This window comes from Cupriavidus sp. USMAA2-4 (assembly GCF_001854305.1).
GTDB lineage: Bacteria > Pseudomonadota > Gammaproteobacteria > Burkholderiales > Burkholderiaceae > Cupriavidus > Cupriavidus malaysiensis.
This window is the reverse complement of the sequence record NZ_CP017748.1, coordinates 2,931,110-3,042,013: the sequence shown is the minus strand read 5'-3', so window position 1 is coordinate 3,042,013 and position 110,904 is coordinate 2,931,110. Positions and strand designations below refer to the sequence as shown.

Genomic DNA, 110,904 nt, shown 5'->3' with positions numbered 1-110,904 from the left:
AGCACGGCCAGCAGGTTGCTGACATTGAAGGCGCCGATCATCGACGTCACCACCTCGGCGCTGCCGAAGCTGCCGTCGATGTGGAAACTGGTGCCGCCGGTGGTGGCCTGCACGGCGCTGGCGCGCAGCCATTGGCCGCGCGGGCCGGCAAGGCTGGCGCCGGCCGGGCCGTCGATGCCGTACTCGATCACCTGCGGGGCCGACAGCTTGGCGCCGCCGCCGGCCAGCAGGCGGCGCCCCATGGCGTCGTCGCGGTTGACCACTGCGGTGCGCAGGCCGGGCCACTGGAACAGCAGCGCCTTCGCCGCCTCGTACTCGGCCATGGTGCCGTGGTAGTCGAGATGGTCCTGGGTCAGGTTGGTCAACACCGCCACATCGAAGCAGGTCCCGGCCACGCGCCCCTGCTCGAGGCCGTGCGACGACACTTCCATGGCGACGGCGCGCGCACCGGCTGTGCGCAACTCGGCCAGGCTGGCCTGCAGTTGCACCGCATCGGGCGTGGTGAAGCCGGTCATCTTCAGGGCACCGGGGAAGCCGGTGCCGAGCGTGCCGATTGCCGCGCAGGGGGTGCCGGCCGCCTGCAGCAGCCGGGCCAGCCACTGGCTGCACGAGGTCTTGCCATTGGTGCCGGTGATGCCGGTCACCGCCAGCGGCTGCGCCAGGTTGCCGTACCAGCCGGCGGCAACCGGGCCGGCCAGGCGGTGCAGGCCGTCGACGCCGAGATGGGCGACCGCCTCACCGTGCTGCCAGGCGAAGCCGTCGGCCTCGTAGATCACCGCCGAGGCGCCGGCGGCAATGGCCTGGGCGATATGCGGCCGGCCGTCGGTGGACAGGCGCTGGTTGCCGAGCACGTAGGCGAAGAACACATCGCCCGGCGCCAGGCGGCGCGTGTCGCCGGTCAGCCTGGCCGTGGCGGGCGCGTGCGCGCGCAGCCAGGCCAGCGCGTTGTCGGCCTCGGCCGCCAGTTCGATGGGAAGCATGGCCTTGCCGCTCATTGGGATCCGCTCCAGGGTTCGCTTTCCTGCACCCCGTCGGTCACCACCAGCTGGCGGATCGGCGAGTCCGGCTGCACGTTCAGCGCGCGCAGCGCGCCGCTGGTCAGCGCGGCGAAGACCGGGCCGGCGACGGCGCCGCCGTAGTGGCTGCCGGCGGACGGCTCGTCCACGCTGACCGCAACGATCACGCGCGGGTTGGACATCGGCGCCAGGCCGGCGAAGGATGCGCGGTACTTGCTGCGGTCATAGCCGCGACCGACGTGCTTGTAGGCCGTGCCGGTCTTGCCGCCGACGCGGTAGCCCATCACCTGCGCCTGCGGCGCGGTGCCGCCCGGCGCCGTCACGGTTTCCAGCATGGCGCGCACCTGGCGCGCCACCTCCGGCGACAGCACGCGCTCGCCGCCCACCGGACCGCTGGTGCGGAAGATCGACAGCGGGATCAGCTCGCCGTCATGGGCAAAGATGGTGTAGGCATGGGCCATCTGCAACAGGGAGACCGACAGGCCGTAGCCGTAGGACATGGTCGCCTGCTCGATCGGGCGCCAGCTCTTCCACGGCCGCACGCGCCCGGCCACCGCGCCGGGGAAGCCGATCTTGGGCGCCTGGCCGAGGCCGACGCTGGTGAACATGTCCCACATCTCCTGCGGCTTGAGCTGCATCGCGATCTTCATCGTGCCGATGTTGCTCGACTTCTGGATCACGCCGGCCACGGTCAGGGCGCCGTAGTTATGGGTGTCGGAGATGGTCGCGCCTTCGTAGGTGAACTTGCCGCTGGTCTGGATCACGGTCGACGGCGTCACGCGGCCGAGCTGCAGGGCCAGGCCGACGGTGATCGGCTTCATCATCGAGCCCGGCTCGAAGGTGTCGGTCAACACGCGGTTGCGCAACTGTTCGCCCGACAGGCGGGTGCGGTCGTTCGGGTTATAGGTAGGCCAGTTGGCCAGCGCCAGGATCTCGCCGGTCTGCGCGTCGAGCACCACGGCGCTGGCGGCCTTGGCCTTGTTGCGCTCGACCACCGCCTTGACCTCGTTGAAGGCCAGGTACTGGATCTTGGCGTCGATGGAGAGCTGCAGGTCGGCGCCGTCGCGCGGCGTCTTCAGGACGCCGACGTCCTCGACCACCCGGCCGAGCCGGTCCTTGATCACCTGGCGCGCGCCGGGCTTGCCCGCCAGCACGGACTCCTGCGACAGCTCGACGCCCTCCTGCCCCTTGTCCTCGACATTGGTGAAGCCGACCACGTGGGCCATCGCCTCGCCCTCGGGATAGAAGCGCTTGTACTCGCGCATCTGGTGGATGCCGTCGATCTTCAGTTCGGCGATCTTGTCCGCCACGTCGGGCTCCACCTGGCGCTTCAGGTAGACGAAGCTCTTGTCCTCGGACAGCTTCTTGCTCAATTCCTTCTCGGACATGCCGAGCAGCTTGGCCAGGCGCTGGATCTTGTCCAGCTCGACCTGCTCCGGCACGTCCTCCGGCACCGCCCAGATGGCCCGCACCGGCAGGCTGGTGGCCAGCACCAGGCCGTTGCGGTCGAGGATCTTGCCGCGCGTGGCCGGCAGCTCGAGCGTGCGCTGGAAACGCTTCTTGCCTTGCGCCTCGTAGAACTGGTTGCCAGGCCCCTGGATCCACAGCGCGCGCGCGGCCAGCGCCACGAAGGCGGCAAACATCAGGAACACGACGAACTTGGAACGCCACATCGGCAGCCGCAGGCCGAGCACCGGACTGGCCGAGAACTGGCCGCTGCGCGGACGCGCGCGGCCGTTGGCACCGTCGGCGCGCGCACGCGCGCCGACGCCCTGGCCGGAACGGGCGATGGTCATGGCCGGCCCTCCGCGCTGCTGGCCGGCGCCGCCGCAACGCCGCTGGCGGGCGCCAGCACGATGCCGGACAGGTACTGGGTACGCCCGGGGGTGACCGGGGACATCTGCAGCTGGCTGCGCGCCGCATCGGCAATGCGCGCGCTCTTGCTGAGCGCGCTCTGCTGGTATTGCAGGCGCGACCAGTCGACGTCGAGCTGCTTCTCCTCGCTCTGCGCCCGCTCGAGTGCAACGAACAGCGTGCGAGCCTGGTGCTGCGCGCCGACCAGGGACAGCGCGCACAGCATCAGGGCCACGAGCAGGAAGAAGGCCAGGCGGTTCACGCGCGCACTCCCGCCGGCGGCAGTTTCTCCGCCACGCGCATCACCGCCGAGCGCGCGCGCGGGTTGTCCGCGACCTCGGCCTCGCTGGGCTTGTAGCGGCCGAGCAGCTTGAGCGTGGGCTGGGGCAGGTCGGCGGCGCGCAGCGGCGCGCGCCGCAGGGCCGGATCGGCGTCCTGCTGGGGGCGGGCGTGCGCCTGCATGAACCGCTTGACGATGCGATCCTCCAGCGAGTGAAAGCTGATCACCACCAGGCGCCCTCCGACCTCCAGCAACTCGTACGCCGCGCTCAGGCCTCTTTCGAGGTCCGCAAGCTCTTGATTGACGTGAATCCGTAGAGCTTGAAAGGTGCGGGTCGCAGGGTCCTGACCCTTCTCGCGAGTCTTGACGGCTTTCGCCACGAGCGCGGCAAGGTCGGATGTAGTGGCAATGGGTCCGCCATCGCCGGGTTCGCTCCGGCGAGCAACAATCGCCTTTGCAATCTGTACAGCAAACCGTTCTTCCCCATAGTCCCGTATCACCCTCGCGATGTCTTTCTCATCCGCCTGCGCCAGCCACTCGGCGGCGGTGATGCCGCGCGTGGTGTCCATGCGCATGTCCAGCGGCCCCTCGAAACGAAAGGAGAATCCCCGTGACGCCTCGTCGATCTGCGGCGAGCTGATGCCGAGGTCGAGCAGCACGCCCGCCACCGGTGCGCGGCCGGACAGGCACGCGCCCATCTCCGCGAAGCTCGCATGCTCAATGGAGAAGCGGGCATCCTGGATGGTGCCCGCTTCTGCGATTGCTGCCGGATCCTTGTCGAAGGCGACCAGGGCGCCGGCTGGTCCGAGCCGGGCCAGCACGGCCCGGCTATGCCCCCCGCGCCCGAAGGTACCGTCCACATAGACGCCATCCGAGCGCCAGAGCAAAGCCTCGACGGCTTCGTCCAGCATCACGGTGCGATGGCGCAGGGCGGTGGTTCCCGGCGTTGCGGTTGGGCTCATGACCTAATCAGAAAGAGAAATTCTTCAATGCTTCCGGCATGCCCTGCGCCATCGCCTGCTGTTCCTTGGCGGCGTATGTCGCGGCATCCCAGACTTCGAAGTGGCTGCCCATGCCGAGCAGCATCACTTCCTTGTCGAGCATGGCGGCACTGCGCAGTTCCGGTGCGATCAGCACGCGGCCTGCGCCGTCCATGTCCACGTCGGCGGCGTTGCCCAGAAAGATGCGCTTCCACCAGTGCGCATCCATCGGCAGCGCCGCAATCCGGCTACGGAAGGTTTCCCATTCGGGACGAGGAAAGAGCAGCAGGCAGCCATCCGGGTGCTTGGTCAGCGTCACCCGGCCCTCGGCCTGTTGTTGCAGCGCCTCGCGATGCCTCGCCGGAATCGACATCCGGCCCTTGGCATCCAGCGACAGCGCCGAAGCTCCCTGAAACAATTTCGCCCCCGAATGTTACCGGCGCCCTTTTCGCCGGCTACCGCCCAAGCTCTCCGGGTTCAGCTTGCAGGAAATGATCCCACAAACCCCTCGATCCCTCACACAAAAATACACTTCCTCACACTATTTCCCACTTTAGAGGAAGCGTTTTGGCGGGTCAAGGCTCGCCGTGCCGCAGCAAACACGGATTTTCTGAATCAGAACAATGACTTAGCGCGCACACTTCACGCACCTTGATGGTGAATTCCTAATGAAATGAAGGTCTTAGGGAGGAATGCGGAGAAACCACCTGAGAACTGCCGAGGGAGAAACTGCGGCTGGCCGGCGGAATCCGGGTCCGCGCGCCGATTGGAAGGATACAACGTTTTGCAATTCACCCCGGCGGGCGTCCTGGCCGGCACGCCCGCAGGGACACCGGCCGGGCGCCGTCAGAGACGGTAGGCGGCCGTGGTCATCACGCGCGAGGCCAGGCGCATGACGGCCCGCACGGGGTCGGGCAGCGGCATGCCGCCCGCCTCCCTGGCGGCGTCGCCATGGCGCACCTCGTCGTCGCGCATCTGTTCGAGGATGGCCCGCGAGCGCGAGTCGGCCGCGGGCAGGCGCTCGAGGTGGCCGCTCAGGTGCTGCTCGACCTGGCGCTCGGTCTCGGCGACGAAGCCGAGGCTGACCCGGTCGCCGGCACGGCCGGCCGCCCAGCCGATGGCGAAGGCGCCCGCATACCAGAGCGGATTCAGCAGGCTGGGCCGCGAACCGAGCTCGCGCAGGCGATCGGCGCACCAGGCGAGGTGGTCTTCCTCTTCGCGCGCCGCGGTATCCATCTGCGTGCGCACCGCCGGCGTGCGCGCGGTCAGCTTCTGCGCCTGGTAGAGGGCCTGGGCGCAGACCTCGCCGACATGGTTGATGCGCATCAGGCCGGCCACATGGCGGCGCTCGTCCTCGGACAGGGCCGCGTCGTCCGGCGCCAGGGTATCGGCGGGGTTCGGGCGCGCGGCCCGCGTCACGCCGGCGATCGCTCGCAGCGCGACGTCGAATTCTCGAATCAGGGTGTCCATTGTCGTTGTGCTTGCCGCGGGACCGCCCCACCAGCGTGGGGGATCCAGGCCGTCGTGAGGGCCCGGTCATTCCTCGGGATTACCCGTATTGTAGCGCGTCGACAGCGCGCGCCGCCTGGCGCGCAGCCCGCACCGGGCCGAGCCCTGCCCCGCCCGGTGCTCCAAAACCCTGAGTTGTGAAAAGCAGACAAGGGAGGGGAGCCTCTACTGGTGAATCAGGGGTTGTTTGTTACATTACTTGGCAACTTCTTACGAAGTTTGTCGTGCCGGCGAGTGGAGAGGAAACAGGAGGTCTCGCCGTATGACACCAATAATTCTTAAATGGAGATCATCGAGCATGAAGAAATCGCTTATCGCGGCAGCGGCGCTGTGCGCATGTGCCGGTGCGGCTCAAGCGCAATCCAGCGTGACCCTGTACGGCGTGGTGGATGCGCCGATCGAGTACGTCAGCAACATGCCGAAGGCCGGCGGCGGCTCGGCGAACCTGTTCCGCATGGCCAGCGGCGGCGGCCTGTCCGGTTCGCGTTGGGGCCTGCGCGGCACGGAAGACCTGGGCGGCGGCAACCAGGCACTGTTCGTGCTGGAAAGCGGTTTCGGCATTGACAACGGCACCAGCCAGCAGGGCAACCGCCTGTTTGGTCGCCAAGCTTTCGTCGGCCTGAACAACAACCAGTTCGGCAAGATCACCCTGGGCCGCCAGTACACCACGATCTTCGACGTGCTCGCCAACTTCTCGCCGACCGGCTACGCCACGATGTGGGAACCGGTGGTGCAGCAACTGGGCCTGAACTTCCGCTCGGACAACACCGCCAAGTACACCGGCACCTTCGGTCCGGTCACGGCCGAGGGCCACTGGTCGTTCGGCAATGGCGCGCTGGGCGCCGGCGAAGCGCCGGGCCAGTTCCGCCGTGACAGCGGCTACGGTCTCGGTGCCTCCTACATCGCCGGCCCGCTCGGCGTCGGCGTGGCCTACGACCAGTACAACCCGTCGCTCAACGGCGCCGGCGGCGCCACCGGCACGATCCGCAAGGCAGCCGTGGCTGCCAGCTACTCCTTCGGCAGCGCCATCAAGGTCATGGCCGGCTACCGCTGGGGTCAGGCCCAGGCTCAAGCTGGCCTGGCATCGGCCGTCTCGCAGTACCGCGACGACTACTACTGGGCTGGTGTCAACTACCAGGCGACTGCAGCGCTGGGCCTGACGCTGGGCTACTCTTACGACAATCTCAAGAGCATGGCCACCAGTGCCACCACCTCGGTCAATCCGCCCAATCCCTGGCAAGTCCAGCTGGTCGCGGACTACAACCTGTCCAAGCGCACCGACGTCTACGTGATGGGCGCCTACGCCAAGAACGCCGGCCTGGGCCTGGACAACCCGACCATCGCCTTCGCCAACGGCTACCAGCCGGCCACGGGCAAGGACAGCATGGTCGGCGTCGCCGTCGGCCTGCGCCACAAGTTCTAACAAGAACCATCGCTTCATCCTGCAAGGCACCTTCGGGTGCCTTTTTTCATGGCGCGGCCGGCAAGGCCACCTAGGGCATCACCGCATCCGCGCCGTGCGCCGGGCTGCCTACAATGCTGTGCATCCACAACCCGGTCCGAAGAGACCGATTCCGGAGACAGACCTATGCGCAGCAGTCGCAGAACCATCCTGGCGGTGATGCTCGGCGCCGTCGCCAGCCTCGCCGGGGTGTCGGGCCCGGCGGCGGCGGCCGACGCCTATCCGAGCAAGCCGATCCGGCTGGTGGTGCCCTTCCCGGCGGGCGGGACCACCGACATCCTGGCGCGCGCGGTGGCGGCCGAGTTGTCCAAGCTGCCAGGCTGGAACGTCGTGGTCGACAACCGCCCCGGCGCGGGCGGCAATATCGGCGCCGACCTGGTGGCCAAGGCACCGCCCGACGGCTACACGCTGCTGATGGGCACCGTCGGCACGCACGGCATCAACCAGTCGCTCTACGGCAAGCTTCCCTTCGACCCGGTCAAGGATTTCGCGCCGATCACCGAGGTGGCCGCCGTACCCAATGTGCTGGTCGTGAACCCGGCTTTCGCGCAGCAGAACCAGATCAACACGGTCAACGACCTGATCGCCTACGCGCGCGCCCATCCCGGCAAGCTGAATATGGCCTCGAGCGGCAACGGTACCTCGATCCACCTGGCCGGCGAGTTGTTCAAGACGCAGACCCATACCTATATGGTGCACTTCCCCTACAAGGGCAGCGGACCGGCGCTGACCGACCTGGCCGGAGGCACCATGCAGCTGATGTTCGATAACCTGCCCTCCTCGATCACCTTGATCAAGGCGGGCAAGCTCAAGGCGCTGGCGGTGACCAGCGCCAAGCCCTCGGCCGCGCTCCCGGGCGTGGGCACGATCGCGGAGCTGGCCAAGCTGCCGAACTACGAAGCCAGTTCCTGGTTCGGCCTGCTGGCACCGGCAGGCACGCCTCATGAGGTCGTGGTGCGCATCCAGCAGGAGGTGGCCAGGTCGCTGGCCACGCCGGCGATGCGCGACAAGCTGCAGGCCCAGGGCGCCGATCCGGTCGGCAATACGCCCGAGCAGTTCGCCGCCTTCATCCGCGCCGAGCTGGCCAAGTGGTCCAAGGTGGTGAAGGACTCCGGCGCGAAGGTGGATTGACGCGCCTGCGCCGTCGGCGCATATATACTTGAGGCATCAAATAAGCACGCGGCCGCCTGGCGGCCGGCGGTGCCCTCTTGCCGTACAAGATGCCCAATCCTCCCGATATCGAGGCAAGCGCCGAACCGGCGCTGGACCTCGAAACCCGTGCCGACGACAGTGGCCATGAGGCGCTGCGCCTGTGGCTGCGCCTGCTGACCTGCACCAACCTGCTGGAAGGGGATATCCGCTCCCGCCTGCGCCAGGAGTTCGCCTGCACGCTGCCGCGCTTCGACCTGATGGCCCAGCTGGACCGCCACCCAGAAGGCTTGAAAATGGGAGAGCTGTCGCGCCGCCTGATGGTGACCGGCGGCAACGTGACCGGCATCACGGACCAGTTGCAGCAGGAGGGACTGGTCTCGCGCGAAGCGCTGCCCAGCGACCGCCGTGCCTACCTGATCCGGCTGACCCCGGCCGGCCGCACGGCATTCTCGGGCATGGCGCGGGCCCACGAACAGTGGGTCGAGGAATTGTTCGGCGGGCTGGGCGAATCCGACCGCCGCGCGCTGTTCAAGCTGCTCGGCCGCCTGAAGGCCAGCCTGGCCGCGCCCTGACCCGAGGCCGCGGCTGCAGGCGGCGCCGGCGCCGACGTACCGGTCAGGCCGCCTGGCGGTTGTCGCGCAACTCGCGGCGCAGGATCTTGCCCACATTGGTCTTGGGCAGCTCGCTGCGGAACTCGACATACTTCGGCCGCTTGTAGCCGGTCAGGCGTTCCTTGCAGAAGGCGATCACGTCCGCTTCGGTCAGCGCCGGATCCTTCTTCACCACGAACAGCTTGACCACCTCGCCGGAGTGCTGGTCCGGCACGCCGACCGCCGCCACTTCCAGCACCCCCGGGCATTCCGCCACCACGCCCTCGACCTCGTTCGGATAGACGTTGAAGCCCGACACCAGGATCATGTCCTTCTTGCGGTCGACGATCTTGGTGTAGCCGCGCTCGTCCATCACGCCGATGTCGCCGGTCTTGAAGAAGCCGTCCGGCGTCATGACCTTGGCGGTCTCGTCCGGACGGTTCCAGTAGCCGGCCATCACCTGCGGCCCGCGGATGCAGATCTCGCCGGGCTGGCCCAGCGGCAGGTCGCGGCCGTCGTCGTCGCGGATGGCGATATCGGTGGAAGGCAGCGGCAGGCCGATGGTGCCGGAGAAGGCATCGGTGTCGGTCGGGTTACAGGTGGCCGAGGGCGACGTCTCCGACAGGCCGTAGCCCTCGATGATCGGGCAGCCGGTCTTGGCCAGCCATTGCTTGGCGACCGCCTCCTGCACCGCCATGCCGCCGCCGTTGGCGACGCGCAGGTTGGAGAAATCGACCTTGCCGATGTCCGGGCTGTTGAGCAGCGCGTTGTACAGCGTGTTGACCGCCGGGAACATGTGGAAGCGGTACTTCTGCAGTTCCTTGACGAAGCCCGGGATGTCGCGCGGATTCGGGATCAGCACGCTCATGCCGCCGCTGCGCATGCCCAGCAGGCAGCAGACCGTCAGCGCGAAGATGTGGTAGAGCGGCAGCGCGGTGATGGTGATCACCTGGTCGATCTGGCCGCCCTTGTTCAGCGCCGGCTGCATCCAGGCCTCCGACTGCAGCACGTTGGAAACGATGTTCCGGTGCAGCAGCGTCGCTCCCTTCGACACGCCGGTGGTCCCCCCCGTGTATTGCAGGAAGGCGACATCGTCCGGGCCGGTCGAGACCGGCTTGCGCTGCATGCGGCTGCCTTCGCGCAGCACGTCGTTGAAGCGGACGCAGTTGGGCAGCTCCCAGGCCGGCACCATCTTCTTGACGTTGCGCACGACGAAATTGACGATGGCGCCCTTGAGGCCGCCGAGCAGGTCGCCCATGCTGGCCACGACGACATGCTTGACCGGCGTGCTGGCCAGCACCTGCTGCAGCGTGGTGGCGAAATTCTCCAGGATGACGATGGCCTCGGCGCCGCTGTCCTTGAGCTGGTGCTCCAGCTCGCGCGGGGTGTACAGCGGATTGACGTTGACCACGACGAAACCTGCGCGCAGCACCGCGGCGAGCACCACGGGGTACTGCAGCACGTTCGGCATCATGATGGCGACGCGCGCGCCGGCGCGCAGGCCGCGCGCCTGCAGCCAGGCGGCGAACTGCGCCGACATCCGGTCCAGTTCGCCATAGGTGATGGCCTTGTCCATGCAGACGAAAGCCTTGCGGTCCGCATAGGCGCGGAAAGACTCTTCCAGCAGCTCGCCGAGCGAGCGGAACTGGCTGGCATCGATCTCGGCGGGCACGCCCGCCGGGTACTGCTTCAGCCAAAACCTTTCCATAGCCACCGTCTCCTGATTTCTGGATTTCTGAATGATCGTTCGATTTTCGGCATGCTAAACGCGCCGCCGGGCTTTAGACAACCAATTAGATGAAGTCCTCTGGAAACGAGGCCCAGCATAGCGTGATTCCCGTGCCATGGGACGCACACTGACTGGGGAATACCCTGATGCGCGCTTGCAATCGGAAGAGGGCCAGCCGTCTTCGCGAAGGCTCCCAGGAAAATCGCAGCCTCATCCGGCCCGCGGCACGCGCCTCAGTCGCCGGCCGGCAATACCAGCTTCATCATATTGGTGGCCAGCTCGCGCGCCAGCGCCTCGCCGTCGAGGCGGTCCGGATCGTGCCAGGTGTACATGAAGCCGACCACGCTGCCGATGGCGTGCGCGGCCACGCGTGCATCGCCGTAGGCGAACACGCCGGCGCCCTTGCCCTCCTCCAGCAAGGCATAGAGATCCCGGTAGAAGGCGCGCGCCATCTCGCCGAGCCAGGCCACGGTGTCGGGACGCAGGTACTGGTGGTCGCGGAAACTCAGCGTGGCCGGCACATGGCTGGCGATGCAGCGCCGCGCCATCTCCAGCAGGCAGGCCTCGAGACGCTCGCGCACGGGCAGCGCAGGATCGGCGGTTTCGCGGATCACCGGCAGGCAGGTCTGCGCCGACTCGCGGCAGAGGATGTCGAAGATCTCGTACTTGTCGGTGAAGTAGTAATAGACCGCGGGCTTGGTCACGCCCAGCGCCCGGCACAGGTCGTTCATGGTCATGCCCGGATAGCCCTTGGTGTAGAAGAGCTGGGCCGCGGTATCGAGGATCTGGCGGCGCCGCGCTTCCTGGCGCTCGGCGATGTGCGAACGAGCGGGAGTGGCTTCGGCGAGGGCGGAGGGCTGTGGCATGGACATGTCGGAATTCTCGCACGGCGGCACTCTGCCACCGCGCTGCCGCCGCTCGCCGGCAGCGCCGCGCCCGGCTCCCGCTTGACGACTGGCGGCGATCTCCCTAGCATCTTACCAAGAGGTAAATAAATATACCAAAAGGTAGATGCGCTGCATCGCCGGCGCGTCGCACTCGCGAGGAGACCCGCACCGATGGACCATACCGCCCAGGGGCCGGCCGCGGCCGCCGACGAAGCCGCCTATCTCGACGACCTGCACCAGCGCTGGCAGCGCGCATGGCCTGCCGGCACGCCACGCGAGCCGGTCTACCCGCTGGGGCGCCAGCCGCTCAGCGAGATGCTGCGCCACTGGGGCCGCACGCGGCCCGGACAGCCCGCCGTGCTCTTCTACGGGCACCAGACCACCTACGGCGAACTGGATGCGCTGAGCGACCGCTGTGCCGCGCTGCTGGCCGCGCACGGCATCGGCGCCGGCGACCGCGTGGCGGTGCTGCTGCCGAACTGCCCGCAATTCCACGTGGTCTTCTTCGGCATCCTGAAGCTGGGCGCGGTCTACGTGCCGGTCAGCCCGCTCTCCCAGCGCGCCGAGCTGCTGCACGCCCTGCGCGACAGCACGCCGCGCGCGCTGGTCGCGCTGGACCAGTTGCTGCCGCTGGTGCGCGATGCGCGCGGCGCGCTGGGCGCGGAGGATCCCCTCGCCAGCCTGTTCTACACCAGCTTCGCCGACGTGGTGCCGGCCGCACCGACGCTGCCCCTGCCGCCGATGGCCCAGGCGCCGCGCTGCCCGGCCGAACCGCAGGACCATGCCATCGACCTGCTGCCAGCGCTGGCCGCCTGCCAGGCGCCCGCGCCACAGGCCGCGCCCGCGCTCGACGCCGTGGCCGCGCTTAACTACACCGGCGGCACCACCGGCCTGCCCAAGGGCTGCATCCACACCCAGGGCGACATGGTCGACATGGCGGCAGCCTTCGGCGCGGTCTCGCTGCCGCTCGACGAACAGGCCGTGATGCTCGGCTTCTTTCCCGAGTTCTGGATCGCCGGCGAAAACCTGTGCCTGATCTTCCCGGTCTTCTACGGCACGCCGCTGGTCCTGCTAGCACGCTGGGATGCCGAGACCTTCATGGCCGCGGTCGAACGCTACCGCGTCACCAATGCCTCCATGCTGGTCGACAGCGTGGTGGAGGTGATGGACCACCCGCGCGTATCGCAGTATTCGCTGCGCTCCCTGCGGCACGTGGGCGTGTCGTCCTTCGTCAAGAAGCTCAACCTGGACTACCGGCGCCGCTGGCAGGCACTGACCGGCTCGACCATCGCCGAAACCGCCTGGGGCATGACCGAGACCCAGACCTGCAACACCTTCACGCTGGGCATGCAGGGGGACGATCTCGACCTGCGCTCCCAGCCCATCTTCGTCGGCCTGCCGGTCCCGGGCACCGAGTTCAAGATCTGCGACTTCGACAGCGGCGCACTGCTGCCGCCGGGCACGGAGGGCGAACTGTGCGTGCGCACGCCAACGCTGCTCAAGGGCTACTGGAACAAGCCCGAGGCCACGCGCGAGTCGCTGCGCGGCGGCTGGTTCCACACCGGCGACATCGGCGTGATCGACACGCAGGGCTACCTGCACTACCTGGGCCGGCGCAAGGAGATGCTCAAGGTCAACGGCATGAGCGTGTTCCCGGCCGAGATCGAGGCCCTGCTCGGCCAGCACCCGGCGGTGCTCGGCTCCGCCGTGCTGGGGCGCCCGGACGAAGACCGCGGCCAGCTGCCGATAGCCTTCGTGATGCTCAAGCCCGAAGCCGCCGGCACGCTCGACGAAGCCGCGCTGACCGCCTGGTGCCGCGCCAACATGGCTGTCTACAAGGTGCCGCTGCTGCGCATCGTCGACGCCCTGCCGCTGACCGCCACCGGCAAGGTGCGCAAGCAGGACCTGGCCGACCTCGCGGCCGCGGTGCGCTGACGCCCCGCGGGTCCGAGCCGCGCCGCCGGCCAGGGCACCGGCTACGGCGCACCCACCATCGCCCCCGGGGCCGGCTTCCACCGGCCGCCCACGGGCTCCCGACTCCTCCGACCTCTGCATCATGACCACCCCGAAGCTGCTGATCGCCAACCGCGGCGAGATCGCCATCCGCATCGCCCGCGCCGCGGCCGCGCTGGACATCCCCACCGTCGCCCTCTACAGCGAGGATGACCGCGACGCGCTGCACGTGCGCAAGGCCGACCAGGCCGTGGCCTTGCCGGGCAGCGGCCCGCGCGCCTACCTCGATATTGCCCAGGTGGTGGCCGCGGCGCGCGCCGCCGGCTGCACCCTGGTCCATCCGGGTTACGGCTTCCTGTCGGAGAACGCCGACTTCGCCCAGGCCTGCCTGGATGCCGGGCTCGGCTTCGTCGGCCCCGCGCCGGACGTGCTGCGGCTGTTCGGCGACAAGGCACGCGCCCGCGCGCTGGCCCGCGAGCACGACGTGCCGGTGGTGGCAGGAACCACCGGCCCCACCACGCTGGATGGCGCCCGCGCTTTCTTCGCCACGCTGCAGGCCGAGTCGCCCGGCGCCGGCATGATGATCAAGGCGCTCGCCGGGGGCGGCGGGCGTGGCATGCGGGCCGTGCATGACGCGGCGCAGATCGACGAGGCTTACGCGCGCTGCGTCTCGGAAGCCACCGCGGCCTTCGGCAATGGCGCGGTCTACGTCGAGCGCATCGTCGAGGCACCGCGCCACATCGAGGTCCAGGTGGCGGCTGACGCCACCGGTAACGCGATCGCGCTGGGCGAGCGCGAATGCAGCCTGCAGCGGCGCCACCAGAAGCTGGTCGAGATCGCGCCCAGCCCGTCGCTCGATGCGCGCACGCGCGCACGCGTGGCGCAGGCCGCGCTGACGCTGGCGCGCGCGGCGGCCTACCGCGGCATCGGCACCTTCGAGTTCCTGGTGGAGGCGCCGCGCCAGGGACGGCACGAGGCTGCGCTGTGGTTCATGGAGGCCAATCCACGCCTGCAGGTCGAGCACACCGTCACCGAGATGGTCACCGGCGTGGACCTGGTGCAGCTCCAGCTCGCCCTGGCTGGCGATGCCACCCTGGCGCGCCTCGGCCTGGCCACGGCGCCGGCGCCGCGCGGCGTGGCGGTGCAATTGCGCCTGAACGCCGAACAGGTCGACGGCAACGGACAGCTGCGTCCTGCCGCTGGCATGCTGAGCGCCTACGAGCCGCCCAGCGGCCCGGGCGTGCGCGTCGATGGCGCCGGCTTTGCCGGCATGGTGGTCAATCCGCGCTTCGACTCCCTGCTCGCCAAGCTGATCGTGCACGAGCCGGGCGGCGACTACGGCCGCGCGCTCGCCCTCGCCTACCGCGCCCTGTGCGAGTTCCGCATCGAGGGCATCGCCACCAACCGGCGCCTGCTGCAGGAACTGCTGCAGCAGGACGCGGTGCGGGCCAACGCCGTCCACACCCAGTACCTCGACGAGGCCCTGCCCGCGCTGGCCGCCAGGGCCGCGGCGGACGATCCGCATCCCGCCCTGCATGCCCGTGCCGCCGGCGGCATGTACGACACGGCGGCCGCCACCGCCGCCGAACCGCTGCCCGACCATGCCGTCGCCGTGGCCGCGCCGATGGACGGCGCCCTCGCCGCACTGCAGGTCGCCGTCGGCGAGCGCGTGAGGCGCGGGCAATCGCTCGCCGTGATCGAGGCCATGAAGATGGAGCACACGCTCGACGCACCGGCGTCGGGCACCGTGCTGCGCGTGCTCGCGGCGCCCGGCGGCACGGTCCGCGCCGGCGCCCCGGTGCTGTGGCTCGAAGCCGATGGCGACGATGAGACCGGCCACCAGTCGACGCAGCACGAAGCCGCGCCCGACCACATCCGCGCCGACCTGCGCGATGCCCTCGAGCGCATCGCCTTCGGCCTGGACGCGGCGCGGCCGGACGCCGTCGCCAAGCGTCACCGGCAAGGCGGGCGCACCGCGCGCGAGAACATCGAGCAGCTGTGCGACCCGGACTCCTTCATCGAATACGGCGCGCTGGCCATCGCGGCCCAGCGCCAGCGCCGCAGCGTCGACGACCTGGTGCGCGCCACGCCGGCGGACGGCATCGTCACCGGCATCGGCACCGTCAACGCCGGCGCCACCAGTGCAGCCGACACGCGCTGCATGGTACTGGCCTACGACTACACCGTGCTGGCCGGCACCCAGGGCTTCTACGGCCACAAGAAACTGGATCGCATGCTGGCGCTGGCGCGCCAGTGGCGCGTGCCGGTGGTGCTGTTCGCCGAAGGCGGCGGCGGCCGGCCCGGCGACACCGACATGCCGGTGGTGGCCGGCCTCGACTGCACCTCATTCATCCAGTTCGCGCGCTTGTCGGGCCAGGTGCCGCTGGTCGGCATCGTGCACGGGCGCTGCTTCGCCGGCAACGCCGCGCTGCTGGGCTGCGCCGACGTCATCATCGCCACGCGCAGCGCCACCATCGGCATGGGCGGTCCCGCCATGATCGAAGGCGGTGGCCTGGGCGTGTACGCACCCGAGGAAGTCGGCCCGGTCGGCGTGCAGGCGCCCAACGGCGTGATCGACGTGCTGGTCGAGGACGAGCAGCAGGCCGTGGAAGCCGCGCGCCGCTACCTGTCCTATTTCCAGGGCGACGCCACGCATTGGGAGGCCGGCGACGCGCGCCGGCTGCGCCATGTGATCCCGGAGAACCGGCTGCGCAGCTACGACATGCGCGCCGTGATCGAGGCGCTGGCCGACACCGGCTCGGTGCTCGAACTGCGCCCCGCCTTCGGCAGCGGCATCCTGACCGCGCTGATCCGCATCGAAGGGCGCGCCTTCGGCTGCATCGCCAACAACCCGCGCCACCTGGGCGGCGCCATCGACGCGGCCGCCGCCGACAAGGCCGCGCGCTTCATGCAGCTGTGCGACGCGCACGGGCTGCCGCTGCTGTCGCTGTGCGACACGCCGGGCTTCATGGTCGGTCCCGAGGCCGAGAAGACCGCCACCGTGCGCCACGTGTCGCGCCTGTTCGTCACCGCGGGCGCGCTGCGCGTGCCGTTCTTCACCGTGGTGCTGCGCAAGGGCTACGGGCTGGGCGCGCAGGCCATGGCCGGCGGCAGCTTCTCCGCGCCGTTCTTCACGGTGGCCTGGCCCAGCGGCGAGTTCGGCGCGATGGGCATCGAAGGCTCGATCCGGCTCGGCTTCCGCAAGGAGCTGGAAGCGGTGGCCGACCCCGATGAGCGCGAGGCACTGTTCGCGCGCATGGTCGATGCGGCCTACCAGCGCGGGCGGGCGCTGAACATGGCCAGCCATCTCGAGATCGACGCGGTGATCGATCCGGCCGACACGCGCCGCTGGCTGCTGCGCGGCCTGGCCTCGGTGCCGGCCGATGCGCTCGGCGCGCGCGCGCCCGAAGCGCGCCGCTTCATCGACACCTGGTAGGCGCGGTTGCCCTCGCCGGGCGCGCGCAACCGCCATGTGACGACAACGAGAAATAACAAGAGACACAACAAGAGAAAGAGGAGACAAGCCATGCGAAACGCAGCGATGCCGGGCCCCGGCGCGCACCACCGGCAAGGCGCGCTACGACGTCCGGCCGGCCTTGCCCGTGCCGCCAGGGCGGCTGCCCTGGCGCTGGTCGCCGCCGCCCCCCTGCCGGCGCTGGCCGACGATGCCGGCGGCGCGCCGATCAAGGTAGCCTTCATCGACCAGCTGTCGGGGCCGCTGGCCAATGTCGGCGAGCTGTTCCAGGCCAACCTGAAGTTCGCGCTCGACGACGCCAACGCCGGCGGCGGCGTGCTCGGCCGCAAGTACGAGCTGCTCAGCTACGACGACAAGCTCTCGGCCCAGGATGCCCTCACCGCCCTGCAGAGCGCGATCGACGCCGGCGCGCGCGCGGTGTTCACCGGCGGCTCCGGCTCCGCCGTGGTGAGCGCCCTGGTGGAGGCCGCCGGCAAGCACAACGAGCGCAATCCGGAGCACCGGATCCTGATCATCAACTATGCGTCGATCGACCCCGACCTGACCGGCGCGCGCTGCAGCTTCTGGCACTTCGCCACCGAGGCCAACACCGCCATGAAGATGCGCGCGCTGGCCGACTTCACGCGCGGCCAGAAGGACATCCACAAGGTCTACCTGATCAACCAGGACTACGCGCACGGACGCATGTGGGCGGCGCTCGGCCAGCAGATGATCGCCACCGCCCGGCCGGACGTGCAGTTCGTCGGCGCGACGCTGCACCCGCTCGGCAAGGTCAAGGACTTCGCTCCCTATGCGGGCAAGGCCAAGGCCAGCGGCGCCGACACCGTCGTCACCGGCAACTGGGGCCAGGACCTGAACCTGCTGATCAAGGCCGCCGGAGAGATCGGCTACGATGCGCGCTACCTGAACCACAGCGGCGGCGGTGCGCCAGGCACCGTGCAAGCGATCGCCCAGGCAAGAATGGGACGCCTGACCTGGGTCGCGGAAGCCTTGCCCAACAGCGACGATCCCGTGCTGGCGCCGCTGGCCGCGCGCGTGCGGCAAACCCCGGCCGGCGAGTATTTCGCGCCGCGCGTGCTGGTCTCCGTGCAATTGCTGAGCGAAGCCATCCGCCGTGCCGGCAGCGACGATCCGACCAAGGTCGCGTTCGCGCTGGAGGGACTGCGCTACGTCTCGCCGCTGGGCGAAGTGATGATGCGCAAGAGCGACCACCAGTTGCTGCTGCCGCAGGTGGTGTCCACGGTGGTACCGGTCGACGGCAAGACTGTGAAAGTGGGCGCGGAGGGCACCCAGTACGGCTTCCGCCAGGACAGCGTGACACCGGCGCGCGCGCTGGACCTGCCCTCGGCCTGCCGCATGAGGCGCCCGGCCGCCGGCTGAGCACAAAGCCGCGCTGCACCGAGTCCTGCCGGGCCGCGCAAGGCCGTCAGCGCGGTTCGGCCGCGGCGCCGTGCATCTCGCCCTTGGCGCTCCCGGCGACCCCGGCAGAAGCAGCGGCCGCACCGCGCGACTCTCCTCCGCCCGGGACCGCCACGTCGGTCCAGCCGGCATCCTCGGCCGCCGGCGGCGCCAGCGCACGCAGCGCGGCCTGCCGCTCGGGCGGCGGCAGGTCGCCGATGCGCCGGGCCTCGGCATAGAAGCGCTCCCAGTCGCCGCCGCAGCGCGCCAGCAGGGCCAGGAAGGCCGGCACCCACTGCTGGTAGGTCGCGACCGCGGCGAACTGCGGGTTGACCAGCGGCCCGGCGAACCAGCGGTCGTAACCGGCATAGCCGCCCCAGCCCGCCTTCAGGCCGGCGTACTGCTGGCGCAGCTCGGCGAGCAGTTCGGCCTTGCGCCGTCGTTTCTCCGCGTCGCTCAGCGGCGAGCGGTAGAGCGCGTCGAGCCGGTTGCGCGCGGCCAGCACCAGCGCCCGGAACTGCTGGCGGCGCTGGTCGAACTGCCGGTAGCTGGCGCGCTGCTCCGGCGTGGCTTCCTGCGCCATCCAGCGTGCCACGCCGGCGGTCTCGACGGCGGTGGCGAAGGACTCGTTGAAGGCCGTGTCGTTGCGCACGTAGACCACCTGGTGGCCGAGTTCGTGGAAGATCAGGCGCGCCAGCTCGCCGGCTGGCTGGTGGACGAAGGTATTGAGCAGCGGGTCGTCGAAGTAGCCCAGCGTGGAGTAGGCGGGAATGCCGGCCACATAGGCTTCCAGGCCCTCGCTGCGCAGTTGCGCCGCGTAGCGCTCGGCATCGGCCTGGTCGTAGTAGCCGCGGTAGGAGATGCAGCCGACCACGGGGAAGCACCAGGTCTTCAGCGTCATCGACAGCTCGGGCGTGGCGAACACGCTCCACACCACGAAGGAACGGTGCAGGTCGGCGTAGCGCCGGTAGCTGCCGTTGTCGGGCAGCTTGAGTTCGCGCGAGGCATAGGCACGGATCTCGCCGGCCAGCGCCAGCCGCTGGGCCAGCCGTACGTCGTTGGCGGCGCGCGCGTCGGCGATGGCGTCGTCCAGCGGCCTGGCCTGCGCCATCACGCTCAGGTGGCCGTTGACCGATTGCGCGTAGTAGCGGACCGTGTCGCAGCCGGACAGCAGCAGCACAGCCACCAGCGCGCCGGCCAGCGCCACACGCGTGGCCACCTTCGGCACCGAGGCTGCGGCAAGCCCGCGTGCCGGCCGTCCCCTCATGGCGCCGCGGCCATCTCCGCCGCCGGGGCGGACACCACGCCATCGGCGCGCTCCACCTCCACCAGGCAGTCATAGAAGACCGGCGCGCGGCCCAGGTCGGTCAGCCGCTGGCTGGTCAGCTCGTTGGCGTTCTTGCCGTCCGCGGCCAGCTTCTTCCACCAGATCGACAGGCCCACCACCAGGCCCCGGCGCGCGCGATCGGTGACGCGGGCGCGCGCCAGCAGGCTGCCGCGATCGTTGAAGGCGCGCACCATCGTGCCGGCCTCGATGCCGCGCGCCGCCGCGTCTTCCGGGTGGATGTCCAGGTGCGGCTCGCCTTCGGTCGCACGCAGGCTGTCGACGTTGACGAAGGTGCTGTTGAGGAAGTTCCGGGCCGGCGGCGAGATCATCGCCAGCGGGTAGCGCGAGGCCAGCTCCGGTGCGGTGGCGGGTGCCTCGTAAGGCGGCACGTAGGCTGGCAGCGGATCGAGGCCGTCGCGTCGCATCGCCTCCGAGTAGAACTCACACTTGCCGGACGCGGTCGGGAAGCCACCGTCGGCGAACGGTGCCGCTGGCAGGTTCAACTTCTGCCAGCCACGTGCTTTCAGGGTCTCCCAGCTGATGCCTTGGGCACGCGGATCGTCGCGCAGGATGGCCTGCGCGGCGATGTCTTCGTCGCTGTCGGTGAAGCAGGCATCGGCGAAGCCCATGCGCTGCGCCAGCCGGCGGAAGATCTCGGTGTTCGGCAGCGCCTCGCCCAGCGGCGCGACTGCGGCATTGTTGGCAAGGAAGTAGGTATGACCGTAGGCCTTGTGCACGTCGACGTGCTCGAGTTGCGTGGTGGCGGGCAGCAGCACGTCGGCATAGTCGGCAGTATCGGTGCGGAAATGTTCGAGCACCACCGTGAACAGGTCCTCGCGCGCAAAGCCGGCCGCGACCTTGGCCGACTCGGGCGCCACCGCCACCGGATTGCTGTTGTAGACCACCAGCGCCTCGATCTTCGGCCCGCCCGCGCCGTTACCGGTATCCAGCAGTGCGTCGCCGATGGTGGACATATTGACCGTGCGCGGCAGCGCCGGCCAGCCCGGCAGCAGATCCGGGCGCTGCAGCGCCTGGCCGTCGACCGGGAAGAAGCCCGAGGTCGACAGCTGCAGGCCGCCGGCCGGCTGGCGCCAGGCGCCCACCAGAGACGGCAGGCAGGCCACCGCGCGCACCGCCTGGCCGCCGCCGTGGGCGCGCTGCATGCCGTAGTTCAGGCGGATCGCCACCGGCAGGTGCTCGCGCACGGCGAGGCGGCCGTACAGGCCGGCCAGCCATTCGATGTCATCGGCAGCGATGCCGCAGATCTGCGCCGCGCGCGCGGGGGTAAAGGCTTGCGCGCGCTCGCGCAACGCCTCGAAGCCGACGGTGTGGCGTGCGATGTAGTCGTGGTCGAGCAGGTCGTCGCGGATCAGCACATGGATCAGCGCCAGCGCCAGCGCGCCGTCGGTACCCGGCATCGGCGCGATATGGCGGTGGCACTTCTCCGCACTCAGCGAACGGTAGGGATCGATCGCCACCAGCGTAGCGCCGCGCCGCTTGGCTTCCTGCACGCGCGTCCAGAAATGCAGGTTGGAGGCAATCGGATTGCCGCCCCAGATCACGATCAGCTTGGCCTCGGTCACATGCTCGACGTCCATGCCGACGCTGGCGCCATAGGTATAGCGCAGCGCCGTGGCGCCGGCGCTGGCGCAGATGGTGCGGTCCAGCAGCGAGGCGCCCAGCTTGTGGAAGAAACGCGCAGCCATGCTCTCGCCCTGCACCAGGCCCATGGTGCCGGCGTAGCTGTAGGGCAGGATGGCCTGCGCATCGCGCGCGGCGATCTGGCCCAGCCGCGTGGCGATGAGGTCGAGTGCCTCGTCCCAGCCGATCGGCGCGAACTTGCCTTCGCCCTTGCGGCCCACGCGCTTCATCGGCGTCAGCAGCCGGTCCGGGTGGTAGGTGCGCTCGGTGTAGCGCGATACCTTGGTGCACAGCACCCCCTGCGTACCCGGGTGGTCGGGATCGCCCGCCACCTTGACCGCGCGGCCGTCCTCGACAGTGACGAGCAGGGCGCAGGTATCGGGGCAGTCGTGCGGGCAGGCGGCACGGATGATGCGAGTGGCCATGTGATCTCCGGGGCGATGGCGGCACCGTGCGGCGCGTCGCGGCGCCGTCCTTCGGCGTTCGGGTTGTGGGGGAAGTCCGAGCGGCTTCGGCGGGCGGCGCCGGTGGCTGGCGCGGAGCGCGCAGGCGGCGCGGCGGACCAGGGCAGCGGGCGGCGGGTGGAACACGCTCGCGGGAGGCCCGGCCGGGCCTGGCGGACGCCCGCCCGACCGTTCCGGCGCGGGTGCAGCGGCCTGCCCCTGTTGTACGCCGGCGTCGCCGGCCGGCATGCCGCCCGGGGAAGTTTCTCGGCTTCGATTGTATTCGATTATGATGTGCCGGCGCGCCGCGCCCGCCCGGGTGCGGCAGGCTGGGCCAGCACCGGCGCAGAGCGGGCGGCCATGGGTAAAACATCACCGCTTCGACGGGAATACCATGCAATTGCAGATCGGGGTCAAACGCTGGCGCATTGCCGGCCTGCTGGTGGCATGCGCCATCGGCTCGATCGGCGCCGGCGGCTCCTACGCCGCCACCGCCGCCGCCAACCGTAGCAGTGCCGGCAGGGCCGAGGCCGCCGGCGGCGACACCATCTTGCTCGGCCAGTCGGCCGCCCTCAGCGGCCCGACCGCGATGCTGGGCAAGGAGCTGGGCGCGGGGGCCCGCCTCTACTTCGACTACGTCAACCAGCAGGGCGGCATCTACGGCCGCAGGATCGAGCTCAAGTCGCTCGATGACTACAACGAACCCGACACGGCAGCCAAGAACACGCGCGAACTGATCGAGCAGGACCGCGTGCTGGCCCTGTTCGGCTACGTCGATACCGAGCCCAGCCAGGCCGCCTTGCCGCTGGCGACGGAAGCCAAGGTGCCGTTCTTCGCCCCCTTCACCGGGTCGCAGTCCCTGCGCGAGCCCTTCAACCGCTACGCCTTCCACGTGCGCGCCGGCTACAACGAGGAGACCGCGGCCATCGTGCGCCAGATCGAGACCACCGGCCTCAAGCGCGTGGCGGTGGTCTACAACGACGACGCCTACGGCAAGGCCGGCCTGGCCGGCCTGGAACGCGCGCTGAAGACGGCGTCGGGGAGCGGCGTGCAGATCGTGGCGCGCGAAGGCGTGGTGCGCAATACCGCCGAGATCGGCGATGCCATGCAGGGCAGCATGAAGGCCAAGCCGGATGCGGTGGTGATGATCAGCGCGTACCGGACCGCCGGCGCCTTCGTCAAGGAAGCGCTGCGGCGCGGCTACAACGGGCAGTTCTACAACGTGTCCTTCGTCGGCACCCAGGCCCTGGCGCAGCAGGTGGGCGCGCAGGGCAGCGGCGTGATCATCTCGCAGGTGATGCCGCACCCGGGCAATGCCACGCTGCCGGTGGTGCGCGAGTACCTGCGGCTGCTGAAGGCGGCAGGCAAGTCGAACGACTACGACTACGCCAGCATCGAGGGCTTCATCGCCGCCAAGGCCATGGTGGAAGGCCTGCGCCGCGCCGGCCGGGAGCCCTCGCGCGAGAAGCTGGTCAGCGCGCTGGAGACCATGCGCAACGTCGACCTCGGCGGCTACATCATCAACTTCACGCAGGACAACCACGTGGGTTCCAAGTTCGTGGAGATGACCATCATCAACTCGCGCGGCCAGGTGATCCGCTGAGCGGTGCCGCACCGGCGGGCGCTCTATGCCTGGTCGTTCAGGTGGCAGGCCGAGAAGCGCAGCGGCGCGATTTCCCGCAGCGCCGGCACTTCTTCGCGGCAACGCGGCATCGCGTACGGGCAGCGCGGGTGGAAATGGCAGCCGCGCGGCGGATTCAGCGGCGACGGGATCTCGCCCTGGATCGCCACAAAGGTCTTCTTGCCCACCTCCAGCCGGGGCGCCTCGGCCAGCAAGGCCTGCGTATAGGGATGGTTGGGCGCGGCGAAGACCGCTTCGGTGGGCGCCGACTCGACCACCCGCCCCAGGTACATGATCACCACGCGGTCGCTGATGTGCTTGACCACGCCGAGGTCATGGCTGATGAACAGGTAGGTCAGGTTCAGTTCCTCGCGCAGGCGCATGAACAGGTTCAGCACCTGTGCCTGGATCGACACGTCCAGCGCGGCCACCGACTCGTCGCACACCAGGAATTCCGGCCGCACCGCCAGTGCGCGCGCGATGCCGATGCGGGCGCGCTGCCCGCCTGAGAACTGGTGCGGGAAACGGCGCAGCACGGTCGGGTCCATGCCCACCCGCACCAGCATGTCCTCCACGTAGGCGCGCTGCCCGCCCCGCTCCACCAGGCCGTGCACCACCGGCGCCTCGCCGATGATGTCGACCACGCGCAGGCGCGGGTTCAGCGAGGCATAGGGATCCTGGAAGATCATCTGGATGGCGAGCTGCTTCTCGCGCCGGCGCTCGGGCGGCAGGCGATCCAGGTCGACGCCCTTCCACAGGCGTTCGCCTTCGCTCAGTGTATGCAGGCCGACCGCCATGCGTCCGAGCGTCGACTTGCCGCAGCCGGACTCGCCCACCAGGCCCACCACCTCCCCGGGCTGGATGGCCAGGTCGACACGGTCCACCGCGTGCACGATCTCTTCGCGCGCGTGCGCACCGAGCAGGTTGGCTACCTTGGCGGCCACGTCGAGCGACTTGACGAAGCGCTTGGAGACGCCGCGCATCTCCAGCAGGGGTGCGCCCGGCGTGGCGGTAAGAACAGCGGCCGTAGCCGGCGCCGGCCGTGGTGCGGCAGCTGTGCTCATGCGGCCTCCGGTTGCACGACGATGGGGTGGAAGCAGCGCAGGCGGCGGCCGTCGGCCCCCGTCTCCAGCGGCGGTGGCTGCAGGCAGGCCTCGGTGGCAAAGCTGCAGCGGGCGCGGAAGGCGCAGCCCGCCGGCAGGTTCAGCAGCGAAGGCGTCATGCCCGGGATCTGGCGCAGCGGCACGCCGCGCGGATTGCGCGACGGCGCCGAGGCGATCAGCCCGTGCGTGTACGGATGGGCCGGCCGCTCCAGCACCTGGTGCACATCGCCCGCCTCGACGATCTTGCCGGCATACATCACGCAGACCGAGTCGGCCAGCCCGGCCACCACCGACAGGTCATGGGTGATCCAGATCAGCGCCGTGCCCGATTCGCTGCACAGCTTCTGCATCTCATAGAGGATCTGTCCCTGGATGGTGACATCGAGGGCGGTGGTGGGCTCGTCGGCGATGATCAGGTCGGGCTTGTTCAGCAGCGCGATGGCGATCGCCACGCGCTGGCGCATGCCGCCGGAGAACTGGTGCGGATAGGCCAGCAGCCGCTCGTCCGGCGAAGGGATGCCGACCCGCGCCAGCGCATCGCGGGCACGTTCGCGCGCCGCCGCCTTGCCGACCTTCTCGTGTGCCAGCACCGCCTCGATCATCTGGGTATCGATGCGCAGCACCGGGTTGAGCGTCATCATCGGGTCCTGGAAGATCATCGCGATGCGGTTGCCGCGCACGTTGCGCATCTGCTCGGGCGTGAGCTGGCGCAGGTCACGCGTGACGCCGTCGCGGCTGCTCAGTTCGATGCGTCCGCCCACCACGCGTCCGGGCGCGTCGATCAGGCCCATGATCGAGTATCCCGTCATCGACTTGCCCGACCCGGATTCGCCCACCAGGCCCATGATCTCGCCGCGGCCGACCGAGAACGAGACGTCGTCGACCGCGCGCGCCACGCCGGCACGGGTGAAGAACTGCGTTTCGAGGTGCTCGACCAGCAGGGTCGGTTTGTTCATGGACACTCCGGGATCGTCCTCATTGGGTCTGCAGGCGCGGATTGAGCACGTCGCGCAACTGGTCGGCCACCAGGTTCATCGAGACGATGGTGACTAGCAGCGCAATGCCGGGAAAGAAGCTGATCCAGTACTTGCCGGACAGCATGTACTGCTGCCCGTTCGAGATCAGCGAGCCGAGCGAGGGCTGGGTGATGGGCACGCCCAGGCCGAGGAAGGACAGCGTCGCCTCCAGCGTGATGGCGGACGCCACCTGCAGCGCGGCGATCACGATCAGCGGCGGCAGGCAGTTGGGCAGCAGGTGGCGGAACATGATGCGGGCAGGCGACAGGCCCAGGCAGGTGGCAGCCTCGATGTACTCCTTGCGCCGCTCGACCAGCGCCGCGCTGCGCGTGGTGCGGGCGTAGTAGGCCCATTGCACCGCCACCAGCGCGATCACGATGTTGCCGATACCGGGACGCAGGAAGGCCAGCAGGATCAGCGCCAGCAGGATGGGCGGGAACGACAGCTGCAGGTCGGCCACGCGCATGATGAAAGCTTCTGTGCGCCCGCCCAGGAAGCCTGCCAGCAGGCCCAGCGTGGCGCCCAGCAGCAGGGCGATCACCGTGCTGACCAGGCCCACGCCGATGCTGATGCGCAGCCCGTACATCACCGCCGACAGGATATCGCGGCCCTGCTCGTCCGAGCCGAGCAGGAACACCATGCCGTTGCCGGCATGCTCGCCTGGGGCCAGGCGCGCGTCCAGCACATCGAGTGCCGCCAGGTCGTAGGGATCCTGCGGCGCCAGCCACGGCGCCAGCAGCGCCACCAGCACGATCAGGACCAGCACCACCAGGCCGCCCACCGCCAGCTTGCTGGCGAGGAACTGCGCGGCGAAGCGGCGCAGCGGCGTCTGCTCGCGCAGCGCGGCCGGCTGCGGGTCGGGCTTGTCAGCCTGCAGGCTTGCGTCGGTCATGGCTCAGCCCTTGTTGTCGGCGATGCGCACGCGCGGATCGAGCATGCTGTAGGCGATGTCGACCACCAGGTTGATCAGGATGAACAACGTGACAATCACCATCAGGTAGGCCACGATCACCGGCCGGTCGAGCAGCTGGATGGAATCGATGATCAGCTTGCCCATGCCGGGCCAGGCGAAGATGGATTCGGTCACGATGGCGAAGGCGATGATGGAGCCGAACTGCAGCGCGATCACGGTGACGATGGGAATCAGGATGTTCTTGAGCACATGCACGCCGACGATGCGCGTATTGGACAGTCCCTTGGCGCGCGCGAACTTGACGTAGTCCTGCAGCATGGCCTCCTGCGTGCCGGCGCGCGTCAGCCGGATCACCATGGCGACGTTGAGCAGCGCCAGCGTGACCGCCGGCAGCACCAGGTGACGCAGGCCGTCCACGGTCAGGAAGCTGACCGGCACGCCCAGCAGCGGCACGGTCTCGCCACGGCCGTTGGAGGGCAGCCAGCCGAGCTGCACCGCGAACACCATGATCAGCATCAGCCCCACCCAGAAGGTCGGCAGCGAGAAGCCGAGGATGGACACCGTCATGATGGACTTGCTGGCCAGCCCGTGCGGCCGCAGTCCCGCCCACAGGCCGAGCGGGATGCCGAGCACGATCGCCATCAGGATGGCGGCCACTGCCAGCTCCATGGTGGCCGGCATGCGCTCGAAGATCAGCTTGAGCGCCGGCGTGCCGTGCGCGAACGAGATCCCCAGGTTGCCGTGCAGCGCGTTCTGCAGGAACACCAGGTACTGCTCCCACAGCGGCTTGTCCAGGCCGAGCGCGGCGATGGTGCGCTTGATGTCCCCCTGGTCGGCCTGCGGGTTGATCAGGATGTCGACAGGATTGCCGATGGCAAAGACGCCGAGGAAGACAAGCAGCGACATGACGAAGAGCACGACCACGCTCTGCATCAGGCGGCGGATGATGAAGACCAGCATGATCGGATCGTTCCCCTTGCCCGTGGGCGTCAGTCGCAAGCCGCCCGCGGCGGTCCGGAACACGCTTGCGCGCGCGCCGGCGCCGCCGCGGCCGCTTCTGCGGCGCTAGGCGCCGGCCTGCGGGCCGGCCCGGCGCCGGACCTCAAAGCGGGCGGAAGTTGTGCGCATAGGTCCTCTCATCGGTGCGGGGCACGTAGGTGATGCCCTTCTGCGTGGCCCAGGTGGTCACCTGGTGGTGGATGGGGATGATGCCGCCGTCATCGATGGCGATCGCCGTGGCTTCCTGCAGCAGCCTGGAACGCTCCTTGTCGTCCACGGTCGCCAGCGCCTTCTCCAGCACGACGTCCATCTTCGGGTTGCAGTATTCGCCCCAGTTGGTGGTGCCGAAGCCCTTCTTGGAGTCTTCGCAGGCCAGCAGCGCGCGCAGCGGCGAGCTGACTTCACCGGTCTGCGCACCCCAGCCGAGCAGGCCGAAGGAGAACTCATGCTTGATGCCCTTGGCCGAGTAGGTGGCCATCGGCATGGCCTCGACCTTGGTGACGATGCCGACGCGCGTCAGGTTCTGCGCGATGGTCTGCGCGATCTTCTCGTCGTTGACATAGCGGTTGTTGGGCGTATGCAGCGTCACGCCGAAGCCGTTCGGATAGCCGGCCTCGGCCAGCAGCTTCCTGGCGCCTTCCGGATCGTACTTGACCGTCTTGAGATTGGGGTTGTAGCCGAACAGCGTGGGTGGCACCAGGTTGTTGGTCGGCTCCGCCAGGCCCTCCATCAACCGGTCCTTGATGCCTTCACGGTTGATTGCCATGCTGATGGCGCGGCGCACGCGGGCGTCCTTCAGCGGGTTCTTGTCCATCGGCTGCCCGTCCCTTGTGGTGACGTAGGGCGACTTGTCGCGCTTGGCATCGAAGTACAGATAGATCACGCGATGCGAGATCTTGGAGAAGAACGACAGCTTGGGATCGCTGCGCACCTTGGGCAGGTCGGGCGTGGGCACGTTCTCGATCGCCTGCACATCGCCCGACAGCAGCGCCGCCAAGCGCGTGGCGGGGTTGGGGATGAAGCGCAGCGTGACCTTGTCCCAGGCCGGCCGGGTTCCCCAGTAGTCGGGATTGCGCACCAGCTCGACGCGGTCGTCGCGCGCATAGCTGACGAACTTGAACGGCCCGGTGCCGATCATGCCCTTGCCCTGGGCGAAGTCGTCGGAACTCAGGCCCTGCGTGGCCTTCTTCTGCACGATGAAGATGGACGTCAGGTCGTTCAGCATCAGCGGATACGGCTGTGCGGTGCGGAGCTGGATGGTGTATTTGTCGATGACTTTCTTGCCGACGATGGCCTTGGTATAGACATCGAACTTGCCGGGACTGTTCTGGATCGTGGCCGGCCGGTCCAGCGACCACACCACGTCCTCGGTGGTCAGCTCGGCGCCGTCGTGGAACTTGACGCCCTTGCGCAGCTTGAATTCCCAGGTATGGTCGTCGACCAGCTTCCACGATTCGGCCAGGCCGGGGATGACACGGCTGTCCGGATCGAGCTTCACCAGGCTGTCGAAGATGTGCTCCGAGACGTTGATGTTGGAGAACAGGTTATAGAAATGCGGATCCATCGAAGTCGGCGGCGAACTCATCGCGAGCTTCAGGTCCGCGGCCTGCGCCGGCGCGGCGCTGCCCAGGCTCATGGCCCAGGCCAGCATCGCTGCGCCGAATACCTTCTTGACGTTGCGAAGGGACATCGTGCGTTCTCCCTGTGGGAAGCCAAGCAGTCTTGGAATGGAGCGTCGCGCGCGCATTGCCGCATTGCCGCAAGCTGGTGCAGGGCGATGGCCCTGCCATGCCGGTGCGACGCTGTCCGGGTACGTCAAGCATTAACTGTTCCAGCTTGCCGCATCGTCCGGCAATGCGGGGAAACCCCCGCGCGGCGCGGCGGCGCGAGCTGCCTGCTTTGGCACTTTCGGAGCCAGCGTCGTATGATCGGGGTATTCCATCGCCTTATCGCTTATCGCCTAAGTACCGGCACCATGAAGCTCATCCCCGAAATCCAGCAGGCCCAGGCCGACATCCGCGCCATCCGGCGCGACATCCACGCGCACCCCGAACTCTGCTTCGAGGAGCAGCGCACGGCCGACGTGGTCGCCCAGCAACTCGCCGCCTGGGGCATCGAGGTACACCGCGGGCTCGGCACCACCGGGCTGGTCGGCGTGATCCGCAACGGCAACAGCCCGCGCACCATCGGCCTGCGCGCCGACATGGATGCGCTGCCGCTGCAGGAGGCCAATGCCTTCGCCCACCGCTCGCAGCACGAAGGCAAGATGCACGCCTGCGGCCACGATGGCCATACCGCCATGCTGCTGGGCGCAGCGCACTACCTGGCGCAGCACCGCAACTTCGACGGTACCGTGCACCTGATCTTCCAGCCTGCCGAGGAAGGCGGCGGCGGCGCGCGCGAAATGATCAAGGACGGCCTGTTCGAGCGCTTCCCCTGCGACGCCGTGTTCGGCATGCACAACTGGCCGGGCATGCCGGCCGGCAGCTTCGGCACGCGCGCAGGCCCGTTGATGGCCTCCAGCAACGAGTTCCGCATCGTCGTGCGCGGCAAGGGCGCGCACGCGGCAATGCCCCACAACGGCAATGACCCGGTCTTCACCGCGGCACAGATCGTCTCGGCGCTGCAAGGCATCATCACGCGCAACAAGCGGCCGATCGACACCGCGGTGATCTCCGTCACGCAGTTCCACGCAGGCGACGCCACCAACATCGTGCCGAACGAGGCCTGGATCGGCGGCACCGTGCGCACCTTCACCGTGCCCGTGCTCGACCTGATCGAGCGCCGCATGCGTGAAGTTTCGGAAGCCGTGGCCGCCGCCTTCGACTGCACCATCGAGTACACCTTCCATCGCAACTACCCGCCCACCATCAACAGTGCGGCGGAGGCGACCTTCGCCATCGAAGTAGCGCGCGAACTGGTCGGGCCCGAGCTGGTCGATGGCGACGTCGAGCCGACCATGGGCGCGGAGGACTTCTCCTTCATGCTCGAGGCCAGGCCCGGCTGCTATCTGTTCATCGGCAATGGCGACGGGGCGCACCGTGAGCATGGCCACGGCATCGGCCCCTGCATGCTGCACAACCCGAGCTACGACTTCAACGACGAGTTGCTGCCGATCGGTTCGACCTTCTTCGTGCGGCTGGTGGAGAAGTGGCTGGCTCCGGCCTGAACGCCACCGATACGCAGGCGGCCGGCGCGGTGCCGGCGCTCGACCATGCCATGGCGGCCCGCTTCGCGCGGGTCGCGCTGGATAACATCCAGCGGCCCTATCCCTGCAAGGTCGATCACCTGATGACCTCGGCGGACGACCTGGCCCCGCCCGCTGTCCACCACCCGGTGTTCCACGGCAGCTACGACTGGCATTCGAGCGTGCACATGCACTGGCTGCTGGTACGCCTGCTTGCCCTGTTCCCGGACCTGGAGGGCGCCGAATCGATCCGCGAGGCCCTTGACCGTCGCCTGCGCCCGGAAGCGCTCGCGGCCGAGCGCGACTACTTCGCACGGCCCTCGGCCGCCACCTTCGAGCGCCCCTATGGCTGGGCCTGGCTGCTGCGCCTGCAGGCGGAGTCGATCGATCTGGCGCAGCGGGACGCCCGCGCGGTGCCCTGGAGCGCCGCATGCGCGCCGCTGGCCGACCTGCTGGCGATGCGACTGATCGATTACATGGCCATCGCCGACTTCCCGGTCCGTACCGGCACGCACTTCAACAGCGCCTTCGCCCTGGTGATGGCACTGGACTACGCCCATGCACTGCCGCACCCTGCCTTGCGCCAGGCCGTGGTTGCGCGGGCCCACGGGTGGTTCGGCCGCGACCAGCGCTATCCGGCGCGCTACGAACCCGGCGGTGACGAGTTCCTGTCGGGAGGGCTGGTCGAAGCCGTCCTGATGCGGCAGGTCCTTGACGGATGTGGCTTTGCAGAATGGTGGGAGCAGTTCGCGCCGCCTGCAGGCGAACTCGGCCAGTGGCTGATGCCGGTCGCGGTCAGTGATCGCAGCGACCCCAAGCTCAGCCACCTAGACGGGCTGAACCTGTCGCGTGCCTGGTGCTGGGGACGCCTGGAATCCTCGCTGCCGGCCGATCTGGTGCCGCTGGCGCGGCAGGCACGCCTTGACCATCTGGCCGCCGGACTGCCGCACGCAGCGGCCGGCGACTATGCCGGCACGCACTGGCTGGCCTCCTTCGCCACGCTGGCGATGAGCGAGGGGAGCCAGGCCGCAGCTACGTCAGCTACGTAAGCAGCGCAAGCGGCAGCCGGCTCAATCCAGCAGGATGTCGCCATACCAGGACTCGGCTCGTGTCCTGGTGTTGTCCGTGTCGGTCATGATGCCGACCGCGATCACCCGCCCAGGCTCCTGGCCGAAGGCCTTGCGGTAATCGGCACGCAGGTCGCGCTCGTGGCAGCGCCACTCTCCCGTGTGGGCAAGCCCTGAATCGGCTACGATCATGCGCACACGGTCGGTATGCGGATTTGGCAGGATCGAGCCCGCCGGGCGACGGCCGGCCCAGATATACATCAGGGTCGCATACGGCATCTCGCGCCCGGTGGTCAGCCGCGCCATTTCATACATCAACTGGTCCTTCAACGACAGGTTGCCCTTGTCGCCATCGAACGCGACGAAGACGCGCAGCGGTGCATCCTCGCGAGAACCCAGCGTATTGTCGGCAGTGCGGATCACGTCGCGGGTGCGCCAGGCCCAGCGCAGCATGCCCGCGTCACGCGCGGTCAGCGGCACGTAGAGGCCGGACGCCGAGGCATCGGCCTGCGCGTGCATCACGACCTGGTCCTGTTGGGCAACGAGCCCGTAGCGAGTCGGTGTCTTGTTGCGATTGATGCGCCAGGGGTGCCAGCCGGACGGATAAGGCTGGCCCACGGGGGCAGTGGAGAACAGCGGAAGATCCGCGCGTGGAGCCGGCTCGGCCTCGCCAGATTCCTCATCGGCATCGGCGCCGGCCGCCCCTTCGTCCGCCGCGGCAGCCACCTGGGGCGACGCGGTCACCTTCTGCTGATGCTGCGCATGCGTCGCCACGCGCGTGGCAAACGTACTGCATTCCATCGGCGCTACCGAGACCATCCTGTCCGGATCCTGCGGCTGCATAGGAGCCATGCTGGAGCACCCGGTCAGTCCTGCTGCACTCACGATGCCGCTCAGCGCCAGCAGGCACCACTTCGACTCCATCTCAACTCCCTGAACAAGCCTTGATGCACACGCGGCAGGTGCCGAGCGCCAGTCGCGTACGGCGCGCATGCGCCGGCCCCGATCCGGCAGCCAAGGTAGCAGAAGCCCGAAGGCGTCGGAATCCTCGCACACCCTGAGAAACGGACCGTGGAAGCGGACGCGGGTTCCTGATGCGATGCATGGATGAGTCAAAAACTACGTGCTCGCAACGAGTTGTCTACGGCGGGGCAGGGCCCGGTCAGGAAATCGGAAGATGGCGTAGTTGGCGCCATGTGCGCCGCGAGCGCCGCAAAGACAAAACCCCTCGCAGCGTTTGCTGTCGAGGGGTTTTGCGAGAGGGAGAGCCTGGCGATGACCTACTTTCACACGGGTAGTCCGCACTATCATCGGCGCAAAGTCGTTTCACGGTCCTGTTCGGGATGGGAAGGGGTGGTTCCGACTCGCTATGGTCACCAGGCATAAGGGGTTGCTGCGCCGGGGTTGAGCCGTCGCAGCGAATAGGGATGTAGTCTTGGTTGTGAGGTATCGGCACCGTCCTGGGCACACGCGATACGTCAACCAGTGAAACACACTGGTTATAGGATCAAGCCTTACGGGCAATTAGTACTGGTTAGCTTAACGCATTACTGCGCTTCCACACCCAGCCTATCAACGTCCTGGTCTCGAACGACCCTTCAAGGAGGTCAAGCCTCCAGGGAATCCTCATCTTCAGGCGAGTTTCCCGCTTAGATGCTTTCAGCGGTTATCTCTTCCGTACATAGCTACCCTGCGATGCCTCTGGCGAGACAACAGGTACACCAGCGGTACGTCCACTCCGGTCCTCTCGTACTAGGAGCAGCCCCCGTCAAGATTCCAACGCCCACGGCAGATAGGGACCAAACTGTCTCACGACGTTTTAAACCCAGCTCACGTACCTCTTTAAATGGCGAACAGCCATACCCTTGGGACCGGCTACAGCCCCAGGATGAGATGAGCCGACATCGAGGTGCCAAACACCGCCGTCGATATGAACTCTTGGGCGGTATCAGCCTGTTATCCCCAGAGTACCTTTTATCCGTTGAGCGATGGCCCTTCCATACAGAACCACCGGATCACTATGTCCTGCTTTCGCACCTGCTCGACTTGTCGGTCTCGCAGTTAAGCACGCTTTTGCCATTGCACTTTAGGTACGATGTCCGACCGTACCAAGCGTACCTTCGAACTCCTCCGTTACACTTTGGGAGGAGACCGCCCCAGTCAAACTGCCTACCATGCACTGTCCCCGACCCGGATTCACGGGCCAAGGTTAGAACCTCAAACAAACCAGGGTGGTATTTCAAGGACGGCTCCACCGGAACTAGCGTCCCGGTTTCAAAGCCTCCCACCTATCCTACACAGATCGGTTCAAAGTCCAATGCAAAGCTACAGTAAAGGTTCATGGGGTCTTTCCGTCTAGCCGCGGGGAGATTGCATCATCACAAACACTTCAACTTCGCTGAGTCTCGGGAGGAGACAGTGTGGCCATCGTTACGCCATTCGTGCAGGTCGGAACTTACCCGACAAGGAATTTCGCTACCTTAGGACCGTTATAGTTACGGCCGCCGTTTACCGGGACTTCAATCAAGAGCTTGCACCCCATCATTTAATCTTCCGGCACCGGGCAGGCGTCACACCCTATACGTCCACTTTCGTGTTTGCAGAGTGCTGTGTTTTTATTAAACAGTCGCAGCCACCAGTTTATTGCAACCCCTTCACCCTTCTGGCGCAGGCCAGTCAAGCTACCAGGGCGTACCTTATCCCGAAGTTACGGTACCAATTTGCCGAGTTCCTTCTCCCGAGTTCTCTCAAGCGCCTTAGAATACTCATCTCGCCCACCTGTGTCGGTTTGCGGTACGGTCTCGTATGACTGAAGCTTAGAGGCTTTTCTTGGAACCACTTCCGATTGCTTCGCGACGCATGGTCGCTCGCCCCACAGCCTTGAATCCCGCGCCCGGATTTGCCTAAGCGCCTTCTCCACTGCAGGGACCGGGACTTCCAACACCCGGACAACCTTCCGCGATCCGTCCCCCCATCGCATCATACGACGGTGCAGGAATATTAACCTGCTTCCCATCAGCTACGCATCTCTGCCTCGCCTTAGGGGCCGACTCACCCTACGCCGATGAACGTTGCGTAGGAAACCTTGGGCTTACGGCGAGGGGGCCTTTCACCCCCTTTATCGCTACTCATGTCAGCATTCGCACTTCTGATACCTCCAGCATCCTTTACAAGACACCTTCACAGGCTTACAGAACGCTCTCCTACCACGCACTTGCGTGCGTCCGCAGCTTCGGTGACTGGCTTAGCCCCGTTACATCTTCCGCGCAGGACGACTCGATCAGTGAGCTATTACGCTTTCTTTAAAGGGTGGCTGCTTCTAAGCCAACCTCCTGACTGTTTTAGCCTTCCCACTTCGTTTCCCACTTAGCCAATCTTTGGGACCTTAGCTGGCGGTCTGGGTTGTTTCCCTCTTGACACCGGACGTTAGCACCCGATGTCTGTCTCCCGTGATTGCACTCTTCGGTATTCGGAGTTTGCTATGGCGGGGTAATCAGCAATAGACCCCCCAACCATGACAGTGCTCTACCCCCGAAGGTGAGACACGAGGCACTACCTAAATAGTTTTCGGAGAGAACCAGCTATTTCCAGATTTGTTTAGCCTTTCACCCCTATCCACAGCTCATCCCCTAGTTTTTCAACACTAGTGGGTTCGGTCCTCCAGTACGTGTTACCGCACCTTCAACCTGGCCATGGATAGATCATCTGGTTTCGGGTCTACACCCAGCGACTGAACGCCCTGTTCGGACTCGCTTTCGCTACGCCTGCCCTAATCGGTTAAGCTTGCCACTGAATGTAAGTCGCTGACCCATTATACAAAAGGTACGCCGTCACCCGTTTCCAGGCTCCGACTGTTTGTATGCATGCGGTTTCAGGATCTATTTCACTCCCCTCCCGGGGTTCTTTTCGCCTTTCCCTCACGGTACTGGTTCACTATCGGTCGATCACGAGTATTTAGCCTTGGAGGATGGTCCCCCCATCTTCAGACAGGATTTCACGTGTCCCGCCCTACTTGTCGTACACCTAGTTCCACAACGCTGTTTTCGCATACAGGGCTATCACCTGCTATGGCCGGGCTTTCCATCCCGTTCTGCTAACAATGCTGCTAAAGAGTACAAGGCTCTTCCCATTTCGTTCGCCACTACTCTGGGAATCTCGGTTGATTTCTGTTCCTGCAGCTACTTAGATGTTTCAGTTCGCCGCGTTCGCTTCCCTTGCCTATGTATTCAGCAAGGGATGACCCATACGGGCCGGGTTTCCCCATTCGGACATCTCCGGATCAAAGCTCGTTTGCCAGCTCCCCGAAGCTTTTCGCAGGCTACCGCGTCCTTCATCGCCTGTGATCGCCAAGGCATCCACCACATGCACTTGTTCGCTTGACCCTATAACGAGTGTGTCTCAAGCTCGCGCTTGAAACGCTCATTACAGGTTGAGTTCTCGCATTTGTGCCGTATTCCAAGTCATCTTTCGATCACTTAAATACTTTGGTTGATACAATCACAACCCGGTATCACGTTAAACTACTGCGCGTCTCATCAACACGCCGTGACACCTTTACTACATCCCATATTGTTAAAGAACAGCCGATGCTTTCGCATCGCTTGGCCAACGCCAAATGCAAGCGCTCAACGCTAAGCGCTTGCATTTGGCTTGTCCAACCCAAGGTCGATGGTGGAGGATGACGGGATCGAACCGACGACCCCCTGCTTGCAAAGCAGGTGCTCTCCCAGCTGAGCTAATCCCCCTCGGATAACTTGGTGGGTCTGGTAGGACTTGAACCTACGACCCCCGCCTTATCAAGACGGTGCTCTAACCACCTGAGCTACAGACCCTTGGCTGTAACAGCAAACAGACCGATAAGTGTGAACGCTTCACTTGGGAAGCACGCTCTGGAAAGGAGGTGATCCAGCCGCACCTTCCGGTACGGCTACCTTGTTACGACTTCACCCCAGTCATGAACCCTGCCGTGGTAATCGCCCTCCTTGCGGTTAGGCTAACTACTTCTGGCAAAACCCACTCCCATGGTGTGACGGGCGGTGTGTACAAGACCCGGGAACGTATTCACCGCGGCATGCTGATCCGCGATTACTAGCGATTCCAGCTTCACGTAGTCGAGTTGCAGACTACGATCCGGACTACGATGCGTTTTCTGGGATTAGCTCCCCCTCGCGGGTTGGCAACCCTCTGTACGCACCATTGTATGACGTGTGAAGCCCTACCCATAAGGGCCATGAGGACTTGACGTCATCCCCACCTTCCTCCGGTTTGTCACCGGCAGTCTCTCTAGAGTGCCCTTTCGTAGCAACTAGAGACAAGGGTTGCGCTCGTTGCGGGACTTAACCCAACATCTCACGACACGAGCTGACGACAGCCATGCAGCACCTGTGTCCACTTTCCCTTTCGGGCACCTGATGCATCTCTGCTTCGTTAGTGGCATGTCAAGGGTAGGTAAGGTTTTTCGCGTTGCATCGAATTAATCCACATCATCCACCGCTTGTGCGGGTCCCCGTCAATTCCTTTGAGTTTTAATCTTGCGACCGTACTCCCCAGGCGGTCAACTTCACGCGTTAGCTTCGTTACTGAAGAAATGAATCCCCAACAACTAGTTGACATCGTTTAGGGCGTGGACTACCAGGGTATCTAATCCTGTTTGCTCCCCACGCTTTCGTGCATGAGCGTCAGTCACGTCCCAGGGGGCTGCCTTCGCCATCGGTATTCCTCCACATCTCTACGCATTTCACTGCTACACGTGGAATTCTACCCCCCTCTGACGCACTCTAGCCTTGCAGTCACAAGCGCCATTCCCAGGTTGAGCCCGGGGATTTCACGCCTGTCTTACAAAACCGCCTGCGCACGCTTTACGCCCAGTAATTCCGATTAACGCTCGCACCCTACGTATTACCGCGGCTGCTGGCACGTAGTTAGCCGGTGCTTATTCTTCCGGTACCGTCATCCCTCCGGGGTATTAGCCCAAAGGATTTCTTTCCGGACAAAAGTGCTTTACAACCCGAAGGCCTTCTTCACACACGCGGCATTGCTGGATCAGGGTTGCCCCCATTGTCCAAAATTCCCCACTGCTGCCTCCCGTAGGAGTCTGGGCCGTGTCTCAGTCCCAGTGTGGCTGATCGTCCTCTCAGACCAGCTACTGATCGTCGCCTTGGTGAGCCTTTACCTCACCAACTAGCTAATCAGACATCGGCCGCTCCTATTGCGCGAGGCCTTGCGGTCCCCCGCTTTCACCCTCAGGTCGTATGCGGTATTAGCTAATCTTTCGACTAGTTATCCCCCACAACAGGGCACGTTCCGATGTATTACTCACCCGTTCGCCACTCGCCGCCAGACCGAAGTCCGCGCTGCCGTTCGACTTGCATGTGTAAGGCATGCCGCCAGCGTTCAATCTGAGCCAGGATCAAACTCTTCAGTTCAATCTCTGTGTGGTTCCGCGCAGTTGCCTGCGCAAACCTCGCTCTTTCGAGCGGTCGCTCACTCTCAGAAAACTGACTGGCTCCGTCCGAAGACGAAACCAAACATGTTTACTGTGCGAGCACTGATAACTTGTAAGCTAGAAGACCGAGGTCTTCCGCTTCCCGCATCAAGCGCCCACACTTATCGGCTGTTTGTTTGTTAAAGAACTCACGCGATTCGCTTTGCTTACCGCGTCGCTGCGTTGTCAGCAGCAGAGAAACGAGATTATGAAGAACTTTCTGCGTTTCGTCAACAGGTTCGAAGCATCTTTTTCGCTCCGGTCAGTCGCGCTTCGCAGCACCACCCACCATCCTGCCAACCCCGCAACCCGCGTCGCTGCTGGCTTTGCCGCTGCGCTTCGTGTTGCGAGGGGGCGAATAGTAGGCCGGATCCCGCAGCTTGGCAACACATTTGTCATGAAGTCATGGCAGCCCCTCTCGGGGAAACAGCCAAACCATTGAATCTATTGAAAAATGTTTCTCCGGCGAGGATTGGAAAGGAATACCCGAGTGATGATCTCGGGTATTCCCCTATCAAGTTTTAGCGATGCTTGAAGTTCGGGCTGCGCTTTTCCAGGAAGGCTGCCATACCTTCCTTCTGGTCTTCCGTGGCGAAAGTGGAGTGGAAGACGCGCCGCTCGAAATGCACGCCCTCGGCGAGGGTGGTTTCATAGGCGGTGTTGATCGACTCCTTGATCATCATGACCACCGGAAGCGAATAGCTGGCGATGGCCTCAGCAGCGCCGATCGCTTCGTCAAGCAGTTTGTCGGCAGCAACCACGCGCGACACCAGGCCGGCGCGCTCGGCCTCGGCCGCATCCATCATGCGGGCGCTCAGGCACAGGTCCATGGCCTTGGCCTTGGAAACGGCACGCGGCAGGCGCTGGGTGCCGCCCGCACCGGGCATGGTGCCGAGCTTGACTTCGGGTTGGCCGAACCGTGCGGTATCCGCAGCGATGATGATGTCGCACATCATCGCCAGCTCGCAGCCGCCGCCCAGCGCATAGCCGGCCACGGCCGCGATCACGGGCTTGCGGATGCGGCGGATGGTTTCCCAATTGCGCGTGATGTACTCGCCCTTGTACACATCCATATAGGTGTACTGGGCCATCATGCCGATATCGGCCCCCGCAGCAAAGGCGCGCTCGCTACCGGTGATGACGATGCAGCCGACCCCTTCATCGGCATCGAAGGCGCTCAGCGCCGCGCCGAGCTCGTCCATCAGCGCATCGTTGAGCGCGTTGAGCGCCTTGGGCCGGTTCAGGGTGACCAGGCCTACGCGGCCACGCGTCTCGACCAGGATGTTTTCATACGACATGCCATCTCCTCTGGGATTGAATGATGCAGGAACCCGGCGCCGCATCGAAGCAACGCCGGGTGTTGCCCCGGCAGTCTGCCACTTCGAGAGCATTTTTCAAGATGCGTGCAGCATGCGGGCGAGTCCGGCAGGCATGCAAAAAGGCCGGTCGAGATCGACCGGCCCTTGGAAATGCGGCGCCACGCAGAGAAGTCAGGCGGCGCGCGCCATCGGCGCAGACACGTAGTCCATCAACAATTGACCGACCGCATCCAGGCGTTCAGCCGAGCCGAACAGGCGGTTCGACACCAGCGCGTTCTGCAGCGCTGCGTAGATCACCTGGGCCAGTTCATGCGGCGCGGCCGGCAACGACCGCGCATGTTCACGCACAGCCTGCTCCAGCATTTGCGCCAGCCTTTCCTCATGCAGGCGGAAGAAATCGCGCACCACCGCCTGGGTCGCCGGAGACAGGCTCAGGACCTCCGTCGACAGCATCCCGACCAGGCAGATCTGGTCACCATGGCAGGCGGCAGCCCGGAGATTCTGCAGGTAGGCGCGCGCCTGGTCCTGCGCGGTAGGCAAACGATCCAGCTCGCGCAGGCGCTCCATCACCCGTGCGCTGTATTCCGTGACCGCCTCCAGCACCAGGTCGTCCTTGGAGGGAAAGTAATAGTGGATGCTCGAGGTCTTGACCCCGACCAGTTCGGCCAGGTCTCGATAGCTGAAACCGTTCACGCCACGGCGGCGGATCAGCACCAGCGTGTGCTCGAGCAGTTGTTCTCTTACAGATTGGGTTTTCATGGCGTGATCCTCCGCGTCGCGACGGCACTTCAGGCTGGTTGCTGCAACGCTCTGGCCAGATCCTCGCCTGCTCTCGCTCACGCCGGCAGCACTTGCGCCGCCAGGGTCACCAGCGAGCCGCTGGCCAGGCACAGGAACACCCAGCCGGCCAGGATCAGAACGCTATCCCGCAGTCTCATGATCGCTTCTCCACTCACCTGCTAACGCGGGGCGGCGCCGGCCACGGGCCGCCACCACCCCGCCATCCACATCAGGCCAGCGCGCCGTCGGTGTACGGGTCGAACTTACCGACCTTGGCACCATCCGTGTACGGGTCGAACTTGCGGGCCGGTTCCGACGACACGCCGCTGCGGTCAAGGCCTGCCACGATGCGGGCACCATCGGTGTACGGGTCGAACTTGCCGACCTTGGCACCATCCGTGTACGGGTCGAACTTGCGGGCCGGTTCCGACGACACGCCGCTGCGGTCCAGGCCCGCCACGATGCGGGCACCATCGGTGTACGGGTCGAACTTGCCGACCTTGGCACCATCCGTGTACGGATCGAACTTACGAGCCGGTTCCGACGACACGCCGCTGCGGTCCAGGCCCGCCACGATGCGGGCACCGTCGGTGTACGGGTCGAACTTGCCGACCTTGGCGCCGTCCGTGTACGGATCGGCCTTGCCCGCCTTGGCCCCGTCCGTGTAGACGCTGCGCGCGTCATTGCCGCGGAACACGTAGCCGTAGCGGTCGCCCGAGATGCCGCTGTCCTTCGGGCCCGAGGCGTAGGCCTGGCCGCCCAGCACGGCGGCAGCCAGCACGGCGGCGGTGATCAGGGTCTTGGTGAAGGTCTTGTTGGTGCTCATGATGCTCTCCTTGTCTAGCAAGAATCCACGCGATCGGGATCCGGTTGGTCTGCGGCGCGGCGCTTGGTGCCGGGCCGGTTAGGTATCTACTTGCATCTACTTGTAGATAGAGAACCGGTCCTGAAAAAACGGGGAAATCCCCGATGTCGCGCTGGATCCTCTTTTTCTTTCCTGCCGCCGGTGGCGGAGGGGAAGCAGCGATCCATGAACACATGGTATCTACTGGTAGATAGATAGTCAAGGGGTTTTTTGCATTGCCGCAGCCAGGGACGTCCCGACGATCCCGCGCCCTCCCCCTCCTGCCGGATATCGCAGCGCGGGTGAATCCCGCCCCGTCCGCATGCGTCACGCTCCTCAGCCAGGAAAAATAGTGCTACTATTTTCCGACCGACTGGTCGGTTAATTTATCAACCGCCGACACCTGCCTACAATCGAGTTGGCAGGACGGGGCGCACGGCCGCGCCCCGGCAAATAGAACAGAACACCGGCAGGAGACGCCATGCGAGACACGCCCCCGCAGACCACGCTCAATGATGGTCCCGTGCTATTGCGCTGGCACGGCCAGGTTGCCGTGCTGACGCTGAATCGCCCGGACAAGCTCAACAGCTTTACCCGCCAGATGCACGCCGCGCTGCAGTCCGCGCTCGACCTCGCCGAGGCCGGCGGCGCCCGCGCCCTGCTGCTGACGGGGTCCGGACGGGGCTTCTGCGCCGGGCAGGACCTGGCCGATCTCGACTTCACCCCCGGGCACATGAGCGATCTGGGGGAATTGATCGATTCCTGCTTCAATCCACTGATCCGCCGGCTGCAGGCGCTGCCGCTGCCGGTCATCGCCGCGGTCAACGGCACCGCCGCCGGCGCGGGCGCGAACCTGGCGCTGGCCTGCGACATCGTACTGGCGGCTCGCTCGGCCAGCTTCCTGCAGGCCTTCGTCAAGATCGGGCTGGTGCCGGATTCGGGCGGTACCTGGTTCCTGCCTCAGCGGGTCGGCATGGCCCGCGCGCTCGGGCTGGCCCTGACCGGCGACAAATTGTCGGCCGAGGATGCCGAGCGCTGGGGCCTGATCTGGGAGGTGATGGACGACACCCTGCTGGCCGAACAAGCCCTGGCCCTGGCCACGCAGCTGGCGGCCCAGCCGACCCGCGCCCTGGCCGCCATCAAGCAGGCCATGCGCGCCGGCGCGACGCAGACGCTCGACGCCCAGCTCGACCTGGAGCGCGACCTGCAGCGCGAACTGGGCGCATCCCACGACTACGCCGAGGGCGTCAACGCCTTCCTGGCCAGGCGCACACCGCGCTTTACCGGCGCCTAGCCGCCGGCCTCGCGCAGCACCGGCGTCTGCGCTGCGCACCTCGATCCGCCCATCCACCGCTCCAAGGAGATCGCTTGACCTCATCCACAGAAGCCGCCCAGGCACTCGCCGAAGCCGCGGCCGCCAGCATGTACGAGGCCGATGCCTGCAGCCGCTGGCTCGGCATCGTGGTCGAGGCGGTCCGCCCCGGCTACGCCCGCCTGTCGATGCCCGTACGTCCAGAGTTCCTCAACGGCCACGGTATCTGCCACGGCGGCCTGATGTTCACGCTGGCCGACTCGACCTTTGCCTTCGCCTGCAACAGCCACAATATCAACACCGTAGCGGCCGGCTGCAGCATCGAGTTCCTCAAGCCTGTGCACGGTGGTGACGTGCTGTGCGCCGAGGCGGTCGAGCAGACGCTGTCCGGCCGACACGGCATCTACGATGTCCGTCTCAGCAATCGCGCCGGCGAGACGGTGGCAATGTTCCGCGGCAAGTCCGCGCAGATCAAGGGCCACGTGGTGCCGCCGCCCGCCGAGGCCGGCTGAAATCGGCTGAAATCGACAGAAGCCGGCGGAAGCCCCCGCGCCAAGCCCCCCCCTCCTTACGATAACCCGCACCGAAGCGCAGGAGACACCATGAGCACGCGCCTGACCGATCTGCCCCTGGAGCCGATCGAGACCGCCAGCCGCGACGCATTGCAGGACTTGCAGTTGCAGCGCCTGAAATGGTCGCTCGATCACGCCTACCGCAACTCGCCGGTGTACCGGCGCAAGTTCGACGAAGCCGGCGTGCACCCCGATGACCTGCGCTCGCTGGCCGACCTGGCGCGCTTTCCCTTCACCACCAAGCAGGACCTGCGCGACAACTATCCCTTCGGCATGTTCGCCGTGCCGCAGGACCGGGTGGCCCGCATCCATGCCTCCTCCGGCACCACCGGCAAACCCACGGTGGTCGGCTACACGCTGCAGGACATCGATACCTGGGCCACGGTGATGGCGCGCTCGATCCGTGCCGCCGGCGCGCGCCGTGGCGACAAGGTCCACGTCAGCTACGGCTACGGGCTGTTTACCGGCGGCCTGGGCGCGCACTACGGCGTGGAAAAGGCCGGCCTCACCGCCATCCCCTTCGGCGGCGGCCAGACCGAGCGCCAGGTGCAGTTGATCCAGGATTTCAAGCCCGAGGTGATCATGGTCACGCCCAGCTACATGCTGGCGCTGGCCGACGAATTCGAGCGCCAAGGCATCGACCCGGCTTCCACTTCGCTCAAGGTGGGTATCTTCGGCGCCGAGCCCTGGACGCCCGAGATGCGGCTGGCACTGGAAAAGCGCATGGGCATCTCGGCGGTGGACATCTACGGCCTGTCCGAGGTGATGGGGCCGGGCGTGGCCAACGAGTGCGCCGAAACCAAGGATGGCCCGACCATCTGGGAAGACCATTTCTATCCGGAGGTGATCGACCCGATCACCGGCGAGGTGCTGCCGGATGGTGCGTTCGGCGAGCTGGTCTTCACCACGCTGAGCAAGGAAGCGCTGCCGGTGGTGCGTTACCGCACGCGCGACCTGACCCGGCTGCTGCCCGGTACCGCGCGCCCAGCGTTCCGCCGCATGGAGAAGATCACCGGCCGCTCTGACGACATGATGATCATCCGCGGCGTCAACGTCTTCCCCTCACAGATCGAGGAACTGATCCTCAAGCATCCCGAGCTGGCGCCCCACTACCAGTGCGTGCTGGGCAAGGAAGGTCCGCTCGACACCCTGACCGTGCGCGTCGAGTGCGCGCACGGCGCGGTCCCTGCCAACACCGGCGAGGCCCGCGCCAGGCTGGCCCACGACATCAAGGCCTTCATCGGCGTGACGGCGAGCGTGGACGTGCTGCCCGAAGGCGGTGTCGAGCGCTCAGTGGGCAAGGCCCGCCGCATCGTCGACCAGCGTCCGCGCTGAGCGTTGCGCGCCGCGCTCAACTGCGTGGCATCAGCACCCACATGCGCCCGGCCTGCTTCATGCGGCCGGCGGTCTCCCCGGCGGCATCGCCCGCCCCCCAGAAGAAGTCGGCGCGCACCCCGCCCTTGATGGCGGTGCCGGTGTCCTGGGCGAACATGAGCCGCTGGATCGGCTCGCTCGACAGCGGCCGCGTGGTCGACAGGAAGACCGGCACGCCCAGCGGGATGGTGGCCGGATCGACCGCGATCGAGCGCTCCGCCGTCAACGGTACTCCCAGCGCGCCCACCGGCCCCTCGTTGGTCGGCGCCAGCTCGCGGAAGAAGACGAAGCGCGGATTGACGTTGAGCATCTCGTCGACCCGGCCCGGATTGGCACGCGCCCAGGCCTTGATGCCCTGCATGGTGGCCTGGGCCGGCGTGATTTCGCCGCGGTCCAGCAGCCATTTGCCGAAGGATCGGAACGGATGGTCGTTGGTGCCGCCGTAACCGACCCGCATCAGCGTGCCGTCGGCCAGGCGGATGCGGCCCGAACCCTGGATCTGCAGGAAGGCAGCCTCGACCGGGTCGTCCACCCAGGCCAGCTCCTGGCCGCGCAGCCCCGGGTTCTGCAGCAGTTCGGCGCGCGCCGGCAGCGCGCGGCCGTTCCATTGCGGCGGCTTGCGGTACAGCGCGACCTGGTAGGGCCCCTGGCGCGTGCGCGAACCATGGAGGATGGGCTCGTAGTAGCCGGTGATCAGGCCGGAGTCGGAGCCATCGCCGTTGACCACACGGTAGGGCTGGAAATAGGTCTCGAAATAGCTGCGCATCGCGCCCAGGTCGCCAGCGTCGACCATCAGGCCGGCCGAGCAGGCGCGGTTCCAGTCCGCGCGCTTCTTCAGTACCTGGCAGCTTTCCTGCAGCGCCGGCCAGGCGGCGCGCACGTCGTCCTGCTGCCAGCCGGCGACATCGTTCCAGTCGACCGCTTGCAGCCGGCCCTTCTGCGACGACGCGGCCGGCGGCTGGCCGGGCGTGCCGGGTCCCTCGACGCGGGGCGGCGGACCGCTCATGCAGCCGGCCAGCAAGGCCGCGCCGGCGGCCAGGGCCAGCCAGGCTCGCGTGCGCGCTGATGGCAGCACTGGACGCTGCCAGGAGAAACGGGGAAGGGAAGAAAAATCCGGAGTTGCCATCTTGCTCTGTTCAATCGCCGGCCCGCGCGATCCGATGCGCCACCGATGTCCTACAATGCCCAGCGTCCTGTCATCCAACCACGCCCCCGGCACGGATCACGCCATGAGTGCATTCCTCGAAGCCCATCCCATGCTGCTGTTCGCCCTGGAAGCCGGCGTGGCATTGTTCCTGCTGATCTTCATCGTGGTCTGGACCATGGGCACCGCCAAGAAGCATCCCCGCCCGACCCGCGCACCGGCCGATCACCCTTCGCGCAGCGGCCAGCCCGCGCAGCCTGGAGAGGACAACGGCGGCGCCCGATAGGTTCCGCGCGCCGCGCCGGCGGCATCGTGCGCGCGGCGCGGAATCCGCGCCGGCCGACTCAATGCAGCATGCGCGGCAGCACCAGCGCGAACTCGGGAATCGGCACCTCGAAGCGGTGGCCGTCCTCGGCCACGCAGAAGTAGTCGCCCTTCATCGAGCCCACCGGGGTGGAGATGGTGGCCCAGCTGGTGTATTCGAAATGCTCGCCCGGCTTGAGCAGCGGCTGGTGCCCGACCACGCCGAGGCCGGACACTTCCTGCGTGCCGTTGTCGCTGTCGGTGATGATCCAGTGGCGCGAGATCAACTGCGCGGCCACCTCGCCGGTATTGTGGATGGTGATGGTGTAAGCGAAGGCATGGCGCCCGCGCTCGGGATCGGACTGCTCGGGCAGGTACTGGGTGCGTACCGCCACGGAAAACGCGTACTCGCTCATCGTCTGGGGCGTCGGGCCGAGGAAATGGGTAGCCGCATTGTGCGGCAAGGCACCCGGGGCGGCAAGCGCGGCGCCGGACGGGCATGGCCGGCGCCCGCGGCGCCGGCAGCGTAAAATGGCGGCGGTTCCCTCGTTTTATCGCCAATTCCCCACGCCGCCGCCATGAGCACGCCCACGTACCGCATCGCCCCGTCCATCCTGTCCGCCGACTTCGCCCGCCTGGGCGAGGAAGTCCGCCGCGTGACCGAGGCCGGCGCCGACTGGATCCACTTCGACGTGATGGACAATCACTACGTGCCGAACCTGACGGTCGGCCCGATGGTGTGCGAAGCCATCCGCCCGCACGTGACGGCACCGATCGACGTGCACCTGATGGTGCGTCCGGTCGACCGCATCATTCCCGACTTCGCGCGCGCCGGGGCCAACATCATCACCTTCCACCCCGAGGCCAGCGACCACGTCGACCGCTCGCTGGCACTGATCCGCGACCAGGGCTGCCAGGCCGGCCTGGTGTTCAACCCGGCCACGCCGCTGCACCATCTGGACCATGTGATGGACCGCCTCGACGTGATCCTGCTGATGTCGGTCAACCCCGGCTTCGGCGGCCAGTCCTTCATCCCCGAGACGCTCAACAAGCTGCGCGCCGTGCGCGCCCGCATCGACGCCTATGCCGAGCGCACCGGCCGCCCCATCCTGCTGGAAGTCGACGGCGGCGTGAAGGTCGATAACATCGCCGAGATCGCGGCAGCCGGCGCCGACACCTTCGTGGCCGGCTCGGCGGTGTTCGGCAAGCCCGACGCCGACGGTGGCTACCGCGGCGTGCTGTCGGCCCTGCGCGCCGAACTGGCCAAGGTCCCCGCGCAGGCAGCCCGATGAGCGCCGCACAGCCGGCGCGCCGCGACTGGAGCGGCATCCGCGGCGTGATCGTCGACCTCGACGGCACCATGGTCGATACCGCAGGTGACTTCCACGCCGCCGTCAATGCCATGCTGGGCGCGCTCGCGCGCCTGCACCCGCACCTGCCGGCGCCGGCGCCGCTGACGCGCGAAGCCATCGTCAGCTTCGTCGGCAAGGGCTCGGAGAACCTGATCCGGCGCGTGCTCGACGCCCGCTTCACGCCGGCCCACGCCAACGGCCTGTTCGCCGACGCGCTGGCGCTGTACGACCGCGAGTACCTGCGCATCAACGGCCAGTTCTCGCAGGTCTACGCGGGTGTGGCCGAAGGCCTGGCGCGCCTCAAGGCCGCCGGGCTGCGCCTGGCCTGCGTGACCAACAAGCCCTACAGCTTCACCGAGCCGCTGCTGGCCAAGACCGGGCTGGTCCGGTATTTCGAGCTGGTCTACGGTGGCGACGCCTTCCCGCTGCGCAAGCCGGACCCGCTGCCCCTGCTCAAGGTGGCCGAGGCCTTCCGCCTGGAGCCGGCGCAGATGGCAGCCATCGGGGACTCCGAGAACGACGCCCAGGCGGCCCGCGCGGCCGGCATGGGAGTGCTGCTGGTGCCCTATGGCTACAACCACGGCAACCCTGTACAAGGCGTCGACGCCGATGGTATAGTCGGCACCATTGCCCAGGCGGCGTCCCTGTTGACGGCGTAGCGGGCATGACCGAAGCCGGTCCCGACGCATGGCACACGTATTGCACGGATTGCAGTGCGCGGCAGACCGGCCTTCGCTTACCTCCGTCGCAGAACACGACACATGTTTCTGAATCGCAAACGCATCTCTTCTGGCAGTGATCGGCAGGCCTGGCCCTGGCGTCGCTGGCGCGCCTCCCAACAGGCGTAAAGTGCGTTCGCGAGTCTCCTGAGAAGCTTCCCTACACGCGGAAGGTTTCGCCAGGCCGGCAGCAGCCGGGCAATCCCAGCCATCCCCCTCTCGCCAGCCGGCCGTAGCCAACGCCGCAGCAGTCGGCTACGTTTGGTCCACGAACGCACCGCACGCCCCACCAGGCCGTGTGCGGTCTTGTTCGCAAGTCTTCCGCACCACGGCAAGCCACCGGGGCCGGCGACCGTATCGCCTGCCCCTCCCGCCGTACCATGGCGCCGCCGCCCGGCAGCGGGCGCGCCGCCCACGAGGATGGACATGACCGAACTCGAATTCAAATCGCTGGCCGACCAGGGCTACAACCGCATCCCGCTGATCGCCGAGGCCTTCGCCGACCTGGAGACGCCCCTCTCGCTCTACCTGAAGCTGGCCCAGTCGCAGACCCGCGGCATCAACACCTTCTTGCTGGAATCGGTAGTCGGCGGAGAACGCTTCGGCCGCTATTCCTTCATCGGCCTGCACGCCCGCACGCTGCTGCGCGCCTACGGCGAGCGCACCGAGGTGGTGACCGACGGCCGAGTGGTGGAGACGCATGAAGGCAACCCGCTGGACTTCATCGCCGACTTCGAAAAGCGCTTCAAGGTGGCGCTGCGCCCCGGCCTGCCGCGCTTCTGCGGCGGCCTGGCCGGCTATTTCGGCTACGACGCGGTGCGCTATATCGAGAAGAAGCTCGCCGCCACGCAGAAGGCCGACGACCTCGGCCTGCCCGACATCCAGTTGCTGCTGTGCGAAGAGCTGGCGGTGATCGACAACCTGTCGGGCAAGCTCTACCTGATCGTCTACGCCGACCCGAACACACCCGAGGCCTATCCGCGCGCCCGCGCCCGCCTGCGCGACCTGCGCATGAAGCTGCGCCAGCCGGTGGACCTGCCGGTCACCAGCCCGTCGGTGCAGACCGAGGTCTTCCGCGAATTCGACAAGGCCGACTATCTGGCCGCCGTCCACCGCGCCAAGGAGTACATCATGGCCGGCGACATGATGCAGGTGCAGATCGGCCAGCGCCTGACCAAGCCCTACCGCGACGCGCCGCTGTCGCTGTACCGCGCGCTGCGCTCGCTGAACCCCTCGCCGTACATGTACTTCTACAACTTCGGCGACTTCCAGATCGTCGGTGCCTCGCCCGAGATCCTGGTGCGCCAGGAGACCCGCCGCACCGGCACCGCGAACAACGGCGGCGAAGTGCGCGAGGAGCGCGTCATCACCATCCGCCCGCTGGCCGGCACCCGCCCGCGCGGCAATACGCCGGAGAAGGACGCCCAGCTCGCCACCGAACTGCTCAACGACCCCAAGGAAATCGCCGAGCACGTGATGCTGATCGACCTGGCGCGCAACGACATCGGCCGCATCGCCGAGACCGGCAGCGTCAAGGTCACCGACAAGATGGTGATCGAGAAGTACTCGCACGTGCAGCACATCGTCAGCTCGGTCGAAGGCCGCCTCAAGGACGGCATGACCAATCTCGACGTGCTGCGCGCCAGCTTCCCGGCCGGCACGCTGTCGGGCGCACCCAAGGTGCGCGCGATGGAGATCATCGACGAGCTGGAGCCGCGCAAGCGCGGCATCTACGGCGGCGCGGTGGGCTACCTGTCCTTCGGCGGTGAAATGGACCTCGCCATCGCCATCCGCACCGGCATCATCAAGGACGGCAACCTCTACGTGCAGGCGGCCGCCGGCATCGTCGCCGATTCGGACCCCGAAGCCGAATGGCGCGAGACCGAAGCCAAGGCGCGCGCGGTGATCCGCGCCGCCGAGCAGGTCCAGGATGGCCTGGACTCCGACATCTGACCCGGAACAGGACAGGAGAAACGGCCATGCTGCTGATGATCGACAACTACGATTCCTTTACCTACAACCTCGTGCAGTATTTCGGCGAACTCGGCGCCGACGTGCGCACCTTCCGCAACGACGAGATCACGCTGGACGAGATCGAGGCCCTCGGGCCCGACCATATCTGCGTCTCGCCCGGCCCCTGCAGCCCCAGGGAAGCCGGCATCTCGGTGGCCGTGCTGCAGCACTTCGCCGGCAAGGTGCCGCTGCTGGGCGTGTGCCTGGGCCACCAGGCCATCGGCGAGGCCTTCGGCGGCAAGGTGATCCGCGCCAAACAGGTCATGCACGGCAAGGTCAGCACCATCGAGACGACCCAGCAGGGCGTGTTCGCCGGGCTGCCCAGGCACTTCGACGTCACGCGCTATCATTCGCTGGCAATCGAGCGCGAGACCCTGCCCGACTGCCTGGAAGTGACGGCCTGGACGCCGGATGGCGAGATCATGGGCGTGCGCCACAAGACCCTTGCGGTCGAAGGCGTGCAGTTCCACCCCGAATCCATCCTGTCCGAGCACGGACACGCGCTGCTGGCGAACTTCCTCAAGGCGGGCTCGGGCGAGGTACGGCGATGAAGCTGACCGATCCCGCCGCCGGCGCCGGCCCGCTCGCGCAACTGGAACCTGCCAACCATCCGAACGAGAGCCCCATGTCCATCACCCCGCAGGAAGCGCTGACGCGCTGCATCGAACATCGCGAGATCTTCCACGACGAGATGCTGCACCTGATGCGGCAGATCATGCAGGCGCAGGTCTCGCCGGTGATGGCCGCCGCCATCCTGACCGGGCTGCGCGTGAAGAAGGAAACCATCGGCGAGATCTCCGCCGCGGCCCAGGTGATGCGCGAGTTCGCCAACAAGGTGCCGCTGCCCGCCGACGTGGCGCGCGGCAACTTCGTCGACATCGTCGGCACCGGCGGCGACGGCTCGCACACCTTCAATATCTCCACCGCCTCGATGTTCGTCGTGGCCGCGGCCGGCGCGCGCATCGCCAAGCACGGCAATCGCGGCGTCAGCTCCAAGTCGGGCAGCGCCGACGTGCTGGAGGCGCTCGGCGTCAACATCCTGCTGACGCCGGAACAGGTCGGCGAGTGCATCGAGCAGACCGGCATCGGCTTCATGTTCGCGCCGACCCACCACCCGGCGATGAAGAACGTGGCGGCGATCCGCAAGGAGATGGGCGTGCGCACCATCTTCAATATTCTCGGCCCGCTGACCAATCCGGCCGGCGCGCCTAATATCCTGATGGGCGTGTTCCACCCGGACCTGGTAGGCATCCAGGTGCGCGTGATGCAGCGCCTGGGCGCCGAGCACGCGCTGGTGGTGTACGGCAAGGACGGCATGGACGAGGTCTCGCTGGGCGCCGCCACCATGGTCGGCGAACTGAAGGACGGCCAGGTGCGCGAGTACGAGATCCACCCCGAGGACTTCGGCCTGAACATGATCTCCAACCGCGGCCTGAAGGTGGCCGACGCGCTGGAGTCCAAGGCCATGCTGATGGAAGCGCTGGGCAACGTGGCGGGCACGCCGCGCGAGATCGTCTCGCTGAATGCCGGCACCGCGCTGTACGCCGCCAACGTGGCCAGCTCGATCGAGGACGGCATCGCGCGGGCGCGCGAGGCCATCGCCAGCGGCGCGGCGCGCGAGAAGCTCGACCAGTTCGTGCGCGCCACCCAGCAGTTCCAGTAAAACACGCGCGCCGCCCCCGCCCGCGCGGGAGCGGCGGCAGAGAGTCAAGCCATGTCCGATATCCTGCAGAAGATCCTGGCCGTCAAGGCCGATGAAGTCGCCGCCGCGCGCAAGCAACGCGACCTCCACAGCCTGCGGGGCGAGGCCGAAAGCCTGCGCCACGAGGCAGGCCTGGCGCCGCGCGGCTTCGAGAGCGCGCTGCGCGCCAGGATCGGCGCCGGCCAGGCCGGCGTGATCGCCGAGGTCAAGAAGGCCTCGCCGTCCAAGGGCGTGCTGCGCGAGCACTTCGTGCCCGAGGCCATCGCCGAGAGCTATGCCGGCCACGGCGCGGCCTGCCTGTCGGTGCTGACCGACGTCAACTTCTTCCAGGGCCACGCCGACTACCTCAAGCGCGCCCGCGCCGCCTGCGAACTGCCGGCGCTGCGCAAGGACTTCATGGTCGACCTGTACCAGGTCTACGAAGCGCGCACCTGGGGGGCGGACTGCATCCTGCTGATCGTGGCGGCACTCGACCCGGGCCTGATGGCCGAGCTGGAAGCCTGCGCCCACGAACTGGGCATGGACGTGCTGGTGGAAGTGCATGGCGAGGACGAGCTGGAGCGCGCGCTGCGCCTGAAGACGCCGCTGCTGGGCATCAATAACCGCAACCTGCGCACCTTCGAGGTCTCACTGGACAACACCATCGGCCTGCTGCCGCACATCCCGGGCGAGCGCCTGGTGGTGACCGAATCCGGCATCCTCGGCCAGGCCGACGTGCAGCGCATGCGCGATGCCGGCGTGCACGCCTTCCTGGTCGGCGAGGCATTCATGCGCGCCAAGGATCCGGGCGCCGAGCTGGCACGGCTGTTCGCCTGATCAGCGCGCCATGGCCCAGGAAATCGAACTGAAGCTTGCCGTGCCGGACGGTGCGCTGGATGCGCTGGCCGCCTGGCTGGATGCCCATGGCGAAGCGCGCGGCCGCTGGCTGCTGCGCAATGTCTACCTCGACACCCCGGCGCGCGAGCTGGCCGGCGCGCGTGCCGCGCTGCGCCTGCGCAGCCAGGGCGAGCGCTGGCTGCAGACGCTGAAGACCGCCGGCAGCAGCGCGGGCGGCCTGGCCACACGCCACGAGTGGGAAACCGAGGTCGCCGGCGAAGCGCTGGAACCGGCGCGCCTGCCGGCCGAGGCGCAGTCCCTGCTGGCGCCGCTGGCGCAGCGGCTGGCGCCGGTCTTCCGCACCGACTTCGAGCGCCGCGCCTGGCTGGTGCGCCAGGACGGCGCCGAGATCGAGGCCGCGCTCGACGTCGGCACCGTCAGCGCGCCCGGCACCAAGGAGGTGGAGCGCATCCAGGAACTCGAACTCGAATTCCTGGCCGGCGATGCCACCCAGGCCGCCCAGGCACTGCGCGCCCTGGCCGCGCGCCTGCAGGCGGTTGCAGCCCTGGTGCCCTCCGACCTGAGCAAGGCCGCGCGCGGCTATCGCCTGGCCGGCACGCGCCAGGACGAGGCGCCCTGAGCCCCCGGGCGCGGCAGCGCCCGCCCGCTCCACCCCGGGGCCCGGCCCGCCTCAGGCCCGGCCCACCTTGAACCCGGCGCCGGCAAGCCGGCAGGCCGCCCACCCGTTTCCCCTACCCGACCTGATGCAATCCGATCTCTTCGCTGCGGACACGCCCGCCCGATCCACCGCCCAGGCCCCCGCCGCCGCGCTGCAGGCCCAGGCCGACGCCCTGCCGCCGGCCTGGCGCACGCTGCTGGCCCCCTGCCTGTCCGGCGCCGGCTGGCGCGAACTGGCCGCCTTCGTCGACGGCGAGCACGCCAGCGGCAAGCGCGTGTTCCCGCACGACGTGTTCCACGCGCTGCACCTGACGCCGCCCGACTCGGTCAAGGTCGTGATCCTCGGCCAGGATCCCTACCACGGCGTCGAGACCGTGGCCGGCGCCGAGGTGCCGCAGGCCCACGGACTGGCCTTCTCGGTGCCGGACGGCGTGCGTGTACCGCCCAGCCTGCGCAATATCTTCAAGGAAATCGCCGCGGAGTACGGCGAGGCGCCCGCGCGCGGCGCCTCGGGCAACCTCGAGGGCTGGGCCCGCCAGGGCGTGCTGCTGCTCAACACGGTGCTGACCGTCGAGCAGGGCCGCGCGGCCAGCCACGCCAAGCGCGGCTGGGAAGCGGTGACCGACTGCCTGATCCAGGCGCTGGCCGGCAGCCGCCAGAAGCTCGTGTTCCTGCTGTGGGGCAGCCATGCCCAGGCGAAGAAGCCGCTGCTGGGGGCGGGCCACTGCGTGCTGGAGGCGCCGCATCCGTCGCCGCTGTCGGCGCACCGAGGCTTCCTTGGCTGCGGCCACTTCCGCCAGGCCAATGACTGGCTGACGGCCCAGGGGCTGGCAGCGGTCGACTGGCAGGCGCACCGCGCCTGAGCCGGAGTATCCAGTCGATCCGGTCGATCCGGTCGATCCGGCTTATGGCGGCCGCATCACACGGTGGGGCGCCAGATGAAGCCCTGGAATTCCCCCTCCGACAAGGCCACCGCCAGGTCGAGCACCTGTGCCGCCGGCGGTCCGATGCGCATCCAGTCGCACAGGGCCCGCAGTTGCCCCGGGCTGCCGCGCGCCATGACCTCGACCGTGCCGTCGCTGCGGTTGCGCACCCAGCCGCGCAGCGCCAGTTCGCTGGCCCGCGCCGCGCAGGCAGCGCGGTAGCCTACGCCCTGCACGCGCCCGCTGGCCACGATGTGCCAGGTTTCCAGTTGCCGGGTTTCCATCGCCAAAGTCTCTCCTGCAGGATTGGACTGCCTGTCTGCTATCGCTGACAACTGTTGCAGCAGCGAGACGATCTATGCTGAAACGGCGCCGACATGCACACACGGTAAACTAGGCGGCCGCTCTGAGCGTTAGCAAGTAGGGCTTTGCACCGGACGTGATGCGTGCGGCACCGGGCGACCCGAAAGGGCTGCCGGCAGCCGACGCCAGCCACGCCGTTCCAGCGGGCGCCACCCGTAGTCCCAGGCCGACCGAGCCGGCCCCCGATCCGTCTTTCACCATGATGCAGCCCGCCCAATCCGCCGACAGCGACCAGGCCAAGCCGGCCCCTTCCCTCGGCTACGTCAGCCAATTGCTGACGGCTCCGCCCAACCGCTTCGACCTCGCCCTGCTGCCCATCATCCTGGCGGCCATCGTGCTGGTGGCGTTCGCCGCCAAGCAGATGAACGTGCCCTACCAGCCGGGCGAGCCGCTGGATCTCAGCCTCGACGTCGCCTACCTGCCCTACTACCTGATGCGCACCAGCATCCGCATGCTGACGGCACTGGGCGCCTCGCTGCTGTTCTCCTTCGCCTTCGCCGCCATCGCCTCCAAGAGCCGCACGGCGGAAAAGGTCATGGTGCCGGCCCTCGACATCCTGCAGTCGATCCCGGTACTGGGCTTCCTGTCGATCACCGTGACCGGCTTCATCGCGCTGTTCCCCGGCAACCTGATCGGGGTGGAATGCGCGGCGATCTTCGCCATCTTCACTTCGCAGGCCTGGAACATGGCCTTCAGCCTGTACCAGTCCTTCCGCACCATCCCCAGCGACCTGCTGGAGGCGGCCGCCATGTTCCGCCTGTCGTCGTGGCAGCGCTTCTGGCGGCTCGAAGTGCCATTCGCCATGCCGGGCCTGCTGTGGAACATGATGATGTCGATGTCGGGCGGCTGGTTCTTCGTGGTGGCCTCGGAAGCGATCTCCGTGTCGGGCAATGACATCAAGCTGCCCGGCATCGGCTCCTACATTTCGCTGGCCATCCAGCAGCAGAACCTGCCGGCCATCGGCTGGGCCATCGTGGCCATGCTGATCGGCATCCTGTTCTACGACCAGTTGCTGTTCCGCCCGCTGATCGCCTGGGCCGACCGCTTCCGCTTCGAGACCCTGGCGCAGGAGAAGGAGCCGCAGTCCTGGCTGCTCGACCTGCTGCGCCGCTCGGAATGGGTGCGCGTGCTGCTGTCGTGGACCGCCGGCCTGGCCGGCCGCACGCTGTCCTGGGGCGCCCGGCGCGGCACGCTGGCACCGGCCTCGGCAGGCGCCAGCGGCCGCCGCCAGTGGATCGAGCGGGCCTGCAACGTGCTGATCATCGTGGCCGCCCTGCTGGCGCTCTACCGCATCCTGCACTTCGTGCGCTCCGAGGTGGGCTGGAGCGAGTTCGGCCACGTGCTGTGGCTGGGCACGCTGACCATGGTGCGAGTGATCGTGCTGATCGCGCTGGCCGCGCTGGTGTGGGTGCCGATCGGCATCCGCATCGGCATGAATCCGGCCGTGGCGCGTGTCGCCCAGCCGGTCGCGCAGTTCCTGGCCGCCTTCCCGGCCAACCTGATGTTCCCGCTGGCGGTGGTGGTGATCGCGCGCTTCGGCCTGAACCCTGAGATCTGGCTCAGCCCGCTGATGATCTTCGGCACGCAGTGGTACATCCTCTTCAACGTGGTGGCGGGTGCCTCGGGCATTCCCACGGAACTGCGGCTGGCGGCGCGCAATTTCGGCCTGCGCGGCTGGCTGATGTGGAAGCGCTTCCTGATCCCCGCCGTCTTCCCCAGCCTGCTGACCGGACTGGTGACCGCCGCCGGCGGCTCGTGGAATGCCAGCATCGTGTCCGAGTACGTGACCTGGGGCAACCACACCCTGGTGGCTACCGGGCTGGGCAGCTACATTGCCGAGATGACGTCCAAGGGCGACTTCCCCCGCATCGCACTGGGCATCTGCGTGATGGCCCTGTTCGTGGTCGGCTTCAACCGCCTGCTGTGGAACCGCCTGTATCAATTGGCGCAGGAGCGCACCCGTCTATGACGATCGAACGAAAGGACGCCATGTCCAGCAGCACCGCACCAACCGCCGCGCCCGCCGTGATCGAGCTGCGCGGCGTCTCGAAGATCTTCCGCACCGCCGACCACACCGACCGCGCCGTGCTCGAAGGCGTGGACCTGACGCTGCGCCAGGGAGAGATCGTCGCCATGCTGGGCAAGTCCGGCTCGGGCAAGTCCACCCTGCTGCGCATAATGGCCGGCCTGGTCGGCACCGACCGCGGCGAAGTGCGCTTCCGCGGCGAGCGCCTGGCGGGCACGGCCGAAGGCATCGCCATGGTGTTCCAGTCGTTCGCGCTGTTCCCCTGGCTCACCGTGCAGCAGAACGTGGAACTGGGCCTGGAGGCCCAGGGTGTCGACAAGGAGGAGCGCACCCGCCGCGCCGAAGCGGCGATCGACATGATCGGCCTGTCCGGCTTCAACAGCGCGCTGCCGCGCGAGCTGTCCGGCGGCATGCGCCAGCGCGTCGGCATCGCCCGCGCCATGGTGACCGAGCCCGACCTGCTGCTGATGGACGAAGCCTTCTCGGCGCTGGACGTGCTGACCGGCGAGACCCTGCGCGACGAGATGCTCGACCTGTGGGAAGACGGCCGCACCAACATCAAGTGCATCCTGATCGTCTCGCACAATATCGAGGAAGCGGTGATGATGGCCGACCGCATCGTCATCCTGTCGAGCGACCCGGGCCGCATCCGCGCCGAGGTGCGCGTGCCCTTCGCGCGCCCGCGCAACCGCGACTCGACCCAGGTGCGCGCGCTGATCGACGAGGTCTACGCGCTGATGACCTCGCCCGCGGCACTGGGTCCACGCGTGCCCGCGCTGGCGGCCGCCTCGCAGATCGGCTACCGCCTGCCGGATGCCGACATCAGCCAGATGGAGGCCATTCTCGACCTGCTGTGCGAGTCGCCCTTCTTCGGCCGCGCCGACCTGCCCCACCTGGCCGACGAAGCAGGCCTCACCGACGACGAACTGCTGCCCGCCTGCGAAGCGCTGCAACTGGTGCAGTTGGCCACCATCGAGCGCGGCGACATCATCGCCACCCCGCTCGGGCGCACCTACTACGAGACCGAGCCGCCCGAGCGCAAGGTGCTGTTCGGCAAGCAGCTGCTGGAACACGTGGCGCTGGCCGCGCACATCCGCCGCGAGCTGGAGGAAACCGAGGACGGCGAGATCGGCGAAGAGCACGTGCTGCGCGAGCTGGAGGCCTACCTGAAGCCCGACGAAGCCGAGCGCGTGCTGACCCTCGCCATCGAATGGGGCCGCTACGGCGAGATCTACGAATACAGCTACAACAGCGGCATGCTGACGCTGCCGCGCGAAGAACAGGCCGAGGGCACGGCAGGCGGGGAAGGCTAGTCCACTGAATCATTGAAATGGGAGGGGAAAGACATGGCAGGCACCGACCGATTTCAGCGATTCAGTGGACTAGCGGCCGACCGGCGCCGCGCACGGAGCATGCGTCGCGCGCTCACGCCGGGGCGTGCATAGCCTGGTGTGAATTTGACAGCCCGCGCTCCCGGCGAGCGCCTGCCCTCTCCCCCGGCCCCTCTCCCGCAAGCGGGAGAGGGGCGCGAACCGGCGCGGTACGAATCCTGTCGTGCGGAACGAAGCCACCAGGATGCGCCAACACCAATCGCCAAGCATAGTGTCCTGGCTCCCTCTCCCCGCATGGGGAGAGGGCGGGGGTGAGGGGTGGTCTAGCAAGGCGCCACATCCAGCGAAGCCCTCGGTGCGATCCAGCACGCCGCCGCCCACACAAGGCCAACGGTGTGATCCCGCCCGCCAGGCCGGCAACAAGCCAGCCCCCCCTCACTCCTCCACCCGCACCGCCCTCCCGATCGCCCCGGTACGCAGCGCGATCTTGGCGGCGTCCTCGCGCAGCGCGCGCAGGCGGCGCTCCAGCTGGGCGTTGGTACTGCGTCCGCCGGCGCCGTTCGCGGCAATGCTGGCCGCCGCCAGCTCGCCGGACGCGGCGGCCTGCACCAGCACGTCGGCGCGGCGGCGGTCGGCCGAGTCGGCCACGCGTGCGCGGCGCGCGCTGGCGTCTTCCTCGCCGGACTGCGTTTCGGCCACGGCCGCCGCGGGAGCCGGCATGGTGGCGCCGCCGGCCTGGGCGGCCGCCTCGGGCAGGCCCGTCGGTGGCGGACGCAGGAAGCCGACCCCGCGTCCGCCGGCGCGCTCGCCCGCCAGCAGGCGCTCGCGGGCAAGGTCCAGGCTGCGCACGGCCGCGTCAGTGGCCTGTTCGATGGCAGCCTCGGCCGCCGGCAGTTCCAGCTCCTGGTAGTGCTGGCGCACCTGGATGCGCACCGCGGCGACGTGCGCGGCCACCAGGTAGTTCTGCACGATGAAGCGGTTCAGGTTGTCGACCGCGCGATGCCGGCTCTTGGGCTCGTCCTGCATGCGCTGGAAGGCGGAGATCAGTCCCGACAGGCTGTCCATGAACTGCTTTCGCTGCACGCGGTAGGCGAAGTCGTCCTTGGCGCGCCGCAACAGCAGGTCGCGCGTGGCGAGGATGTAGCGCCGGTTGGCCTGCAGCACGTTTTCCACCAGCTTGGGAATGGCGCGGTACTCCCAGCTCGGCAGGACAAAGGAGAAGGCCGAGGCGATCAGCCCGCCGATCACCGTGTCGATCAACCGCTCGCCCGCCACCGTGGGACTGTCGGGCAGCAACAGCTTGAACTGGATCAGCACCTGCACGCAGGCGGCGATCGCCGTGTAGCGGTACTTGATGGTGGAAAAGGCGGCACTGGCCACCAGCGCGGCGAACAGTACCGCCAGCAACAGCAGCGGCTGGTGCACCACCTTGAGTATGCCCAGCGAGATCACGCAGCCGATCAGCGTACCGATCACGCGATCGTTGTAGCGCTGCTTGGTCAGGCTGAAGTTGGGCTTCAGGATGACGATGATGGTCAGCAGGATCCAGTAGCTGTGCGAGGCATAGGGCACGTGGTCCGCCACCCATAGCCCGACCGCCACGGCCAGCGAGATACGCACCGCATAGCGGAAGCCGGGCGAGCGCCAGCGCAGGTTGTCGACCAGCACGCCCAGCTCATACCTCTGCCGGGTCAGGAAAGGTGTCATGTCGGGCCCGGGCAGCACCTTGCTCGGCTCCACCGGCGTGCGCGAGGCCTCGTGCAGCTGCTCCACCAGGGCGATGGCGCCGCGGATCATCTCCAGCGTATCGGCCAGCGCGGTCAATGCGGCCGGCTTGATATGGTGGTGGCGCAGCTGGGCGATCTCCTCCTCCACCGAGCGCAGCACCTGGCGGTATTCCACCGTGGCGTAGGACGGCCGGCCGCGCGTGACCTCGTAGGCGATGCCCGCCAGGTCCTCGCTCATCAGCAGCACCAGGCGGCGCAGGTGGTCCAGCACCGGTGTGCCGCCGAAGGTGTGGCGCAGCAGCGGATAGTCGGTATTGGTCGACAGCATGTACTCGTACAGGTCGAGCATGCGCAGGTGCACCTGCACCAGCAGGCCGTCGTAGGGCGTGCGATTGCCGCGCAGCACCAGGTCGCGCGCGGCCTGCTGGCGCTCGGCCACTACGATCTGCTGCCGCACCAGCTGGCTGAAGCAGGCCTCGTAATCGGTGCCGGCATCGTAGAAGGCCGCCTTGAGTTCGAGATAGGACGCCATCTCGTAGAGCGACTCGGCCAGGATCTGCTGCTTGGTCCGCCGCGCCATGGCCCAGCTCACCGCCATCGAGTACGCCGTGTAGGCCAGCCCGCCCAGGCCGAACAGGCCGGCGTGCTCCAGCGCGCGCCGCACCACGAAGTCCTCGTTGATGGTCATTGTCATGACGAACAGCGCCGAGAACTGCAGCGGCATGGTCTTGTTGCCGTACACCGTCATCATGCCGGCCAGGAAGGTGACCAGCACCAGCACGAAGGGCATCACGCGCGGGAACGGCGTGGCCAGCGCGACCACCAGCGTCACCGCGGTGCACAGCAGCACGCTGGCGATCATCTCGTTGAACTTGTGATTCAACGGACTGGGCAGGTCCATCAGGCTGGTGCACAGCGCGCCGATCGACACCACCATCGCGGTCGGCATGTCGGTGAACTGCAGCGCGACCAGGGTGGCCCCGATCACCCCCGTGGCAGAACGCAGGCCGCGATAGACATAGTGCGAATAGATGAAGGTACGGGTGTCGTGCGCGTATTGCATAGGCCTGCATCAATCCGATCCGGTCGGCGCGACCGCGAGGACGCCGCCGCCATACTGCCGGCGCCGCCGCGCGGCGGCGCCGTGTCTCCCTTATTGTCCCAGCCAGCGCGCGCGTGCGGCCTGCTTGCCCGCGGCCAGCGACAGCCGGTACTGCGTGGCCGGTTCGCGCGCGAACGCCAGCGGCAGGCACATCAGCTCGTCGCGGCGGAACACGTGCAGTTCGGCGCGGTCGCCGGGGCGGTAGCGGCCCAGCAGCTTGTCGAGCTGGCCGGGCGCGACACGCAGGCCGTCCACCGCCGCCAGCAGGTCACCGGCCGACAGGCCGGCCGCCTGCCCGGCCCCGCCGTCCAGCACCTGGGTCACGCGCACCCAGCCGTCTTCGCTCTTGCTCTTGATGCCCAGCGCCGCGCCGGCCTCGGGCTTCTGCGCCTGCACGCCCACGCCGATGGCCTTCAGCAGCGGCGCCAGCGGCAGCTCGGCGGTGCCCTCGGTGAAGCTGCGCAGCGGCGCGCCCAGGCGCAGGCCGGTGACCTCGTCGAACAAGGCATGGACCTCGGCCTCGGTGACGCCTCGCTGCGTCGTGCCGGCCGCGTAGAAGTCGCGGCCGTAGCGCTGCCACAGCGCGCGCATCACATCGTCGAGCGAGCGCCGCCCGCGCGTGCGCTGGCGGATGGTGAGATCGAGCGCCAGCGCCACCAGCGAGCCCTTGGTGTAGTAGCTGACGATGGCGTTGGGCGCGTTCTCGTCCTGGCGGTAGTACTTGGTCCAGGCATCGAAGGAGCTCTCGGCCACGCTCTGCTTGGTGCGGCCGCTGCCACGCAGCACGCCGTTCCAGGTCTTGCCCAGCATCTCCACGTACTGCGCCTCGGTGACGCAGCCCGAGCGCACCAGCATCAGGTCGTCGTAGTAGCTGGTGAAACCCTCGAACAGCCACAGCAGCGGCGTGTAGCTCTCCTCGCGCAGCCGGTACGGCACGAAGGCGGCCGGCTTGATGCGCTTGACGTTCCAGGTATGGAAGTACTCGTGGCTGCACAGTCCCAGGAAGGTGCGGTAGCCTTCGCCGGCATCCGCCTTGCCGAGCGATGGCAGGTCCGCGCGCGCGCACATCAGCGCGGTGCTGGCGCGATGCTCCAGGCCGCCGTAGCCGTCGGTGGTCACCATAGTCATGAAGACATAGCGACGGTTGCTGTCGAGGAAAGGCGCACGCTGTGTCTTCGGCTCGAACAGGCGGATCTGCGCCTCGCAGATGCGCTTGAGGTCGCGGCACACGCGTTCCAGGTCGAGCTGGGGCACGCGCCCGGTGAAGACCACGTCATGCTGGGCGCCGCAGGCCTTGAAGCTGCCCAGCGCGAAGGTGCCCATCTCGACCGGGTGGTCGATCAGCTCGTCGTAGTCGGCAGCTTCGTAGCGGCCGAAGCCGTAGCGCTTGGCGCCCTCGCGGCCGCGGGCCTCGCGCAGCGCGGTGGCCACGCGCCAGCCGCCATAGGCCTCGCCCTCGGGCGGGAAGATGTCGACCGTGCAGGGTCTCTCGGCCTGGCCCTCGACGCACAGGAAGACCGAGCTGCCGTTGAAGAAGCCGTGCGTCTGGTCGAGGTGGGCGGCACGCACCGACAGGTCCCAGGCATAGACCTCGTAGCGCAGCGTCAGCGGGCCGGCGCCGGCCTCGAGCGGCGCGGCCTGCCAGGTCTGCTTGTCCAGCTTGTGCAGGATCACGGCACGGCCGCCGCACTCGGCGCGGACGCGGCCGATGTTGCGGGCGAACTCGCGGATCATGTAGCTGCCCGGGATCCAGGCCGGCAGGAAGAAGCGCTGGCCGGCGGGATCGGGGGCATCGACCGTGACGGTCACGGCGAACAGGTGCGCGTGCGGCGCGAGCGGGGCGATGGCGTAGCGGATGGGCGTCATGGCGAAGATTGTAGCGCCGGGCGCGGCGTGGCCAGCGCAGGGAGCCGGCACCGGGCGCCGGCACGCAGGAAGGCACGCAGCGCAGCCCGTACCGGGCGGCTGCGCCGCAGCCGGGCTCAGGCGTTGACGTCGACCACCACGCGGCCGCGCATGCCGCCTTCGACGATGCGGCGGCCGGCCTCGATCGCCTCGTCCAGCCGGATCTCGCGCGTGATGGCGCGCAGCCGGTCCGGTGCCAGGTCCTGTGCCAGCCGTGCCCACGCGCGCTCGCGCAACGCCATCGGCGCCATCACGCTGTCGACACCGGCCAGCGTCACGCCGCGCAGGATGAAGGGGGCCACGCTGGCGGGGAAGTCCATGCCCTGCGCCAGCCCGCAGGCCGTGACCACGCCGCCGTAGCGCACCTGGGCGCAGGCGTTGGCCAGCGTGTGCGAACCGACCGCATCGACCACCGCGGCCCAGCGCTCCTTCTGCAGCGGCTTGCCGGGCGCGCCCAGCTCGGCGCGGTCGATCACCTCGGCGGCGCCGAGGCCCTTCAGGAAGTCCGCCTCGGCCGCCTTGCCGGTGGAGGCCGTCACGCGGTAGCCGAGCTGCGCCAGGATGGCGATGGCCACCGAGCCGACGCCGCCCGAGGCGCCGGTCACCAGCACGTCGCCGTCGCCCGGCCGCACCGGCCCGTTCATGCCGCCGCGCTCCAGCGCCAGTACCGACAGCATGGCGGTATAGCCGGCCGTGCCGATGGCCATGGCCTGGCTGGCGCTGAAGGCCTGCGGCAGGCGCACCAGCCAGTCGCCCTTCAGGCGCGCCCGCTGCGCCAGGCAGCCCCAGTGCGCCTCGCCCACGCCGAAGCCGTTGAGGATCACCTTGTCGCCGGCGCGCCAGCGCGGATGGCTGGATTCGAGCACGGTGCCGGCACCGTCGATGCCGGCCACCATCGGCCACTTGCGTACCACCGGCGCGCGTCCGGTGATGGCCAGGCCGTCCTTGTAGTTGATAGTGGAATAGTCGACGGCAACCAGCACATCGCCGTCGGCGGGAAGCTGTGCCGTCTCCAGCTCGGCGATCTCGGCACGGGTGGCGCCATCGGCCTGGGTCAGCAGCAGGGCTCGGAAGGTCATGGTGTCTCCTCTTCGGGATTGTAGTGAGCGAGCGGCGCGGCCACGGGCGATGCCCGTGCCGCGCGCTCCGGCCGGGACACCGCCGGCGGCCGGGCCTATTTCTTCAGGCTGGCGAGCTTGCGCTCCAGCGTGGCGGCATCGGCCGCGCCGGGGATGCGGGTACCGTCGGTGAAGAACACCGCCGGCGTGCCGTTGATGTTGAGGCTGCGGCCCAGGGCCAGGTTGTCCTCGACCGGCGTCTTGCAGCTGCCGTTGCCGGTCAGCGCCACCTTGTTCAGCATCCAGTCGCGCCAGGCCTTGGTGCGGTCGGCCGAACACCAGACCTGCCTGGCCTTGGCCTCCGAATCCGGCGACAGCACCGGGAAGAGGAAGGTGTAGACGGTGATGTTGTCCATCTGCTGGAAGGTCTGCTCGATGCGCTTGCAGTAGCCGCAGTTCGGGTCGGAGAAGACCGCCACCTGGCGGCTGCCGTTGCCCTTGGTCCACTTGATGGCACGGTCCAGCGGCAGGTCCGCCCACTTGATGCGGTTGAGCTCGGCCAGGCGCTCCTCGGTCAGGTTGGCGCCGGTCTTGGTGTCGACCAGCTCGCCGTTGAGCACATAGCGGCCGCTGGCATCGGTGTAGACGACCTGTCCGCCGATATTGACCTCGAACAGGCCCGGCACCGGCGTCTTGCCGACAGAGCGCACCTCGGCGCGGCCACCCAAGGCCTTCTGCAGCGTGTCCTTGATGCGGTCGGTGCCCGGCTCGCCCGCAGCCATGGCATGCAGGGCGAAGCCCGCCGCGGCCAGGCCGCTGGCGATGGCGGCAAACCAGTAAGGGCGGCGGCGCAGGGATGACAACATAGAAGGCTCCAGGTAAGGGGTGGGTCGGGGCGCGCGGGTCCGGGGCATCGGTCCGGGGCGATGTGGCGCCCGGCTCAGCCGAGCGCGCGCCCGATCAGGAAGCGTTTGAGCAGGGGCTGGCTGCCCACCGCCCGCATGCCGGCATTGCGCACCAGGGCGGGCAGGCTGCCGGGCAGCGAGAACAGCCGGTGCAGGCCGTCGGTGGCCACCGTCAGCGACAGCAGGTCGGTCGCGCGGGCGCGCTCGTAGCGGCGCAGCAGGCGCAGGTCGCCTTCGCCACGGAATGTCTCTTTGTCCGCCATCACGCGCCCGAGTTCCACCACGTCGCGCAGCCCCAGGTTCACGCCCTGGCCGGCCAGCGGGTGGACCACGTGCGCCGCGTCGCCCACCAGGGCCATGTGCGGCTGCACGAACTGCTCGGCGCGCTGCAGCACCAGCGGGAAGCCCTGGGCCGGCGTGACACAGCGCAGCGCGCCGAAGCGGCGCCCGACCGCGCCGCCGGCGGCCTCGGCCACGGCGGCGCACAGCGCCTCGGGCGGCAACGCCAGCAGCTCGCGCGCATGGGCCTCGTCGGCCGACCACACCATCGAAAGATAGGGCCCGGGCAGCGGCAGCATGGCGAGGATCTCGCCGTTGGCCGGCTCCTCGTCGGCCATCAGCTTGGGCAGCGGCCCGAGGAACCATTGCGACGCGGTGTCGTGGTGCGGCTGCTCGCAGTGGAAATTGGCGACCACGCCGAGCTGGCGGTAGCGCCGCGTGCTGACCGGGATATGGCACTGCCCGCGCAGCCAGGAACGCGCGCCGTCGGCGCCGACCACGCAGGCGGCCCGCAGGCGGGTACCGCCGGCCAGCGTCAGAGTGGCGCCGTCGTCGTCGCGGTCGAAGGCGGAGGCGCTGTCATCGAACCAGTGCAGCTGGGGCTGGAAGCGCAGCGCGGTGTCGAGCACGCGCTCCACATGGTCGGATTCGATGATCCAGGCCAGTTGCGGCACCGCTGCGGCGTAGGCCGAGAAATGCAGGTCGCCATCGATGCCGGCAGCCGCGTCGGCCGCGCTGGCATCGCCGAACACGCGCATGTCGCGCACCGGCTGGATGCGCGCCGGATCCAGCGCCTCCCACACGCGCAGGCGCTCGAACAGAGCCTGCGAGCTGGCCGAGAAGGCATAGATGCGGCTGCCCCACTCGCCCTCGCCCGCCGCCGCCGCCCCCGGCGGACGCGGCGCCACCAGGGCGACCTGCATGCCCTGCTGGGCCAGCAGCAGGGCACAGGCCTTGCCGACGATGCCGCCGCCGACGACGGCGATCTGGAACTGGGAGGAATTGGGCCGCGCAGGCGCGTGGGATCGGATCATGGTGGCTCGATTATAGCGACCCGGGACGACAGCCCGGGCCGGGCCGGGTGACGCCGCCTGCGCGCCGCGCGGCGCCGGGCAGCCGCAGGGCGGCGATGGGGGGCAGCCACGGGGCCGGCCGGCTGCGGCCATCCGCTAGAATAGAGGTTTTGCCATTCTCCGCCTGACACCATGAGCCTCAAATGCGGCATCGTCGGCCTGCCCAACGTCGGCAAGTCCACGCTGTTCAACGCCCTGACCAAGGCCGGCATCGCCGCCGAGAACTATCCGTTCTGCACCATCGAGCCCAATGTCGGCGTGGTGGAAGTGCCGGATCCGAGGCTTGCCAAGCTGTCCGAGATCGTCAAGCCGGAGCGCGTGCTGCCGGCCACCGTCGAATTCGTCGATATCGCCGGCCTGGTGGCGGGCGCCTCCAAGGGTGAAGGCCTCGGCAACCAGTTCCTGGCCAATATCCGCGAGACCGACGCCATCACCCACGTGGTGCGCTGCTTCGAGGATCCCAACGTGATCCACGTGGCCGGCAAGGTCGATCCGCTGTCGGACATCGAGGTCATCAACACCGAACTGGCGCTGGCCGACCTGGCCACCGTCGAAAAAGCCCTGGCCCGCTACATCAAGCCGGCCCGCGCGGGGGACAAGGAAGCGCAGCGCCTGGTGGCGGTGCTGGAAAAGGCACAGACCGTGCTCGACCAGGCCAAGGCCGTGCGCACGCTGGACCTGGCGCCCGAAGAGTGGGACGCACTGCGCCCGTTCTGCCTGATCACCGCCAAGCCGACCATGTATGTAGCCAACGTGCGTGAGGACGGCTTCGAGAACAACCCGCACCTGGACGCCGTGCGCGGCTATGCCGAGCAGACCAAGTCGCCGGTGGTTGCCGTGTGCGCCGCCATCGAGGCCGAGATCGCCGACCTGGACGATGCCGACAAGGCCGAGTTCCTGGCCGACCTGGGCATGGAAGAGCCGGGCCTGGACCGCGTGATCCGCGCCGGCTTCAAGTTGCTCGGCCTGCAGACCTACTTCACCGCCGGCGTCAAGGAAGTGCGCGCCTGGACCATCCACGTGGGCGACACGGCGCCCAAGGCGGCCGGCGTGATCCACACCGACTTCGAGCGCGGCTTCATCCGTGCCCAGACCATCGCCTACGAGGACTACATCAATTTCAAGGGCGAACAGGGAGCCAAGGAAGCGGGCAAGATGCGCGCCGAAGGCAAGGAATACGTGGTGCACGACGGCGACGTGATGAACTTCCTGTTCAACGTTTAAACGTCTGACGATTTCTCGCGGAACTCAGTAGCCCTCAGTAGCGCTCGTTGGACTCGGCTTCTCATTTCAAATCAATGAGTTGCGAGTTAAATACGGTCTACTGAGGTTTCTGTTTATCCGCATCCAGAAAAGTTGGGGGTAGCGTTGGGGGTACTCGTGTTCAACCGTGGGGGTACTTTTCCTGGTACTTTTCCCCGCAGTGGAGTCCGACGATGCCCGAGAATCTGCTCACCGACACGAAGATCAAGTCGGCCAAACCCACCGATCGCGACCGGAAACTATCAGACGGTGGCGGCCTGTTCCTGCTGGTCAAGGCAAACTCTGGCGGTGGAAGTACCGCCTCCAAGGCAAGGAAAACCTCTTTGCCTTCGGCAGCTTTCCTCAAGTAAGCCTTGCGGATGCACGCGCCGCCCGCGAAAAGGCGCGCGCACTCGTCAAGCAAGGCATCCACCCTGCCCATGAGCGGCAGCGGACCAAACAAAGCAACCTGGAAGCGCTGGAAGAACGCATGCGCGCCCGCGCAAGCTCGTTCGCCAAGGTGGCCGAAGCGTACCTGGCCGAGATCAAACCGGTCTTCGCCGCCAGTTCCTACCGCACAAAGGAATCGCGCATCCAGAAGTACCTGTTGCCCAAGTTCGACGAGACGCCTATCAGCGACATTGGCGTCAAGCAGATTCGTCTACTGCTGGAAGAGTGCAAATCACACGGTGCCTGGGCGGCGATCCATGTCAAAGGCGATCTGGGGGCCTGGCTGAGTCAAACCCGCTCCCTAACCTGCGCGGGCTGCTCCGTATCCCGGTCAGCGAGAGCAAAGCCGCCAGACCCGCGAGCAAATTCACGGCTTCTACCAAGCGTTACGGGGGTACAGGGGCTATCCGGAGGCCGCACTTTGCTTGCGCCTGATTGCCCTGACAGCTTGTCGCCCTGGTGAAGCTGCGGATGCCGAGTGGGATGAGTTCGACTACGAGGACGCAGTATGGCGCCGCCCTGCCGCGAAGATGAAAGCGCGCCGCGATTACATTAGTCAGCTTTCTACGCAGGCCATTGCCGTGCTGAAAGACTTGCAGCGCATCACGGGTGGTGGACGCTACCTGTTCCCGCATCGGAGTGGCAAGGGTTTCACAACACCCGATCCGCTGACCTACGCCATGCGCGACAAGAACCTCGGACGAGGCACCACTCCGCATTGCTGGCGGACCATGTTCTCAACATGGGCAAACGAGAACGGCTTCCGTCCGGATGCAATCGAACGGCAACTCGCCCACATTGAAAGCAACAAGGTGCGCGCCACTTACAACAAAGCACTGTTGTTGGATGAAAGAAGGGTCTTGCTCCAGAAATGGGTCAGCTATCTTGATGACGCAGAAGGTGTCTCGACGTCGTGAAGGACCCATTGCATGAGCCCGCGTAATGACTCGGGCCGAAAGGCCTGAGTCATGACATTCCTGCGGAACATCTGCAAGAAGTTCTGGATCGTCTATGTAGTGAAATGGTCTTTAAAACCAAAAGCCGTTTATCGAGGCGAGTGTAAACCGAGTCGATTCCCTTCGGTATCTAGAAATAATGCGAAGAAGCCACTTTCGTCGGCATGTGGTGTTTTGGTAACAAGTATTTTTCCACCATTTTCCTCTACTTTTGATAAGACTACTTGCAGGTCTTCGCCCGCATTCAAATACAGTGTAACTCCGGAGCTGGACGGCAAATAACCATCGCCTTCAATAATAACACCAATCGTAGGCTGTCCCTCATATGGAAACAACCCCATCTTTACCTCCGGAATATCCACGGTCTCAATGGGTACAGAAAAAATTCTGCTATAGAATTTTACAGCACGCTCTAAACTTGTCGCTGGAATCTCAAAAATCGATGCAAAGCCATGCATTCTATTTTCCTCGATATTGTACGCGTCACATGATTATTTTGTGCTTTTATCCGGCACCCATTCAATTTACATCAAGAGTATCGCGATGAATTGTAAAAAAGCGACAGCGCAATTTATTTGTATAACAATGAAGACAGCACCATGCTTTTTTCGCCAAAAAAATCACTCGGCCTTACCCCGGTAAACTCCTTAAAGTCCTTAATGAAATGAGATTGATCATAATAATTGCCTTCGTACGCTATATGAGTCAGGCTTTCTTCCCGATTGATTAACAACTTCAAGGCAGCTTGCAAGCGGATAACCTTGCTCAATTGCTTTGGACTAATACCAATGACGTCCAGGAACTGCCTTTCCAGCTGCCGTTTTTTACTGCGATCTGAGTTTGTAATTTCGTTAATTGATATGCTTCCATTGTTTGAAAAGAGAATTTCCACGGTCGTCTTTACAATATTCTCGATAGTTCGTTGATCACTCATTTTTGAAAAAAGAAATGCTTCCAATATATTAATTCGCTCCCTTGTGCTTAACGCCTTAATAATGCCCCCCTCCAGTTGTTTTGCTTCGTTGTGCTCAAATAACTCATAAATTGACGTCTCCTTATTTATTAGGCTTTTAATGGGCCTGGAAACGAAGTTTGAAAAGCCGTAAGGAAAGAAGCTCGCTGCAAAGGTATAGACATAGCCTGTTGGTTGAATATAAAAAGGAGTAAGTGTCTGTCCAAGCACCATGGCGCGCGGTTGAATTATGTAATCATTCTCCGAGGTATACCTCTTGATATCATCGCCCAATACAAAGGCCAGCTCAATACAGCCGTCCGGCACAATTCTCTGCCTTTCTGCGCTTTCTTCCGGAAAGACTTCCAGTGTCCAAAAGAATTTAACAAAAGAGGCCAAATCTTTACTTGGTTGAAATCTGTTGTAATTCATGAAGCCTCCAAAACCACATAACCATTTGAGCGCTTGCCAAAGCGATCAATTGCCTTGCAACCAGCCGAATAATTCAACAGGGTACGACAACGATAGCTTGCGTTTCGCAGTTGGGTACATGATCGCGCGAAAGTGCCCAAGCGCGTAGTGAGCTACGCAAATTCGAACTTGAGATTGATCAAGTGATCACCTTCCAAGGTACACCGCCGTAATCTGCGTGCGCTCATGCCCCAGCTCGCGGCTAATCGCCTGCCGCGCCTGCGCATCCACGGCACGCTGCGCAGGCGTCAACGACCGCGCCGAAGGCCGCCAGCGGCCGGTGCCTTCCAGCCGTCAGCACCTCATAGCGATCCTGCGCGTACCGGTGCCGCAACCCATGCATATTGCTCAGCCCGGCCGCCTTGCATTGCCCATCGTAGGTGTTGCGCTGCTGGATAAAGCTCTTGTGCGCGGGGATCAATGACCCCGCGCCGGACGGCTCGTGCACCTGGTCCAGCACGCGTCGTTGTTCGGCCGTGGTAATCGGCACGGCGCGAGGCCGTGACGCGCTTTCCCCGTGAAACTTAGCGTTTCCGGGCCTTTGCCGACGGACCAACGTTTAAACGTGTGATCCACGCCTGAGCCCGGCCCGGCACCTTGCCCCGGGCAGGCCCACCGAAAAGCCCGCAATCCCCTCGGAGTTGCGGGCTTTTTGTCGATTTTTCGACACTTTTTCCGTCCTGTTGTCACATGCAGCACCCGCAAGGGCAGCCGGCGCCGCCCGCCGCAGACTCCCTTACGCAGCCTGAGCCACTCCCGGGTACGACACCCCGAAGGCGCGGCCATCCCGGCGCGGGAGAAAACGGCCGGCTCAGTCCGAGCTAAGTCTGCCTCGGTAATGTCTCCACCGTGCAGATCCCTGCACTGCCCCTCCCGGAGACGCGCCATGTCCCGCCGCACCCGGCTTTCCGTGCCGGACCGGCGCCTCGCCATCCTGCCTGCCGGCGCGCGTGCGGGGCACGACGACCACAGCGGGCGGGCCCGAGCGCCCGCCCGCGAGGCCGAGCCGTCCGCGCCGCGGAGGTCCGGCCGGGAGAACCTGGAACCGATGGAAGCCCTCAACCGAACGCTCTTTCTCTGGCTCAACGCGCCTGCGCACCCGCAGGCGTGGCTGGTGGCGCTGGCCACGGTCCTGGCGCAGTGGCTGATCTGGGCCATACCGGCCCTGCTCGCCATCGGCTGGCTGCGTGGCGATGAGCGCACCCGCAAGGCGATGCTGGCGGCCACGGCGTCGGCCTGGCTGGGGCTGCTCGCCGGCCAGCTGATCGGCCTCGCCTGGCCGCACCCCCGGCCCTTCATGATCGGCCTGGGCCACACGCTTCTCGCTCATGCGGCCGATCCGTCCCTCCCCAGCGATCACCTGACGCTGTGGTGGGCGGTCGCCTGCGCTCTCCTGCTGCAGCCAGGCCTGCGCGGCACCGGGGCCGCCCTGGCCTTGTCCGGCCTGGCCATCGCCTGGGCACGCATCTACCTGGGTGTGCATTTTCCCTTCGACATGCTCGGCGCGGCGGGGGTGGCCGCGTCCAGTGCCTGGCTGGCACAGCGCGCCGCGCCCTGGTATCTGGGGCCGGCCTATCGGACCGCCGATGCCGTTCATCGTGTCCTGTTCGGCAGGCTGATCGCGCGCGGCTGGGTCCGCGCATGAGGCGGGCCGCTTGCCAGGCGGCGCTGGCCGATCTGCTGAAAACCTTCGATACTTTCCAGGGCAAAGCCCGAACCGAGAGCGCTTCCGATGAAAACGCCAACTGAACAGGCACTGGCCAAGGTTCCCGAAGTCACGCTGGGCTTCTGGCTGATCAAGATTGCCGCCACCACGCTGGGCGAAACCGGCGGCGACGCGGTTTCGATGTCCATGAACCTGGGCTACCTGGTGAGCACCGGCATTTTCGCCGTGCTCTTCCTGGTCGCCGTGGTCGCGCAGATCCGGGCGAAGCGATTCCATCCGCTGCTGTACTGGGCCACCATCATCGCCACCACCACGGTCGGCACGACGCTGGCGGACTTCGCGGACCGCTCGCTGGGCATCGGCTATGCAGGCGGATCGCTGTTGCTGCTGGCCTTGCTGCTCGGCTCTCTGCTGGCCTGGCATCGCACGCTCGGCTCGGTGTCGGTGGGCACCGTGCACTCGCCCAAGGCGGAGGCGTTCTATTGGGTGACGATCATGTTCTCCCAGACCCTGGGCACCGCGCTGGGCGACTGGACCGCCGACACCGCGGGCCTGGGCTACACCGGCGCGGCCGTCGTCTTCGGCGCACTGCTCGCCTTGATCCTGGCCGCCCGCTACGGCACCCGCGTGTCCCGCACGCTGCTGTTCTGGGCGGCGTTCATCCTGACCCGCCCCCTCGGCGCGGTGGTCGGCGACTTCCTCGACAAGCCGCTGAGCGCCGGCGGGATGGCGCTGAGCCGCTATTCGGCGTCGGCCGCGCTGCTGTCCTTTATGCTGGCCGGCCTCCTGCTGTTCCGTCAGCGAGCGGCCACGACATCGCATTGAACCATCACGCCGCGGGAGGAGGAATGCGGGTATTGCTGGTCGAAGACGACCCCATGATCGGCGCGACGCTGGCCGCGGCGCTGAAGGATGCCTCCTACGCAACCGACTGGGTGCAGGACGGACTGGCCGCCCTGACCACGCTGGATTGCCAGCACTACGACCTGGTCCTGCTCGACCTGGGCCTGCCCGGCAAGGACGGCCTGGAGGTGCTGGCCAGCCTGCGCGCGCGCGATAACCCGGTGCCCCTGCTCATCATCACCGCACGCGATGGCCTGGATGACCGCCTGCGCGGCCTGGACAGCGGCGCGGACGACTACGTGCTCAAGCCGTTCGAACTGGCGGAACTGCTGGCCCGCATGCGCGCCGTGCTGCGGCGCAAGGGCGGCAGCGCCGCGCCGGTTCTCGGCAATGGGGTGGTGTCGCTCGATCCGGCCACGAAGGCAGCGAGCGTCAGCGGCGGCGCGCCGGTACAGCTGTCCAATCGCGAGTTCTCCTTGCTGCGGGCGCTGCTGGTCCGGCCGGGGGCCATCCTCTCGCGCAGCGAGCTGGAGGACCGCATCTACGGCTGGGGCGAAGAAGTCGAGAGCAATGCCGTCGAATTCCTGATCCATGCGCTGCGGCGCAAGCTGGGCAGCGACGTCATCAAGAACGTCAGGGGCGTGGGATGGATGGTCTCAAGAATAGTCTCGGAAGGCGCCTGAACGAGTCGGTACAGCTCAAGCTGTCCTTCACGCTGTCGCTGGCCATACTCGCGCTGGCCATCGTCGCCGGCGCCTTCTCGTTCCTGTCGGCCCTGGGCGAAGCCCATGAACTGCAGGACGATGTCCTGCGCCAGGTGGCGCACCTGGTGGATCGGCAGCACCTGCTGCCGGCGGAGCCGGGGGCCGCCACCGAATTCAAGCAGGGCGATGAAGAAGCACGGGTGATCGTGCAGGGCCTCGGCGATGGCGCCACTTCCCGGCTGAGCGTGGACGAAGGAGGAGCGCTGCCGCTCCCCGCAACCCTGCCCGATGGCCTGCACACGCTTGAGGTCGGCGGCGAGACGTTCCGTGTACTGGTCAAGACCACGCGTGCCGGCGAGCGTATCGCGGTCGCGCAGGAATCGGGCTTCCGCAATGAAATCGCCCGCGATGGCGCGCTGCGCACCGTGATGCCCATCCTCATCCTGGTGCCGATCCTGCTGCTGATCGTCGCCGACCTGGTGCGCAAGATGTTCCGCCCCATCGCGGCGCTCTCCCGGGAGATCGACCAGCGCGCCGAACAGGACCTGCACCCGATCGAAGACCGGCATCTGCCTGCCGAGGTACGGCCCTTCGCCGTGGCCATCAACCGCCTGCTCGCCCGCGTCGGCCAGGCCATGGAGTCCCAGCGCCGCTTCGTCGCGGATGCGGCCCACGAGTTGCGCTCGCCGCTGACCGCCCTGTCGCTGCAGGCGGAGCGGCTCGCAGACGCGGAAATGTCAGCGGCGGCACGGGACAGGCTGGCGGTGCTGCGGCAGGGCATCGAGCGCGGCAGGAACCTGCTGGACCAGTTGCTGACCTTGGCCAGGGCCCAGGCCGTGGCGGCATCGCCGACATCCCCCGTGTCCGTCCAGCAAGTCTTCCGCCGCGTGCTGGAAGACCTGCTGCCGCTGGCCGAGGCCAAGTACATCGACATCGGCGTCGAGGGAACGCAGGACGCGCGGGTATGGGTGAGCGAGCTGGACCTGACCGCCGTGGTGAAGAACCTGGTCGACAATGCCATCCGCTACACGCCGGCGGGCGGACGCGCCGATCTCTCGGTAAGCGTGGTGCCGGGGCATGCCCTGCTGCGCATCCAGGACAGCGGGCCGGGCATCCCGGCGCAAGAGCGGGACCGGGTGTTCGACCCGTTCTACCGGACACTGGGCAACGGGCAGCTCGGCTCGGGCCTGGGGCTGTCCATCGTCCGGACGATCGCCGATCGCATCGGCGCGGAGATCCGCCTCGACTTCGCCGACGAGGCGAAGCAGGCGGGCTTGTGCGTCACGCTGCGGATTCCGCTGGCGGGGCCGCTGCCGCCGGCCTGAGGGCCGTGCTGCCCGCGCCGCGGCGAGCCGGCACCTGACCGTGCGGCGCGCGCTGCCATACAATGCAGTCGAGCCTGCCCGCACCAGCGCGCCGCCCGTGCGGGCGGCCGCCGGCAAAGCCGGGCGAGGCCATCGCCATCCACCGGATGACTGCATCATGTATCGCCCCCGCACCTTTCTTCCCGTTCCGCCGTCCTCCCGCCTGACTCCCTGCCTGGCCGCCCTGGCGACCGTGTTCGCCGCCGCGGGCACGCCCGCCCGGGCCGAGGACGCAGCGCCCGCCAGGGACACCGGCGTCTGCCGCACCGCCTGGTTCGCGCACGGCGGCCACGTGCAGATGGAGGCCGACGGCAATATGCCGCTGTCGCGCCGCTCCACGCAGCAGCCGCCGCGGGCCACGGCCGCGGGCTGCGAGGTCGAGATCGAGATCCGTTCCAAGACCGCGCTGGCAGCCCTGATGGGGCCGCCCATCGTCACCGAGCAGCAGCAGCGCGTGCTGATCCAGCCCCCGGCCGACGGGCAGCAGGCCAGCGTCACCGGCAGCGCCATGGTCAACGCCTGGGGGCCGCATGCCCGCCTGTACGGCATGACCACCATCGACGGCCTCGGCCTGCTGGACTACCAGTACCGCGGCCAAGACCTGCGCGAAGGCAGCATGCTCGACGGGGAAACCGTAGATTCCAGCGCGTCCTTCACCATCTACGCGCGCGAGTCGGGCGAGGAAGTCGGCAAGCTGGTGGCCCCGCACGCCACGGTCGAGATCAGCGTGCGCCAGGTCGGCAAGCGCCGGGTGATCCAGACCGCGCTGGGCCCGTCGGAATGCCTGCCGATCCGTTATGTGCGCACCACCTCGGTCGGGCGCCTGATCGTGGCCGGCGTGCAGGTGCTGACCGAACCATCACGCATGAGCGTCACCGACTGGTTCTGCCCCGCCGAGGGCTTCGTGATGCGCCAGGACATCGTCGAAGGCGGCGAGGCGCAGCGCATCGACACCACCATGGCCGACCGCGCGCAGGCGCCGGCGCCTGCGCCGGCCTCCCCTCGCACCAGCGACTAGCGCCCTGGCGCCGGGCCCGGCGCGTCGGCCCCCGGCGTCGCCGTGCCGCCTGCGGGCACCGCCAGGCGCAGCGCGCTGGCCACGCTGGCCAGTGCGGAGAAGGCCGCGCCCAGGCCCAGCGCCAGGGTCGGGCCGTGGCGCCCGGCGATGCCGAAGCTGGCCGCCACCAGCGCCGCGCCGGTGGCCTGGCCGAGCAGGCGCGCGGTGGCGATCACGCCGCTGGCGCCGCCGCTGCGCTCGCGCGGCGCGCTCGACATCAGGGCCTTCAGGTTAGGCGACTGGAAGAAGCCGAAGCCCGCGCCGCAGATCGCCATGCGGATGCCGATGTCGAACGCCGAGGGCGACACCGGCAGCATGGCCAGCGAGGCCATGCCCACGGCCAGCACCGCCAGGCCGATGCCGCCCAGCAGGCCGGGCGGGTAGCGGTCGGACAGGCGGCCGGCCAGCGGTGCCATCAGCGCCACCACCAGCGACCACGGCGTCATCAGGAAGCCGGTCTCCACCTGGCTGCGGCCGAGCACGGTCTGGAAATAGAACGGCAGCGAGACGAAGGCCAGGCCCTGGGCGGCGAAGGAGCAGATCGCCGTCACCGTGGACAATGCGAACAGCGGCCGCCGGAACAGGTCCACCGGCAGCATCGGCGCCGGGTGGCCGCGCTCGCGGCGCAGCAGCAGCGCGAACGCCACCAGGAATACCGCCAGCGCCGCCAGCGTCCAGTGCAGCGGCGCATGCTGCGAGCCCTCGCCCAGGGCGAAGATCAGCGCGGCGAAGGTGATCACGTTGAGCCCGGCGGCGACCCGGTCGAAGCCGTGCCCGCTGCGTGCCGTCTGTGGCAGCGAGGACCAGGCGATCGACAGCGCCAGCAGGCCGATCGGCAGGTTCACGGCGAACAGCCAGGGCCAGTTGCCGACCGACAGGATCACCGAGGCCACGGTCGGTCCCAGCGCGAAGGACATGCCCACCACCAGCGCGTTCAGCCCGACTCCGCGGCCGAGCCGGTGCATCGGGTAGAGAGCGCTGATCAGCGCCGTGTTGACGCTCATGATGGCGCTCGCGCCGATGCCCTGCAGCACGCGCGCGGCGGCCAGCGTGGGCAGCGACCACGACAGCGCGCATACCAGCGAGGACAGCAGGAACAGCACCACCCCGCCCAGGTAGATGCGCCGGTGGCCGAGGATGCCGCCGAGCGCGGCGAAGGGCAGCAGGGTCGCCACCATGGCGAGCTGGTAAGCGTTGATGACCCATACCGAGGCGGCCGGCGTGGCATGCAGGTCGGCGGCGATCGAAGGCAGCGCGGTGTTGGCGATGGCGGTGTCGAGCGTGGCCAGGGCCACCGCGATCATGATGGCGGCCATGCCGCGGCGCTCGCGCGCATTGAGGGGACGGTCGGCCGGGCGCGCCGTGGCCTGGGGTTCGGGAGTGCTGGGCATAGGGTGCGGCCTGTTGCGTGCTGCTTGCGGCGCGCACCCTGGCGGGCGCCGCCACGTCGCCGTGCGGCGCTGGCTGTCGGGGTCTTTGTCTGACGTCAGACGACACGATAAGGGAAAACACGGAAGTCTGCAGGCGTGGCGCACACGCGCCGGCGCCCACCAAGCGCCGGCACCATCACGTCAAGTCAGGTTGAGGCCGCCGTCGGCCAGCACGATCTCACCGGTCAGGTAGGACGATGACACCAGCATGGCCACGATCTCGGCAATGTCCTCCGGGCTGGCCCCGCGCCGCATCGGCGCGCGCTCGCGCCAGAGCGCGTGCGCCTGCGTCCAGTCGGCCGTCAGCGGAGTATCGACCAGGCCGGGCGCCACCGCGTTGACGCGGATCTCGGGCGCCAGCGCCAGGGCCAGCAGCCGGGTCGTATGGTTGAGTGCGGCCTTGCTCGCCGCATAGGGGATGGAAGCCCCCTTGGGCCGTATCCCGGCGTGGGAGCTGATGTTGACCACGCAGCCCGGCCGGCCCCGCGCGGCGGCCGCGCGCAGCGCCCCCTCCGCCTCGGCCACCAGCCGGAACGGCGCCACCACATTGACCTCGTGCATGGCCTGCCAGACCGCAGCGGTGGCCGCGCCCAGGTCGGCGTGGGGAATCACGCCGCTGATGCCGGCGTTGTTGACCAGGACGTCCAGCCGTCCCCATGCCGCCTGCGCCTCGCCTACCAGGCGCGTCCGCTCGGCGTCGTCGGCCAGGTCTGCCTGGACGTAGACCGCGTGGCCGAGTTCGGCGGCCAGCGCCCTGCCCGCCTCGGCGGAACGGCGCGAATGAAGCACCACGGCAAAGCCGTCGCGCGACAGCCGGCGCGCGACGGCGGCGCCGATGCCGGAGGTGGAGCCGGTGACGAGGGCCACCGGACGGTCAGCAAGGATGGGCGGTTTCATGGGTACGGACATACTCGGGACGGGATCGGAGAGCCGGGCCGCCCCGCTCGGAGCCGCAGCGGGCCGGCACGGCGCACGGGGGGAAGCGGGCCGCATGGCCCGGCCGGGATCGGAGGTGCGATCCGTGAGAGCGGCGGCGGGGGCCGCCATGCCGGCGGATGGCGCCGGAGGCGTGCCCGCAGGCCAGCCCCGCCGGTGGGCCGGGGCTATGCGCGGCAACGGGCTTGGCACCGCCGCGTCACGCCTGCAGGCATCATGCAGCGGATTGTAGCGTGGCGGACAAGCAAGGGATGCTCCCTGCGCCGCACGCCATCCTTGACCATGGACTCAAACGCGGCACCACCCGCCTCCCTGGAACCAGACCGCCAGACGCGCGCTATGCGTGCGTCATGCGCACGTCATGCGCACGTCACGCGCGCTTTGTGCGCGCGGCATAAAGCACCCGCCTTGACTTCGCAGGGACGGCCATTAGTATTTTTTGTGAAGACTCCCTCTTTCCGCGGCCAGAGCGCGGCCGTGCCCTCGCAACGAGGAGCACCACGGCGCGGCGCGGAATCCCCATGTGCGAACGCCACCGCAATCGCCTCGCTTCCCGCACGCCCGCCTGCATGTGCCGGGCGGATGACTTCAGCCACCGTTTACGTTTGCCTGGTGGCTCCCGCCCCTTCCCCCGATGAACAGGAAACAACAATGCACCCTACCGCTCGCACCCTCCGTTCCGCCGCCACGCCGGCCTTGCTGGCCCTGGCCCTGATGGCCGGCCCGGCGCTCGCCCAGAGCAGCGCCAGCGCTCCGATGTCGACGCCCGCCGCGGCGGGCAAGCGCACGCCGGCCCTGCAGCACGAGGCGGCCGTCGAACAGCGCATCAAGCAGTTGCACGACCAGATGCAGATCACCGCCCAGCAGGCGCCGCAGTGGGACGCCTTCGCGCAGGCCATGCGCGACAACGGCAAGCGCGCCGGCGAGGCCTACCAGGAACACGCGCAGAAGCTGTCGACGATGAACGCCGACGAAGCCATGAAGTCCTACGCTTCGCTGGCACAGATGCACGCCGACCATATGCAGAAACTGAGTGCGGCCTTCAGCCCGCTCTATGCCACGCTGTCGGACACGCAGAAGGCGACCGCCGACCGGCTGTTCCGCCATGAGCATGAGCGCCACCATGGCGGCGACATGCACCACGGCATGCGCCACGGCATGCGGCCGGGCGCATCGTCACCGGCGGCAGCCGGCGGTTGAGGAGCGGTTGAGGAGCGGTTGAGGTTCCGCGCCAGGGCCGCGGCCGGAAACCGCGGCAAAGGGCGGCAAGCGGCGGCAGCCAGGGGGAGCGCGCCTACTGCGGCAGCTCGTTCGGCTCGATCAGGTCGTCGAGCGTCAGGCCCTTTTCCTTCAGGATGGCTTCCAGCACGGGCTGCAGCTTGCCCAGGGTTTCCTGCACCGTTTCGCGCACGGTGTCGACCACCACCTGGGTAGCGCGTTCGATCTCGACATTGAGCGCGTCGCCGGGCTGCTTCTGCTCGAACACCGTGGCGCGGCGCGTCTCGGGAATCAGCCACACTTCGAACCAGCCTTCGGCGCGGTTGACCTCCGCCACGGTCAGGCTGGCGCCGTTGACGGCGATATAACCCTTGGCGAAGACGTACTTGCGGAACGCCGGCGGGATACCGATGCGCAGCACGCGGTTGTTGTCCGAGTGGCGCACGCTCAGCAGGGTAGTGGCGAAATCGACGTGCCCGGACAAGGGATGGCCGCCGATCTCTGCGCCGTCCTTGGCCGCGCGCTCGACATTGACCTCGCCGGCCTGGGCATAACCACCCAGCGTGGTGATATTCAGGCTCTGCTGCATCACGTCGAAGGAGGCCGCGGTCGGCGACAGCAGCTCGGTCACGGTCAGGCAGACGCCGTCGACCGAGACGCTGGCGCCGATCGCCAGGTCCTGGCAGAAGCCGGGCGGGAATTCGAGTGCGAAGGTGCGCAGGCCCTCGCGGTCCTGGATGGCGGCGATCTTCGCCACGCCCTGGATGATGCCGGTGAACATGATGCTGTCTTCCCAAACTGGTCGGTGGTCCCGCGGGACCGCGGGGGGATCCGCCGGATCCCCGCCTGGATGCGGCGCCGGCCCGGCGCCGCCGCCATTGTCGCTCAGGCAGGCGGCGCGCGCTGGCGCCCCGCCCGCCGCGCTCATGCCGCGGCCAGGCGGCCGAGGCTGGCGATGGTCTGCACGCAGGCGTTGGCCGCTTCTTTGCCCTTGACGACGAAGTGCTCGGTGAAATAGCGGCGGTGCTCTTCGTGATCGTGGAAGCTCTTCGGCGTCAGCACGGCGGAGAGCACCGGCACCTCGGTGTCGAGCTGCACGCGCATCAGGCCCGAGATCACCGCGTCGGCGACGAACTCGTGGCGGTAGATGCCGCCGTCGACCACCAGCGCGCACGCCACCACGGCATCGTAGCGGCCGCTGGCGGCCAGCTTGCGCGCATGCAGCGGGATCTCGAAGGCGCCCGGCACGTCGATGACATCGATGGCATCGCGCGCCACGCCGAGCCGGACCGCTTCGGCCAGGAAGGCGTCGCGCGCGCTATGGACGATGCCGGCGTGCCATTGGGCACAGATGAGGGCAATGCGGCCGCCCGCTCCGCCGGAGCCCGGCGACGAGGAAGAACGGCCTTCGTGAACGAGTTGATACGAGGGGGTCAGCTGATTCATGGCTTTCCTTGGAGAGGTTTCCAGAATCAGGGCGCACGAGCGCTGCCTCCCGGGCCCGGCAGGCCAGGCAGGCCAGGCAGGAGGCGAACACATCGCGCTCTCTTCCATCCGGACTATGACCGTCGGCTTCGGAATCGCACCGAATCTGCTGACCCCGGCCTGTGGGCAGGCCGGGCGCTCGCGGGCTAATGCGGGCTAGCGCGAGACGCGCGACAACCGCCATTACCGCCGGTGGGGACTTTCACCCCGCCCTGAGAACGCTGTTGCGGCAGTGCCGCAACGGGAAGATTCTGCCTCAAGGCAGCGCCGTCCGGCAAGGCTGGAGGTGATGCCGGCGGCAGAAAACCGAAGACAGGCGGCACATCGTGCGCCTGGCGCCGTGCCGCTGGCGACCGCGGCGGCACGGCGCCTGCAGAGCGGAACGCGATGGCCGCGCCGCTCACTCGGCCGACGCGCCCGATTCCTTCGCCACCTTGCCCCATTTGGCCGTCTCGGTGCGGATGAAGGCGGCCAGCTGCTGCGCGTTCATATTGCCCGCCGTCACGCCCTGCTCCTCGAAGCGCTTCTGCACCTCGGGCTGCTTCAGCACCTTGGCCAGCTCCGCGCCGACGCGCTGCTCGATCTCCGCCGGCGTGCCGTGCGGCGCCACCAGCGCGTACCAGGTGGTCACCTCGAAGCCTTTGACGCCGCTCTCGTCGAGCGTGGGCACCCCCGGATACGCGGAGGAGCGCCTGGCGGTGGTGACGGCCAGCGCTTTCACCGCGCCGCTGCGCACGTGCGGCGCCGCCGACGGGCTGGTCTCGATCGCCATCTGGATCTGGCCGGCGATCAGGTCGGTCATCATCGGCGCACCGCCCTTGTAAGGCACGTGCGAGAGATCGGTGCCCGTCATGGCGCGGAACAGCTCGCCCGACAGGTGCTCGGTGCTGCCGATGCCGGCCGAGCCGTAGTTGACCTTGCCCGGATGCTGCCGGATGTAGGCAATCAGCTCCGGCACCGTCTTGGCCGGGATCGCGGGATTGACCAGCAGCACATTGGGGGTCAGCGCCACCAGGCCGACCGGGTCGAGGTCGCGCGTGAACTCGTAGGGCAGCTTCTTGTAGATTCCCGGCGCCATGGTGTGCGCCACGGTGGCGAGCAGGAAGGTGTAGCCGTCGGGCTGGGCGCGCGCCACCACGCTCGCGCCCAGCGTGCCGCCGGCGCCGGGCCGGTTGTCGATCACCACCGGCTGGCGCAGGGCCTCGCCCAGTTTCTGCCCGACGATGCGGCCGATGATGTCGGTGGTGCCGCCCGCGGCGAAGGGCACCACCAGCGTGACAGGCCGCGCGGGCCAGGCCTGGGCCAGCACCGGCGCGGCGCCGGCGAGCATCAGCGCCGTGCCCAGCAGGCCGGCGAGCACGGTTCTGCGTGCGTGGGTCGTCATGGGTTCGTCTCCTCTTGGCAATGTCGCAATGTCGCAATGTCGCAATGTCGCAATGTCGCGATGTCTTTATCGTGATCGGTGCCGCGCGGCTCTCAGTCCGAGCCCAGCTTCAGCGTGTCCGGCTGGCGCTTCTCGATGGCCGACTTCAGCAGCGCCGCGCTGCGGTAGATGCCGTGCGCGAACTTGCCGTAGGGCAGCGTGGCGAACAGCGCCATCACCACGCCCAGGTGCACCGCCAGCAGCGCGGCCATGGCGCCGCTGTCGCGCCCGGCCAGCAGGGCCAGGCCGCTGAGCGCCGTCAGCAGCAGCAGGGCGATGAAGCCGCGGTCCATCGGTCGCTGGGCCGCGTCGCCGCGTGCCGGGTCGCGGCGCAGGTTCAGCCACAGCAGGCCGGCGCTGCCGATCGAGAGCGCGACGCCGCCGATGGTGCCGAGCAGCACCGGCGCGCTGAGATAGGCGTAGGGGGCGTGCCAGCCGAAGGCGTAGTGGTAGAGCGTCGCCGCCGCGGTGGCGGCGAAGCACAGCAGGAAGCCGTAGAAGGTGCAGTGGTGGAAGCGGCGCCGCGCCAGCGTGAAGCGGTCATCCTCCTCGTTGCAGCCCTCGCCGTGCCCGCCATCCAGGTAGGTCAGCGTGAGCGCGTCGTGCGCGGCCTCGGCCAGCGCCGGCGCGCCGGCGCGGCCGGGCGAAACGCTGCGCCAGAAGCGCGTCACGCCGAGCGCCAGCGCCAGCAGCGCGAAGGCGAAGACCGCGCCGAACATCGCCGCCATCAGGTTGTGCGGGAAGATCGCGTAGAAGTCGCCCGCCAGCGGCGCGTGCCGCAGCGTGCCGTGGCGCGCCAGCGCCAGCAGCAGGAACAGCGCCAGGCCGGCGGCCAGCGCCAGCGCCACGGTGAGCCCGTTGCGCTTGTACAGGGCGCCCAGCGCCGGCGGCCAGGCATAGTCGGCATAGGTCTGGCCGCGCACGCGCGCCATCGCCTGCGGCACGTTGACGCCGAAATCGTGGGGCGGCGCGTACTGGCAGGCGTGGTAGCAGGCGCCGCAGTTGTGGCACAGGTTGGCCAGGTAGTGGATATCGGCCTTGCCGAACTCCAGGCGGCGCGTCATGGCCGGGAACACCGCGCAGAAGCCCTCGCAATAGCGGCAGGCATTGCAGATCTGCATCTGGCGCGCGACCTCTTCTTCATTCTCCGTCAGCGGCAGCACGCGGATCACGCGCCGCGGCGCGGATGCCTCGGCCGGCGCCTGCGCCAGGGCCTGCGCCTCGCGCGTCAGGGCCGACAGCGTGGCCGGCGCGGACAGGGTCTCAGGCTGCTTCATCTTGCTTTCCTCGTTGCTGCGCGGCGGCCTGTGCCGCCTGTGTGCCCGCGATGCGGCCGAAGGCGGTGCCGATCGACATGCCGACGCCGGCCGTGTATCCCTTGCCGAGCACGTTGCCGGCCATCATCTCGCCGGCCACGAACAAGTTGTCGCTCGGCACGCCGCCGAAGTGCACCGCCGCCTGCTCGTTCACCTTGAGGCCGAGGTAGGTGAAGGTGATGCCGGGGCGCAGCGGGTAGCCGTAGAACGGCGCGGTATCGAGCGGGCGCGCCCAGTGCGTCTTGGGCGGCACGATGCCCTCGGTGTGGCAGTCGTCGAGCCGGGTGTGGTCGAAGGTGCCGACGCGGCAGGCCGCGTTATAGGCCTCGATGCTCTGCAGGAAAGGCGCCTCGGGCAGGCCCAGCTTGCGCGCCAGCTCCGGCAGCGTATCGGCCTGGGTGCCGGGAAAGACCGGCGGCATGAAGCGGCCCACCGCCTTGGCATCGATGATGGAATAGCCGATCTGGCCCGGCTGCTGCGCCACCAGCCGGCCCCAGATGGCATAGCGCTTGGGCCAGAAGTCCTCGCCCTCGTCGTAGAAGCGCCGGGCATCGCGGTTCAGCACCACGCCCAGCGAAACGCAATCGATGCGCGTGCAGATGCCGCCGTCGTAGAGCGGCGCGCGCGCGTCGATGGCCACGCAGTGCGACTGCGAGGGATCGCCGATGGCGTCCGCGCCGGCATCGATCATGTAGCGCAGCAGCACGCCCATGTTGTAACGGGTGCCGCGGATCAGGAAATTGTCGGCCGGCCACTCACCGCGCTCGTTGCGGCCCCAGGCCTCGCGCAGCCAGCCGCGGTTGGACTCGAAGCCGCCGGCGGCCAGCACGCAGGCGCGCGCGGCGATGCGCTCGCGGCCGATGCGCGCGGCGACGAAGCGGCCGCCGTCCAGCTCGATGGCATCGACCGGCGCCTGGTAGCGGATCTGCACGCCCAGTGCCTCGGCGCTGCGGTAGTAGGCATTGACCAGGGCCTTGCCGCCGCCCATGAAGAAGGCATTGGTGCGCGCCACGTGCAGTGCGCCGGACAACGGCGGCTGGAAGCGCACGCCATGCTTGCGCATCCAGGGCCGGCAGCTGGAGGAAGCGCGGATCACCAGCCGCGCCAGCGTCTCGTCGGTGAGGCCGCCGGTGACCTTGAGCAGGTCCTGCCAGTACTCCTCCTCGGGATAGGCGTCGACCAGCACATCCTGCGGCGCGTCGTGCATGCAGCGCAGGTTGCGCGTGTGCTGCGAATTGCCGCCGCGCCACGCGCGCGGCGCCGCTTCCAGCATCAGCACGGAAGCACCGGCTTCGCGCGCCATCAAGGCTGCGCACAGGGCAGCGTTGCCGCCGCCGATGACCAGGACGTCCCACATATTCCGCTCCGCCTCCCGCACTGCTTGGTGTCGAAGCGCGGACTGTAGCGAGCGGGGCGAGGCGGCGCCAGACGCGCCGGCTCAAGGGGTCTTCAGGCTTTGTGAAGGGTGGCCCCGGGCCAGCGCCCGGCCTTGACCAGCTCGCGCGTGACGCTGGCCAGCGTGTTGCGCGCCGCCAGCCCGGCCGGCGACAGCTCGTCGTCGGACAGGCTGACCAGCAGGTTGGGACGGTGCACGGCGCGGTCGGCGATGCCGATCATGGCAAGCGGCTCGCCCGCCACCCGGCCGACCGCCGCGCCCGGCTGCACGGTGGCGCCGAGGCCGGCGCGCACCGCGTCCATCAGCATGGCGAGCCCATCGATCTCGGCCACCACATTGGGCTGGCAGCGGCTGCGCAGGAAGGCGGCGTTGAGCACCGAGCGCAGCCCGTGCGGGCTGCTCGGCAGGATCAGCGGCAGATCGCGCAACGCCGACAGCCGCGTGGTGGCGGTGGACGGCAGGCCTGGCAAGCCGGGGCGGGCGATGACGAAGAGGCGTTCGGTCAGCAGCGGAGTCACGCTCCAGCGCTGCCCGGCGGCGGTCTGGAACAGCACCGCGAGGTCGAGTTGGCGCGCGCCGATCATCGCGCCGAGGTTGCCGGACAGGCTCTCGACCAGGTGCAGGCGGATGTCGGGATAGCGCTCGCGCATGGCCTGCAGGAAGGGCAGGCCGAGCACGGTGATGGTGCTGGGCGCCATGCCCACGCTGACGTGGCCGGACAGGCGCGCGAGCTGGGCCGCGCGCACGGCGTCGTCGGCATGGCGCAGGGCCAGCTGCGCCTGGCGCCAGAAGGCCAGCCCGGCGTCGGTCGGCACCACGCCGGTGGAGGTGCGCTGCAGCAGCCGGGTCGACAGCTCGCTCTCCAGCCGGCTGATCTGCTGGCTCAGCGCCGAGGTCACCACGCCCAGCTTCTGCGCGGCCTGGCCCATGCTGCCGAGTTCGACCACCTGTACGAAGTAGCGCAGTTGCCTGAGCTCCATGCCCTTCCCTTGGATATCCGATCCCGCGGATTCTAGCGGCATAGCGCGGGACACGGCACATGCCCTGCCCTGAGCACGCCCGGGGGCGTGCTCAGGGCAGGCTCAGGGCGCCACTTCCTCGATGCGGTCGACCCGGTCGGGATAGAAGGCGAGGTAGCCGGCGATCTGCGCCACCGCCGCATACGGGGCTTCGTACGACCACACTGCGTTGATGGCGCGCGTGCCGCCCACGGGGATGCTGAAGTAGCTGCAATCGCCCTTGTATGGGCAGTAGGTGGCGTGGCCGGTGCGCGCCAGCAGCGCCATGTCGGCATCCTCGCGCGGCAGGTACTGCACCGCCGCGTACGACGCCTCGCGCAGCGTCAGCGCGCGCCGGCTGTCGGCCACCACGCGGCCGGCGACCGTGACGATGACCCGGGCCGGATTGGGCGTCACGGTGATGGGATGGTCGGGTCCGGGAATCTTGACCGGCTTGGCCGTCATGACAGGCCTCCTGCGGGAAGGGGACGGAAGGGGACGCGGGGGCATCGGCAGCGGAAGCCGCGACGGCGCCGCGTCCGCCACAGTATGCGCCGCCCGGCGGCGGCACGCCCCTCAAGAAAAAAACGACTTGCATCTGTGAAATCAAGTCATTTTTGGAATTTCATCCACGGCACTACACTGACGCCAGGGTTAACCCTGAACCGCGTTCTTGTACACGACCAGCCACACGACGCCCCCAGGCCCTGCGGAGACGACGCCCCTCCGCGCTGCGCACGCACCGTTCCTCCGCAACGGGGAACGGTGCGCGGCCCGGCAAGACTCCGGCGCCCCCCTGTCCCGCCCGGGACTGCCATCCCGCCGGGGCCACGACTTGCACCATGAAGACCCAGACCTCCCTCCTCGCCGCCCTGCTGCTGCTGGGCGCCGCCTCTGCCTGGAGTACTCCCGCCGCCGCCATCCCCGCCCCCAGTGCGCCCCCCAGCGCGGATAGCCGCCTGTTCGGCAGCCCCGCCCGTCTCGACACCGTCACCCGCACCATCGACGTCACTCCCGGCACGCGTCGCGTGCTGGTCGGCTCGGGCGAATCGGTCGCCATCCGCGCCGGCGGCCAGACCGTCGGCTGGACCTTCCTGCAGGCCATCGGCGGCAGTTCGATGAAGCTGGCCCTGCTGATGCCCGGCGTGCCGCAGGCCAAGGACGTCTACATCCAGATCGCGCCGAGCGAGATCTACAGCGGCGGCTGAGCGCCGCCCGCCTCGCGCCGCGCCGGCCGCCCGGCGCGGCAGCGTTCCAGCAGGCGCAGCACCGCCGGCGCCTGCACATTGCGCCGGTGCGCCACCGCCAGCGGCGAGCGCACGGCCTGCTGCGCCAGCGGCCGGTACACCACGTCCGGCGGCGCGAAGGCGCGCATCGACTCCGGCACCAGGGCCACGCCGAAGCCCGCCGCCACCATGCTGACGATGGTGGACATCTGCGGCGACAGCGTTTCGACGCGCGGCGCGAAACCGGCGCTGGCGCAGACCGCCTGGGTGATGGCATAGAAGCCCGTGCCCTCCTGCGTGTGGGTACAGAGGAAGGTCTCGCCGCGCAGGCGGGCGGGATCGACCACGGCCTGGCGCGCCAGCGCATGGCCGGCATGCACGGCCAGCACCACCGGCTCGTCGGCCACCTCCAGCAGCGCTACGCCTTCCGGCAACCCCGGCAGCGGCGGCCGCACGAAGCCTAGGTCGAGTTCGCCGTCGGCCAGCCGGGTGAGCTGCAGCGGCATCTCCATCTCGCGCAGGCTGAACTGCACGTCGGGATGATCCTGGCGGAAACGATGGATCAGGCGCGGCAGCAGGCCCGACAGCGCCGCCGAGGCAACGTAGCCGATCGCTATGCTGCCGGTCTCGCCACGGCTGGCGCGCGCGGTCGCCAGCTCGGCCAGTTGCAGGCGGCGCAGCACATCCTGCGCCTCGCGCAGCAGCACCGTCCCCACCTCGGTCAGCGCCAGGCGGCGCCCGCCGCGCGCCAGCAGCGGCGCGCCCACCCGCTGCTCGATCCAGCGCAACTGCTGGCTCAAGGCCGGCTGCGAGATGCCCAGGCGCTCGGCCGCGCGGCCGAAGTGCAAGGCCTCGGCCAGCGCGACGAAATAGCGGTAGTGCCTCACTTCCAGGTCCATGGAGCTCTCCTTGCCTGCCAGGCCGTCTTCATAAGCTCAGCTTATCAATATTTAAGGTGGCTGCCGTTGTGCCTATGCCTGCGGCCGGCACAAGATGCGGCTTCGGCGTGCGCGGCCAGTGCCGCGGCGCCCCCCGTGAGGAAGGCTGATGAAACGAGTGGACAAGCGCGTGGCGCGCTGCAGCGAGGCCGTGGCCGGCCTGCGCGACGGCGCCACGCTGATGGTGGGCGGCTTCGGCAGCGCCGGCCTGCCGGCGGCGCTGATCAACGCCGTGCTGGACCAGGGCGCGCGCGGGCTGACGGTGGTCTCCAACAATGCAGGCTTCGACAACGAAGGCGTGGCCAGCCTGATCGCGGCCGGACGCGTGCGCAAGCTGGTCTGCTCCTACCCGCTCACCGCCGGCGCCACCGCCTTCCGCGATGCCTACCGGCGCGGCGAGGTCGAGCTGGAACTGGTGCCGCAGGGCACCCTGGTCGAACGCATCCGCTGCGCCGGCGCCGGCCTGGGCGGATTCCTCAGCCCGATCACGGTCGGTACGCCGCTGGCCGAGGGCAAGACGGTGCAGGAGGTCGGCGGCGTGGCCTATGTGCTGGAGCTGCCGCTGCGCGCCGACTTCGCGCTGGTCCGTGCGCATTGCGCCGACCGGCTCGGCAACCTGAGCTATCGCCTGGCGGGCCGCAATTTCAACCCGGTCATGGCGACCGCCGCCGAGGTGGTGGTGGCGGAAGTGGACAGCATGGTGGAAGCCGGCGCGCTCGACCCGGAACAGGTCGTGACCCCGGGCATCTTCGTCGACCGCGTCGTGCTGGCCCCGGGAGGCGCGGCATGAGCGGCCAGCCGAACCTTGCCCCCGGCGCCCGGCCCTGGACGCGCGAGGAGATCGCGCGCCGCGCCGCGCAGGACGTCCCGCACGGGGCCTACGTCAACCTGGGCATCGGCCTGCCCACCCAGGTCGCCGACTGGATGCCGCAGGACCGCGAAGTCTTCCTGCACAGCGAGAACGGCATCCTGCACCTCGGGCCGCGCCCGCCCGCCGGCCAGGAGGACGCCGAACTGGTCAATGCCAGCAAGCAGCCGGTCAGCCTGCTGCCGGGCGCATCCCTGTTCGACTCGGCGCTCAGTTTCGCCATGATGCGCGGCGGACACCTCGACCTGGCCATCCTCGGCGCCTACGAAGTGGCGGCCAACGGCGACCTCGCCAACTGGACCCGCGCCGACCCCGGCACGCCGCCGGCCGTCGGCGGTGCGATGGAACTGGCCTTCGGCGCGCGCGCGGTCTGGGTGCTGATGGAGCACACCACGCGCGACGGCCGGCCGCGGCTGCGCGCGCGCTGCAGCCTGCCGCTGACCGCGGCCGGCGTGGTGCGCCGCATCTATACCGACCTGGCGGTGCTGGCGGTGACAGCGGACGGGCTGCGCGTCGAGGCGATGGCGCCCGGCGTGACCTGGTCCGCGCTGCAGGCGCTCACGGAGGCGCCGCTGCTGCGCTGAGGCCGCCGCGGGCGGGCGCCTGCGTGCCGGCGAACGCTGGCGTCGGCGCACTGTCGCACAGCGCCGCCGGCGCCGGGCCGGCCGGAACGTCAGGCCTCCGGCAGCACCTCGTGCACCAGCGCGACGAAGGCGCGCGCGGCCGGCGACAGCGTACGCCCGGCCAGCCACACCGCGCCATAGGGCGCGCGCAGCTCGGTGGCCGGGCGCAGCGGCAGCGCGGCCGCCTCGCCCGCGGCACAGGCACCCGCCATCATCGACCGGGGTACCAGCACGACGGTGTCGGTCGCCTGCATCAGCGTGCGCAGCGCGTGCATGTCGTCGCAGGTGACGGTGAGCAACGCCTCCGGCGCCGCGGCCGGTCCGCCGCGCGCGTCGGCCTCGGCCTGGAGCTGGGCGGCGAAGAAAGCCTGCACGCGAGCCGGCAGGCGCGGCCCGGCCACCGGGAAGCCTGCCAGTTCCGTCAGCGCTACGGCGCGCCGCCCGGCCAGCGGGTGGCCGGCGCGCACGAAGAAGCCGGTCTGCAGCGCGGGCAGGCGATCGATATGCAGGTGCGGCTGGCCGGCCAGGCTCTGGCTCTCGCCGATGAAGACGTCGAGCCGCTCAGCCTCCAGCGCCTGCACCATGCTCTGCGTGTCGGCGATCTCCAGGTCGATGCCAAGGCGCGGGTGGCGCGTCACCAGCGCGGCCAGCACCGGCTCCAGCAGGAAGGCCGCGGCAAAGGGGCCGAAGCCCAGGCGCAGGCTGCCGATCTCGATGTCCTGCAGCAACTGCAGCTCGCGCCGCAGCTCGCGGCCCTCGCGCAGCATGCGGCGGGCCCGCGCCAGCACCATGGTCCCCGCGGCGGTCGTGCCGGCCTTGCCGTAGCTGCGGTCGACCAGCGCGCAACCGTAGTCGGCCTCCAGCGCCTGGATGCTGCGCGACAAGGCGGGCTGCGACAGGTGCAGCGCGTCGGCGGCGCGGGCAAAGCTGCCCTGCTCGATCAGCGTGACGAAGTGATGCAAGCGGCGAAGGCCCATGGTGCCGTCTGGTCTCCTGGAGGGGTTCCTGGAAGCGTTCCTGTGTCGTAACTCGCCGAGGCTGCCACGGGGACACAACCTTCAACTTTGCATGATTTGCATCGAAAACTTAAAAATATGGCATTGGACGTATTTTCTCAAGCCGGGTAGCGTGTGGACGCCACTCGCCCCCACGGCGGTGGCATGGCGACAGACCCGACAGAAAAAGACACGCAGGAGACAAGGCATGTTCAGACGACGCGCGCTGCTCGCGCTCGCCCTCGGCGGCATCACCCTCGGCACCGCCAGCACCGCGGCCGAGGCCCAGGCCGGCGGCTATCCGGCCAAGCCGATCCGCATCGTGGTGCCCTACCCCGCCGGCGGCGGCACCGACATCGTCGCCCGCGCGCTGGGAGAAAAGCTCAGCAAGCGGCTGGGCCAGCCCATCATCGTCGACAACAAGGGCGGCGCCTCCGGCATCATCGGCACCGATGCCGTGGCCAAGGCCGCGCCGGACGGCTACACGCTGCTGGTCACGCTGACGCAGTCCGTGCTGACCAATCAGTTCCTCTACGCCAAGCTGCCCTACGACCCGCGCAAGGACCTGACGCTGATCAACGTGCTGGCCGACGCGCAGCTCGTGCTGGTGACCACGCCCGCGCTGCCCGTACGCAATGCCAGGGAACTGGGCGAGTACGGCCGCAGCCACCGCGGCAAGGTCGGCTACGCCTCCTGGGGCGTGGGCTCCTACGCCCACCTGGCGGGGGCCTACTTCAGCCGGCAGATGCAGGCCGACATGGTGCACGTGCCCTACAAGGGCGAGGCGCCGATGCTGCAGGACCTGATGGGCGGCCAGGTGCAGTTCGGCGTGGCCAGCCTCCTCACCGCCAAGCCCTACATCCAGAACGGCAAGCTCAAGGCGCTGGCGGTGACCGGCGACAGCCGCAACGCCGGCCTGCCCGAGGTGCCCACCTTCGCCGAGTCGGGCCTGCCGGACAACGCCTTCAAGACCATGGGCTGGATCGGCCTGCTGGCGCCGATGGGCACCCCGCCGGCGGTGGTGGCGAAGCTGGACGAAGAGGTCCGCGCCGTGCTGCAGCAGCCCGACATGCAGACCCGCCTGACTTCGCTCGGCCTGCGCCCGCTGGGTACCACGCCGAAGGAATCGCAGGCGCTCTACGCGCGCGACTGGCCGGTGCTCAAGCAACTGGTGGCGGACTCGGGCGCCAGGCTGGATTGAGCGGCACGCCGGCGCGCGTCAGGCGCCGCCCGCGCCGGTCTCGATCTCCGGCTCCACCGACATCCCCACGCGCAGCCGCGCGGCTTCCGGCTGGGCCGGATCGAGCCGGATGCGCGTGGGCAGGCGCTGAACGATCTTGGTGAAGTTGCCGGTCGCGTTCTGCGGCGCGATCGGTGCATAGCTGAGGCTGCTGGCCGGCGCCACGCTGTCGACCCGGCCGCGCAGCACCACGCCCGGCAGCGCGTCGACCTTGATGCGCACCGGCTGGCCGGGCCGCACGTGCGCGAGCTGCGTCTCGCGGTAGTTGGCCTCCACGTACACGGCATCCAGCGGCACCACCACCATCAGCGGCTTGCCCGCGCCGACGAAGGCACCGACGCGCACCGAGCGCTCGCCCACCATGCCGGCCTGCGGCGCGACCACGCGCGTGTAGGACAGGTTCAGTTCGGCGGCGGCCTGCGCGGCGCGGGCCTGCGCCAGCACGGCGCGCGCCTTCTGCAGGTCGGCCCGCAGGATCTCCAGCTGCTGCCGCGCGGCCTCGTGCGTGGCGGCGTTCCGGTCGCGGCCGGCCTGCTGGATGGCGAGCCGCGCTTCGGCCTGCTGCAAGGCCTGCACCGTGCCGGCGCCGTCGGCGGCCAGGTTGCGGTAGCGCGCAGTGTCCGCGCGCGCCAGCCTGAGCGCGGCATCGTCGGCCACCACACTGGCCCGTGCCTCGCGGATGACGCTCTGCTGCCGCGCCTGCTGCGCCTGCAGGCTGTCGATGGCGGCCTCGCTGCTCTGCACCTGGGCGCGTGCGCTGTCGAGCGCGACCACGAAGTCGCGGTCGTCGAGGGTGGCCAGCAGCGTGCCGGCCTGCACCACCTGGTTGTCCTGTACGAGCACCTGGGCGACGCGGCCCGACACCTGCGGCGCCACCACGGTGAAATCGGCGCGCACGTAGGCATTGTCGGTGGACTGGACCGCGGCCTCGGCTTCCGGCTGGTTCAGGTAGGCCAGCGCGCCGAGGGCGATGAGGGCCACCAGGCTGACGGTGGCGATCTGGATCTGTCTGGGGAGTGCCATGGCGATCTCCGGATAAGTTCGTTGCGGTTTCGCTACGGCTTCGTTGCTGTTGCGTTGCGGTGAAGCCGTAGCGAGCGGAATGCAGTGACAGCGGCCCCGCTAGCGCGGCGCGGCCACGGTAGGAGCAGGGATGTACTGCAGGCGCAGCACCACCGGGATCAGCGCCAGCGCGAACCATCCCAGCACGCGGTAGGCGTCGGCGGTGGCGAGCACGAAGGCCTGCCGGGCCACCATGCCGCCCAGCCCCGCCGGCAGCGGCGCGTCGCCGAGGGCACCGCCCAGCCGGCCGACGTGGTCCAGCAGCAGGCTGGTGTGGAAGCGCTCGCGCACGGCCAGGAACTGGCCGAGGCCGGCACCGCCCAGCAGCGTGCCGAACACGCGCAGGGCATTGATGATCCCCGATACATAGGGGCCCTCCTGCGGACGCACCACGCTGGTGGCGAGGAACAGGAGCGGCACCACGGTCATCGGCTGGCCGAGTGCCTGCAATGCCTGGACCCAGGCGAATTGCCGCCACATCCAGTCGGGCGTCAGGCGCGCGGCCAGCAGGCAGGACAGCGCCAGCAGCGCCAGGCCGCACGCGAACACCCAGCGCGCATCCACCCAGCGGCGGTACAGCAGCAGCGCCACCAGCGAGCCCAGCACCATCTGCGGCAGGCCCACGATCAGGCCGATCGGCATGCCCTGCAGCGCGCGGTAGCTCCAGGTCCGCGCCAGGAAGCCCGACGGCAAGGCCGAGCCCGACAGCATCACCACCAGCAGGCAGACGAAGACGGCAAAGCCCAGGCCAAGGTTGCGCCGTGCCAGCAGGCGCAGTTCCATGAAGGGCTCGGGGTGATACCACTCGGTCAGCAGGTAGAGGGCCGTGCAGCCGGCGCCCGCCGCCAGCGCGCAGGTGACCAGCGGCGAGCGGAACCAGTCCAGGCGCACGCCCTGGTCCAGCCCCACCGCCAGCAAGGCCAGCCCCGTCGCGCCGCAGGCCAGGCCCAGCCAGTTGCCGCGCGGGAAGCGGCCGGCCTGGATCGGCTCGCGCGGCAGGCCGCGCGCCACCAGCGCGCCGGCGATGGCGGCCAGCGGCACGATCTGCCAGTAGACCAGGCGCCAGTCATGCAGCGCATCGGTCCACTGCGCCGCCAGCCACATCGCCACATTAGGGGCAAAGGTGGCGGTCATCGCGTACAGCGCCAGGCCATGCAGGCGGACCGGCGCCGGCAGGAACCTGAGCGCGGCCGACATCAGCAGCGGGATCATCGCGCCGCAGGCCAGGCCCTGCAGCGCGCGCAGCGCCAGCAGCAGGTGCAGGTCGCGCACCCAGGGCAGCAGCAAGGCCACGGCCACGCTGGCAAGCAGCAGCCCGAGATGGAAGCGGCGCAGCGTCAGCGTGATGGCGAACCACGAGGCAAAGGGCATGGCCACCAGTTCGCCGGCCGCATAGGCGGTGCCGAGCCAGGAGGCGTCGTCCAGGCCGAAGCCGAGCGCGCCGCGCACGTCGGCCAGCGCGAGCGTGCCCACGCGGTTGTTCAGGCCGGCCATCATCGCGGCCAGGAAGATACCGCCGAGCGCCAGCAGCGGGCGCGTGGTACCGCCGGCAGTACCGGACGCGGCAGCAGGCGCGGCCACCACGGCCGGCACCGCAAGGCCGCCGGACACGGACGCCGCCTCGCCGGAACGGGCGGCGCTCACGAGTTGGCTCCCTGGCCGCGCTCATCGGGCGGCGGCAGGCTGGTATTGGCCGTGGCGGCGGCCTCGCCCGGCGCCGGGTCCGCCGTCGTCCCCGCCGTCGTCCCCGCCTCCCAGCCGCCACCCAGCGCCTTGTACAGCGCGACCACGGTCAGGGTGGCGGTGGTGGCGCTGTCGCTCAGCGCGAGCTGGCCGCCGAGCAGGTTGCGCTGCGCCACCAGCACCGGCAGGTAGTCGGCGGCCCCCTGCTGCCAGGCGCGTTCGGCCGCCTGCAGTGCGACGCGGTTCTGCGCCTCGGCGCGCGCCAGCTCGGCATGGCGGCGCTGCTCGGCGGCCCAGGCGTCGAGCGCATTGTCGATCTCGTGCCAGGCCTGCAGCACCGTCTTCTGGTAGGCGATGGCGGCGGCCTGCTGCCCGGCCTCGGTGAGCGCCAGCGTCTGCTTCAGGCGCCCGCCCTCGAAGATGGGCAGGTAGAGCGTGGGCCCGACCAGGAAGTTGCGCGAGGCCCAGTTGCCCAGGTCGGTGAACTGGAAGGCCTCGGCGCCGAGCCGGGCCTTGAGCGTGAGGCGCGGATAGAAATCGGCCTGGGCGGCGCCCACCGCCGCGGTGGCCGCGTGCAGTTCGGCCTCGGCCTGCAGGATGTCGGGGCGGCGCCGGGCCAGTTCCGAAGGCAGGCCCACCGGCAGCGCCGGCGGCATGGCGGGCAGCGGCATCGCACGCGTGAGCTCGCCGTCCAGCTCGCGCGGCGGCAGCGCCAGCAGCAAGGCCAGCGCATTGAGCAGGGCATCGCGCTGCCGCTCCAGCTCGGGCTCGAGCGCCGTCACCGTGGCCAGCTGCGCCTGCGCGGCGGCAGTATCGAAGCGCGTTGCCACGCCGTTGGCCTCGCGGCTCTGCGCCAGCCGCAGCGCATGTGCGGCGATGGCCCCGTTGGCGCCCGCGATGTCGAGCTGTGCCTGCACGCCGCGCCATTGCAGATAGGTGCGCGCCACCTCGGCCGACAGGCTGACGCGCACGGCCTCGCGGGCCAGCAGCGCGGCCTGCGTGCCCGCCTGCGCCTGTTCGAGCAGGCGGCGCGCGCGGCCCCACAGGTCGATCTCCCAGGCGGCGTCGAAACCGGCCTGCCACAGGTCGATCGCATGGCTGGGCGCGCCCAGCGCGGCGAACAGGCCGTTGGCGCTGACCGCTTGGCGGCCGTAGTTGCCGCCCGCGCCCAGCGCCGGCAGCAGCGCGGCGCCGGCGATGCCCATCCGGGCGCGGCTTTGCGCCACGCGCGCCGAGGCCGCGCGCAGGTCGAGGTTGGCCGCCTGCGCGCGTGCCTGCAGCGCGTCCAGCGTGGCGTCGCCGAACAGGCGCCACCAGGCCGCGGGCGCGGCCTCGGCGGTCAGGCGGGCCGGCAAGCCCTCGGCACGGCGCGGCGACAGCGTCGCGCCGGCCAGCGGCGCCGCGGGGGGAGAGAAGTCAGGGCCGACGGCGCATCCGCCCAGCAGCAAGGCCAGGAGGAGCGCCGGCGCCCGGGGATGCAGGCGTGGCAGTCGGATCATGAGAGCGAGGGGGAAGCCCGCGCAGACCGCATCGACGGACGCGGCCCGGCACGGCGCTTGCGCAAAGGGATGAACACCAGGACACCAGCCGGCGAGAGCCATGCCGGGGCGCCTACCAGGCGCGGACGGCAGGGCATCCGCGCGATAGCCGCATGCTAGGCCGGCGCCCGGCTGGCGCCATGGCGCCATCGTGCCAGAGAATTGCGCAATCCGGCCATTGGCTGGATTGCGAAACGGATTGACCGAGTTGCAAAATGACGCCACCCCAGCCGGCCTCTACAGTCCCGCCATGGACTGCGCCGAGCCATCGCCGGTCCCCGCTCCACGCTCTGCCCTTGTCGACTTCCACACGGACCGCATGCCCGCCAGTACCGACCTGCTCCGCTCCCACCTGCCGCACAGCGTCGCGCGGCCCGTCGCCGCGCTCAGCATCCAGGTGGTGACGGATGGCAACGAGCAGCCGCTGCACGCCCATCGCAAGGCCCAGCTTCTGCTCACGCTGTCCGGCGTGATCACCTTGGAGACCGAGCGCGGCGTATGGATCGCGCCGCCGCAGTGTGCGGTGTGGATCCCGGGCGAGTTACCGCACAAAGCCAGCGGCGCCGGCAAGGTGCTCGGCTACGGCCTGTTCGTCGAGCCCGATGCGGTGCCGGGCCTGCCCACCGTGTGCTGCAGCGTCTCCGTTTCGCCGCTGCTGCAGGCCCTGATCGCGCGCGCGGCGGAAATGCCCGAGCTGTACGACGAGCAAGGACCGGACGGGCGTGCCATTGCCGTGCTGCTCGACGAGTTGGTGAAGGCCCCGCTGGAAGAACTGCACCTGCCGCGGCCGGCGGATGCCCGCCTGCGCCGGCTGACCGAAGCCCTGCTCGCCGAGCCCGCTGACCCTGCCACGCTGGAATGCTGGGCGACGCGCATCGGCATGATGCGAGCGCAGCCTGAGCCGGCTGTTCCGGCAGGAAACCGGCATGAGCGTGGGCCACTGGCGGCGCCAGTTGCACGTGATCACCGGCACCCGCCTGCTGACCGGCGGCCTGTCGGTGCAGGCCGTGGCCTTCGACCTGGGCTACGACAGCCCGAGCGCCTTCGTCACCATGTTCAAGAAGGCCGTGGGCAAGCCGCCGGGGCGCTTCCTCGCCGAGCGGCGCCAGGTGCTGGCGCAGCAGGCCGGGGAACGCGCTGGATGAGGGCGGGATGGGGCCGGGATGGGCCGGGATGGGGCCGGATGAAACGCAGCGGAAGATCCGGCGAGGGCTGGCACGGATCGGGGCACGGCGGAAGTCTCGCTTGCACCGGGGTTGCAACGGCAATCGATACGGCGCGCACCGGGTCATTCATGCGTTCCATCGCTCCATCCGGCTGCGCAGCAGGCAAGCCTGCGCAGCCGGATGGAGACCAGGAACGGCGGGTCGGATCCGGCCCGCCACATCACGCGCAGAGCACTGGACGGCTCCCTCGGACCCGGCGGCAAGGCTGCTGGATCCGGCGTTTCCCCGAGGCAATCCCCAAAAGCCTGCAAGTCGGCCCGCCCGCTGTTGTGATGAGGACGTGGCCGCCAGCGCTCCCTGTCTGCTGCCGCGATGCATCGACGCTGTCGTTGCCCGCGGCGCGCCGCAGGTTGCCGCACGAGGCGGAGCTGCCGCGCCGGGCTGCCGCTGGAACCCAGTATGCCGGGGCGGCGGCAACCGTCCCATCACGCAAACGAGTTAATCTCGCGCGTGCACCGGCGAAGATGACCTGCCGCGAGCCACCGCGCGATACCGGGACAGCACACCACGCATCGCCAGCACCCGGGACGTCGCTCCCCCGGCACACCGTCGTTGCGCCGCCGCGACGGTGGCACGAATCGCCTGGGCAAACGCGCGCCGACTGCCGATACTGGTGGCGGGCCGTTCGCGAAGCGCCCGTCTTTCAAGCCCTGGCCTGTCTGGCAGGGCTTTTTCGTTGGTGACAGATGAGTGACAGTCGTGCCGTCAAACTCAGGCGCGCATTGGCTTGAGAGCGAGCCGTTGCGAGGCCCTGCCTCTGGCCTCCCACAGCGATCAAGCTGGCAAACGCAAAGCTTCCCGCCTGAATTCGCTGCACAACTTGCGGAAAGAGCGACTTCCCGCGTGCGCCTGGTCCAGGTCGATCTCCGCAGAGAAGGCGGGTTGATCGGTCATCACCTGATAGGTTCCGCCCGGCATATGCTGCGTCATCCAGAGCTTGGTGTTGCGCGGCCGCTCGGCTTCGACTTGCTGCGGGGCCATCAGGCTCCTGTCGGGAAGCCAAGGACTGGAGGCGAAGCGTATCTGCAATTCCGTATGGAAAACGTGACGTTCTGATACGGAACGAGCCCATGTCGCGAGGCCGAATCTTGCACGCAATCGGCACAAACGGACACAGAAAGAGAAAGTCAACGCCCACACAATCACAACGCCTACCGGAAGCCGGTCGCGCAAATGCCGCTGACAGGCAGACGTGCCGATGTCGATACGGTCTCTGGTCCGGGCAGGCACTTCTACTTGAGGAAAGTCCAAGCACCCAACGAAGAGGAACCATGCCCCTGTCGCCATTTCAAGTCACTCGGAAAGCCATCGAAAGCAGGCCCGTTGGCGTCCAGAACATGAAGCTACGCTCAGCGCTGATGCTGGCCCTCAAGGACCATCTCGCCAGCACGGCCAGGAATGAGTCACAGGCGGCCACGCTATTCGGCGTACCGCAGGCACGCATCGCAGAACTCATGCGCGGCAGAATCCACCAGTTCGATCTCGAATCGCTCGTCGGCATGGCTGCGATGGCGGGCCTTCGCATCGAGATGCAGATAGTGGATGCCTCTGGAGAACAGCCGCGCTGCGGATCCGGTCAGTGTGTGCCTGCAATGCCGAACCATCGCACCCGACATCGGAACCCGAAGCCGTCGCGCTGAGGCCAAGGGCCCGCGTGGGGCCCTTGGCCTTCCATCAACGCAATGCATCGGATTGGAACGTTCAGGTCCGATTAGCATCCGTCCTGGCCTGCAGGACCGCCATCTCGCTCATCACCAGCGTTTCATGAGCCAGGTCCGCCGCCAGCGACAGGATGCCGTCCTGCGGTTCCGGCTCCAGTGTCTCGAAGGCGCCGTCGCCGGTCGCGCAGTCCCGGAGCAGGTACAGCAGGCCGTGCAGTTGTGCCGCCTTCTCCGCTGCCACGCTCAATGGCGTTTCGAGGGCGAAATGGCGGGTCAGGAAGATGGCCGAGGGGCCTTGCTCGGCAGTGAGGTTGGAACGGGTGTGTTTAAGCATGGTCAGCCATCCCCCACCCAGAGGACGCCCGCGGAACGGGGGGCTCGCTACAAATGATGGGAGCGCTGACACCGGGCAATAGGCAGGTCCGGATCCTGACAGTCAAAGACCGATACATGGCATTTGCCTCCTGGGCTAGACGATTGCCTGTGGATTGCCTGTGTATTCGGGCTGTCAATCCCGGTCGCTTTGCATGCGACGAGATGAAGCGTACTCCCGGAGGGGCCCAGGGAATGTTGCGCTTTGATACGCAAACAGTGTGCGGTGAAAATCCTCTGCGCAGCCTTGGCAAGCGCAGCGCCGCCACATCTCACAACGCCTCCAGCCCCTCCCCCACCACCTTCACCAGCACCGCCGTTCCATCGTCCCCGACACGGAACTCGCCGTACTTCGCGTGCTCGAAACGCGCCGCCTGCCCCTCCTGGAAGAAGAAGGCGTCGGTCGACACCTGGACCTGCACGCCGCCCCAGCGTGTGGGCACGGTCTGGTAGCGCAGCAGCCGTTCGCCGGGCGCGAGCGCTTCGCTGCCGTGCAGGCGCACGAAGACGGCTTCGCGCCGGGCGTCGAGCGTGACCACGGCAACGCCCGCGCGGGCGTCCGGCAGGTCGTGCTGCCGGCGCGCTTCGCGGATGGCGTTGCCGATGGCAAAGTTCAGCGCCATGTAGTCGCCCTGCATCAGCGAGCGCGGGTCCACCGGGGCCAGGCGCAGGTAGATGGTCTGGCCGCCGGCCAGCAGCCGTTCCTTGCCGGCGATGCCAAAAGCGGCCACGCCCAGCGTCAGGGCCCAGGCGATCAGGATCCAGCGTTTCATCGCAGCTCCTTGGTGCCGCCGCGGCGCAGCAGCACGACGCGCGCCAGCAGGACCAGCACGCCGGCGCCGGCCAGCGTGGCCGACTTGGCGAGCAGGGTCCAGCTCAGCGCGCTGTAGTACCAGGTGAAACCCGCCAGCAACGTGGCCACGCCCAATCCGAGCCAGGGCAGCGAGGCACGCCGCAGCGCCAGCCCCAGGGCCAGCACGCCGACGCTGACGGCCGGCGCGCCCGCCATCAGGCCGCCGAGCGCCAGTGCGACGATCACCGCGGGCAGGCCGGCGGCATTGGGCAGTTCGAGGCGGCGCGCTTCCGCGGCCGCGAACACGGCCAGCAGGAAAGCCAGCACGGCGCCGGCGTGCCAGTGCATGCCGATCGGCGCCGCCCCGCCTGTCGCGAGCAGCCAGGGCCGGTCGGCGCCGGTCAGCATCAGGGCGCCGCCCAGGGCGAACAGCAAGGTCGCATCGGCGGCGGGTTCGGCCCAGTCCAGCCGGTCGGCGGTGCACAGCTGTGCCTCGTTGTTGGTGAAGGCGATCAGCAGCACGCAGGCCAGCGGCACCAGCCCCACCAGCGGCCAGGGATAGGCCAGCCAGCCGTCGAGGGCGGACGGTCCGATCAGGCGCTGCGCGGTCACCGCGAGCGCGCCCCAGGCCGTCAAGGCGCACAGCAGCCGGTGCAGGCGGTTGGGCACCACGGCGAACAGCAGCGCCTGGAACGCGGCGATGCCGGCCCAGAAGCCGGCCGACTCCAGCGCGCGCTCGAAGGCGACCCCCTTGGCCGCGCCCAGGATCACCATGCCCTGGCCGCTCAGGCTGATGGCCAGCGCGAACTGTTCCAGCGCGATGCCGCCGAGGCGGCGCCGGTACAGCACGTAGGCCAGTGCGACCATCGCGGCGCCGCACAGCGCCATGGCCCAGCCGTTGTCGCGCGCGGCCAGGAAGACGCTGCCGACCAGGAAGAGCTGGAAGAACAGCGCGCCCAGCCAGCCGGCGCCGCCCATCAGCACGCGCACCGCCCACGGGGCGCGCACGGCTTCGGTATAGGCGCCGCTGGCCATGCCGCGCGCGGAGAAATCGTCCCAGACCTTGCGCACGGCGCGGCGGGTCGAACGGGACGTGTCGTCCGGATGCATCGTGCTCATGCCTGCGCTCCCATCACGTGGCGGCGGTGCGCCCGCAGCAGCCAGCTGGCCGCGCCGCCGGCCAGGGCCACGGTCAGCAGGCCCAGCAGCAGGAAGACGCCGTAGTCGGCGCTGCCGCGCAGCAGCCAGTGGCCGGCCCCGCCGATCCCCAGCACGATGGCGCTGAAGCTCGCCAGACTGAGCAGCACGATATCGAAGGCGCGCAGGTAGACCCAGGCACCGAGCGCGGCCAGCGCGGCCAGGGCACACAGGTAGTAGCCGCCGGCAACCGCGGACTGCAGCAGGCTGGCCAGGCCCAGCCAGGTGGCGTAGGCGCAGGCCAGCGCGCCCGCGATGCGGGCCCCGGCCTGGCCGCGGAAGCCCAGCGCCGGCGCAAGCGCGCACAGGCCGTACCACAGCGCCAGTTGCACCGCGGTGGCCAGCAGCAGCAGCAGGCTGGTGGCAAGGCCGCCACGCTCGCCGAACAGCAGTTCGAACATGCCGCCCACGCCCAGGCGGATGCTGCAGTAGCGCAGCAGCGCCACATTGCCCACCACCAGCACCACCCACCAGTGCGGCGCGGCGCGCGCCGCCAGGGCCCAGGGCACGGCCAGCAGCGCCCACAGGGCGAACAGCTGCCAGGCATCGGCGCCGGTCTGGTAGACCTGCCCGATCACGGCCAGCAGCGCGCCCGTGAGCACCTGCGCGCCGGCCAGCGCCGCCTGGGCCGCGAGGTCGCCGGGCCGGCGCGGCAGGGCGAAGGCCGCCAGAGCGGTGATCAGCGCGGCCAGCAGGCCGAACTTGGCGAACTTGTGCAGGTCCTGCCAGTTGAAGGCGAAGAAGACGATGACGCCGACGCACAACAGCGCCGCGCCCAGCGCGAGCAAGGCGAGGTCGAGCCAGCCGCGCCAGTCGGCCGCGCCGGGCTCGGTGCGGGTCCAGGCCAGCCTGGCGGCCGCCGGCACCAATACGCCGTCGCGGCGCCAGCCGGCCAGGGCCTGGCGGATCGCGCGCCGCTCGCGCAGCAACTGCATCGGAGAGGAAGGCATGGGCAGGGAAGGGATGGACGCGATGAGATGCACTGTAGCAAAGCGACTGCCACTACGCATCCGCCGTCGCATCCGCCTGCCGCATCCAGGGCGCCCGCAGCGGGCCGCCGGTACTTTGCGCGGGCCGCGCCTGCCCGGTATCCTTGGCGCCTTGTCCGATCACTACCGGCGCCTGGCCGCGCCCTGACCTGCCATGACCCTGGGCATCCTTGCCGCCATCCACGACGAAGTCGACGCGCTGATCGCCGCCATGCGGCACGAGGATGCGAAGGCCACGGTACACCGCGTCGGCATGCGCGACTACCACGTCGGCACCCTGCACGGCCAGCCCTGCGTGCTGGTGCTGGCGCGCATGGGCAAGGTGGCGGCGGCGGCCACCACGGTGACGCTGATCCGCGAATTCGGTGCCAGCGAGATCGTCTTCACCGGCCTGGCCGGCGGTGTGGGCGATGCCACGCACGTGGGCGACGTGGTGATCGCCGACGCCACGCTGCAGCACGACCTCGACGCCCGTCCCTTCTTCCCCCGCCACGAGGTGCCGCTGCTGGAACAAGCCAGCTTCGCCACCGATGCCGCCCTCACCGCGGCCCTGCGCCAGGCCACCGAGGACTTCCTGCGCCTGGACCTGGCCGAGGCCGTGCCGGCGCCGGTGCGCGCGCGCTTCGGCGTCAGCGCGCCCGCGCTGCACCTCGGGCTGATCGCCAGCGGCGACCAGTTCATCGGCGCGCCGGCCGCGGTGGCCGAACTGCGCGCGCGCCTGCCCGGGCTGCAGGCCGTGGAGATGGAGGGCGCGGCAGTGGGCCAGGTATGCCATGAGTACGGCGTGCCCTATGCGGTGATGCGCACCATTTCCGACCGTGCCGACGACAGCGCCCATGTGGATTTCGCCGCCTTCCTCAGCGAGGTGGCGAGCCACTATTCCAGCGGCGTGCTGAACCGCTTCCTGGCGGCACGCCGCTGAGGCAGCGGCGGCGGCACGATCCGCCCGCGGGCGGGCGGTGTCACCCGCGCCGGAACACCAGCCCCCACAGCGCCGTCAGCAGGGCGGCGCCCAGGATCGCGGCGCCCCAGCCGATCATCTGCCCGTCGATGAACCAGCGCAGCGCCTGGCCGCCATAGAAGGCCAGCGCCGCCCCCACCGCACCCAGCAGCGGCGCGACGCGCCAGCCGACCACGCGCCGCCCGACCGGGTGCAGTTGGCGCCCCGTGAGGCCGACCAGGGCGCCGACCACCAAGATTCCCACCATATGTTTTCCTGAATGCTGCGGTGCCGGCGGCCGTGGCCTGCCGCCCCCGCCGCCGGATGCAAGGTATCGCAAAAGTCACCCGTTCGGGGGCCTTGCGGCAGTGATGCCGCCCTCCCCCTCGATTCACCGCCGAGCGTGCAAGGATAAGACTTGGCGGACTCCTGAGCCAGATCAAGTCCGCGTCCAGCAATTTGTACCGCCGGCGGTATAATGCAAAGCGGTCCGCGCTGTATACGCCGCCCCGCGCTGTATACGCCGCCTTATACGCGTCCACGCCCTCCGGCATCACCGCGGCCCAGAAAAAAGCCCCCGAAAGCACCCCCGCAAGAATGCAACTGCTCGCGATCGGCATCAATCACACCACGGCACCCGTCTCGCTGCGCGAGCGTGTGGCGTTTCCGCTTGAGCAGATCAAACCCGCGCTGGGCACCTTGCGCAATCACCTTGCGGGCCGCAGCGGCACCGAGGCCGCCATCCTCTCCACCTGCAACCGCACCGAGATCTACTGCGCCACCGACATCCTGGTGAGCGGCTCGGACGGCTTCGAGCACACGCTGCGCTGGCTGGCCCAGCATCACAACGTGCCGGCCGGCGAACTGGCGCCGCACCTGTATGCGCTGCCGCAGTCGGAAGCGGTGCGCCACGCTTTCCGCGTGGCCAGCGGCCTGGATTCGATGGTGCTGGGCGAGACCCAGATCCTCGGCCAGCTGAAGGATGCGGTGCGCACCGCCGGCGAGGCCGGCGCGCTGGGCACCTACCTGAACCAGCTGTTCCAGCGCACCTTCGCCGTGGCCAAGGAAGTGCGCGGCCAGACCGAGATCGGCGCGCATTCGGTGTCGATGGCGGCGGCGGCCGTGCGGCTGGCGCAGCGCATTTTCGAGAGCGTGTCGACGCAGCGTGTGCTGTTCATCGGCGCGGGCGAAATGATCGAACTGTGCGCGACCCACTTCGCCGCGCAGCAGCCGCGCCAGATCGTGGTGGCCAACCGCACCGTCGAACGCGGCGAGAAGCTGGCCGAGCAGCTCTCCGGCCAGGGCCTGACCACCGAGGCGATCCGCCTGTCCGAACTGGGCGAGCGCCTGCACGAGTTCGACATCGTGGTCTCCTGCACCGCCAGCTCGCTGCCCATCATCGGGCTGGGCGCCGTGGAACGCGCGGTCAAGCGCCGCAAGCACCGCCCCATCATGATGGTGGACCTGGCCGTGCCGCGCGACGTGGAGCCCGAGGTGGCGCGCCTGGACGACGTCTTCCTGTACACCGTGGACGACCTCGGCGCCATCGTGCGCGAGGGCAATGCCATGCGCCAGGCGGCGGTGGCCCAGGCCGAGGCGATCATCGAGTCGCGCGTGCAGAACTTCATGCACTGGCTGGAGACCCGCAGCGTGGTACCGGTCATCCGCGACCTGCAGCAGCAAGGCGAGTCGATGCGCCAGGCCGAGCTGGAACGCGCGCGCCGCATGCTGGCGCGCGGCGATGATCCCGAAGCCGTGCTCGAGGCGCTCTCCGGCGCCCTCACCCGCAAGTTCCTGCACGGCCCCACCCACGCCCTGAACCACACCCAGGGCGAGGATCGCGAGGCGCTGCTGCGCCTGGTGCCGGGCCTGTTCCGCCACAGCAGCCACTCCGAGCGCTAGCCGCGCCCGCCCTTCGCGCGCTGCCTCCGCGGCACGCGCCAGCCGCCCAGCCGCCCGCGCGGCGCCAGCCCCGCAGCCATCCTGCCCAGCCTGGCGCGGATGCGGCGGCGATGTCCCAGAACACCCTCCCGGAATTGCCGAACCCCCGATGAAAGCCAGCATGCAAGCCAAGCTCGACCAACTGGCCGAGCGACTCGAAGAGGTCAACGCCCTGCTCGCGCGCGAGAACGCCACGGCCGACATGGAGCAGTACCGCAAGCTGACGCGCGAGCACGCCGAGCTGTCGCCGGTGGCCGAACAGTACGGCCAGTACCGCCAGGCCCAGGACGACCTGGCCACCGCCCAGGCGCTGCTGGACGACCCCGAGATGAAGGACTTCGCCGCCGACGAGATCGCCGTGGCGAAGGAGCGCCTGGAGGGGCTGGAGGGCAGCCTGCAGACGCTGCTGCTGCCCAAGGACCCCAACGACGACCGCAACCTGCTGCTGGAAATCCGCGCCGGCGCCGGCGGCGAGGAAAGCGCGCTGTTCGCCGCCGACCTGCTGCGCATGTACACACGCTACGCCGAGCGCCAGCGCTGGCAGGTCGAGGTGATGAGCGAATCGGAATCCGACCTGGGCGGCTACAAGGAAGTGATCGTGCGCATCGCCGGCGACAAGGCTTTCTCGCGGCTCAAGTTCGAGTCCGGCGGCCACCGCGTGCAGCGCGTGCCGGCCACCGAGGCGCAGGGCCGCATCCATACCTCGGCCTGCACGGTGGCGGTGATGCCCGAGGCCGACGAGGTGGGCGAAGTGCAGATCAACCCGGCCGACCTGCGCATCGACACCTTCCGCGCTTCCGGCGCCGGCGGCCAGCACGTCAACAAGACTGACTCCGCGGTGCGCCTGACCCACCTGCCGACCGGCATCGTGGTCGAGTGCCAGGACGACCGCAGCCAGCACCGCAACAAGGACAAGGCGATGAAGGTGCTGGCGGCGCGCATCAAGGACATGCAGGAGCGCGCCGCCCAGGCCAAGGAAGCCAGCACGCGGCGCAACCTGATCGGCTCGGGCGACCGCAGCGACCGCATCCGCACCTACAACTTCCCGCAGGGCCGCGTCACCGACCACCGCATCAACCTGACGCTGTACAAGATCGACGCCATCATGGACGGCGACCTCGACGAACTGGTGGGCGCACTGGCCGCCGAGCACCAGGCGGACCAGCTCGCAGCCCTGGGGGAAGAGGCCTGAGCGCCCCCCCATGCCGTGCGCTCACCTTTGTTTGCACATCCGGCACGATCGGAAAGCCTTTGTATCTGTTGTAAATGCTTGAAACAGCACTGGCATGGCCTGGGCCGCTTCCTATAATCGAACGCGACTGGACCTGCCGCGCAAGAAGGCAGGCGAACGTCACCTCGAAACGGACAAAAGGATGAAATCATGAAGAAGTTGCTCGCACTGCTGATGGTCGCCGCCGCTCTCACCGCTTGCAGCAAGAAGGAAGAAGCGCCTGCCACCAGCGCCGAAAGCGCGATGCAGAACGCCGCCGATTCCGCCAAGGCCGCTGCCAGCGATGCCGCCGCGGCTGCCAGCAATGCGGCCGACGCGGCCAAGGCCGCCGCCGGCAATGCCGCCAGCCAGGCTTCCGCCGCCGCCGAGCAGGCCAAGTCGGATGCCGCCAGCGCCATGGCCAATGCCAAGGATGCGGCCAAGGACGCCGTCAACGCGGCTGCCGACAAGGCCAAGGACGCCGTCAACAAGTAATCCGGACGTACCGGCCGGCCCCGGGACATGCTCCTGGCCGGCCACCGGCGCGGCCAGGCTGCGCCGCACGGCCCCGCCCCCGCCACGCCGGCGTATGCTGTCCGGCAAGGCTCGGCGGGGTTTTTTGCTGCCGGCCACCGCCCGACCTACCCGTACCCCGAGACACCATGCCGCACCCGGCACCCGCCGCCCCGTCAGCTCCCCAGGCCTCGCCACCCGCCGCCGATAGCGGCCCAGATAACCCAGATAGCGGCCGCTGGCCGTCCTCGCCCACCCTGCGCGAGGCGCAGGCGCTCGCCACCGCGGCCGGCCTGCCGGTGCTGGAGGCGCGCATGCTGCTGGGCCACCTGACCGGCTACAGCCGCACCCAGCTCATCACCCGCGACGACGAGGCGCTCACTCCTGCGCGCCGCGAGGCGCTGGCCGCGCTGGTCGCACGCCGGCTGGCGGGCGAACCGATGGCCTACCTGCTCGGCGAGCGTGAGTTCTTCGGCCGAGTCTTCCGCGTCACGCCGGATGTGCTGATCCCCCGGCCCGACACCGAGATCGCGGTCGAGGCGGCGCTGGCGCGCCTGCACGGCCGCGCGCGGCCGCATCTGCTGGACATGGGCACGGGCTCGGGCATCCTGGCGCTGACCCTGGCGCTGGAGCGGCCCGACGCCGAGGTCTGGGCCACCGATGTCTCGCCGGCGGCGCTGGCGGTGGCGCAGGACAATGCCGCGCGGCTGGGCGCGGGCAATGTGCGCTTCCTGCGCTCCGACTGGTACGCAGCGCTGCCGGAAGCAGTGCGCTTCGACCTGATCATCAGCAACCCGCCCTATATCGCCGCGGCCGACCCGCATCTGGTGCAGGGCGACCTGCGCTTCGAGCCGGTCGATGCCCTGACCGACCATGGCGACGGCCTCGGCGACCTGCGCACGATCGCCGCCGGTGCCCCGGCCCGCCTGGCGCCCGGCGGCTGGCTGCTGGTCGAGCACGGCTACGACCAGGGCGAGGCCGCGCGCGGCCTGCTTGCCGCGGCGGGCTTCGCCGAGATCTCCACCGCACGCGACCTGGGCGGCAACGAGCGCTGCAGCGGCGGGCGGCTGGCCACCTGAGCGGGCCGGCGGTGCCTGCGGCGCCACCCACGCAGGCACCGCCGCGGCGCTCCTGGCCCGGCCCTGAAGGGCCGGCCCGAATCAAGTAAAATCCGCCCCAGCACGGCGCGCCCCCGCGCTTGTTCCGATTTCCCCGTGCGGCATCGGCCCCGGCCGGCATCGCCTCAACCCGATACGTGAAACCATGAGTGACGTGCAACAAAAGATCGACCAGATCGTCAAGGGCAGCCCGGTCGTGCTGTTCATGAAGGGCACCGCCCAGTTCCCGATGTGCGGTTTCTCCGGCCGCGCCATCCAGATCCTGAAGGCCTGCGGCGTCGACGCGCCGACCACGGTCAACGTGCTGGAAGACGACGGCATCCGCCAGGGCATCAAGGAATACGCCAACTGGCCGACCATTCCCCAGCTCTATGTCAACGGCGAATTCATCGGCGGCTCGGACATCATGATGGAGATGTATCAGAGCGGCGAACTGCAGACCCTGCTCAAGGGCTGAACATGACGGCCACGCCCGCGGCCGGCGGCGCCGCGCCGCGGCGCGTGATCGTTGCCATCACCGGGGCCACCGGCGCCGTCTACGGCGTGCGGCTGGCCCAGGTGCTGCGCGGCGCGCCCGGGGTCGAAACCCACCTGCTGGTATCGCCCGCCGGCGTGATGAACCTGCAGCACGAGCTGGACATGGGCAAGGGCGAGGTCGAGGCCCTGGCCGACGTGGTGCATAACGTGCGTGACGTAGGCGCCACCATCGCCAGCGGGTCCTTCCGCGCGCATGCGATGGTGATCGCGCCCTGCTCCATGCGCACCCTCGCCGCCGTGGCGAACGGCTTCTCCGACAACCTGATCACGCGCGCCGCCGACGTCACGCTGAAAGAGCGCCGCCGGCTGGTGCTGCTGGTGCGCGAGACGCCGCTCAACATGGCGCACCTGCGCAATATGACGGCCGTCACCGAGATGGGCGGCATCGTCTTTCCGCCGGTGCCCGGCTTCTACCAGAAGCCGCGCACCATCGCCGAACTGGTCGACCACACGGTCGGCCGCGTGCTCGACCTGATCGACCTGCCCGAACTGGCGCAGGCCCTGGCGCCCAGCTGGCCCGGCCTCAGCGGCCAGGCCTGAGCCGGCCGGCCCGCTCCGGAGCGCGCACCGGCCTGGCCCGCTCAGCGCCAGTGGCGATAGCGCCGGCCACCACCGTAGTAGCCGCCGCCGTAACCGAAATAGACCGAGGGGCCGACGTAGGCAGGCGGGGCCACGTAGGCCGGGCCGCCATAGGCGTCATAGGCCGGATAGGCGGGGTAGGCGGGGTAGGCGGGATAGACGGCACAACCGCCGAGCATTGCCGTGGCGGCAGCGGCCGCCATTCCGATCAACAGCGTCTTCATCGCGAGTCCTTTGGGGCGTTCCTGTTCTTAAGAACGTTATACGGGGACTCCCCGTAATACAGCGTCAAGGCGCTGTAACCCTTGTTACGATTCGCTACGAATCGCGCGCGTCACCCCGGCGCGCGTCACCCCGCGCGTCACCCCCTCCCCGCCATGCTCCGCGCCCGCTCGGACGGACATCCTGCACCGCACTAGATGTCGAAGCGAATCCCCTGCGCGAGCGGCAGCGCATCGCCATAGTTGATGGTATTGGTGGCGCGCCGCATATAGCCCTTCCATGCATCCGAGCCCGATTCGCGACCGCCGCCCGTTTCCTTCTCGCCGCCGAAGGCCCCGCCGATCTCGGCACCGCTGGTGCCGATGTTCACGTTGGCGATGCCGCAGTCGCTGCCCGCCGCCGACAGGAAGGTCTCGGCCTCGCGCAGCGACTCGGTGAAGAGGCAGGACGACAGGCCGTGCCGTGCTGCGTTGTTCAGCGCGATGGCCTCGTCCAGCGAGGTGTAGGGCATCAGGTAGAGGATGGGCGCGAAAGTCTCGGTCAGCATGGTGTCGTGCTGCTCGCCGGTCAGCACCAGCGCCGGCCGCACGTAGCAGGCCTGCGGATAGCGCTCGCCCAGCAGGCGTTCGCCGCCGTGCACCACATTGCCCTGCGCGCGGCAGTCCGCCAGCGCGTTGGCCATGGCATCGCCCGCGTCGCCATCGATCAGCGGCCCCACCAGCGTGCCATCCTCGAGCGGGTCGCCCACTGGCAGCCGGCCCAGTACCTGCACCAGGCGCTCGCCCAGTTGCGGCAGCAGGTCGGCATGCACGAACAGGCGCCGCAGCGAGGTGCAGCGCTGGCCCGCGGTACCGGCCGCGGCGAAGGTGATGGCACGCACCGCCAGCTCCAGGTTGGCGGACGGCGCCACGATGGCGGCATTGTTGCCGCCCAGCTCCAGGATGCTGCGCTTGAAGTGGCGCGCGCAGGCCACACCGACTTCACGCCCCATGCGCGTGGAGCCGGTGGCACTGACCAGGCGCACCGCCGGATGCTCGACCAGGTAGCTGCCCAGCGCCCGGCCGCCGGGCAGCACCGCCGAGATGCCTGCATACTGCGGCGCGGCGTTGGCCACCACGCGTTCGAGCAGGCCATGCGCGGCCAGCGCGCTCAGCGGTGTCTTCTCCGACGGCTTCCACAGCACGCCATTGCCGCACACCAGCGCCAGCGCCGCGTTCCAGGCCCACACCGCGACCGGGAAATTGAACGCCGAGATCACCGCGCACAGGCCGAAGGGGTGCCAGCTCTCGCGCATCACGTGCTGCGGCCGCTCGGAGGCGATGGTCAGGCCGTGCAGCTGGCGCGACAGGCCGACCGCGAAGTCGCAGATATCGATCATCTCCTGCACCTCGCCCAGCCCTTCCTGCAGGATCTTGCCGGCCTCCAGCGAGACCAGGCGCCCCAGCGCCTTCTTGTGCTCGCGCAACACCTCGCCGAAGCGCCGCACCACCTCGCCGCGCGCCGGCGCGGGCAGCAGCGCCCACGCGCTCTGCGCCTCGCGCGCGCGGTGGATGCGCTGCCCGGCCTCGGCCTCGCTGCAGGCGGGCAGGTGCCCGTAGGTCTCGCCGTCGATGGGCGAGCGCAGCGCCAGCGCGGCGCCCGTGCCCGCGCCGTCCGACCACGGGCGCGGCAGGCCCATGGCCTGCCAGCATGCTGCGATGTCCTGCGTCTTCATGCCGTCGTCTCCTGCAAGGGATGGCTTCTGTAGCGCCGGCCGAAACGGTTGGCCAGGAAGGCATCGAGCGCGATCGCCTCCTGCCGCACGAAACCGGCCTGCGGCA

Annotated in this window: 99 protein-coding genes, 2 tRNA genes, 3 rRNA genes, 1 pseudogene and 1 riboswitch (2 of these 106 only partly in view); of the genes and pseudogenes, 46 read left to right on the top strand and 59 right to left on the bottom strand. The window is 68.4% G+C overall.

Going from position 1 to position 110,904, the window contains the following annotated elements; all coding sequences use genetic code 11:
- From BKK79_RS13440 to coq7, 6 genes are all read right to left on the bottom strand, one after another.
- A protein-coding gene (locus BKK79_RS13440; protein WP_071037866.1) for a UDP-N-acetylmuramoyl-L-alanyl-D-glutamate--2,6-diaminopimelate ligase crosses the window boundary here: on the bottom strand, window positions 1-995 show its 5' portion. 559 nt of this gene lie to the left of the window's left edge; the window shows 995 of its 1,554 coding nt (coding positions 1-995); it begins with the start codon at window positions 993-995; the stop codon falls past the left edge of the window.
- A complete protein-coding gene (locus tag BKK79_RS13435; RefSeq protein ID WP_071015602.1) occupies window positions 992-2,812 on the bottom strand; it encodes a peptidoglycan D,D-transpeptidase FtsI family protein in 1,821 nt (606 codons plus the stop codon). Before BKK79_RS13435 ends, BKK79_RS13440 begins: the two co-directional genes overlap by 4 nt.
- Window positions 2,809-3,132 (bottom strand): cell division protein FtsL, encoded by a 324-nt coding sequence (gene ftsL / locus BKK79_RS13430; protein ID WP_071015604.1) that lies wholly within the window; start codon window positions 3,130-3,132, stop codon window positions 2,809-2,811. The genes BKK79_RS13435 and ftsL overlap by 4 nt, the downstream gene beginning before the upstream one ends.
- Entirely contained in the window at window positions 3,129-4,112 is a 984-nt protein-coding gene (gene rsmH, locus BKK79_RS13425; protein ID WP_071015606.1) for a 16S rRNA (cytosine(1402)-N(4))-methyltransferase RsmH, read from the bottom strand. Before rsmH ends, ftsL begins: the two co-directional genes overlap by 4 nt.
- 7 nt (window positions 4,113-4,119) lie before the next feature.
- Window positions 4,120-4,548: a division/cell wall cluster transcriptional repressor MraZ gene (gene mraZ / locus BKK79_RS13420; protein ID WP_071015608.1), complete on the bottom strand. Its 429-nt coding sequence runs from the start codon at window positions 4,546-4,548 to the stop codon at window positions 4,120-4,122.
- A gap of 428 nt (window positions 4,549-4,976) precedes the next feature.
- Window positions 4,977-5,600 (bottom strand): 2-polyprenyl-3-methyl-6-methoxy-1,4-benzoquinone monooxygenase, encoded by a 624-nt coding sequence (gene coq7 / locus BKK79_RS13415; RefSeq protein WP_071015610.1) that lies wholly within the window; start codon window positions 5,598-5,600, stop codon window positions 4,977-4,979.
- A gap of 337 nt (window positions 5,601-5,937) precedes the next feature.
- Here coq7 and BKK79_RS13410 point away from each other — a divergent pair, with 337 nt between their 5' ends.
- The 3 genes from BKK79_RS13410 to BKK79_RS13400 all read left to right on the top strand — a co-directional run bounded on the left by BKK79_RS13410 (window position 5,938) and on the right by BKK79_RS13400 (window position 8,825).
- Complete coding sequence (locus BKK79_RS13410) at window positions 5,938-7,062, top strand: porin (protein ID WP_071037865.1); 1,125 nt, start codon at window positions 5,938-5,940, stop codon at window positions 7,060-7,062.
- A gap of 165 nt (window positions 7,063-7,227) precedes the next feature.
- Window positions 7,228-8,232: a Bug family tripartite tricarboxylate transporter substrate binding protein gene (locus BKK79_RS13405; protein ID WP_071037864.1), complete on the top strand. Its 1,005-nt coding sequence runs from the start codon at window positions 7,228-7,230 to the stop codon at window positions 8,230-8,232.
- Window positions 8,233-8,321: 89 nt separating this feature from the next.
- On the top strand, window positions 8,322-8,825 hold the full coding sequence (locus BKK79_RS13400; RefSeq protein ID WP_071037863.1) for a MarR family winged helix-turn-helix transcriptional regulator: 504 nt from the start codon (window positions 8,322-8,324) through the stop codon (window positions 8,823-8,825).
- A 43-nt stretch (window positions 8,826-8,868) separates the two neighbouring features.
- On the opposite strand, the gene BKK79_RS13395 is transcribed toward BKK79_RS13400, so the two are convergent.
- Entirely contained in the window at window positions 8,869-10,551 is a 1,683-nt protein-coding gene (locus BKK79_RS13395; RefSeq protein ID WP_071015615.1) for a long-chain fatty acid--CoA ligase, read from the bottom strand.
- Window positions 10,552-10,805: 254 nt separating this feature from the next.
- On the bottom strand, window positions 10,806-11,438 hold the full coding sequence (locus BKK79_RS13390) for a TetR/AcrR family transcriptional regulator (RefSeq protein ID WP_418235868.1): 633 nt from the start codon (window positions 11,436-11,438) through the stop codon (window positions 10,806-10,808).
- Between the two features lie 192 nt (window positions 11,439-11,630).
- Between BKK79_RS13390 and BKK79_RS13385 the strand changes: the two genes are divergently transcribed.
- From BKK79_RS13385 to BKK79_RS13375, 3 genes are all read left to right on the top strand, one after another.
- Window positions 11,631-13,394, top strand: coding sequence for an AMP-binding protein (locus tag BKK79_RS13385; protein WP_071015619.1), 1,764 nt, complete (start codon window positions 11,631-11,633; stop codon window positions 13,392-13,394).
- A gap of 121 nt (window positions 13,395-13,515) precedes the next feature.
- Window positions 13,516-16,848, top strand: coding sequence for an acetyl-CoA carboxylase family protein (locus BKK79_RS13380; protein ID WP_071037862.1), 3,333 nt, complete (start codon window positions 13,516-13,518; stop codon window positions 16,846-16,848).
- Window positions 16,849-16,938: 90 nt separating this feature from the next.
- The gene (locus tag BKK79_RS13375) at window positions 16,939-18,267 is read left to right on the top strand and encodes a branched-chain amino acid ABC transporter substrate-binding protein (protein WP_232346216.1); all 1,329 of its coding nucleotides are present in this window, start codon (window positions 16,939-16,941) and stop codon (window positions 18,265-18,267) included.
- Window positions 18,268-18,313: 46 nt separating this feature from the next.
- On the opposite strand, the gene BKK79_RS13370 is transcribed toward BKK79_RS13375, so the two are convergent.
- The gene (locus BKK79_RS13370; protein WP_071037861.1) at window positions 18,314-19,552 is read right to left on the bottom strand and encodes an aminopeptidase; all 1,239 of its coding nucleotides are present in this window, start codon (window positions 19,550-19,552) and stop codon (window positions 18,314-18,316) included.
- The gene (locus tag BKK79_RS13365; protein WP_071015624.1) at window positions 19,549-21,678 is read right to left on the bottom strand and encodes a molybdopterin-containing oxidoreductase family protein; all 2,130 of its coding nucleotides are present in this window, start codon (window positions 21,676-21,678) and stop codon (window positions 19,549-19,551) included. The genes BKK79_RS13370 and BKK79_RS13365 overlap by 4 nt, the downstream gene beginning before the upstream one ends.
- A gap of 412 nt (window positions 21,679-22,090) precedes the next feature.
- On the opposite strand from BKK79_RS13365, the gene BKK79_RS13360 reads away from it, so the two are divergent.
- Window positions 22,091-23,299, top strand: a complete 1,209-nt coding sequence (locus BKK79_RS13360) for an ABC transporter substrate-binding protein (RefSeq protein WP_071015626.1) — start codon at window positions 22,091-22,093, stop codon at window positions 23,297-23,299.
- A gap of 23 nt (window positions 23,300-23,322) precedes the next feature.
- On the opposite strand, the gene BKK79_RS13355 is transcribed toward BKK79_RS13360, so the two are convergent.
- From BKK79_RS13355 to BKK79_RS13335, 5 genes are all read right to left on the bottom strand, one after another.
- Window positions 23,323-24,381: an ABC transporter ATP-binding protein gene (locus tag BKK79_RS13355; RefSeq protein WP_071015628.1), complete on the bottom strand. Its 1,059-nt coding sequence runs from the start codon at window positions 24,379-24,381 to the stop codon at window positions 23,323-23,325.
- The gene (locus BKK79_RS13350) at window positions 24,378-25,376 is read right to left on the bottom strand and encodes an ABC transporter ATP-binding protein (RefSeq protein WP_071015630.1); all 999 of its coding nucleotides are present in this window, start codon (window positions 25,374-25,376) and stop codon (window positions 24,378-24,380) included. Before BKK79_RS13350 ends, BKK79_RS13355 begins: the two co-directional genes overlap by 4 nt.
- A gap of 19 nt (window positions 25,377-25,395) precedes the next feature.
- The gene (locus BKK79_RS13345) at window positions 25,396-26,328 is read right to left on the bottom strand and encodes an ABC transporter permease (protein WP_071015631.1); all 933 of its coding nucleotides are present in this window, start codon (window positions 26,326-26,328) and stop codon (window positions 25,396-25,398) included.
- A 3-nt stretch (window positions 26,329-26,331) separates the two neighbouring features.
- Complete coding sequence (locus BKK79_RS13340; RefSeq protein WP_071038536.1) at window positions 26,332-27,309, bottom strand: ABC transporter permease; 978 nt, start codon at window positions 27,307-27,309, stop codon at window positions 26,332-26,334.
- Window positions 27,310-27,451: 142 nt separating this feature from the next.
- Window positions 27,452-29,038 (bottom strand): ABC transporter substrate-binding protein, encoded by a 1,587-nt coding sequence (locus BKK79_RS13335; protein WP_071037860.1) that lies wholly within the window; start codon window positions 29,036-29,038, stop codon window positions 27,452-27,454.
- A gap of 285 nt (window positions 29,039-29,323) precedes the next feature.
- On the opposite strand from BKK79_RS13335, the gene BKK79_RS13330 reads away from it, so the two are divergent.
- Entirely contained in the window at window positions 29,324-30,517 is a 1,194-nt protein-coding gene (locus tag BKK79_RS13330; protein ID WP_071037859.1) for a M20 aminoacylase family protein, read from the top strand.
- A gap of 50 nt (window positions 30,518-30,567) precedes the next feature.
- Window positions 30,568-31,584 carry a DUF2891 domain-containing protein gene (locus BKK79_RS13325; protein WP_071038535.1) on the top strand — a complete coding sequence of 339 codons (1,017 nt, stop codon included), beginning with the start codon at window positions 30,568-30,570 and terminating at the stop codon, window positions 31,582-31,584.
- Window positions 31,585-31,605: 21 nt separating this feature from the next.
- On the opposite strand, the gene BKK79_RS13320 is transcribed toward BKK79_RS13325, so the two are convergent.
- The 9 genes from BKK79_RS13320 to BKK79_RS13280 all read right to left on the bottom strand — a co-directional run bounded on the left by BKK79_RS13320 (window position 31,606) and on the right by BKK79_RS13280 (window position 41,011).
- A complete protein-coding gene (locus BKK79_RS13320) occupies window positions 31,606-32,526 on the bottom strand; it encodes a DUF3047 domain-containing protein (protein ID WP_071037858.1) in 921 nt (306 codons plus the stop codon).
- 343 nt (window positions 32,527-32,869) lie between these two features.
- A 5S ribosomal RNA gene (gene rrf, locus BKK79_RS13315) occupies window positions 32,870-32,983 on the bottom strand.
- 122 nt (window positions 32,984-33,105) lie between these two features.
- Window positions 33,106-35,984, bottom strand: a 23S ribosomal RNA gene (locus tag BKK79_RS13310).
- A gap of 287 nt (window positions 35,985-36,271) precedes the next feature.
- Window positions 36,272-36,347 (bottom strand) — tRNA-Ala (locus BKK79_RS13305).
- A 10-nt stretch (window positions 36,348-36,357) separates the two neighbouring features.
- Window positions 36,358-36,434: transfer RNA gene (locus BKK79_RS13300), tRNA-Ile, on the bottom strand.
- Between the two features lie 61 nt (window positions 36,435-36,495).
- Window positions 36,496-38,027: ribosomal RNA gene (locus tag BKK79_RS13295) — 16S ribosomal RNA — on the bottom strand.
- The 16S, 23S and 5S rRNA genes sit together here with 2 tRNA genes alongside, the layout of an rRNA operon.
- Before the next feature lie 580 nt (window positions 38,028-38,607).
- Window positions 38,608-39,384 (bottom strand): enoyl-CoA hydratase, encoded by a 777-nt coding sequence (locus tag BKK79_RS13290; RefSeq protein WP_071015640.1) that lies wholly within the window; start codon window positions 39,382-39,384, stop codon window positions 38,608-38,610.
- A gap of 192 nt (window positions 39,385-39,576) precedes the next feature.
- Window positions 39,577-40,164: a TetR/AcrR family transcriptional regulator gene (locus tag BKK79_RS13285; protein WP_071037857.1), complete on the bottom strand. Its 588-nt coding sequence runs from the start codon at window positions 40,162-40,164 to the stop codon at window positions 39,577-39,579.
- A 250-nt stretch (window positions 40,165-40,414) separates the two neighbouring features.
- On the bottom strand, window positions 40,415-41,011 hold the full coding sequence (locus BKK79_RS13280) for a copper resistance protein CopQ (protein ID WP_071037856.1): 597 nt from the start codon (window positions 41,009-41,011) through the stop codon (window positions 40,415-40,417).
- 499 nt (window positions 41,012-41,510) lie between these two features.
- Here BKK79_RS13280 and paaG point away from each other — a divergent pair, with 499 nt between their 5' ends.
- The 3 genes from paaG to paaK all read left to right on the top strand — a co-directional run bounded on the left by paaG (window position 41,511) and on the right by paaK (window position 44,248).
- Window positions 41,511-42,323, top strand: a complete 813-nt coding sequence (paaG, locus tag BKK79_RS13275) for a 2-(1,2-epoxy-1,2-dihydrophenyl)acetyl-CoA isomerase PaaG (protein ID WP_083384165.1) — start codon at window positions 41,511-41,513, stop codon at window positions 42,321-42,323.
- Between the two features lie 128 nt (window positions 42,324-42,451).
- The gene (paaI, locus tag BKK79_RS13270) at window positions 42,452-42,853 is read left to right on the top strand and encodes a hydroxyphenylacetyl-CoA thioesterase PaaI (RefSeq protein WP_071016607.1); all 402 of its coding nucleotides are present in this window, start codon (window positions 42,452-42,454) and stop codon (window positions 42,851-42,853) included.
- A 90-nt stretch (window positions 42,854-42,943) separates the two neighbouring features.
- Complete coding sequence (gene paaK / locus BKK79_RS13265; protein ID WP_071015684.1) at window positions 42,944-44,248, top strand: phenylacetate--CoA ligase PaaK; 1,305 nt, start codon at window positions 42,944-42,946, stop codon at window positions 44,246-44,248.
- Window positions 44,249-44,264: 16 nt separating this feature from the next.
- Here the strand turns inward: paaK and mltA are convergent, their stop codons facing one another.
- Complete coding sequence (gene mltA / locus BKK79_RS13260; RefSeq protein ID WP_071037855.1) at window positions 44,265-45,413, bottom strand: murein transglycosylase A; 1,149 nt, start codon at window positions 45,411-45,413, stop codon at window positions 44,265-44,267.
- 103 nt (window positions 45,414-45,516) lie between these two features.
- Between mltA and BKK79_RS13255 the strand changes: the two genes are divergently transcribed.
- Complete coding sequence (locus BKK79_RS13255) at window positions 45,517-45,717, top strand: hypothetical protein (RefSeq protein WP_071015688.1); 201 nt, start codon at window positions 45,517-45,519, stop codon at window positions 45,715-45,717.
- A 58-nt stretch (window positions 45,718-45,775) separates the two neighbouring features.
- On the opposite strand, the gene apaG is transcribed toward BKK79_RS13255, so the two are convergent.
- Complete coding sequence (gene apaG, locus BKK79_RS13250; protein WP_071015691.1) at window positions 45,776-46,150, bottom strand: Co2+/Mg2+ efflux protein ApaG; 375 nt, start codon at window positions 46,148-46,150, stop codon at window positions 45,776-45,778.
- A gap of 162 nt (window positions 46,151-46,312) precedes the next feature.
- On the opposite strand from apaG, the gene rpe reads away from it, so the two are divergent.
- The 8 genes from rpe to BKK79_RS13210 all read left to right on the top strand — a co-directional run bounded on the left by rpe (window position 46,313) and on the right by BKK79_RS13210 (window position 53,877).
- A complete protein-coding gene (gene rpe, locus BKK79_RS13245; protein ID WP_071037854.1) occupies window positions 46,313-47,026 on the top strand; it encodes a ribulose-phosphate 3-epimerase in 714 nt (237 codons plus the stop codon).
- On the top strand, window positions 47,023-47,745 hold the full coding sequence (gene gph, locus BKK79_RS13240) for a phosphoglycolate phosphatase (RefSeq protein ID WP_071015695.1): 723 nt from the start codon (window positions 47,023-47,025) through the stop codon (window positions 47,743-47,745). The genes rpe and gph overlap by 4 nt, the downstream gene beginning before the upstream one ends.
- Before the next feature lie 486 nt (window positions 47,746-48,231).
- Window positions 48,232-49,758, top strand: a complete 1,527-nt coding sequence (gene trpE / locus BKK79_RS13235) for an anthranilate synthase component I (RefSeq protein WP_071015703.1) — start codon at window positions 48,232-48,234, stop codon at window positions 49,756-49,758.
- A gap of 26 nt (window positions 49,759-49,784) precedes the next feature.
- Window positions 49,785-50,369 carry an aminodeoxychorismate/anthranilate synthase component II gene (locus BKK79_RS13230; protein WP_071015704.1) on the top strand — a complete coding sequence of 195 codons (585 nt, stop codon included), beginning with the start codon at window positions 49,785-49,787 and terminating at the stop codon, window positions 50,367-50,369.
- Window positions 50,370-50,443: 74 nt separating this feature from the next.
- A complete protein-coding gene (gene trpD, locus BKK79_RS13225; RefSeq protein ID WP_071016609.1) occupies window positions 50,444-51,481 on the top strand; it encodes an anthranilate phosphoribosyltransferase in 1,038 nt (345 codons plus the stop codon).
- A 51-nt stretch (window positions 51,482-51,532) separates the two neighbouring features.
- Window positions 51,533-52,336, top strand: coding sequence for an indole-3-glycerol phosphate synthase TrpC (gene trpC / locus BKK79_RS13220; protein WP_071037853.1), 804 nt, complete (start codon window positions 51,533-51,535; stop codon window positions 52,334-52,336).
- 10 nt (window positions 52,337-52,346) lie between these two features.
- Window positions 52,347-52,976 carry a CYTH domain-containing protein gene (locus tag BKK79_RS13215; protein ID WP_071037852.1) on the top strand — a complete coding sequence of 210 codons (630 nt, stop codon included), beginning with the start codon at window positions 52,347-52,349 and terminating at the stop codon, window positions 52,974-52,976.
- 124 nt (window positions 52,977-53,100) lie between these two features.
- Entirely contained in the window at window positions 53,101-53,877 is a 777-nt protein-coding gene (locus BKK79_RS13210) for a uracil-DNA glycosylase (protein WP_071037851.1), read from the top strand.
- A gap of 56 nt (window positions 53,878-53,933) precedes the next feature.
- On the opposite strand, the gene BKK79_RS13205 is transcribed toward BKK79_RS13210, so the two are convergent.
- Complete coding sequence (locus tag BKK79_RS13205) at window positions 53,934-54,221, bottom strand: acylphosphatase (protein ID WP_071015711.1); 288 nt, start codon at window positions 54,219-54,221, stop codon at window positions 53,934-53,936.
- Window positions 54,222-54,499: 278 nt separating this feature from the next.
- Between BKK79_RS13205 and BKK79_RS13200 the strand changes: the two genes are divergently transcribed.
- A complete protein-coding gene (locus tag BKK79_RS13200; RefSeq protein WP_156811322.1) occupies window positions 54,500-56,269 on the top strand; it encodes an ABC transporter permease in 1,770 nt (589 codons plus the stop codon).
- Complete coding sequence (locus tag BKK79_RS13195; RefSeq protein WP_231907943.1) at window positions 56,266-57,639, top strand: ABC transporter ATP-binding protein; 1,374 nt, start codon at window positions 56,266-56,268, stop codon at window positions 57,637-57,639. Before BKK79_RS13200 ends, BKK79_RS13195 begins: the two co-directional genes overlap by 4 nt.
- A gap of 453 nt (window positions 57,640-58,092) precedes the next feature.
- Here BKK79_RS13195 and BKK79_RS13190 read toward each other — a convergent pair whose 3' ends face one another.
- From BKK79_RS13190 to BKK79_RS13170, 5 genes are all read right to left on the bottom strand, one after another.
- On the bottom strand, window positions 58,093-60,447 hold the full coding sequence (locus BKK79_RS13190; RefSeq protein ID WP_071015713.1) for an FUSC family protein: 2,355 nt from the start codon (window positions 60,445-60,447) through the stop codon (window positions 58,093-58,095).
- Between the two features lie 90 nt (window positions 60,448-60,537).
- Window positions 60,538-62,352 (bottom strand): M61 family metallopeptidase, encoded by a 1,815-nt coding sequence (locus tag BKK79_RS13185; protein ID WP_071015715.1) that lies wholly within the window; start codon window positions 62,350-62,352, stop codon window positions 60,538-60,540.
- Between the two features lie 116 nt (window positions 62,353-62,468).
- Window positions 62,469-63,470 carry an acrylyl-CoA reductase (NADPH) gene (gene acuI, locus BKK79_RS13180; RefSeq protein ID WP_071037850.1) on the bottom strand — a complete coding sequence of 334 codons (1,002 nt, stop codon included), beginning with the start codon at window positions 63,468-63,470 and terminating at the stop codon, window positions 62,469-62,471.
- A gap of 95 nt (window positions 63,471-63,565) precedes the next feature.
- A complete protein-coding gene (locus tag BKK79_RS13175) occupies window positions 63,566-64,315 on the bottom strand; it encodes a DsbC family protein (protein ID WP_071037849.1) in 750 nt (249 codons plus the stop codon).
- Window positions 64,316-64,389: 74 nt separating this feature from the next.
- A complete protein-coding gene (locus tag BKK79_RS13170) occupies window positions 64,390-65,667 on the bottom strand; it encodes a UbiH/UbiF family hydroxylase (RefSeq protein WP_071037848.1) in 1,278 nt (425 codons plus the stop codon).
- A 171-nt stretch (window positions 65,668-65,838) separates the two neighbouring features.
- On the opposite strand from BKK79_RS13170, the gene ychF reads away from it, so the two are divergent.
- From ychF to BKK79_RS41525, 4 genes and pseudogenes are all read left to right on the top strand, one after another.
- On the top strand, window positions 65,839-66,930 hold the full coding sequence (gene ychF / locus BKK79_RS13165; protein WP_071015722.1) for a redox-regulated ATPase YchF: 1,092 nt from the start codon (window positions 65,839-65,841) through the stop codon (window positions 66,928-66,930).
- A 166-nt stretch (window positions 66,931-67,096) separates the two neighbouring features.
- Window positions 67,097-67,342 (top strand): annotated as a pseudogene (locus BKK79_RS41535) (Arm DNA-binding domain-containing protein); the annotation flags it as partial.
- A 96-nt stretch (window positions 67,343-67,438) separates the two neighbouring features.
- Window positions 67,439-67,861 carry a hypothetical protein gene (locus BKK79_RS41530; RefSeq protein ID WP_232346318.1) on the top strand — a complete coding sequence of 141 codons (423 nt, stop codon included), beginning with the start codon at window positions 67,439-67,441 and terminating at the stop codon, window positions 67,859-67,861.
- Window positions 67,764-68,315, top strand: coding sequence for a tyrosine-type recombinase/integrase (locus BKK79_RS41525; protein WP_232346317.1), 552 nt, complete (start codon window positions 67,764-67,766; stop codon window positions 68,313-68,315). Before BKK79_RS41530 ends, BKK79_RS41525 begins: the two co-directional genes overlap by 98 nt.
- A 128-nt stretch (window positions 68,316-68,443) precedes the next feature.
- Here BKK79_RS41525 and BKK79_RS38985 read toward each other — a convergent pair whose 3' ends face one another.
- From BKK79_RS38985 to BKK79_RS13155, 3 genes are all read right to left on the bottom strand, one after another.
- On the bottom strand, window positions 68,444-68,812 hold the full coding sequence (locus tag BKK79_RS38985; RefSeq protein WP_084084705.1) for a VOC family protein: 369 nt from the start codon (window positions 68,810-68,812) through the stop codon (window positions 68,444-68,446).
- Between the two features lie 113 nt (window positions 68,813-68,925).
- A complete protein-coding gene (locus BKK79_RS38980; RefSeq protein ID WP_084084703.1) occupies window positions 68,926-69,738 on the bottom strand; it encodes a DUF6597 domain-containing transcriptional factor in 813 nt (270 codons plus the stop codon).
- A gap of 241 nt (window positions 69,739-69,979) precedes the next feature.
- Complete coding sequence (locus BKK79_RS13155; RefSeq protein ID WP_232346214.1) at window positions 69,980-70,267, bottom strand: integrase domain-containing protein; 288 nt, start codon at window positions 70,265-70,267, stop codon at window positions 69,980-69,982.
- A 558-nt stretch (window positions 70,268-70,825) separates the two neighbouring features.
- Between BKK79_RS13155 and BKK79_RS13150 the strand changes: the two genes are divergently transcribed.
- From BKK79_RS13150 to BKK79_RS13130, 5 genes are all read left to right on the top strand, one after another.
- Window positions 70,826-71,422, top strand: coding sequence for an undecaprenyl-diphosphatase (locus tag BKK79_RS13150; RefSeq protein WP_071037846.1), 597 nt, complete (start codon window positions 70,826-70,828; stop codon window positions 71,420-71,422).
- A gap of 87 nt (window positions 71,423-71,509) precedes the next feature.
- A complete protein-coding gene (locus tag BKK79_RS13145) occupies window positions 71,510-72,268 on the top strand; it encodes a COG4705 family protein (protein ID WP_071015739.1) in 759 nt (252 codons plus the stop codon).
- Window positions 72,269-72,291: 23 nt separating this feature from the next.
- Window positions 72,292-72,969: a response regulator transcription factor gene (locus BKK79_RS13140; protein WP_071037845.1), complete on the top strand. Its 678-nt coding sequence runs from the start codon at window positions 72,292-72,294 to the stop codon at window positions 72,967-72,969.
- Complete coding sequence (locus BKK79_RS13135; RefSeq protein WP_071037844.1) at window positions 72,933-74,315, top strand: sensor histidine kinase; 1,383 nt, start codon at window positions 72,933-72,935, stop codon at window positions 74,313-74,315. Before BKK79_RS13140 ends, BKK79_RS13135 begins: the two co-directional genes overlap by 37 nt.
- A gap of 157 nt (window positions 74,316-74,472) precedes the next feature.
- Window positions 74,473-75,372: a hypothetical protein gene (locus BKK79_RS13130; protein ID WP_071015745.1), complete on the top strand. Its 900-nt coding sequence runs from the start codon at window positions 74,473-74,475 to the stop codon at window positions 75,370-75,372.
- On the opposite strand, the gene BKK79_RS13125 is transcribed toward BKK79_RS13130, so the two are convergent.
- Window positions 75,369-76,802: an MFS transporter gene (locus tag BKK79_RS13125; RefSeq protein WP_071037843.1), complete on the bottom strand. Its 1,434-nt coding sequence runs from the start codon at window positions 76,800-76,802 to the stop codon at window positions 75,369-75,371. The two genes, BKK79_RS13130 and BKK79_RS13125, sit on opposite strands and share 4 nt — an antisense overlap.
- A gap of 180 nt (window positions 76,803-76,982) precedes the next feature.
- Window positions 76,983-77,738 carry an SDR family NAD(P)-dependent oxidoreductase gene (locus BKK79_RS13120; RefSeq protein ID WP_071015749.1) on the bottom strand — a complete coding sequence of 252 codons (756 nt, stop codon included), beginning with the start codon at window positions 77,736-77,738 and terminating at the stop codon, window positions 76,983-76,985.
- Window positions 77,739-78,428: 690 nt separating this feature from the next.
- On the opposite strand from BKK79_RS13120, the gene BKK79_RS13115 reads away from it, so the two are divergent.
- A complete protein-coding gene (locus BKK79_RS13115; protein ID WP_071015751.1) occupies window positions 78,429-78,977 on the top strand; it encodes a Spy/CpxP family protein refolding chaperone in 549 nt (182 codons plus the stop codon).
- 94 nt (window positions 78,978-79,071) lie between these two features.
- Here the strand turns inward: BKK79_RS13115 and BKK79_RS13110 are convergent, their stop codons facing one another.
- The 7 genes from BKK79_RS13110 to BKK79_RS13080 form a co-directional block, all read right to left on the bottom strand.
- On the bottom strand, window positions 79,072-79,776 hold the full coding sequence (locus tag BKK79_RS13110; protein ID WP_071015753.1) for a riboflavin synthase: 705 nt from the start codon (window positions 79,774-79,776) through the stop codon (window positions 79,072-79,074).
- A 143-nt stretch (window positions 79,777-79,919) separates the two neighbouring features.
- Window positions 79,920-80,441 (bottom strand): 6,7-dimethyl-8-ribityllumazine synthase, encoded by a 522-nt coding sequence (locus BKK79_RS13105; protein ID WP_071015754.1) that lies wholly within the window; start codon window positions 80,439-80,441, stop codon window positions 79,920-79,922.
- A gap of 92 nt (window positions 80,442-80,533) precedes the next feature.
- Window positions 80,534-80,704, bottom strand: a riboswitch (FMN riboswitch).
- A 176-nt stretch (window positions 80,705-80,880) separates the two neighbouring features.
- Entirely contained in the window at window positions 80,881-81,864 is a 984-nt protein-coding gene (locus BKK79_RS13100) for a Bug family tripartite tricarboxylate transporter substrate binding protein (RefSeq protein WP_071015756.1), read from the bottom strand.
- A gap of 92 nt (window positions 81,865-81,956) precedes the next feature.
- The gene (gene tcuB, locus BKK79_RS13095) at window positions 81,957-83,180 is read right to left on the bottom strand and encodes a tricarballylate utilization 4Fe-4S protein TcuB (RefSeq protein ID WP_071037842.1); all 1,224 of its coding nucleotides are present in this window, start codon (window positions 83,178-83,180) and stop codon (window positions 81,957-81,959) included.
- Window positions 83,167-84,576 carry an FAD-dependent tricarballylate dehydrogenase TcuA gene (gene tcuA, locus BKK79_RS13090; RefSeq protein WP_071037841.1) on the bottom strand — a complete coding sequence of 470 codons (1,410 nt, stop codon included), beginning with the start codon at window positions 84,574-84,576 and terminating at the stop codon, window positions 83,167-83,169. The genes tcuB and tcuA overlap by 14 nt, the downstream gene beginning before the upstream one ends.
- A 92-nt stretch (window positions 84,577-84,668) precedes the next feature.
- Window positions 84,669-85,595 (bottom strand): LysR family transcriptional regulator, encoded by a 927-nt coding sequence (locus BKK79_RS13085; protein ID WP_071015762.1) that lies wholly within the window; start codon window positions 85,593-85,595, stop codon window positions 84,669-84,671.
- Window positions 85,596-85,697: 102 nt separating this feature from the next.
- Complete coding sequence (locus BKK79_RS13080; protein WP_442873229.1) at window positions 85,698-86,123, bottom strand: DUF427 domain-containing protein; 426 nt, start codon at window positions 86,121-86,123, stop codon at window positions 85,698-85,700.
- Between the two features lie 332 nt (window positions 86,124-86,455).
- Here BKK79_RS13080 and BKK79_RS13075 point away from each other — a divergent pair, with 332 nt between their 5' ends.
- On the top strand, window positions 86,456-86,821 hold the full coding sequence (locus tag BKK79_RS13075) for a CzcE family metal-binding protein (RefSeq protein ID WP_071037840.1): 366 nt from the start codon (window positions 86,456-86,458) through the stop codon (window positions 86,819-86,821).
- Here BKK79_RS13075 and BKK79_RS13070 read toward each other — a convergent pair.
- A complete protein-coding gene (locus tag BKK79_RS13070) occupies window positions 86,806-87,738 on the bottom strand; it encodes a LysR family transcriptional regulator (protein WP_071037839.1) in 933 nt (310 codons plus the stop codon). The two genes, BKK79_RS13075 and BKK79_RS13070, sit on opposite strands and share 16 nt — an antisense overlap.
- A 148-nt stretch (window positions 87,739-87,886) precedes the next feature.
- Between BKK79_RS13070 and BKK79_RS13065 the strand changes: the two genes are divergently transcribed.
- Both BKK79_RS13065 and BKK79_RS13060 read left to right on the top strand, forming a co-directional pair.
- A complete protein-coding gene (locus BKK79_RS13065; protein ID WP_071015768.1) occupies window positions 87,887-88,567 on the top strand; it encodes a CoA transferase subunit A in 681 nt (226 codons plus the stop codon).
- Complete coding sequence (locus BKK79_RS13060; RefSeq protein WP_071015769.1) at window positions 88,564-89,229, top strand: 3-oxoacid CoA-transferase subunit B; 666 nt, start codon at window positions 88,564-88,566, stop codon at window positions 89,227-89,229. Before BKK79_RS13065 ends, BKK79_RS13060 begins: the two co-directional genes overlap by 4 nt.
- 89 nt (window positions 89,230-89,318) lie before the next feature.
- Here BKK79_RS13060 and BKK79_RS13055 read toward each other — a convergent pair whose 3' ends face one another.
- Complete coding sequence (locus BKK79_RS13055; RefSeq protein WP_071015770.1) at window positions 89,319-90,245, bottom strand: LysR family transcriptional regulator; 927 nt, start codon at window positions 90,243-90,245, stop codon at window positions 89,319-89,321.
- 226 nt (window positions 90,246-90,471) lie between these two features.
- Here BKK79_RS13055 and BKK79_RS13050 point away from each other — a divergent pair, with 226 nt between their 5' ends.
- Window positions 90,472-91,464 carry a Bug family tripartite tricarboxylate transporter substrate binding protein gene (locus tag BKK79_RS13050; RefSeq protein ID WP_071037838.1) on the top strand — a complete coding sequence of 331 codons (993 nt, stop codon included), beginning with the start codon at window positions 90,472-90,474 and terminating at the stop codon, window positions 91,462-91,464.
- Between the two features lie 18 nt (window positions 91,465-91,482).
- On the opposite strand, the gene BKK79_RS13045 is transcribed toward BKK79_RS13050, so the two are convergent.
- From BKK79_RS13045 to BKK79_RS41105, 4 genes are all read right to left on the bottom strand, one after another.
- Window positions 91,483-92,526, bottom strand: a complete 1,044-nt coding sequence (locus tag BKK79_RS13045) for an HlyD family secretion protein (protein WP_071037837.1) — start codon at window positions 92,524-92,526, stop codon at window positions 91,483-91,485.
- 99 nt (window positions 92,527-92,625) lie between these two features.
- Window positions 92,626-94,209 carry an MFS transporter gene (locus tag BKK79_RS13040; protein ID WP_232346213.1) on the bottom strand — a complete coding sequence of 528 codons (1,584 nt, stop codon included), beginning with the start codon at window positions 94,207-94,209 and terminating at the stop codon, window positions 92,626-92,628.
- A complete protein-coding gene (locus tag BKK79_RS13035; RefSeq protein ID WP_071037836.1) occupies window positions 94,206-95,747 on the bottom strand; it encodes an efflux transporter outer membrane subunit in 1,542 nt (513 codons plus the stop codon). The genes BKK79_RS13040 and BKK79_RS13035 overlap by 4 nt, the downstream gene beginning before the upstream one ends.
- Before the next feature lie 580 nt (window positions 95,748-96,327).
- Window positions 96,328-96,714: a hypothetical protein gene (locus BKK79_RS41105; RefSeq protein WP_198173279.1), complete on the bottom strand. Its 387-nt coding sequence runs from the start codon at window positions 96,712-96,714 to the stop codon at window positions 96,328-96,330.
- Here BKK79_RS41105 and BKK79_RS41100 point away from each other — a divergent pair.
- Window positions 96,713-96,931 (top strand): helix-turn-helix domain-containing protein, encoded by a 219-nt coding sequence (locus BKK79_RS41100; protein ID WP_198173278.1) that lies wholly within the window; start codon window positions 96,713-96,715, stop codon window positions 96,929-96,931. The genes BKK79_RS41105 and BKK79_RS41100 overlap by 2 nt on opposite strands.
- A gap of 855 nt (window positions 96,932-97,786) precedes the next feature.
- Here the strand turns inward: BKK79_RS41100 and BKK79_RS13025 are convergent.
- The gene (locus tag BKK79_RS13025; protein WP_071015780.1) at window positions 97,787-97,993 is read right to left on the bottom strand and encodes a hypothetical protein; all 207 of its coding nucleotides are present in this window, start codon (window positions 97,991-97,993) and stop codon (window positions 97,787-97,789) included.
- 290 nt (window positions 97,994-98,283) lie between these two features.
- Here BKK79_RS13025 and BKK79_RS13020 point away from each other — a divergent pair, with 290 nt between their 5' ends.
- On the top strand, window positions 98,284-98,652 hold the full coding sequence (locus BKK79_RS13020; RefSeq protein ID WP_071015782.1) for a helix-turn-helix domain-containing protein: 369 nt from the start codon (window positions 98,284-98,286) through the stop codon (window positions 98,650-98,652).
- 61 nt (window positions 98,653-98,713) lie between these two features.
- On the opposite strand, the gene BKK79_RS13015 is transcribed toward BKK79_RS13020, so the two are convergent.
- The 4 genes from BKK79_RS13015 to BKK79_RS13000 form a co-directional block, all read right to left on the bottom strand.
- Complete coding sequence (locus BKK79_RS13015; protein ID WP_071037835.1) at window positions 98,714-99,007, bottom strand: hypothetical protein; 294 nt, start codon at window positions 99,005-99,007, stop codon at window positions 98,714-98,716.
- Window positions 99,008-99,317: 310 nt separating this feature from the next.
- A complete protein-coding gene (locus BKK79_RS13010) occupies window positions 99,318-99,818 on the bottom strand; it encodes a GDYXXLXY domain-containing protein (protein ID WP_071037834.1) in 501 nt (166 codons plus the stop codon).
- Window positions 99,815-100,957, bottom strand: a complete 1,143-nt coding sequence (locus tag BKK79_RS13005) for a DUF4401 domain-containing protein (RefSeq protein ID WP_231907947.1) — start codon at window positions 100,955-100,957, stop codon at window positions 99,815-99,817. Before BKK79_RS13005 ends, BKK79_RS13010 begins: the two co-directional genes overlap by 4 nt.
- The gene (locus tag BKK79_RS13000; RefSeq protein WP_231907948.1) at window positions 100,954-101,985 is read right to left on the bottom strand and encodes a DUF2157 domain-containing protein; all 1,032 of its coding nucleotides are present in this window, start codon (window positions 101,983-101,985) and stop codon (window positions 100,954-100,956) included. The genes BKK79_RS13005 and BKK79_RS13000 overlap by 4 nt, the downstream gene beginning before the upstream one ends.
- Before the next feature lie 193 nt (window positions 101,986-102,178).
- On the opposite strand from BKK79_RS13000, the gene BKK79_RS12995 reads away from it, so the two are divergent.
- The gene (locus tag BKK79_RS12995) at window positions 102,179-102,946 is read left to right on the top strand and encodes a 5'-methylthioadenosine/adenosylhomocysteine nucleosidase (RefSeq protein WP_071015793.1); all 768 of its coding nucleotides are present in this window, start codon (window positions 102,179-102,181) and stop codon (window positions 102,944-102,946) included.
- Window positions 102,947-102,986: 40 nt separating this feature from the next.
- Here BKK79_RS12995 and BKK79_RS12990 read toward each other — a convergent pair whose 3' ends face one another.
- Window positions 102,987-103,232 (bottom strand): hypothetical protein, encoded by a 246-nt coding sequence (locus BKK79_RS12990; protein ID WP_071015795.1) that lies wholly within the window; start codon window positions 103,230-103,232, stop codon window positions 102,987-102,989.
- Between the two features lie 329 nt (window positions 103,233-103,561).
- Between BKK79_RS12990 and hemA the strand changes: the two genes are divergently transcribed.
- The 6 genes from hemA to BKK79_RS12960 all read left to right on the top strand — a co-directional run bounded on the left by hemA (window position 103,562) and on the right by BKK79_RS12960 (window position 108,823).
- On the top strand, window positions 103,562-104,866 hold the full coding sequence (hemA, locus tag BKK79_RS12985) for a glutamyl-tRNA reductase (protein WP_071015797.1): 1,305 nt from the start codon (window positions 103,562-103,564) through the stop codon (window positions 104,864-104,866).
- A 148-nt stretch (window positions 104,867-105,014) separates the two neighbouring features.
- The gene (gene prfA / locus BKK79_RS12980; protein WP_071015799.1) at window positions 105,015-106,097 is read left to right on the top strand and encodes a peptide chain release factor 1; all 1,083 of its coding nucleotides are present in this window, start codon (window positions 105,015-105,017) and stop codon (window positions 106,095-106,097) included.
- A 189-nt stretch (window positions 106,098-106,286) separates the two neighbouring features.
- On the top strand, window positions 106,287-106,610 hold the full coding sequence (locus BKK79_RS12975) for a hypothetical protein (RefSeq protein ID WP_071015801.1): 324 nt from the start codon (window positions 106,287-106,289) through the stop codon (window positions 106,608-106,610).
- 167 nt (window positions 106,611-106,777) lie between these two features.
- Window positions 106,778-107,707 carry a peptide chain release factor N(5)-glutamine methyltransferase gene (gene prmC / locus BKK79_RS12970; protein ID WP_084084701.1) on the top strand — a complete coding sequence of 310 codons (930 nt, stop codon included), beginning with the start codon at window positions 106,778-106,780 and terminating at the stop codon, window positions 107,705-107,707.
- 184 nt (window positions 107,708-107,891) lie between these two features.
- A complete protein-coding gene (gene grxD / locus BKK79_RS12965) occupies window positions 107,892-108,203 on the top strand; it encodes a Grx4 family monothiol glutaredoxin (RefSeq protein ID WP_071015802.1) in 312 nt (103 codons plus the stop codon).
- Between the two features lie 2 nt (window positions 108,204-108,205).
- A complete protein-coding gene (locus tag BKK79_RS12960; protein WP_071037833.1) occupies window positions 108,206-108,823 on the top strand; it encodes a UbiX family flavin prenyltransferase in 618 nt (205 codons plus the stop codon).
- A gap of 41 nt (window positions 108,824-108,864) precedes the next feature.
- Here BKK79_RS12960 and BKK79_RS12955 read toward each other — a convergent pair whose 3' ends face one another.
- The 3 genes from BKK79_RS12955 to BKK79_RS12945 form a co-directional block, all read right to left on the bottom strand.
- Complete coding sequence (locus BKK79_RS12955; protein ID WP_071037832.1) at window positions 108,865-109,086, bottom strand: hypothetical protein; 222 nt, start codon at window positions 109,084-109,086, stop codon at window positions 108,865-108,867.
- A 191-nt stretch (window positions 109,087-109,277) separates the two neighbouring features.
- The gene (amaB, locus tag BKK79_RS12950; RefSeq protein WP_071015808.1) at window positions 109,278-110,798 is read right to left on the bottom strand and encodes an L-piperidine-6-carboxylate dehydrogenase; all 1,521 of its coding nucleotides are present in this window, start codon (window positions 110,796-110,798) and stop codon (window positions 109,278-109,280) included.
- Window positions 110,795-110,904, bottom strand: partial view of a saccharopine dehydrogenase C-terminal domain-containing protein gene (locus tag BKK79_RS12945; protein WP_442873228.1) — the end only. It continues 1,096 nt past the right edge of the window; the window shows 110 of its 1,206 coding nt (coding positions 1,097-1,206); its start codon lies off the right edge, out of view; it ends in the stop codon at window positions 110,795-110,797. The genes amaB and BKK79_RS12945 overlap by 4 nt, the downstream gene beginning before the upstream one ends.

What these genes read in the sequence shown, in the direction of transcription:
- BKK79_RS13410 (WP_071037865.1), top strand. Translation starts at nt 5,938, where the DNA reads ATGAAGAAATCGCTTATCGCGGCAGCGGCGCTGTGCGCATGTGCCGGT.
- gph (WP_071015695.1), top strand. Translation starts at nt 47,023, where the DNA reads ATGAGCGCCGCACAGCCGGCGCGCCGCGACTGGAGCGGCATCCGCGGC.
- BKK79_RS13070 (WP_071037839.1), bottom strand. Translation starts at nt 87,738, where the DNA reads ATGGACCTGGAAGTGAGGCACTACCGCTATTTCGTCGCGCTGGCCGAG.
- BKK79_RS13370 (WP_071037861.1), bottom strand. Translation starts at nt 19,552, where the DNA reads ATGAGGGGACGGCCGGCACGCGGGCTTGCCGCAGCCTCGGTGCCGAAG.
- BKK79_RS13360 (WP_071015626.1), top strand. Translation starts at nt 22,091, where the DNA reads ATGCAATTGCAGATCGGGGTCAAACGCTGGCGCATTGCCGGCCTGCTG.
- BKK79_RS13065 (WP_071015768.1), top strand. Translation starts at nt 87,887, where the DNA reads ATGAAACGAGTGGACAAGCGCGTGGCGCGCTGCAGCGAGGCCGTGGCC.
- BKK79_RS13210 (WP_071037851.1), top strand. Translation starts at nt 53,101, where the DNA reads ATGCAATCCGATCTCTTCGCTGCGGACACGCCCGCCCGATCCACCGCC.
- BKK79_RS13170 (WP_071037848.1), bottom strand. Translation starts at nt 65,667, where the DNA reads ATGATCCGATCCCACGCGCCTGCGCGGCCCAATTCCTCCCAGTTCCAG.
- BKK79_RS13140 (WP_071037845.1), top strand. Translation starts at nt 72,292, where the DNA reads ATGCGGGTATTGCTGGTCGAAGACGACCCCATGATCGGCGCGACGCTG.
- BKK79_RS13115 (WP_071015751.1), top strand. Translation starts at nt 78,429, where the DNA reads ATGCACCCTACCGCTCGCACCCTCCGTTCCGCCGCCACGCCGGCCTTG.
- BKK79_RS13195 (WP_231907943.1), top strand. Translation starts at nt 56,266, where the DNA reads ATGACGATCGAACGAAAGGACGCCATGTCCAGCAGCACCGCACCAACC.
- BKK79_RS13280 (WP_071037856.1), bottom strand. Translation starts at nt 41,011, where the DNA reads ATGAGCACCAACAAGACCTTCACCAAGACCCTGATCACCGCCGCCGTG.
- tcuB (WP_071037842.1), bottom strand. Translation starts at nt 83,180, where the DNA reads ATGAAGCAGCCTGAGACCCTGTCCGCGCCGGCCACGCTGTCGGCCCTG.
- trpE (WP_071015703.1), top strand. Translation starts at nt 48,232, where the DNA reads ATGACCGAACTCGAATTCAAATCGCTGGCCGACCAGGGCTACAACCGC.
- rpe (WP_071037854.1), top strand. Translation starts at nt 46,313, where the DNA reads ATGAGCACGCCCACGTACCGCATCGCCCCGTCCATCCTGTCCGCCGAC.
- BKK79_RS13390 (WP_418235868.1), bottom strand. Translation starts at nt 11,438, where the DNA reads ATGCCACAGCCCTCCGCCCTCGCCGAAGCCACTCCCGCTCGTTCGCAC.
- BKK79_RS13100 (WP_071015756.1), bottom strand. Translation starts at nt 81,864, where the DNA reads ATGACGACCCACGCACGCAGAACCGTGCTCGCCGGCCTGCTGGGCACG.
- grxD (WP_071015802.1), top strand. Translation starts at nt 107,892, where the DNA reads ATGAGTGACGTGCAACAAAAGATCGACCAGATCGTCAAGGGCAGCCCG.
- ychF (WP_071015722.1), top strand. Translation starts at nt 65,839, where the DNA reads ATGAGCCTCAAATGCGGCATCGTCGGCCTGCCCAACGTCGGCAAGTCC.
- BKK79_RS13145 (WP_071015739.1), top strand. Translation starts at nt 71,510, where the DNA reads ATGAAAACGCCAACTGAACAGGCACTGGCCAAGGTTCCCGAAGTCACG.
- BKK79_RS13435 (WP_071015602.1), bottom strand. Translation starts at nt 2,812, where the DNA reads ATGACCATCGCCCGTTCCGGCCAGGGCGTCGGCGCGCGTGCGCGCGCC.
- BKK79_RS13015 (WP_071037835.1), bottom strand. Translation starts at nt 99,007, where the DNA reads ATGCTTAAACACACCCGTTCCAACCTCACTGCCGAGCAAGGCCCCTCG.
- BKK79_RS13025 (WP_071015780.1), bottom strand. Translation starts at nt 97,993, where the DNA reads ATGGCCCCGCAGCAAGTCGAAGCCGAGCGGCCGCGCAACACCAAGCTC.
- BKK79_RS13010 (WP_071037834.1), bottom strand. Translation starts at nt 99,818, where the DNA reads ATGAAACGCTGGATCCTGATCGCCTGGGCCCTGACGCTGGGCGTGGCC.
- BKK79_RS13290 (WP_071015640.1), bottom strand. Translation starts at nt 39,384, where the DNA reads ATGTCGTATGAAAACATCCTGGTCGAGACGCGTGGCCGCGTAGGCCTG.
- BKK79_RS13255 (WP_071015688.1), top strand. Translation starts at nt 45,517, where the DNA reads ATGAGTGCATTCCTCGAAGCCCATCCCATGCTGCTGTTCGCCCTGGAA.
- BKK79_RS13205 (WP_071015711.1), bottom strand. Translation starts at nt 54,221, where the DNA reads ATGGAAACCCGGCAACTGGAAACCTGGCACATCGTGGCCAGCGGGCGC.
- apaG (WP_071015691.1), bottom strand. Translation starts at nt 46,150, where the DNA reads ATGAGCGAGTACGCGTTTTCCGTGGCGGTACGCACCCAGTACCTGCCC.
- BKK79_RS13330 (WP_071037859.1), top strand. Translation starts at nt 29,324, where the DNA reads ATGAAGCTCATCCCCGAAATCCAGCAGGCCCAGGCCGACATCCGCGCC.
- BKK79_RS12995 (WP_071015793.1), top strand. Translation starts at nt 102,179, where the DNA reads ATGACCCTGGGCATCCTTGCCGCCATCCACGACGAAGTCGACGCGCTG.
- BKK79_RS12955 (WP_071037832.1), bottom strand. Translation starts at nt 109,086, where the DNA reads ATGAAGACGCTGTTGATCGGAATGGCGGCCGCTGCCGCCACGGCAATG.
- BKK79_RS12960 (WP_071037833.1), top strand. Translation starts at nt 108,206, where the DNA reads ATGACGGCCACGCCCGCGGCCGGCGGCGCCGCGCCGCGGCGCGTGATC.
- mltA (WP_071037855.1), bottom strand. Translation starts at nt 45,413, where the DNA reads ATGGCAACTCCGGATTTTTCTTCCCTTCCCCGTTTCTCCTGGCAGCGT.
- BKK79_RS13320 (WP_071037858.1), bottom strand. Translation starts at nt 32,526, where the DNA reads ATGGAGTCGAAGTGGTGCCTGCTGGCGCTGAGCGGCATCGTGAGTGCA.
- BKK79_RS13340 (WP_071038536.1), bottom strand. Translation starts at nt 27,309, where the DNA reads ATGCTGGTCTTCATCATCCGCCGCCTGATGCAGAGCGTGGTCGTGCTC.
- BKK79_RS13045 (WP_071037837.1), bottom strand. Translation starts at nt 92,526, where the DNA reads ATGGCACTCCCCAGACAGATCCAGATCGCCACCGTCAGCCTGGTGGCC.
- BKK79_RS13150 (WP_071037846.1), top strand. Translation starts at nt 70,826, where the DNA reads ATGGAAGCCCTCAACCGAACGCTCTTTCTCTGGCTCAACGCGCCTGCG.
- BKK79_RS13185 (WP_071015715.1), bottom strand. Translation starts at nt 62,352, where the DNA reads ATGACGCCCATCCGCTACGCCATCGCCCCGCTCGCGCCGCACGCGCAC.
- tcuA (WP_071037841.1), bottom strand. Translation starts at nt 84,576, where the DNA reads ATGTGGGACGTCCTGGTCATCGGCGGCGGCAACGCTGCCCTGTGCGCA.
- BKK79_RS13175 (WP_071037849.1), bottom strand. Translation starts at nt 64,315, where the DNA reads ATGTTGTCATCCCTGCGCCGCCGCCCTTACTGGTTTGCCGCCATCGCC.
- coq7 (WP_071015610.1), bottom strand. Translation starts at nt 5,600, where the DNA reads ATGGACACCCTGATTCGAGAATTCGACGTCGCGCTGCGAGCGATCGCC.
- BKK79_RS13405 (WP_071037864.1), top strand. Translation starts at nt 7,228, where the DNA reads ATGCGCAGCAGTCGCAGAACCATCCTGGCGGTGATGCTCGGCGCCGTC.
- prmC (WP_084084701.1), top strand. Translation starts at nt 106,778, where the DNA reads ATGCCGCACCCGGCACCCGCCGCCCCGTCAGCTCCCCAGGCCTCGCCA.
- BKK79_RS12975 (WP_071015801.1), top strand. Translation starts at nt 106,287, where the DNA reads ATGAAGAAGTTGCTCGCACTGCTGATGGTCGCCGCCGCTCTCACCGCT.
- BKK79_RS13200 (WP_156811322.1), top strand. Translation starts at nt 54,500, where the DNA reads ATGATGCAGCCCGCCCAATCCGCCGACAGCGACCAGGCCAAGCCGGCC.
- BKK79_RS13190 (WP_071015713.1), bottom strand. Translation starts at nt 60,447, where the DNA reads ATGCAATACGCGCACGACACCCGTACCTTCATCTATTCGCACTATGTC.
- BKK79_RS13215 (WP_071037852.1), top strand. Translation starts at nt 52,347, where the DNA reads ATGGCCCAGGAAATCGAACTGAAGCTTGCCGTGCCGGACGGTGCGCTG.
- BKK79_RS13230 (WP_071015704.1), top strand. Translation starts at nt 49,785, where the DNA reads ATGCTGCTGATGATCGACAACTACGATTCCTTTACCTACAACCTCGTG.
- BKK79_RS13125 (WP_071037843.1), bottom strand. Translation starts at nt 76,802, where the DNA reads ATGCCCAGCACTCCCGAACCCCAGGCCACGGCGCGCCCGGCCGACCGT.
- rsmH (WP_071015606.1), bottom strand. Translation starts at nt 4,112, where the DNA reads ATGAGCCCAACCGCAACGCCGGGAACCACCGCCCTGCGCCATCGCACC.
- BKK79_RS13055 (WP_071015770.1), bottom strand. Translation starts at nt 90,245, where the DNA reads ATGGGCCTTCGCCGCTTGCATCACTTCGTCACGCTGATCGAGCAGGGC.
- BKK79_RS38985 (WP_084084705.1), bottom strand. Translation starts at nt 68,812, where the DNA reads ATGCATGGCTTTGCATCGATTTTTGAGATTCCAGCGACAAGTTTAGAG.
- BKK79_RS13400 (WP_071037863.1), top strand. Translation starts at nt 8,322, where the DNA reads ATGCCCAATCCTCCCGATATCGAGGCAAGCGCCGAACCGGCGCTGGAC.
- BKK79_RS13060 (WP_071015769.1), top strand. Translation starts at nt 88,564, where the DNA reads ATGAGCGGCCAGCCGAACCTTGCCCCCGGCGCCCGGCCCTGGACGCGC.
- BKK79_RS41105 (WP_198173279.1), bottom strand. Translation starts at nt 96,714, where the DNA reads ATGCCGGTTTCCTGCCGGAACAGCCGGCTCAGGCTGCGCTCGCATCAT.
- BKK79_RS13135 (WP_071037844.1), top strand. Translation starts at nt 72,933, where the DNA reads ATGGATGGTCTCAAGAATAGTCTCGGAAGGCGCCTGAACGAGTCGGTA.
- BKK79_RS41530 (WP_232346318.1), top strand. Translation starts at nt 67,439, where the DNA reads ATGCGCGCCCGCGCAAGCTCGTTCGCCAAGGTGGCCGAAGCGTACCTG.
- BKK79_RS13380 (WP_071037862.1), top strand. Translation starts at nt 13,516, where the DNA reads ATGACCACCCCGAAGCTGCTGATCGCCAACCGCGGCGAGATCGCCATC.
- paaI (WP_071016607.1), top strand. Translation starts at nt 42,452, where the DNA reads ATGTACGAGGCCGATGCCTGCAGCCGCTGGCTCGGCATCGTGGTCGAG.
- BKK79_RS38980 (WP_084084703.1), bottom strand. Translation starts at nt 69,738, where the DNA reads ATGAATTACAACAGATTTCAACCAAGTAAAGATTTGGCCTCTTTTGTT.
- BKK79_RS13020 (WP_071015782.1), top strand. Translation starts at nt 98,284, where the DNA reads ATGCCCCTGTCGCCATTTCAAGTCACTCGGAAAGCCATCGAAAGCAGG.
- BKK79_RS41100 (WP_198173278.1), top strand. Translation starts at nt 96,713, where the DNA reads ATGAGCGTGGGCCACTGGCGGCGCCAGTTGCACGTGATCACCGGCACC.
- BKK79_RS13005 (WP_231907947.1), bottom strand. Translation starts at nt 100,957, where the DNA reads ATGAGCACGATGCATCCGGACGACACGTCCCGTTCGACCCGCCGCGCC.
- paaG (WP_083384165.1), top strand. Translation starts at nt 41,511, where the DNA reads ATGCGAGACACGCCCCCGCAGACCACGCTCAATGATGGTCCCGTGCTA.
- BKK79_RS13355 (WP_071015628.1), bottom strand. Translation starts at nt 24,381, where the DNA reads ATGAGCACAGCTGCCGCACCACGGCCGGCGCCGGCTACGGCCGCTGTT.
- BKK79_RS13335 (WP_071037860.1), bottom strand. Translation starts at nt 29,038, where the DNA reads ATGTCCCTTCGCAACGTCAAGAAGGTATTCGGCGCAGCGATGCTGGCC.
- BKK79_RS13120 (WP_071015749.1), bottom strand. Translation starts at nt 77,738, where the DNA reads ATGAAACCGCCCATCCTTGCTGACCGTCCGGTGGCCCTCGTCACCGGC.
- hemA (WP_071015797.1), top strand. Translation starts at nt 103,562, where the DNA reads ATGCAACTGCTCGCGATCGGCATCAATCACACCACGGCACCCGTCTCG.
- BKK79_RS13130 (WP_071015745.1), top strand. Translation starts at nt 74,473, where the DNA reads ATGTATCGCCCCCGCACCTTTCTTCCCGTTCCGCCGTCCTCCCGCCTG.
- BKK79_RS13110 (WP_071015753.1), bottom strand. Translation starts at nt 79,776, where the DNA reads ATGTTCACCGGCATCATCCAGGGCGTGGCGAAGATCGCCGCCATCCAG.
- BKK79_RS13285 (WP_071037857.1), bottom strand. Translation starts at nt 40,164, where the DNA reads ATGAAAACCCAATCTGTAAGAGAACAACTGCTCGAGCACACGCTGGTG.
- paaK (WP_071015684.1), top strand. Translation starts at nt 42,944, where the DNA reads ATGAGCACGCGCCTGACCGATCTGCCCCTGGAGCCGATCGAGACCGCC.
- amaB (WP_071015808.1), bottom strand. Translation starts at nt 110,798, where the DNA reads ATGAAGACGCAGGACATCGCAGCATGCTGGCAGGCCATGGGCCTGCCG.
- BKK79_RS13345 (WP_071015631.1), bottom strand. Translation starts at nt 26,328, where the DNA reads ATGACCGACGCAAGCCTGCAGGCTGACAAGCCCGACCCGCAGCCGGCC.
- BKK79_RS13350 (WP_071015630.1), bottom strand. Translation starts at nt 25,376, where the DNA reads ATGAACAAACCGACCCTGCTGGTCGAGCACCTCGAAACGCAGTTCTTC.
- BKK79_RS13035 (WP_071037836.1), bottom strand. Translation starts at nt 95,747, where the DNA reads ATGATCCGACTGCCACGCCTGCATCCCCGGGCGCCGGCGCTCCTCCTG.
- BKK79_RS13385 (WP_071015619.1), top strand. Translation starts at nt 11,631, where the DNA reads ATGGACCATACCGCCCAGGGGCCGGCCGCGGCCGCCGACGAAGCCGCC.
- BKK79_RS13365 (WP_071015624.1), bottom strand. Translation starts at nt 21,678, where the DNA reads ATGGCCACTCGCATCATCCGTGCCGCCTGCCCGCACGACTGCCCCGAT.
- trpC (WP_071037853.1), top strand. Translation starts at nt 51,533, where the DNA reads ATGTCCGATATCCTGCAGAAGATCCTGGCCGTCAAGGCCGATGAAGTC.
- BKK79_RS13325 (WP_071038535.1), top strand. Translation starts at nt 30,568, where the DNA reads ATGGCGGCCCGCTTCGCGCGGGTCGCGCTGGATAACATCCAGCGGCCC.
- BKK79_RS13000 (WP_231907948.1), bottom strand. Translation starts at nt 101,985, where the DNA reads ATGCCTTCCTCTCCGATGCAGTTGCTGCGCGAGCGGCGCGCGATCCGC.
- BKK79_RS13080 (WP_442873229.1), bottom strand. Translation starts at nt 86,123, where the DNA reads ATGCCCCCGCGTCCCCTTCCGTCCCCTTCCCGCAGGAGGCCTGTCATG.
- BKK79_RS12990 (WP_071015795.1), bottom strand. Translation starts at nt 103,232, where the DNA reads ATGGTGGGAATCTTGGTGGTCGGCGCCCTGGTCGGCCTCACGGGGCGC.
- BKK79_RS13050 (WP_071037838.1), top strand. Translation starts at nt 90,472, where the DNA reads ATGTTCAGACGACGCGCGCTGCTCGCGCTCGCCCTCGGCGGCATCACC.
- BKK79_RS13085 (WP_071015762.1), bottom strand. Translation starts at nt 85,595, where the DNA reads ATGGAGCTCAGGCAACTGCGCTACTTCGTACAGGTGGTCGAACTCGGC.
- prfA (WP_071015799.1), top strand. Translation starts at nt 105,015, where the DNA reads ATGAAAGCCAGCATGCAAGCCAAGCTCGACCAACTGGCCGAGCGACTC.
- BKK79_RS13105 (WP_071015754.1), bottom strand. Translation starts at nt 80,441, where the DNA reads ATGAATCAGCTGACCCCCTCGTATCAACTCGTTCACGAAGGCCGTTCT.
- BKK79_RS13375 (WP_232346216.1), top strand. Translation starts at nt 16,939, where the DNA reads ATGCGAAACGCAGCGATGCCGGGCCCCGGCGCGCACCACCGGCAAGGC.
- BKK79_RS13395 (WP_071015615.1), bottom strand. Translation starts at nt 10,551, where the DNA reads ATGGAAAGGTTTTGGCTGAAGCAGTACCCGGCGGGCGTGCCCGCCGAG.
- trpD (WP_071016609.1), top strand. Translation starts at nt 50,444, where the DNA reads ATGTCCATCACCCCGCAGGAAGCGCTGACGCGCTGCATCGAACATCGC.
- BKK79_RS13075 (WP_071037840.1), top strand. Translation starts at nt 86,456, where the DNA reads ATGAAGACCCAGACCTCCCTCCTCGCCGCCCTGCTGCTGCTGGGCGCC.
- acuI (WP_071037850.1), bottom strand. Translation starts at nt 63,470, where the DNA reads ATGACCTTCCGAGCCCTGCTGCTGACCCAGGCCGATGGCGCCACCCGT.